This window comes from Solibacillus silvestris (assembly GCF_051967575.1).
Classification (GTDB): Bacteria; Bacillota; Bacilli; order Bacillales_A; family Planococcaceae; genus Solibacillus; species Solibacillus silvestris_B.
Genome location: NZ_JBQCJW010000004.1, coordinates 69,090 through 179,584 on the forward strand (window position 1 = coordinate 69,090; position 110,495 = coordinate 179,584).

Genomic DNA, 110,495 nt, shown 5'->3' on the forward strand with positions numbered 1-110,495 from the left:
GACACACGCGATGCTTTCATCCATTCCATTACTTGAGTTGCCCCCTGCTCGCCGTTATGAACGACATGCTGCTCCCCATTTTCCAGCTCGATAGTGAATGATTGGTCACTGTACTTTGTCTTTAAAGCTGCCGGCGAGTCAATCTCGCGGATTTCTCCTTTATGCAAGAATGCAATGCGGTCACATAGCAATTCCGCCTCCGCCATATTATGTGTCGTCAAAAAGATCGTCGTGCCCAATTCATTCAATTGACGAAGGCCGTTATAAATATGCTGGGCATTTACTGGGTCCAATGCTGATGTAGGTTCATCCAAAAAAAGCAATGGCGGCTTATGCATAATCGTACGCGCCAAAATGACGCGCTGCATCATTCCTTTAGAAAGCTGGTTCACTCTTTTTTTGCGATCCTTTTGCAGATTAACAAATGCTAAAGCTTCTTCCACCGTGCTTTCCGGTAAGTTGTATAAATGACAATACAGCAATAAATTTTCTTCAATAGATAGGCGTTGGTACAATCCGCTGTTGTCCGTCAAAATTCCAAACTTTTCCTTATTTTTCACTTTACTCATTTCGGCGGCAGGCTGTGCAAAAACGAAAGCTTGGCCGTTTGTCTGTGTCAATTGAGCTGTTAATATTTTAATTGTCGTCGTTTTTCCGGAACCGCTTGGACCAAGGAAACCGAAAATTTCCCCCTTTTTAATAGAAAAGGATACATTTTTCAACGCTTCTTCCTTTCCGAACTTCATTTGCAAGTTTTGTACTTCTATAATGGCTTTCATCATTATTTCCTCCCTTGAATCGGTGTTACCTTAAATTTAAAGGAGAACCAGTACGGTCGCATTATATTAACGGTGAATTGTCGCTTTTTGGTGTTGTTTGGTGTTATAAAACGATAAACGGTACAACCTATTTCCCAGGAAATCTTTTATATTCCGACAATTTCTTTCAGCTCTGCAAGCTTTGTTCTCGACAACGGCACTTCGGATTTGCTTGTTCCTTGCAGTGACAGGCTATAGCTATTGCGCGTCCATGAAATGATTTCCCGCACTTTTTGCAAGTTGACGATATATGAGCGGTGGCAACGGAAAAAACCGAAATGATGCAACCGCTTCTCAAGCTCATTCAATGTCAGTGTGCACGGATATCCTTCCCCAGCGACATATACAAACACTTCCCCTTCAATACTTTCGATATAATCAATTTCAGGCGGGTTAAATAAAATGATTTTTTCGTTTTTCTTTGTCGGGATTTTTTCGATTTTAATTTGAATAGTTTCAGCCGGTGCCTGCTCTGGCTGTTCCTCTTTCACATCAAGCGTGTGAAGCCCCTCTAAATCCAGTCTATAAATTTCGCCTCCCAAATTGATTAAATGCTCCAAGTTATTCGATAGTATTATAATATTTTTCCCTGACTGCTGAAGCTGCATAATTAAATGGAAAATCACTTTACGTTCAAGCTGCTTCAAATTTTGAAAAGGTTCGACTAAAACGAGCAAGTCCTTTTGTTGCAAATAGACATTCAAAAAGCTTAGTACGTGGCGTTCACTGGAAGTCAGTCCGCTAACCCGTACTTTCCTTAGCTGCTCCAAGCCGAATATTTTCATGAGCGACTCGGCAGAATCATTTCTGTTATGCAATTTCAAGTAAAACCGAAATGTTTCCTCCACCGTCAGTCGACCGTAATGTCCGTTCTCCTGTATATGAATGAAAACTTCCGGCATGTCCGAAAATTGATTCGTCAAGTAATCCATTTTTGTGACATCTGTATAAATATTGATTGATGATGTTTCTGCCGTCAGTTCAAATGCTGGCAAAAGAGTTTCCCCAAAAGCCTCGATCGCCTCAAATATTAATTTCAAATTTGCACACTCCTTTAATATAGAAAGCTCAAATCAATTACACCTAAGCGTAATTGCGTTCAGCGGACATTGAAGATGCACGCTGAATGAAGTTAAAATAATTATACTATTTTTTCTATTTCAAATTTCTACAAATCCCCTGAAAATCCAAGTTTATTATATCACCAGCATTTTGGGGTAATTGGCTGGACATTTACTTCCTGAAAAAACGGGTTTAATGCAAAAAATAACCACTTTTTCTCCATACAAAAAGCGATTGCTTGATTTACTCAAAACAATCGCCTTTATAGATTCATTATAAAATTTTGCCTAAACGTTTAATGCCTTCTTCGATAATTTCCGGTGTGGCATTCGTATAATTGAGGCGCATCGTGTTCACTTCTTTATTCGTTGTGTAAAACGGGTTCCCTGGCACGAAAGCTACTTTTTGCTCCATCGCTTCATTAAATTTTTCCAGCGCATTTACTCCTTCGGGCATCGTTACCCAAATGAACATGCCGCCTTCAGGTTTTGTGTATGAAACATGCGGCGGGAAATACGTTTCCATCGCAGCCAACATTGCATCTGCCTGTTCTTTGTATAAGGCAATGATCTTTTCGACATGTTCTTCATACGCGTTATTCGTTAAATAATGATGCAAAATATACTGCGCGAAAATGTTCGTATGTAGATCCGTTGCTTGCTTTGCTGTTTCCACATGATTTAATAGCTCATGATTTTTCGTCAGCATATATCCTAAGCGCATGCCAGGCGTCACTGTTTTTGAAAAAGATCCGAGTACGACGCTATTGGCCATTTTGCCCGCTGCAATATAAGGCAGATGCTCCCCTGTAAAACGAAGCTCGCCATATGGGTCATCCTCGATAAATATTACGTCCTTATCTTTTACGGCTTCGAATACTTCTTCACGGCGCTCCTTTGTATATGTCAAACCTGTTGGATTTTGAAAGTTTGGAACGGTGTATACCATTTTAATATCCGGTTTTTTCAGCGCTGCCTTTAATTGTCCGACATTCAAGCCTTCTGTTTCCAGTGTAATGCCGTAAAAAGTCGGCTCGCGCAATGTGAATGCTTGAATCGCCCCTAAATAGCCGGGCTCTTCAATAATGACACCATCACCTTTATTCAATAATACTTTGGAAATAAGCTCCAATGCTTGTTGCGAGCCCGTCGTAATTAAAACATCATCCGCTGTGTAATTTAGATTCGGCTGTTTTTTATTGTATTTGTCTGCAATATACTGACGAAGCGGCAAATAGCCTTGTGTTGTGGAATACTGAAATAACTTTGCCCCACTCGAATCAATCGAATCATTCACTGACTGTTTTAAAGCATCAATCGGGAAAGAGATGGGATTCGGCAAGCCTCCTGCAAATGAAATTACATCGGCTGCATCCGTCACCTTTAAAATGTTTCGGATGAATGATGATGGTGTCTTTAAAATGCTATCAGAATATTGCATAATGAATTATCTTCCTTTGTTTAAGTTTTCAAAATTTTATCACTTTTCAGTATAATAAACAATAAGGGTTATGCTAAAAGTTAAAAAATCTTTAACATAACCCTTTCTTTCTATATAAAATCCGTTGCGCTTCATTCCGAAACGGCTTTGCTGGCTATCTCCCGCGATTAACGGAGATATCGCATGGAGCTGCATGCATTTACACTAATTTTCCCTTTCTTCCTACAAGGAAATAATATAGTGGAATACTAATGACAATCAACGGAATCATTGAAACGAATATAGTACGGTATGTTGTATATGGCTCAACCATCCCTAAAATAAACGGCCCTACCCCTAATCCTAAATCATATAAAATAAAATAAGTTGATGTAGCTAAGCCAAATCGATGCGGCTCTGTCACTTTCACTGCAATTGTTTGCGCAATCGAGTTAAAGTTCCCGTACCCGAAGCCAATCAGTGCTGCTGCAACCAACAGCATCCAGCCGGCTGAAGCTTGACTGAACAACAGCATGCCGAGCGCGAAAATAACAAGGCAAGGGTAGACAATGATATTCGGTCCGCGTGCATCCATTAGTTTTCCTGTGTATGGACGCGAACATATGACAATTGCTGCATATGCCAAAAAGAAATAGCTTGCCGCTTCCACTAGATTAATCTCCTTGGCATAAAACGTAATAAACGACATGACGCCTGAATATGCAAAGCCAATTAATAAAGCAATAAACGAAATTGGTATAGCTTTTGGTTCAATAAATTTTTCAAGCAAAGATAGATTCCCTGTCTGTTGCCCGTTCTTTTTGTTCGTTTGAGGCAAAGATATTTTGACAAAGAAAAAAGCGATCAACAAAATAAACGACAGCACGGTATTTGTATAGAAAATGACATGAAAGCCATTTTCAAGCTTCAGCATAAACATCCCGATAAACGGGCCGATCGCTGTAGCCAAAACAGCGCTCAAGCTAAAGTATCCAATCCCTTCACCTTTACGTGATGCCGGCAAAATCATTGCGACAATTGTTCCGGTTGCTGTACCTATTGTTCCGACTGCAACCCCCTGCAATAAGCGGATCGTCAATAAATAGGCAACGCCCCATTCAAGCAAATAGAGCAATGTTGTAACGCAAAACACGATAAGGCCAATTAGAAGCATCTTCTGCGGGCCCATATTTCCGATCAGCCGCCCTGCTCCTAATCGTCCCATCAATGAACCGATAATAAAAATACTCGCTGCAAGGCCTGCAATGCTTGTAGATACATGATATGCTTCTACTGCATAGCTTGAAATTGTCACCATTAAAAGAAAGAATACTAAAATCGATATAAAGTTAATGATCGATACGATAATAAAATCCTTCGTCCAAATCGGCTCTTTTATTTCCTTCATCATAATCCTTCTTTCAATATTTCTTCCATATTGGACAACGCTTTCTGGAAAAGCTCCTGTTGTTCTTCTGTAAGCATAAATAATAGCTGATTTTGTAGAAATTCAATTTCCGGGGAAATTTTCCCGTATAATATTTCGCCCTTTTCCGTCAGGCTTATATATTTTTCGCGTTTATCATCCCCTGGTTTTACTTGGATAAGACCTTGTTTCATCAATGTCTTTACATTTGCCGAAACAGTCGGCTTCTCCACATCCCAGTACTTTGCAATTTGGCTCGTCGTCGCCATCTTCCCGTTCGCCAAGTATTGCAGCAAAGACCAGTTCGCATTCGTAAGCTCATATACAGTCAGCATATTCGTAAGCTGTGCGGTATAGCGTTTATGAAAACGGTGTATTTGTAAAAAGAACGTCATGCGTGTGCCTCCATTTCTTCTTTGAAATTAGTTAGTTAGACTAACTAATTAAATATAAAATTGCTTCATTTGTCAAGAGAACAGCAAAATTTAAAAAGCCCTTACTCTTGAACTTTTGTTTAATAAAACTTCTTGCTCAACAGAATAAAAACACTAAAGCACCCGTTCAACTCCGGGTGGGCAAAACGACAAGTCCTGTGGCATGCCCCCAATGACTCACATCGTGTGAGCCGCAAGTTTTGGAGGACCCCTACGCAAAAGTAAACGTTCGCCACTTTTTCAGCGCCTTTCTTTTGCAGAGGGCACTGAACACCCCCGGGGAAATCCAAGTTTATTTTAAGCGAACGGCAAGAGGATGAAGTAGAGGCCCATTCCCGCAACTGGGATGAAGAGAGAGCCGCTATTAACAGTTGGGAGGGCCGTTTAAGTGCCTCTTTAATAAATAGACGGAAAAATTCCGCCTATTTAAAAAATACAATCGAAAATGGCCTAAATAGACGGAGAAATTCCGCCTATTGACTCGTAAAACAAGAAAATGGAGGAATTTCCTTTGGATAACCGGAAAAACTCCGCTTATTCCCCTCGAAATAGGCTCTCTTGCGCAAATAACCGGAAAATCTCCGCTTATTTGGTTCACACCCACCATAACATGGGGTTGATTTCCATTGCGGGTCGGACGCTTTCGCGGGCACGGCTCTACACGAGCTTCTCTCCCTCGGTGCTCCTGCCGCTATGCTTTCGTCGAAGAGAAAATCTTGTAGCGAAAGGCACTAGCCGTCAGCTGATGTTTTTACAGTGCGAAAGGTGAGACCGTCAGTACTAAGAACCGCTTATTTTCTCATCACTTAATTGAGAGCCAAAATCCCTATCATTAAATGTGAATGAGAGGGAGCTTTTATTAAAAACGAAATGAGATTTTAAATAACCGTAGTTTTTCAGTCCACTCCTTTTGTACAGCGGGATCTCCTCGTGCGAGAAGTTGGCACGGTTTACCTGGACGGGGTCAACACTCTCCTGCAAAGTTATCTCAAATGCTAAAATCCATAATTTCCTGGTTAACAATAAAAAACACGCCACATAGCCGTTAAAGACTGTGAGCGTGTTCATCATTTTCAAAAGAAGATCAGCAATAAAATACCGACCAGGAAGCAGTAATACGTGAAATAATGCAGCTTGCCGTTTTTCATGATGCCCATAAACCAGCGCATCGCAAAATATGTCATAATTAGCGTGGCAAAGAATGTCACCGTATACGGAAGAGCCAAATCCATTTTATTTGGCTCATCCAGGAAGTCGGTGATCCCCAATACTACCCCGCCAAGACTTACCGGAATGTAAAGCATGAACGAAAAGCGCAAAGCTGTTTCCTGATTCATTCCGACTGCAATCGCGGATATAATTGTTGCGCCGGAGCGGCTAATGCCCGGTGTTAATGCCACCGCCTGCCCTAAACCGACCAGTAATGCATCTTTTGACGTTAAATCCCCGTCACGCTTTGTCCCGCGCAGATTACGGATCAGCCAAAGCGCGATACCTGTAACAAACAGCATGATCGCAATTGTCGTCATACTGACATTATCCGCAATGACATCACTCAGCAGAATGCCCAATACCCCTGCCGGAACAGAGCCGATGATTACATATAACGCGAAGTTGAAATCAGCGCGGTATCGACGGTCACGTGTTTTGATGAACAGTAAAAAGCCTGTAATCAAACGAATAATATCTTCGCGGTAAATAAACATAATAGCGAACAATGATGCTGTATTCGTTAAAATGGCAAATGTGAAGCCCTGTTCGCCCATCCCTAAAATTTCGCTTGCGATCATAACATGGCCGCTGGAGGAAACCGGGATTGGCTCAGTAAAGCCTTGCACTAAACCAATGATGAGATGCTTTAAAATTAAAATTAAATCAAAGTTTTCCATGCATATCTCCTAAAAAAGTTGTCATCTTCCGTTAGACGTCCAATTGCGCCTAAATGTTCACTTCTTTACGATAATACTGTTCACCGATGTGTGCAAGCGCTTTTGGCAATGTTCCATCCGTTATTAAAAATAATTGGCGTGTCGCACGGGAAGCAATCGTATACAGCAAATACGCATCCATTTCCTCAGCGTATACATGGTCGGTCGCATCCGCCACTACGACGGTCGTAAACTCGAAACCTTTCGCCATATAACCCGGCATAATGAGAAGCCCCTTCATATACGTCTTTTGCTCTTCCGTAATGAGCTGCAATTGTGGAATAATCGGCTTTAAATCACTGTACAGCTGCTCACATGCCAATTTATTTTTGCATAAAATGACAAAGCTATCGTGTCGCTCAAAATTCGAATCAACGAGATGCGCAATTGTGTCAAGCAATGAATTCGTCTCGATGATTCGCGGTTTGTCGCCTGACACCCCGAGAGATTGTGTCGTCGTATTATTTAAGATCGCGCTCATAAAATCCGTGATCTCATTTGTAGAACGGTATGATTTGTTGAGCTCGACCACTTTGAAATGCTTCGATAACGGACCGGCGAGCGAATCTTTCATTTGCGGGTGCACAACTTGGTTTTTATCCCCGAGCAATGTATAATGCGCTTTCGGATGTATCGCCTTAATCGTCAATAATTGCAAATACGAATAATCCTGAATTTCGTCAATGACAATATGCTTGATTGTGCTATCGGTATACAAGCCTTTGACGATCGCCTGCAAATACATGATTGGCGCCAAATCTTCGTAATATAATATGCGGTCTTTCAGCGTTTCAGTCGTTGCTGCCTGGATTGCTTGCGTAAATGAATTGTCATTTTGGAATGTGAGCGATTTTATATACATTTTGTTTAAATTGACGAAGCCTAGCTGTTGAATCGTCCCTTCCAGCCCGCCATATTTTTTTTGAAGTTTTTCATTCACTTGCTGCTCGATTTCTTTATCTGTTCCGATATAAGCATTTACCGCCTTCAATTCCTTCATCAATAGTTTGCGGTCTTTCGACTTTTGCTGCCCCATTTTCTCCAGGAGCACTGTCCGGATTTTTTTCAGGCGAAAATCGATGTCCAGTCCGGCGAATTTTTCATAAAACAGCTCCGTCAGCTTTTTCGCCGAAACAAACAGCTTTCCTTCCACTTTTAAATTATAAAACGGCATGCCTGTCTTTTTCATGCTCGCTACATAATTCAATAATTGTTTTACATAATCATGCGAGCCTTTAAATGCATAATGCTCACGCGCCTCACTGTCCGCCGTTTGCAGACGTTCAATATTCTCGTAGCTTGTTTCGGCAGTGTAGCGCGTTAATTTCAAATCGCGCAATAAACGGTAGTACGTCGTATGCTGCACATTTTCCTCGCCGAGCTCCGGCAATACATTCGAAATATAGTCATTGAACAAATCGGATGGCGAAATGAGCAAAATGCTACGTGCATTCATTGTTTGACGATATTCATATAATAAAAAAGCCATCCGCTGCATTGCAACAGACGTTTTGCCGCTGCCAGGAGGTCCGAGCACGATTAAATTATCCTTGTTTGATGAGCGGATGACGATATTCTGGTCGCTTTGAATCGTTGCGACAATCGATTTCATCTTTTCTTTTGCTGTATCAGATAAAAGGCTTTGCAGCACTTCGTCGCCTACATAAATATCCGCGTCCAGCACTTGCAGCAGCTCATCATACTTCACTTTATACTGGCGGCGGCCTTTTATCATTACGGGAATATATTCGTCATCCGGAATCTGGTAGCGCGCCTGCCCTATTTTATTTTCATAAAAAAGGCTCGAAATCGGCGCCCGCCAATCATAGATTAATACATCATCCGTTTTTGGCTCACGGAATGTCGATAAACCAATATATAGGTGTTCATGCTCGCCTTGTTCATTTTCAATTGAAATGCGTCCGAAATAAGGGCTTTTATATAAAATCTGCATTTTGGCTAATTGTTCACTGGCATTCAAATATTCACGCTCACGCAATTGCATCGTCTGCAGCATTTGCGAAAACTGGATGGCGCTTTCGCCTGAAATATCATTGAATTCCGAGGAAGCTTGTGTACGCTCCTCTACAATGTCGCCCCTTTGTTTTTTCAAATGGCTTGTTTGTATGTCTATTTGCTGTTTTAACAGGGCGCTTATTTGCTTTAAATGCGCCTGTTCTTGCTGCCATATCGTTTGTTCCATCTTCGGTTCGCCTCCAAATGCTCCGAAAGTAAAATGTTAAATTCACATGAATATCCATGCTACATCAAAATGGCTCTGGATTCAATCCAAACTATTCTCCCCGTTTGCCGTGCATTTCATTTTACTTAGCGGACTATTTATTTACGGCATTCATCCAATGACACATTATGTCCATATTTCCTTCAACAGATTGTTCATCAAATAATTATTACGGAAACTTCCGATTCCTTGCATTTTATTCTTTTGCATTTTCTCCCTTCGCTTTTAAACTCCGAATGGACAGTGATGTTTTATGCGTGTTTTCAAGCTTTATATCCAGTCATTTCATTTGGTCATTTTTTATTATTCCCGGAAAACGTTTTTCAGAAAAACTTCATTTTATTAATCCCTATCAACGCACTCTCATTTAGTGGAAACAATTTGTATTTTTATTACATTCCGTAACAATTCCGCTACATTTCCTTATTATCTTCTTCATAATTTCAAGTTATGATGAAAAAAAACGACATCCGTCGAAAGGTGCAGTGATATATGAAAAAAGTTGTGTTTTTGGAAGTGCATGGAGGAAACGACAAAGGTTCGGACGGTTATCGCCCTGATACGATGCCAATGGTCAATGCTTTGCAGCTGCTCGGGCAAGATGCTGAGGTTATTTTCTTTGAATTGAATAAGCGGAAGGAAATTTTTGAATATATAAAGGACCATGCAGTTGCATATGTTTCGCGCATTAACCCAGGCAATTTAAAACATGAGGCCGAGTATTTTGAAATGCTGCGTGAACTATGTGCGACAGGCGTTATTGGCATGCCGCACCCAGATGCGATGATTGGCTACGGAGCAAAGGATGCTCTAGTTAAATTGCGCCATACATCTTTAGTTCCTGAAGACACGTATGCTTACTATACAATAGAACAATTTAAATCTTCGTTCCCGAAGTCATTGGCAAAAGGTGAACGTGTGTTAAAACAAAACCGGGGCTCTACCGGTGAAGGCATTTGGCGTGTACAATTGGTGGATGATGCGGCAGAAGCACCGTTAAATGCAATGGTGAAATGCACGGAGGCGAAAGATAATCATGTAGAATATTATGAGCTTGAAGCATTTATGGCGTTTTGTGAACAGTATATCGTCGGCGCAAATGGCATGCTTGTCGATATGCCATTTTTGCCGCGCATTAAAGAAGGAGAGATCCGCTTATTTATGCTACGCGATCGGCCAATCCATGTCGTTCACAAAAAGCCGGCAAATGAAGCTGATGCGTTCAGTGCCACATTATTTTCCGGCGCACAATACCGCTATGATCGTCCAGATGAATGGACAATATTGGTGGACGGCTTTTTAGCTCAGCTGGATGAAGTGACAACACTTTTAGGCAGCTATGATTTACCGCTTATTTGGACAGCGGACTTTATTTTGGATACAGATGACAATGGGCAAGATGCGTATATTTTAGGGGAAATGAACTGTTCATGTGTCGGCTTTACATCACAGCTGGAGCTAGCACATGAAGTAGCGGAGGAAATTATCGCATGCATTCATGAAAAACCAGTTTTAAGTTAACGAAAAAAGGGAGTAAGCTAAAATTCAAAAAACTTTTAACTTAACCCCCTTTTTCATTTATTGAATATCGACCGGCTGCTTTGACAATGTTTTCGTCATCTCGCAATATTGAACGAAAACACGCGCCAGTTCGCGCAGACGGTTGTGTACATCTTCCTCGATGATTTTATTGTCTTTATCGAAGTGGTCTGCATGTGTGTATACATAGTTTGGTGTAACTAGGCAACGAAAATAATCCAAAATCGGGCGCAATTGGTTTTCCAATACTAAATGGTGCTGATATGTGCCGCCATTGCCGATAATCGCTGCCGGCTTGTAGCGCATCGCTTTCGGCGGAATCATATCAAACGCATTTTTCAGTACACCTGGAATCGATGCCTGGAAAATCGGCGAAGCGAAAATATAGGCATCGGCTTCCTCGAATTTTTGGATCATCTTTTTCATATCGTCATTTAACGGACTGCCGTCTAAAATTTGATGCTGCAATTTAGAAAAATATAAAATTTCCAACTCCAATGAAGGGTTAAAAGCTTGAATATATTGTTGAACCTGTTCCAAAAGGACGCCGGTTTTACGACCAAATATAGTGCCATCGACAAGTAAGATTTTCATAATTGTTCCTCCATGTAACTCGTTGTACTTATATTGTATCAGAATAACTTATCTTAATAATAGTTAGTTGCTTAGGAAAGTTCAATTTCAGTCTTTTGTCGGACATCATTATGTCGCAATAAGAATAGGCTTATCGTTTGTCCATTTTTTTTATTTTCGCCCGATTAAATACGACCTCTCCGTCCACTGGCGGCGGCTCTTCTTCTTTAAGTCGTTCCCAATTAAATATTATTTCTTCTTCGGCGAACGGTTCCTCCTTTTCGATTGCTGGCATATCCATTTTCATTAGCTCATCCGATAAATAAACGGCCAATTTCTGCTTTTTGCCATGTATTGCGATCACTTTCATCGCCATGGCAATTTGCTGTGCCGGGATTGAACGGGCCTTTTTCATCGGTCCTATCAATAAAGGGTTTATCGCTTTTAATGCTTTTGCCCCTACCGTTTCCCCGAACCGGAATTCATTGCGCTCCCCGGTGATCAAGGATGGGCGCACAATGGAAAGCTGCGGAAAGTCCATTTGAATGAGTTCCGCTTCCAGCTTCCCTTTCACCCTGCTGTAATAGGCAAGCGATTTTTCATTTGCCCCCATTGCTGAAATGACGATGAAATGGCCGATCCCCCGATTTTTTGCAAGTGCCGCAATCGTTAAAGGGTATTCAAAATCGACCTTTTCGAATTGTTGGCGGGATCCCGCTTTTTTCATCGTCGTCCCAAGACAGCAAAACACTTCATGCGCAAATTCTATATCATCGTCGGCTATTTCATCGAATTCCCGAAGCTTAACGACTAATTTCGGATGCGAAAAATCAAGCGGCCTTCTCGAAATTACATTCACTGCGGCATATTCATCACTATCACATAGTAGCTTAACGAGCGCGAAACCAACCAATCCTGTCGCCCCGACAACTAAAGCTGAGCGCATTACTTTCATATCATTTCCTCCTTCCTCCGATTTAATGTATGTAAATGAAGCGAACTCTCTCATTCATAATTTCGGTTATTTCACCATATTTTATAGAGATAGTGGAAAGGATGGGATTTAAGTGCAAAAAAGAAAAATCATATGGATTATCGAGCATTGTGATATTAAAGGAATATATCCTTTCGAACGTGCGGTAACATTAGCAAATTTATTACAAGACGAAAATGTATTTTTATTTATTAAAACTGCGAATCGTCAGCTTATTGATAAATTGGCCCAAACAGGCTTGAATATTGTACTTTTTGAGCGCTATACCGAGCTCAAAAAGAAAGTTCGCGAATTGGAGCCGCACTTGATTATCCACGAAGGCAAGGATACACAATTAGAGCAAATCGAGATGATCAAGCCTTATTGTTCGACCATTGTCCACTTTGATGATTTTGGGGTAGGCGCACAGCTGATTGATTGTCATCTTGTAGCTCTATTTGGAGATTCCCATGATGAGACGCTGACACATGAGCTTGCTGGCAGCTATGCATTTGCCGTCCCGCCAAATTTGGAAAAGGTTGCACAGCAAATCCTTGAAACGCCGGATAGTTCGATTAAGGGGTCGCTCCCGCATATTGTTGTCGCATTTGAAGACGGGGACAGCAATAACTTGACATACCGGACATTACGCCACTTAACACAGCTGCACATCCCGCTAAAAATTTCCGTTGCCATTGATGATGAGTATAAGCATGACATAGATAGCTTGAAAATGATGGCATTAAGCCGCAAAAATACGGAAATCATCCAAAAATCCGATGCACTTCTACAGTTGATGCCAGAAGCGGACCTGATTATTTGCAATGCAAACTACACGCCATATAAAGTTGCCGCGGCGGGTATTCCATGCATTACGACCGCCCAGCATGAAAATGAATTAAATTATGCTTTTACCCGTGAGATGAATGGCTTTATTCATATTGGCCTAGGCCGGAAAATGAAGCAGTCCATTATCCAAAATGCAGTGATGGAGCTTTTGCTGCATGAACAGCGCCGTGAACGTGCTGTCCGAAAACAGCGTGCCCTTGAAATTTTGACGAACAATGAAATATTGAAAAATCTATTGTTGGATTTGGCGTATTCCCGCCATAATATTGCACAAATTTAGCATTTTGAAAAAACTTGAGTCAAAATGGGACGGGATGATACCATCTCTTCGTGGACCTCATTAAAAAAATGCTTTCCAATCCACAAAAAACAATGCATTATGTTACAATATGAAAAGATTAATTTCTTTCAGCAGAAACTGAAGGAAATTGAAGCCTCTGGCAAATGTGACAAATTCGGTTTGGATTTACTTAAAAGGAAGTCAGCCTAAAAGCGCCGCATCGTGCGACAGCGACAGACTGGCCCATAGCCGAATGCGAACGCAATTAGGCCAAGGCATAATTGATTACTCGTTCGTAAAGGAGCAACTATCGATGCCAACAAAAGACCAGCTACAGCAGCAGATCGCCGAATTAAAAATGGATTACATCAATCTTCAGGGCGATATGGAAAAGCTTGAATCACTTGGCCATGCAGACTCAGTCAAACAGGCGCTCACACGTCTTGAAAATATGGAAGCACGGCTAGCAGAACTAAACAAACAGCTCGCAGCACTATAATGTTGCGGGTTTTTTTTGAGGGAAAAATAGATAAACACAAACAATCGGAGGATTATATATGGCAATTTTAACTGTTGAAAATTTAGGGCATTCATTCGGTGACCGCACATTATTTAAAGATGTGTCATTCCGTTTAGTGGAAGGCGATCATATCGGTTTAGTCGGTGCAAATGGTGTCGGGAAATCGACATTGATGAGCATCATTACAGGCCAGGCGATTCATGATGAAGGCAAAGTGGAATGGCTGCCCGGCACGCATTATGGTTACTTAGATCAGCATACGGTTTTAACGGCTGGTCGATCAATGCGCGATGCATTGCGTGATGCGTTTTTGCCGTTGTACAAAAAGGAAGAGCGTTTAAACGAGATTTCCGCAGAGCTTGCAGAGCCGGATGCTGATTATGACAAGCTTTTGGAAGAGATGGCGGAAATTCAGGATGCGCTGGATGCAGGCGATTTCTACAGTCTGGATATGAAAATCGATGAAATTGCGCGCGGTTTAGGGCTGGACGCAATCGGTTTGGAGCGCGATGTTGCGGCGTTGTCAGGCGGACAGCGTACAAAAGTTTTACTGGCAAAGCTTTTGCTTGAAAAACCTAAAGTTCTATTGCTGGACGAGCCGACAAACTATCTTGATGAAGAGCATGTCACTTGGCTGAAAAACTACTTGAAAAACTATCCGTATGCATTCCTTTTAATTTCGCATGACACGGAATTCATGAATGAAGTAGTCGATGTCATTTTGCATTTGGAATTCGCGAAAATGACGCGCTATACGGCGACATACGAAAAGTTCATCGAGCTTGCCGAAATCAATAAGCGCCAGCATATTGATGCATATGAAAAGCAGCAGGAATTCATTAAGCAGCAGGAAGATTTCATCGCCCGCAACAAAGCACGCTACTCAACAAGCGGCCGCGCAAAATCACGCGCGAAGCAATTGGACCGCATGGAGCGCATTGACCGCCCTGAAACAGCGGTAAAGCCGGAATTCAGCTTTAAAGAAGCACGTACCCCAGGCCGCTATGTAGTGGAAGCGGAAAACCTTGTCATCGGGTATGACAAAGAAAAGCCATTATTGCCGCCGCTGACATTCCAAATCGAGCGAGGCGAAAAAATCGCGCTCGTCGGCATGAACGGTGTCGGGAAATCGACATTACTAAAAACAATGCTAGGGAAAGTGCAGCCATTGGACGGCAAAGTGATTTTAGGCGACTATTTGGAGCCTTCATACTTCGAGCAAGAAGTAAAAGCAGATAAAATCACGCCGATTGATGATGTGTGGAATGCATTCCCTTCAATGGAGCAAGCGCAAGTCCGTGCAGCATTGGCTCGTGCCGGCCTTAAAACGGACCATATCACACGCCCGCTGAATTCGCTTTCCGGCGGTGAGCAAGCGAAAGTGCGTTTATGCAAATTGATGATGGAACAAACAAACTGGCTGATTTTTGACGAGCCGACAAACCACTTGGATGTCGATGCAAAAGAAGAGCTTAAACGCGCAATGAAAGAATTCAAAGGCACGATCGTTCTTGTATCGCATGAGCCTGAATTTTATGATGGCTTAGCAACAAAAGTATGGAATGTCCAAGATTGGTTCACAACGCGTGAAACGAAGGAACTGAACGAATTCAAATAATTTTAATGAAGCAGTGCACTCATTTTGATGAAGTGCGCTGTTTTTTTGTTGATGGTCCAGGTCGCTAAGTATTGAATTTTATCGGAACAATGAGGACCTATTGTTAAAAAACTGCTGTGTATTTTTCGAATTTTTAAGGCGGTATTTGAAAATAGTAAGTTCTTATTAGATAAACGGAAGAATATATTAGAAAGTCGCCATCTTTTTAGAATGCCCGCAGCACTTATTAGAACAAATTCATATTTACAAGAAAACCCAAGGCGCACGCAATCATAGCCTGACTGCACACCTTTATTCAAAACCCCTCTTTCCCCCGGCTCTTCCTTTACAAAACTGTAATATAAAAATCGAAACTTTTTATATGTTTATACGTATAATTTATTAGAAGAGTGGGTAAACAAATAATGGAAAACATATAAAAAAATTAGTTGCAATATAAGTAGCTTACTGGTAAGATACTATTATAAATAAATGTCTTACAACTAAGCTATCACCAAATTATTGATTATGGGAAAGCGAGGAAAATTATTATGACAGTAACAATCTATACACAATCAAGCTGTTCCTCATCACGAAAAGCATTAAAATGGCTAAATGAAAACAACATTGCTTACACGGAAAAAAGAACAACTTCTCAACCTTTGACATTAGCAGAATTTAAACATATTTTGAGTATGACAGAAGATGGTACAGATGAAATTATCGCGACGAACTCGAATGATTTCAAAAATTTGGCTATCGATATCGACCAGTTATCAATCCAAGAGCTGTACAACTTAATACAGCAGCATCCACGCATGTTGCGCAGCCCTATTTTACTTGATGAAAAACGCATTCAAATCGGCTATAACGAAATGGACATCCGTCGTTTCATCCCACGTAAAGTGCGTGCATTTGAACTAAATGCCCTTCAAAAATTAGCCGTGGAATAGCGATAACATTTGGAGTTGACACTTAATGAATGAGCTTAAACGTGAGCAATTATCCGAGCTTTTTGAAAAGATGACATCGTTGGAACGCAAAATTGCCAATCAATGGAACAGTCAAAATCAGTTAGGCTTTTCGAAATCGCATATTTTAATTTTAGCTTTCCTGCATACAGATGGACCGAAACGCCCATCTGCCATTGCAGAAAAGCTTAAAGTGACTACTGGCGGCGTAACGGTTTTGACGACGAAGCTAATTAAAGCAGGTCTTATTGAAAAAACACAAAATGAAACGGATCGCCGCGCTTCGCAAATTCATATTACGGAAGCAGGAATCGAAATGCTCGAACGCTCGCGCAAGCAAGTAGACACCCTTTTCGAAAACTTGTTCGGCATGTTAACCGAAGATGAAATCAAAACATTGACAAGCATATTTGAAAAATGCGCAAAATTTTAAAACACGCGAGCAATAAATGCCCGCGTGTTTTTATTTTTTCTACAAAAGGAAAAAGCCGCAGCAACTTTTCGCTGTAGCTTTCGTCCTAAATATTACTAAGCAGGCAGCACCGCTTCCGCCACCCCATTGTCGGAAAGCAAAATTTCCTTTAAGCGTGCTTTCGCGCGAAACAGGCGTGATTTCACTGTGCCGATTGATACTTTCATAAGCTCGGAAATTTCAGCCAATGAAAATTGATCAACATAAAAATACCATAATGTTTTTTGGTAAATGCTATCAAGCTGACCCATTTTCTCCTGCACGATTTTTGTGATTTCCGTTTTTTCCACAATTTCTTCTGTCGTAAAGTCATTGTTGGGAACCAAATCCAAAATCGGCACGTCTAATTGTTCAGGCTGATTCATCATATATTTGCTGCGACGCACATTTTTTCGGTAGCGGTCGCGGAATGTATTCATCGTAATCGTCGTCAGCCATGCTTTAACATGGTCCACTTCTGCAACAGATTGTTCATAGCGCACAACTTTAACCCAAACTTCCTGCATTAAATCTTCAGCTTCGTTTTGGTTGCGTGTCAATTTTAAGCATAAATGGTAAATGTAGCGATTGTATTCGTCATAAATATTCGTTAATAATTCGTTCATTTTATAGGCCCCCGATAGATTTTAATATTATATAAAGTCAATATATGTGTAAGTTTATAAATTTAATTTCCTTCTGACTTCATTGTGCCAAAATAAATGCTTACACTCTATCGGATTGGCTTTCAATTACCTTACATTGCTGTAAGATGCGGCATAATCATTTGTATTATTAAAATCAATATGCGACTTCACTCTATTGAACTTCCACTTCCTCAAAGGTTTTCATAATATTGGATATGAGATCCATCAGCTTTCTAAAATCCTTCTCGAACTTTGGCTGGATTACACTAATTTGCGCAATGCCTCTTTCTTTTAAATAAGCGCTGTCTCCATGCAGCATAAAGCCGTTTAATGCACATGTCTGTATGATTTGCTGCATTTTTTCATGCTGCCACGATGCAATCATTGGATACATCGTTTTTACAGGCAAGCCCGAATTCCTTACAAGCTCGATTCGTCTTTCCAATAATGCGAAGCGCTCCGGGTAGGCTTTTAATGCATCACTCACCGCCCTAATATAAAAATGCGGTAACGTGAATGCAATTTGTTTTTCGATGTAATAAGGCAAATTCAAATATAACGGCGCATTGCTCATGTCCGGCGTTTCCTTGCAAAAGACGAAAGCGAGCCCTGCAATTGTGCCGAGCGCTTTTCCGCTGACAGCTGTCGCATAATGCATACCTTCCATCGAAAAAGGAAGCGACCCGAACGAGCTAATGCAATCCGCACATAGCTTTGCATCATATTTTTCCGCCAGCTTTAAAAGGGGTTCGAGCGGATTCAGTATGCTATTTGACGTCTCCCCATGCGCGAATACTATATATTTATAGTTCCCTGTTTGCAGGCATGATTCAATTTGCGAAAGATTAAACGGATTGCCCCATCCGAATTCCATGCTGTCAAAACATAAATTCCACTGCTTTGCCTGATTTTGCAGGCGGCTGCCAAATTCCCCGTTGATTAAAATAAGACCTTGCCCATCGGGAAATTCACTTTTCAACTGCCCGAGCATCGCATCATTGGCCAGTGTCCCTGTACCGACAATGGGGATGACAATTTTCGCATTTGCCAGCTTGCATAATTGCCTGTTCATCTGCCCCAGCTCTTGTTGAAATCTTTCGGAGCGATGGGAAATGGTCGATGGCATGATTGGATTTTCAAGCGCAACCGGACCAGGATAAAACACAATATTTTGCTCGCGAAGCCGCTCCCGAAAAGCTTTACTATCTTTACGCGTCAATACCATCGGCAAATATCGGGCTTCCTCTGTTCCGACAGTCGGCGCAAATTGCCTAAACCCCATTTGCGTGTACAGTTTTTCCTCCCTTACTGTCCCTGAAATAACGCATGCTGTATATCCTTTATCATAGTAATAACGATAGATTGCTGTTGCCAGCTTTGTAAAAACACGCCCGTTCCGATGTGCTTTCTTCACCGCAAGCAGCCGGATTTCACACAAATATCCGCTATCTTTTGCATCTAAATAGTTTTCAACCTTCCCTATTTTTTGATCAATCGAAAACGGTCTCACGTCACGAAATGCGGCCATTCCAACGACTTCCGTATTTTTATAAACGATGAGATACACATTTTCGTTATGGAACTTATCAACGAGACGCCTAGTCGGATCGGGCTCGTGCTGTGGGATTTCTTCTACAAACGTTTCATAGTTTAATGCGGCAATCGCATCGAGCTCCTTTTCTGTTGTTGCAATTTTACTCCAATACATTTGGCATCACTCTTTCTTTAATACTATGTCTTTGCTTCCAAATTACGAGAACAAGTGCTATGAATACGATAATCCCAGCTTCCAAATAGGCCGTTATCGCAATTCCGTAAACGACGAAGCCACCTACCATACCGAGTGTCGCGCTTTTCATAATAAGCATGCTGATCAAAAAACCTGCCAAAAACATCAAAAATACTACAGGCGAAAAAGCGAGCATTGCACCGATTACAGTCGCCACGCCCTTTCCGCCCTTACCCTTGTTCCAAAACGGATATAAATGCCCAAGCACAACAGCAATTACAGCAATGCCAATTGTCGGTTCCGGCAGATCAATTAAACGGCCTGAAAGAACAACGACCAATCCTTTTAGACCATCTCCAATCGCCACGATAACGAAGGCGGATTTTCCGAGTGTTCTCCCTGCATTTCGGGCTCCTAAATTGCCGCTGTTTTTCTCATGTAATTTCACGCCTTTCACTTTTGCAACAAGTGCGGCCGTCAAAATTGTACCAAGCAAATAACTTGCTAAAATGAAGAGCATCTTATTGCCCCCTCCTTTGCATAGCTATTGTATCGTATCTTTTTCGCAAATTAACAATCCACCCTCTGTATACTCGAGCTTCACGCTTTTCTGCTCTTGCCTGAAATTTTCGAAGCATGCATCAATCATTTTCGTATTGTCGCTATGTTTTTCATTTATATGTGTAAACTCTATATATGCACTTACAATAATCGCACTGATCACACATGCAAAAACAGGGATTTTCCACTTATTCATTTTGTTTATTCCCCCTTTTTTCCATTTGAACTTTTTATTAGTATACTCTATCCGGAGCGCTCTTCCCTCCTTTTCCTGAAAATCCATTATACTAATATCATCTGTTAGGAATTACAAGGAGCTACATATGAAAAAGAATTCGGGAAATATTTTTGGCTTTCTCTTCATTATTTTATTATTCATTTCAATCATCGGTATAGCGATTGCCGCAGAAGTCGGGATTTTGCTGCTTGTCGGCATTGAATTTGAAGATTGGGGAAACTTAGTTTGGTTCATCCTGCTCTATGGGATCATTGAGTTTGCGTTTGTCATGCTGTCCGATGTCCTCATTGAATTAAAGACAGAGCAGCACCATCGTTTCCACAAGTATTTCGCGCATTTACTAATATCATTTACCCTATTAATGACAATTTCGCTTATAATGGAATCAATTTATCTTCCTATTTACGGCGGTGTTATTTTTGCAATCGCTACCGCAACATTATATTTATTATTCGATTCCGGCTCAAAAAAAGGGGTATCGGAAAGCTAATAATTTCGCTTTATATGCTATACTTATTTCTATAACCGAAATAAAAGGAGGCTCTTTGCTATGAGTCATTTAGAAAAATTGGATGCTTACTTTACAAAAAACCGTGAACGTCATTTAGCTGAGTTAAACGAATTTTTACGTATTCCAAGTATTTCTGCTTTATCTGAGCATAAGGCAGATATGCTGTCAGCGGCAAACTGGCTGGCAGACCATTTAAAATCATTAAACATCGAAAACGTATCAGTAGATGAAACAGCCGGTCATCCAGTCGTTTACGGGGAATGGCTGCATGCAGAAGGCAAACCGACAATCCTGTTCTACGGTCACTATGATGTACAGCCGGTCGATCCGCTGAACTTATGGGAAACACCTCCTTTTGAACCGGCCATCCGTGACAATAAGCTGTTTGCACGTGGTTCTTCGGATGATAAAGGACAAGTGTTCATGCATCTGAAAATGATTGAAGCGTTATTTGCGACAGAAGATGCATTACCGGTAAATGTGAAGTTCATTTATGAAGGTGAAGAGGAAATCGGCAGTCCATCTCTTCCAAAGTATACGGAAGACAATAAAGAAAAATTAGCGGCGGATCTGATCGTCATTTCCGATACTGGCCTTTATGCTAAAGGAAAACCGGCAGTATGCTACGGCTTACGCGGTTTAACAGGTGTGCAAATTGATGTGCGCGGTGCAAAAGGTGACCTGCACTCCGGTCTTTACGGTGGCGGTGTTCAAAATGCGATCCATGCACTTGCAGAAATTTTAGCATCCTTCCGTGATGAGCACGGCACAATCCAAGTAGAGGGCTTCTATGATTCAGTGCGTCCCCTTTCTGAAAAAGAGCGCCAAGCTTATCGCGATCTGAACTTTGATGAAGAAGCATTAAAAGAAGAAGTCGGTGTGAAAGAATTATTCGGTGAAGCTGGGTATTCTTACTTGGAACAAACATGGGCGCGTCCAACATTGGAAGTGAACGGCGTATTTGGCGGCTTTTCTGGTGAAGGCATTAAAACCGTATTACCTGCTGAAGCGGGCGCAAAAATTACATGCCGCTTAGTACCGGACCAAGACCCAGAAGAAATTGTCGCTTTACTGAAAGCTCATATTGAAAAACATAAACCAGCAGGTGTCGAAGTAATGATTTCTGAATTTGATAAAGGAAAACCTTACTTAACACCGTTTGACCATCCGGCAATTCAGGCTGCAGGTCGTTCATATGAAAAAGTATATGAAGTCCCGACAGCTTATACACGCGGCGGCGGGTCCATCCCGATTGTAGCGGCATTCGATGAAATTTTAGGCTTGCCTGTTGTGTTGATGGGCTTCGGTCTTTCAAGCGAAAACTTCCATGCCCCGAACGAGCACTTCCATTTGGAAAACTTCGACCAAGGCCTGCGCGTACTTGGCGATTATATGTATGAAGTAGCGAATATTAAGCTTAAATAAGAAAAAACTCCGATGCACACTACTGCATCGGAGTCTTTTTTTACGTATAAGACCATATAAAAATAGGGGGTTTTATATGTTATCGAAGTCGTATACGAAATTGTGAGTAACATAGCATATCAATGAGCGAGCGAGTTTGCCTACAATGCACTCGCCTCGCCTGATAAACAAATAATAGCATGTCTCTCCTAAGCAATAAATGTTCAGCCCATGTTTGTCATAGTATGCTCACATTTCTGTTCACAATTTCTTAATACACTTATTACAAATAATAGTATTTTGTTTTTTTATAGCTGATTTTTGAATAAATTACACCTTTTATACAAAAAATCCATTGCCGCCAGGTATTTTTTGCCAGAAAAGGAATGTACAGCTTTTTGATATTAACTAACAATGCAGCCTTCTAGTTAATAAAAAAGGGCTAGGACGGAAATAGTTACAGCTTTCAGGAATTCCGATTCTTATTTAAGTAACGGGGAAAGTAAAATTAGCGGAAAGCGGATCATGTATATATAATTGTGTAAAAATGAAAAGCTATATCCATTCCTGAATAATTGATCGTGCAACTAAATATGAGGCTGGGTATTTTGTAAAATTAGAGCATTAAAAATGCAGATGAGGATTATCTGTCTTATACTGAGGGTTATATTTTCTCATGCTATCCGACTGAGTGCTATACATATGAAATTGAGCATTAAATGAATGAAGACATCCCCTTTCCTTCCATGCCCACCTTCCAAAGTGTCCCGAAATAGAAATCCATTCTGTTAAAAGGAACAAAAGCGCTAAACCGCCCGTCCAACTCTGACAGACATTGGAGGACCCGCTGCAAAAGTAAACGTTCCACCACTTTTGCAGCGGGTGCTGAAGATCTGTCTTTTTAATTTTGGGCTTTCATTTCAATTAACAGTTTTTTACGGGTACAACTACCAGTCTCGTTTCTTTAGTTAATATGTCTGTCTATTTTATTCGCCAGCTGAAAATTCCCGAGGAAATCTAAGCATATTTTCAGTGAAGTGGCTAGATGGCTAAAAAAGAGGCAGAGTTCCGCAACTGGGATGAAGAGGGATCCTCTATTAACGGGGGCAGTCCGTTTAAATGCCTCTTTAAGAAATAGACGGAAAAATTCCCCTTATTTAAAAAATACAATAAAAAATGGTCTCAATAGACGGAGAAATTCCGCCTATTGACCTAAAAAACATGAAAATGGAGTATTTTTCTTTGGATAACCGGAAAAATTCCTCTTATTTACTCCAAAAAGAGCCACATTGCGCAAATAACCGGAAAATCTCCGGTTATTTTTTCTGATCAATTTAATTAAGAGCCGGAATTTCTATCAGGAAATGTGAATTTTGGCCACTCCAAAACGAAATAGGAGTTTTTATTAAAAATGATATTGGATTTTAAATAACCGTGGATTTTCAGTGTCCTTCTTTTGCGTCGTGGGGTCTAATGGTGCGAAAATTTGGCGCGGTTTGCCTGGACGGGGACAACACTTTTTATAAAGTTATCTACATGCCAAAATCTATAGTTTTCTTAAAAGCAGAAAACCATCCTTTTTCCATGTGTGGAAATGGATGGTTTTCATTTTGTCCCAGAACCTTCATCTTTAGAGCGCATTTAAAATCATGCCTACTGATGCATAAATAATGACCGTCCCAAAAACAGCCATCATATGGAACAGCGAGTAGGCAAACATTTTATTGGCCCATTTTTTCTCTTCTTTTTTCTTTGACGCCATAATACTCATTCCTAGCCAAATTATGCCTAATATAAAGGACACAATTGTTAGCCCTAAGCTGAGCGGGTAAAATAAAAAGCTCGACAAACTTAACAGCACTAGATAAATATTCGATTGTATATATGTGCGGCGTTCCCCTTTTGCCACTGGGAGCATCGGGATATTCGCTGCGGCATAATCTTCCTTTTTGCGGATGGCAATCGCATAAAAATGCGGCATTTGCCAAATGACCATAATTAAAAACAAAGCCCATGCTGCCGGGTGCCAAATGTCCGGTGCGACCGCAGCCCAGCCAATCAATGGTGGCATCGCGCCTGAAATACTGCCTACTTCCGTGTTCCAGATTGTGCGGCGCTTTGTCCACATTGTATATGGTACAACATAGAAAAAGACGCCTAAAAAGCCTAATAAAGCAGCTAATGGCGAGGCTAAATAAAGTGACGCACAGCCGATTATCAATAAAATTGTCGCAACGATCAGCACTAGCTTTGCAGATAGCTCTCCAGTAACCGTCGGACGTGTTTTTGTACGGGGCATAATTTGATCGATGTCCCGGTCGTATACGTTATTGTACGCACCAGCAGCAGCAATGACTGCCGCAGAACCGAGAACCGCATAAATAATGGCTGGAATATGTTCAACAAAATTCAATTCATATGTGTATAGGGCGAGCATTAATGCCGCGATCATCGGAATTAAGTTCGATTTTATAATACCGGTCTTCACAGCTTGCGCCCACAACTGTCGATTCGATTGCGTTTGCATGTTTCTTAATCCTACTTCCTCAATTAATCACTTTCTCTAGTATAACCTAAACGGGACATAAAGGGTTAGCATCCATGCTTTTTTTCTCGCTTTTTCATACTGCATGCCGTGATAATGCTGACACAATTTATCAAATGTAATTTTGACTGACCCGATTATAAGTTAAATAAACTCCTTTTCCCTTGCGTGGTAAATCCACTTAATAAGCGGCAGCACACATAAAAAGATAAAGAGTAAACGAAACAGCTGGAATACTGTCACCACGGATATATCAGCCTTTACCGCCGCGGCGAGCAAGCCCATTTGATCGAGTCCTCCAGGTGCTGTGCTTAAAAAGCTTGTCGCAAAGCTCAAATCGAGAAATTTTGCGATGAGCAGGCTTGTGCCATATGTGAGGACAATCATCGCAACTGTGCTGGAAATTCCCCCTACAAGAACTTTCATCGGTAAGCGCAATGTCTCAGGCTTTAGCAATAGACCGATATATGCCCCGATTAAAATTTGCGCAATATGCAGAACATCGCTTGGCATTGTCGGTGCTTCAATATGGAATAATTTCAGTAAAATAACGATAAGAATGGGTGTTAAAAAATGCGCGACAGGAAGCTTTAACTTTTGGCCGATTGGAACAAGAACGGCCGACAATAAAATAAGCAACGCAACTTGCCAAACTTCTGCCGTTAGCGGGATTGAAGCCCCGCCGACAATATTGCCCGACACTAAAAATGGGATAAGCAATACAACGCCCAATACACGGACAATATGAAAATACGTGACCGCTGTTAAGTTGACATCCCCTTCCTCCTCGGCAAACAGCACAAGCTGCGACAATCCCCCGGGCACGTTTGCCGCGACAGCTGTTTTAAACGTAAGCCCTGTTGTGCGAGCGATCACCCATGCAATCCCTAAACAAAATGCAAATAACAATAGATTCACAATGATCATGAAGAAGACCAATGACCGGAAATTCGAAAACAATGCGAAATCAAACTGTTGGCCGATCGCGACTCCGACGATAATTAGTCCCGCATTTCGCAGCACAGCAGGCCAGCTTAGTCGATCCTTTATGAAAAACTGAGCGATCAGCACTGAAAAAATAGGTCCAATCAGCCATGGAATCGGCAATGAAAGCGCAGAGAATATAAGTGCCCCGATTAGTGCAATAATGAATACGAGAAGCATGACCACCACCCCTTTCCATATAATGAATGTCTTAATTTTAGCTGAAACTATTTCGTAATGCGAATAAGTTAGTACATTATAATAAGAAAGAAAAACGGCATATATTAAAAAATACTTATAAATCCCACCCTTTTAAACTATCTGAAAGGCGGCTGAACGAAAAAATTTATCGGAGAATTTTTATTTTTTATTTTGAATTCTTATACAAACAGTTCCATAAAAAATTTTTGTTATATAATAAAATTTAATTATAATAATATAAGGATAAATTGACTGTTTTAAATTTATTCACACAACACTACCCTTCTGTACCAGTACAAAAATACCTAAAGAAAATGAAAAAAATTATACAATTTTACTTTATAAATATAATTACAAAGTCTTTTTTGCAAGCCTTTTCATTTGTAACTTTTTGTCCACAAATGCATAATCAAATTATAAAGTTAATAAACTTTAAATTGATTGATAGAGGTGTAAATAGATGATTTATGCAAATCCTAATACTGCTGGTGCAGTAATTAATTTTAAAGAAAAATATGATAACTTTATCGGCGGCGAATGGGTAGCTCCTGTTAAAGGACAATACCTAGATGTAAAATCACCTGTAACTGGTAAAGTTTTCACTTCAGTTGCACGTTCAACTGAAGAAGATATTGAATTAGCATTAGACGCCGCACATGCAGCTAAAGGTGCCTGGGCACAAACTTCTGTTGCATACCGCGCGAATATTTTAAATAAAATTGCAGACCGCATTGAAGAAAATCTAGAAAAAATCGCTGTTGCTGAAACTTGGGACAACGGTAAAGCAGTACGTGAAACATTAAATGCCGATATTCCATTAGTAGTGGATCACTTCCGTTACTTTGCTGGCGCGATTCGTGCACAACAAGGCGGAATTTCTGAAATCGACAACGATACAGTAGCATACCACTTCCACGAGCCAATCGGGGTTGTCGGTCAAATTATTCCTTGGAACTTCCCATTATTAATGGCTTCTTGGAAAATCGCGCCTGCATTAGCTGCTGGTAACGTAATCGTGATGAAGCCTGCTGAACAAACACCAGCTTCAATCATGGTATTAATCGAATTAATTCAAGACTTACTGCCAAAAGGCGTATTCAACGTTGTTAACGGTTTAGGAATCGAAGTTGGTAAACCACTTGCTACGAACCCACGCATTAACAAAGTGGCGTTCACTGGTTCTACTGGTGTAGGTCGTTTAATTATGCAATACGCTACAGAGAATATTATCCCTGTAACATTAGAGCTTGGCGGTAAATCACCAAACGTCTTCTTCCCGGACGTAATGGATCATGACGATGAATATTTAGATAAAGCTATTGAAGGTTTAGTAATGTTCGCATTAAACTCAGGCGAAATTTGTACTTGTCCTTCACGTGCATTAGTTCACGAATCTATCTATGACAAATTTATGGAACGTGTATTAGAACGCGTTAAAGCAATAAAAATCGGTAACCCGTTAGATACAGAAGTAATGATGGGTGCTCAAGCTTCAAATGAGCAATTACAAAAAATCTTATCTTACATCGAAATCGGTAAAGAAGAAGGCGCTGAGCTACTTATCGGAGGCTACCAAAACCAATTAGATGCTGACCAAGAAGGCGGCTACTATGTGGCACCAACAGTATTCAAAGGTCACAACAAAATGCGTATCTTCCAAGAAGAGATCTTTGGTCCAGTTCTTTCTGTAACAACATTCTCTACTTTCGAAGAAGCAATGGAAATCGCCAACGACACTGAATTCGGTCTAGGTGCCGGTGTATGGTCACGTAACATGGATACAGCTTACCGCGCTGTTCGTGGTATCCAAGCTGGTCGTGTTTGGACAAACACTTACCACCAATACCCTGCTCACGCTGCATTTGGCGGATATAAAAAATCAGGTATCGGTCGTGAAAACCACCTAATGATGTTAGATCACTACCAACAAACAAAATGTATGTTAGTAAGCTACAACAAAAACGCTCAAGGTTTCTTCTAAGCCAACAAGCGAAATACCGGGGGGATGTGCTGTCACAGGCATATCCTCTTTTTCATACGGAGGGGTTCCTGATGGAGAAATTAATTGCAACTGAAAAAGCTGTCGTGGTAATTGAGCTGTTGAAGGCGAAGCACGGAAATTTAGTTTTTGAGCAGTCGTCAGGATGCTGTGATGGTACGGTGCCGATGTGTTTTCAAGCGGACGGGCACTATATTAGCAGCCAGCTTGTCCTCATTGGGGAAATTGCGGGCGTACCGTACTATATCGACAAGCATCAGGCGGAGTATTTGAAGCATATGCAAATTGTCATCGATGTGATGGATGGTCTTGGCGCTTCGTTTTCATTGGAGAGCGCGGAAGGATTTGCTTTTTTGATGAAGTCGAAGGTGATGGGATAATGATGAAAACGAAACACCGGGGATGCCGGCGTTTCGTTTTTTATTGTTATTTATGCCTCAATTTTCCTAATTGATAAATCATTCCTCCCCATTATTCAAAAGTTTATGTAGGTTCTGTCCCTTTTTCGCTTTTCGAATGACATATAGTAATCAAAATATTGAAGGAGAGTTTATGTTTATGAAGCCACCCATTAATGATTCGCCATTATTAGTTTATACTCAGTTGGCAATGCATATTGGGCTGAAAGAAGCTGTGTTGCTGCAGCAGCTGCACTTCCATTTGCATCACCAGGGTCGAGCGGGAACACAATATTCGGTATTACCAATCTTATGAACGCTGGCATAAGCAATTTCCGTTTCGGAGTGTGCGAATGATTTTAAAATTCCCTACTTTTCCAACTCCATTATACTTCTCAATATTATAATTCCTCTAATCCCCTTCACCTAAATTACCTAATTCAGCTATAATTAAATCATTATTTACGATTGGAATGATTAATTGTGAAAAAACAAGTACATGTAGTTGGAGCTATTATCGAAAACGACAAACAGGAAATTTACTGTGCACAACGTAGCCCTCAAATGTCATTACCAAACTATTGGGAATTCCCAGGTGGAAAGATCGAGAAAGATGAAACACCGCAGCAAGCTTTAAAACGCGAGATTTTAGAAGAATTTACTTGTGAAATAGTTGTAGGCGATAAAGTTGAAGATACAACTTATGATTATGGAACGTTTATCGTTCGCCTTGAAACATATATGGCTAAAATTGTGAATGGAACACCAGTTGCTTTAGAACATTCAGATACAAAGTGGATAAAGCGTGCATCACTCAATGAACTAGATTTTGCACCAGCGGATATTCCAGCAGTTGAAAAGTTATTAAAATAAGTATTTAAAGGTGGTGCTTTTATGGAGCAGTTAGTTAAAAAACTTGAAGCCTCTTTACATAAAGGGTTTATCGATCAAACAATGGCCGTCTCCTCACAGTTTAAACCGAAATTATTATCCAATAAAGCACATGAAAATGTCCTTTCGTCACTTTTACAAGAAATGAAAACGTGTAAAACGTTCACCTTTTCTGTGGCATTCATTACTGAAGGTGGATTAGCGACAATAAAAACAATGCTGTACGACCTTCAGAAAAAAGGTATTCGTGGACGCATATTAACGTCTACCTTTTTAAGCTTTAATCAGCCAAAAATGTTTAAGGAACTTCTCAAATTAACGAATGTAGAAGTTCGCGTCACCGATGTGAAAGGCTTCCACTCAAAAGGCTATATTTTCGAGCATGACCATCATTATTCTTTAATTGTTGGAAGCTCTAACTTAACGGATAGTGCATTGAAAGCCAATTTTGAATGGAATGTTTATTTAACCTCTCTTGAAAATGGTGAAGTCATCAACCATTTTAAAAATCAGTTTGAACAGCAATGGAATAGCGCGATCCCATTAAGCGAAGCATGGGTTGCACAATACCAAATTAATTATGAGAAGCCCGAATTTAATAATAAAGTAGCCTCTCCACCTTTATATGTAACGAATCCATTTAAAGAGAGTTTAAAAATACAGCCTAATAAAATGCAATCAGCTGCGCTTGAGCAGTTAAAGCTCCTTCGCCAAAGTGGTGCGAACCGTGGCCTCATCATTTCAGCAACTGGGACAGGAAAAACTTATTTATCTGCGTTTGATGTTCGAAATGCTGCACCAAAACGCATGTTATTTATCGTGCACCGTGAACAAATTTTGAAAAAAGCGATGCAAGATTTCCGCAATATTTTACTAGGTGATCCGCAAGATTATGGGATTTTATCCGGCAACAAAAAAGATTTAAATGCGCGGTATTTATTTGCTACCGTTCAAACCATATCAAGAGATCCTTATTTACAGCAATTTGCGAAAGATCATTTTGACTACATTTTAATTGATGAAGTTCACCGAGCAGGTGCGGAATCATATTTAAAAATAATGAATTACTTTGAACCTCAATTTTTATTAGGAATGACAGCAACACCGGAACGTACAGATAACTTCAATATTTATGAACTATTTGATTATAATGTGGCCTATGAAATTTGTCTTCAAGCAGCATTAGAAGAAGATATGCTCTGCCCTTTCCACTATTTCGGTGTGACGGACTATGAACTTGATGGGGAACTTATTGATGAAACAGCAGATTTACAAAAGTTAGTTCATCGTGAACGAATCAACCATATTATCGAAAAAATTTCGTATTACGGGTTTTCTGGGGATCGTGTTCGTGGATTAATGTTTTGCAGTACGAAAGAAGAAGCCCGTACTCTATCGAATCTACTGACTATGCGCGGATATAAAACGACTGCATTGACCGGAGATCACTCTCAAGAAGAGCGCGAAGAAGCCATTGCTAAATTAGAAAATGGTGAGCTGGAATATATTTTAACAGTAGATATTTTTAACGAAGGTATTGATATTCCCTTCATTAACCAAATTGTAATGCTTCGTCAAACACAATCTAGCATCATTTTCATTCAGCAGCTTGGTCGAGGATTACGGAAACATAATGTGAAGGAATATGTAACCATCATTGATTTTATCGGCAACTACAAAAATAACTATTTAATTCCGATTGCCCTATCTGGTGATAAGTCGATGAACAAAGATAATGTTCGTCGCAACACGGTTAATACGGATTACATTCAAGGGGTTTCAACGATTAACTTTGAAGAGATTGCGAAGAAGCAAATTTTTGATGCGATAAATAACGCGAATTTATCGACATTAAAAATGTTAAGAGATAGCTATTCTGAGCTTAAAAATCGGATTGGACGTGTTCCAATGCTTAAAGATTTTATTGAACAAAATTCTTTAGATCCCGAAGTCATTATTAGCTATACTCCTACCTATTATGACTTTTTAATGAAGATGAAAGAAGATATTGCTTCTATTACCGATTATGAAAAATCCGTTTTATCTTTCATTGGAAAGGACTTTTTATCAGGTAAGAGAATACATGAAATTTTATTGTTGAAACTTCTTTTAGAAGAAGAAACTATTTCAGAACAAAGTTATCTTTCAGCATTGCAAGCTCAAAATGCTTATATTCATAAAGGTACAATTGAAGGCATTGAAAATGTGTTTTCTTTAAGCTTTTTCGTAGAAGCTGACAATAAAAAATTTGGAAATAAACCTTTAATTATTAAATCGAATTCATGCTATATCTTTAATGAAGAATTGCAACTTTCACTTCGAGATGGAAATTTCAAACAGTACTTCGTTGATTTACTTGAATGTGCCTTTATGAAAAATAATCAATTCAATAATCATGAACCATTTAAACTATATGAAAAATACTCCCGCCGTGAAGTATGCCGCCTACTAGATTGGGAGAAGAACGAGGAAGGTACACTAAACGGTGGTCGTCCGAAAAATGGGGATTTCCCTATTTTCGTAAATTATCATAAAAATGATGAGAACGATCTTGAAACAAACTATATGGATGAATTTTTATCAGACGATACATTTAAATGGTGTTCAACAAAAAATCGTTATGTTGATAAATCAAAGGAAATGCAAATTCTCATTCACTCTGTTGAAAATGGGACAAATGTTTATCTGTTTGTAAAAAAAGACAATGGTGAAGGTAAAGATTTCTATTACCTTGGCCGATGTGCTGTGAATCCAAGTTCTGCAAAGCCAGAAAGAATTTTAGATAAAGGAAAATATTATCCTGTCGTTACAATGGAAATGGTACTAGAACAACCTATCCAATACGACATCTATCACTATTTAGTAGAGGAATAAAATAAAGCAAGGTGCTACCCAAGTTTTTGGGTCACACCTTGCTTTTTCTATCGATTATTCTCCCCCCTAAAAACCTCCCGCTTATGCCATTTAAAATACTTCTTGTTCTCTTCCACTCTCGCAACACGCATTTTCTCATGAATCCCATACTTCACATAGTCGATTCGCTCGATCTCAGGTGAAATATGAATTTTCCCCGTTCCATCAAATGCGATATAACCTTGTTCATACAAAGCATCATGATTACTGCAAAGCAAAATCCCATTGTGCGGATCGAGGCGCTCGTCATCTGTTGCGTCTTTCCATGGCTTCGAATGACTCGCCTGCAATAGTGCGGGTAAAGTGATGCCGCATAACGCACATTGATTATCCCATAATGGCGCTAGCTGCTTCTTGAACTTTTGCAGCCCTCTGCGTATTTTCGCCTTTGCTTCAGCTTCTTTTTCAATTAATACTGGTGCCAGTGTGTTGCGTTCTTTTTGTGCAATCATTCCAATCGCAAATTCTAGCTGCTCTGCATGTTCCTCATAAATATTTGCATCGCTAATGATTTCCAGCAATTTAATCGCAAGCATTTCATTGCACGGGTATAAAAAGCCTTGGTTGCCATCGCCGTTTTGCTGGAACGGTGAATATTTGATTGGCAATAAAGGTTGGATTTCATCAAAATGCTCTTTAATCATGATTGGAAATACCAATTCCTCATAAATTGCAGAAAATAGATTACCGATTACACCACCATTATCGAAAGGGCTCATCCCTTCATGGCAACTTTCCTGCGCAATACTAATTGCGGCAATTTCCCCTTTCACACAATGGAAAATTGCATCACCCTTTTTTACTTCCCTCATCCGTTCCCAAGAATGTGGTGTTTGCCCGCTGCTGTCCAAAATCGAGCACCATACGACCTGCTTTTCCTTTGCCTCATCGTATGTACGCCCCTGCATTACAATATAAAAGTTCATATATGCACCTTCGCTTCTTTACTTTTTATTAGTGTACCATTTCCCCTAATTTGAACGCTGAGAAACGATAATAATTTTATACCGCGGTAGAGCTCAAACAAGCTGGAATCCGCAATTTCGGACATTAATATTCACAGCTTTTTTCATACCGCCTTCAATGGATTCATAATGGATTGGGGCTTGGGCGAATTTTAAACGAGCGGCAAGACCGTGACGGCAAAAAGAGGCTGATTCCCGTAAGTTGAGGATGAAAACGGCCGCTATTAACGGTTGGGAGATTCATTTAAGTGCCTTTTTAATAAATAGACGGAGAAATTCCGCTTATTGACCCGAAAAGCATGAAAATGGAGGATTTTTCTTTGCATAACCGGAAAATCTCCCCTTATTTCCCCCGAAACGAGCCCCATTGCGCAAATAAGCGGAAAATCTCCGCTTATTTTTTCATCACTTAATTGAGAGCCAGAATCTCTATCAGTAAATATGAATGAGAGCGGCCTTTATTAAAAATGAAAAGGGATTTAATTACCGCAGTTTTTCAGCACCCTCCTTTTGCATGGTAGGACTTCATCATACGACAAGTTGGCGCGGTTTACCGGACCGGGACAACGCTTTCTTACAAAGGTATCGCAAATGCCAAAACTCGTAATCTCGATAACAGTAAAAAATCAGAGCCTGGCAATATCACTGCCAAACTCTGATTACCGAACTGTGTAAAAGACTGTTAATTTTAGTCGAAGCAATAATGTACAATCATGTCGCTTCGCTTCGAATAACTATTCAATTGTCAATGCCGGATCTTGTTCAACTCCAAACCAAACATGGGAATACTTTTCGTTGATGCCAACACCCATCGTTGTTAATGAACCCCAGAAACCTTCGCCGATAATGACGCTGTTATGGGCAGGAGAGCCTTGCCAGCCATTCAAAGCCTTTAAAGGGGTCAACTTACCAGTATAATAAATTGAAATTTCATATCCGTTGCCTGTATACTCGGTTAATTCACGAGGTTTGTCCCACATAAACTTAGCATATTGATGATCGCTTGTGTAACAAACTGGTGTCCAGTTGCCATTATTAGACCAACTATGCCCATTACAAGCAACACCACGCTCATCGATCCCATCCTTAGGCGAATAAGCATTCGAATCATTCACATGGGTTCTTGCCACTCGAGTAAGAGATTTCGAAATTGTCAAAGGTTCAAGTCCCAATGATGTACGATATTCATTAATGAGCCTTGCCAGCTCTTTCTCATCTGCAGTTAAATATTCAAGATTAACCTCGTAAGGCTGTACAGGATCAACCGGTAAATTTTCTGTTGGCATATTAGTGTTATTCGTTTGATCTTCAGGAATAGTAGTAGTTGGAATAGATGGTTTCTCCGTTGGATTCGAATTGTTTAGTTCGTTCTGTTTTTGTTGCTCAATGGCTGCCAGTCTCGTATCGACTCCTTTTTCGGCAGTTTTTAATTTGTTTACTATTCCAGATTGCGTGTTTACTAACTTTTGTTTATTTGTAATATTTATTTTCGTTTGATTTAAGCCTTCTTTTAAACTGTTATAGGTATTATTCAATTCATCTCTTTCGGCTATTAGTTTTGTTTTCTCTTTTTGAACTGCCGCATATTCTTGCTGGAGAATATTTAAAGTTTTCAAATATTGCTCCTTTTGATTAGTTGTGCCGTAATAAAGAGTTTTGTTTTTCGCCCGGTATTCCTGAATTTCTTTATTAGAAGCTGAAATAGTAGCGTGATACTCAGTAACTTTAGATTGGATTGGATTTAGTTTTTCACGTATTGACGCAATATCTTTTTCAATTTCTTTTTTTCGGACTAATAATTCATTTAAAGCAGTTTGCTCTTTCTGCAGTATTGCCTTTACTTTTTCATTTTGGCTATTTAGCAATTTAAGCTGTTCTTCTAAGCTTTCAGTCAAATTAACCTTATGTAAAAATTCTTCAACGTTAAATTTAGTGATCTCATTATATTGAAGAGTGCGCGCCAAAAATGCAGAGATATGTCCCCGTGTCAGTGAGTTTGATGGCTTAAACGTCCCATCTTCATATCCTGTCGCTATGCCTGCTGCCGCCAACTGCTGAACAGCTTTATATGCTGTATTCCCTTTAGAAACATCTTTAAAGGTTTTTGTTCCTGAAGGTAGCTCAAAAGCGCGGGAGATAAATGTAGCCATATGTCCTCTGCTGATTTTTAAATCCGGCTTGAACGTTCCATCATCGTAACCGTTAATAATACCAGCTTCTACAGCAGATTGGATATAGCCACTATTTGGATTGCTTTCCTCTACATCACTGAACTTCGTCGGTCTTTGTTTGCCGTTTAAACCAATTGACTTGACAATCATAACGGCAACTTCCTCCCGAGTGACTATGTCGTTTATACCATATGTATTGCCGGCGTCGACAATATTACGCTCTAATAAATACATAATATCCTCATAATTACTATGAGTTTCGGGTACATCACTATATGTAGCGGCCGCAGCATTTACCGGAGAGCCATTCACCAATATAAGTGCCAATACTAATGTACCAATCAATGATAATAATCTCATCTTAATCCTCCTTAAATATGTTTCAGCATATAAATTATACCATTTCCCATTATTATTAACAGATGATTGAAAAAATCAAATTTCTATCTTTAACGTCGAAGCTATTTTTAATAGACGCGTGATTGTTATGGCCAATAACAGGGATAAATGCTCTAATGGCTTCCTAAAAAATATAATCCTCATATTTGTTCAGATAATTCTCATTTAAAAATCCCTCCCACTATTTCGCCTCTCGAAAAATCCCCAAAAAATGTTATAATCCAATTAAGAATCATTTTCACTCAAAACTACAACATGTTGCGCTCCGTTTTTTGGGGCTGCTTAACAGAAAGGACTTGAAATGCTAGCAAGATTTTTTACGTATTATAAGCCGCATAAACGATTGTTCATCATCGACTTTTCATGTGCAGTGTTTGTGGCCATCCTGGAATTGCTGTTCCCGATGGCTGTGAAATGGTTTATCGATGATCTGCTCCCGACGAACGAGTGGGGCATGATCACAAAAATCAGTGCCCTTCTATTGCTGACTTATATTTTAAGCACGGTCATGAACTATATCGTGAACTATTTGGGGCACAAACTCGGCGTGAATATCGAGACAGATATGCGCCAGCAGCTGTTCAATCATGTCCAGCGCCAGCCGTACACGTTTTTCGACAATATGAAAACAGGTCATTTAATGAGCCGCATCACGAATGATTTGTTTGATATTGGAGAATTTGCGCACCATGGTCCCGAGGATTTATTCATTGCTTTGATGACATTTATCGGGGCATTTACGATTATGTTCAATATTAATGCGACACTCGCGACGATTATTCTAGTTTTCGTGCCGTTTCTGATTGCCGTCATGTATTGGAGCAATAAACGCATGAAAAAAGGCTGGAGCGTTATGTACAGCGAAATCGCGAATGTCAACGGGCGCGTGGAAGACAGCTTCTCCGGTATTCGCGTCGTAAAATCTTTTACTAATGAGGAATTCGAAAAAACACGTTTCAAAGACCAGAACGCGCTATTCCGCAAAGCGAAAATTTATGCTTATAAAGTAATGGCAGGTACGCACTCAAGCATTTACATTCTGACGCGTCTGCTGACATTATTAGTACTTGTTGTCGGGGCATGGCTATCGTTCAATAATCAATTATCCTACGGTGAATTTGCGAGCTTTATCTTATTTACAAATGTATTGATCAAGCCAATCGATAAAATCAGCGCTTTGCTCGAAATGTATCCAAAAGGCATGGCAGGCTTTAAGCGGTTCTGCGATTTGCTCGACCAGGAGCCAACAATTGTTGATCGTCCGAAAGCCTTGACTGTCGATCATTTGGACGGCGATATCGAATTTAAAAACGTGAGCTTCAAATATGCGGACAGTAAGCAAGTGCTGAACAATCTATCCTTTAAAGTAGAAGCTGGTAAAACAGTTGCGTTCGTAGGTCCATCCGGGTCAGGAAAAACGACGATCAGTGCACTCATTCCGCGCTTTTACGATATTACAGACGGGGCGATCACAATCGATGGCCATGATATCCGCGATTTGACACAGCAGTCACTCCGCAAGCAAATCGGGACAGTGCAGCAGGATGTATTTTTATTTACAGGAACAATTCGCGAAAATATCGAATATGGTAAACTGGGGGCAAGCTTTGAAGAAATTAAAGAGGCAGCAGTGCAGGCGAACTTGCTTGAGTTCATCGAAAATTTACCTGAAGGCTTCAACACGGAAATCGGCGAACGCGGTCTGAAATTATCGGGCGGTCAAAAACAGCGTCTTGCGATTGCGCGCATGTTCCTGAAAAATCCGCCAATCCTCATTTTGGATGAGGCGACATCTGCTCTAGATACAGCGACAGAGCGCATTATCCAGCAGTCGTTGAATGATCTGGCGAAAAATCGTACGACATTAATTATCGCACACCGTTTAGCAACAATCCGGGATGCGGACTATATCTTTGTTGTGACACCAAATGGCATTGAAGAACAAGGTACGTATGAAGAGCTTGTCGCAAAAGGCGGCATTTTTGCGGGACTTCATCATGCATAACTTAAATCAATAACGCCTCGGAGTTATTGCGTCCAGATTTTTTTTGAGTTTACTCAAAAGTTTCCTTTGAAAAATCTGTGACATCTGCCAGAGGCTTATCTTAATTCAGCGGGCGTTTATTAGGCCCGCCGAATTAAGATTAGGTGAATGATTGCGGTCATTCACCTTTTTTCAACGATAGAGAGAGGCGGTTTTTTAGATGAGCATTCCGATTATCGATTTACATTGTGATGCATTACTGCGCATGCAGGATCATAGGCTTCGTTTTCTCGATTCCCCGAAGCTTGATGTGAACCTTGAAAGATTGCGTACCGGTCATGTGATGGCACAGGCTTTTGCGATCTATATTTATCCGAACTTTTCTTTGGAGGAAAAACGGGCTTCCGCTTTGAAGCAAATCGCTTATTTTCAAAATGAGGTGCTTGGCGGACAAGTCGTGCAAATTAAACAATGGGCAGATTTCGAAAAACTTCAGCCGGAGCAGATCGGTGCATTTCTGACGATTGAAGGCGTCGATTTTTTCGGCGGGGACCTTTCGTTTTGGCATGAATTTTATGCGCTCGGCGTGTTATCAATCGGACTGACATGGAATAATCCAAATGAAGCGGCGGACGGTTTGCATAGTACGTTGAAGCGTGGCGTAACATCGTTTGGAAAGGATATCATCGCACTGAACAATCAGCATAAAATTTTCACCGATGTAGCTCATCTGAGTGAACAAAGCTTTTGGGATGTCATCGAGCATGCGGATTATGTCATCTCCTCCCACTCGAATGCGGCGGCAGTCTGTCCGCACGAACGCAATTTAACAGATGCGCAAATCCGCGCCATGATTGCAAAAAATGCACCGATCCATGTTGTGTACTTCCCTGAATTCATCAACGGTACAAAGCGAGCGATGATGTCGGACTTGATTCGGCATATTGAACATATTTGCGCACTTGGAGGAAAGCATCTAGTGGGCTTTGGCTCGGATTTCGATGGCATAAACGCGAAAATCAGCAGTCTTGAGCATGCCGGGATGCACCAAAACTTGGTTAATGAGCTCTTAAAGTATTACAGCGAAGCGGATGTTCGCGGCTTTGCTTATGCGAATTTCCTTAAGCATTTGCCGAGATAGAGCGCCGTGCTATACTAGAAGGACTTATTAGTGAGAGGACGTTATCATATGAACGGCAAAAATCGCAGCGATGTATACCCTGGCCTGGAAGTAGACATCGTGCTGAAAAAAGATCAGCGCACAGGCACAACAACACGCGGAGTAGTCAAGGATTTGCTGACAAACAGCAGCTTCCATCCACATGGCATTAAAGTGCGCTTAACAGATGGACAGATCGGGCGTGTGTGCCAGACATACCCGAAATAATCACCGCTTTTGCTTTTCCCGCTTCAGAAAGAGCACCCGAAATACAAGGTTTCACTTTTGAAGTGAAAAGCAAATTAAATAAATCAGGAAAAAGTATGGTGATCCTTAAAGTGATTCACCATACTTTTATTTTCGATTATGAGCGGAGGTTTTCCGGTTAATCGCTCTAAATAAGGCAAAATCCAAGGTTTTACAACATTGCAAAATCAGCATTCAGTCACCATATTTAACATAATAATCCACATTTATTTTCGCGATTCATTTATCATACGAGGAATACCCATTCGCAAATTGTGATTTCAGATGTCGGTTTGCAATCAAAAAGGGGCGAGAAAATCATTGCGACTTCTCACCCCTTCTGCTCTTTTGCGCCTTAAAAGGGATCCCGTTCAAGCTATTCCCGGTGCTCCTTTTTGTATTTACATCAATACATTATAATGATTAATGATCGTATGGCGTACATTTGCGACATGCTTTTTCAGCTGAATTTCTGCAAGCCCTGGATCGCGGCTGCGCAAAGCTTCCAAAATTGCGTAATGCTCTTCAAAGGAATTTTCGTTTCTTCCTGGCACTAAAATCGTTTTGAACTGCACGCGCTTCAGCTGCTGTTTTATAATGCGCACCATATCGACTGCCTGCTGATTGTTCGATGCGCGGTAGATGACATCATGAAAACGTAAATTCCCCTGTGAATATGCATCAAACTGCATCGTCTGCAAATGATGCTTCATCTCCGACAAAATCATCTCCAATTGTTCAATGGCCTCATCGGTAATATTTTGCGCGGCATCAGCGGCAATAAGCCCCTCCAGCACTTCGCGGATCTTTAAGTAATTGCTGATTTCATCCAGCGAAAAAGACTTAATCGTGGCCCCTTTGTTGTTTTCCAATACAACCAGGTTTTCTTGTTCCAGCTTTAATAATGCTTTTTTGACTGTGTTGCGGCTTACCCCGATTTCCACAGCCAAATCATTTTCGATTAATTTTTGGGAAGGGTGATATATTCCTTCCAATATTCTTTCTTTCATAAATTCATAGGCAATCTCAGCCGGTCTTCTCAAGATAGCACCCCATTTCAAATTCATCCCATTTTTTCTTCGTCATTTTATATTTAAACGCTTTTGACAACGTCCATTTGTCTCTAAATCTGATTCGTCACTTACTTTCCTCTTCATTTTAGCGAACTGTTTCTGTAGAAGATAGAGCACATTCAAAATAATTTTATTTATTCACGATGCTTGGCAGCCAAGTTGTCAGGAACGGAATATATGTTACTAGGAATAGAACAATAATCGAAACGAAGATGAATGGAATAATGACACGTATGAGCTTTTCCATTTTCACATCCCCTACGCTCGATGCAATAAATAAACCTGCGCCGACTGGTGGTGTAAGCAAACCGATTGTAGCATTCAAGCAAAGCATTACACCAAAATGAACAGGATCAATGCCGAAACTGTGCACAAGCGGCATGAAGATCGGCAGCAAAATAACCATTACCGCAAGCTCATCCAAAAATATCCCCGTTATAAGCAAGAATATATTCACAAGCAATAAAAAGACTAACGGGTTTGAAGAAATGCCGCCCATCACTTCCACAATCGTTTGCGGGATGCGCTCAAATGCCAATATCCAGCCGAACATGCTCGCTGTCGACATTAAAAGCGTCACTACCGCTGTTGCAATCGTCGCATTAATAAGCAGGCCCGGGAATTTTCTGAACTCAAGCTCCCCATAGAAGAACTTCCCTACAAAAATGGCTACAACACAAGCTACGGCAGCCGATTCCGTTGCCGTGAACACTCCTGAAATCGTACCTAAAATAATTGATAGAGGAACTAGGAGAGCCGGGATAATGCGCGCAAAAGCTTTTAATACATCTTGAAATTCCGCTTTTGCAGAACGAGGATAATTACTTTTTATCCCCAAAATCATAATTAAAATGATAAACGATAACGCCAATAAAATTCCCGGCAAAACGCCTGCCATGAACATATCATTAACAGACACGCCCGCCCCGACTGCATAAATGATAAATAGCATTGACGGCGGAATGATCGGCCCAAGCAAAGCCGCTGAAGCAGTAGTCGCGGCAGCAAATTCGCGTTTATATCCCGCCTTCTCCATTTCAGGCACCATGATTTTGCTCATCATCGCTGTTTGGGCAGTCGCGGAACCAATGATGGAAGCCAAAAACATATTCGCAATGACGTTCACATAAGCAAGACCACCTTTAAAATGCCCTACCGCTTTTTTCGCAAAGTCGATTAAGCGCACCGTTATCCCGGAAGCATTCATCAATTCGCCCGCAAGCATAAATAAAGGAATGGCCAGTAAACTAAAACTTTGCACACCGGAAAATAGCTGCTGCGAAATATTATTAAGCAAAAACGTTTGCCCTGTTGAAAATATATAAATTAAACTGATAATTCCTAAAATAAGGGCAATCGGTACTTTAATGACGAGCAAAATACAGAATGCAACAAGCGCCCATGTCATATCGCATCTCCCCCTTCACCTATTTGCCCTATTTCTACCTCTTCATATACAAAACCTTGCAAAAAGTGGTGAAAAGCGTGAATAAGCATGCAAGTCAAGCCAAACGGAACAGCCAAATACGGCATGAACATCGAAATTTTCAGCCCTGGAGACAGCTGTGTTTTGATGGAAGGATTTGAAATCCATTGTATCGCCATATAGGCAACGATCGCCGCAAATGCCACAACAACAGCATAGCCAACAATGAGAAACACCCGTTTCCAAAATAGGCTGACACGTTCGAACAATAAATCCAGACTCGCTGCCCGCATCGTTTTAACGCTCATGCTCCCCCCAAGGAATGTGAGCCAAATCAGCATATAAACAGCAAGTTCATCTGACCAAGTTAACGGATTTCCGAATAAATACCGGAATACTACACCAAGCGCAATACTGCCGAGCATTGTAGCCATTAATAGTACCGCCAAGAATTTTTCGAACTTATACAATATATTGCTGATGGTCGCTACTAATTTCATTTTTAATCCCCCTTTGTTTTTCCGCACTATCCAATTAAGACCTATTTAAAATAACAGGGACGGCAGGAATTTGAACTTTTCCTGCCGCCCCTTCCCTCGATTTTCAAACAGGGCTTAATGGACAGCCATGTTTTTTATTTGTTTTCTTCAATAAATGCTTTAATTGTTGGATTTGAAGAATATTGGTCATAAACAGATTCACTCAACTGCTTGAATTCCTCCATATTTTTCAATTCATTGACTGTCACACCTAAAGACTTCAGCTCTTCAAGCAGTGCATCATTTGTCGCGATGCCTTCATGTACACCCCATTCAATTACGGAAGCCCAAGTATCCGCGACAATTTTGCGGTCTTCTTCAGTCATTGCATCAACAGTTTTTTTCGAGCCGATTACGACTTCCGGGAATACGATATGCCCGGACATCGTTAAAATATTTGATGCTTCATAAAATTTTTGCGATACAGCCGCATTCAAGTCAGTATCCACCGCATCAATTACCCCTGTTGACAGCGATGTGTACACTTCCGGCAGTGGCATTGAAGCTGGTCCTGCATCGATTGCTTTGTAGTAGGATTCAAGTACTGGGCTGCCCGGAATCCGGATTTTCAGCCCTTTGAAATCCGCCAATGAATCTAAAGGTTTGCTAGATAAGATATGGCGTTGCCCAGCAAAGAATACCCCATAGCCGACCATGCTTTTCGTTTCCAGGTCTTTCATCATTTGCTGTGCTGGCCCACTTGATGCCGCATTTGCCGCAGCTTCCAAATCATTGAATAAAAATGGCATAAACCAACCGTTAATGGACTCAGAAAGACTCGACATCGTACCATTACTTAAAACAGCGAAGTCCAATGTTCCCGACTCGACCTGCTGTGCCATATCCGCTTCTTTGCCTAGCTGATTTGCCGGGTAAATATCAACCTTCATACGACCATCCGAATTTTTTTCCAGCTCTTCCGCAAACTTTTCCGCAACTTCAAATTTAATATGCGTTTCAGCCGCTTCATGCCCTAATTTAAATTTATATGTCTTCGCTTCTGCAGCCGATCCGCCTGAGCTTGCGGCATCTGTATCCGATGTTGCACTCGTTTCAATTGTTTCATCATCCCCGCAAGCGACAAGCATGATAGCCAACAGCGAGAACGTCAGCATAAATAACCATTTTTTCATTTTCTTCCCCCTTGTTTTTGCCTTGAATATTTTTAAAATTTATTATAAATGCTCTATTTTAAAAGCCATTTACAACCTTTATAAAACGGCGGTCATCTCAAATTGAACACGCAATCCTTTTTTCAGGCTCTTTTCCGTCGTGTGCCGGGCTGGACGATTGTTTTCGTTCGGAAACATCTTCAGCCATTCAATATTGACATTTTCCTTATACTGGCGGTCCACCATATAAACACTTAAATGCGCAATATTGTCCGTAGAGCCGCCAGCCGCTTTCATAATTTCCCCCAAATAATAAAAGAGATTGCGAATTTCCTCATTTACATCCTCAGGGACGATTCCTGTTTCCGGGTCAGATCCGATAATGGCGGATGTGTACACCATATTGCCCACTTTCACAGCTGCCGGTATTGGATTATCATGGTTGGAGCCTTGAATATGCAGTACTTCACGCTTAGTCATTTTGCTTCACCCCATTTTGCGCAAGCCGGTGTTCCTGTTCTGTCTCGTAATAAACGACACCTTCCGCCTCCAACACTGGCCGCAAATTATAAAAGTCCACGCTGATCTGACCGCTTTCGATTTTTTCAATCGTGCCGGCTTCTTTCGCAAGGCGCGCATTTGCAAGCTCCAATGTCGATTGCAGATCTTCTTTTTTCACTACGACAACACCGTCATCATCCGCCATTACCAAATCGCCTGGTGCTATACTTGCACCGCCGCAAATCGCCGGGGCGTTTACCCACCCGCCTTTAATTTTGTTTGTGCCTTGCGATAATATTTCGCGCGTCCAAATCGGAAATCGTAAATCCCGAATTTGCCGCACATCACGAATACCGGAATCGATAATGACCCCTTGCACACCTTTTCTCATAAGCGCCGTGACGATCAACTCGCCGATCATTCCCGCCAAGCCTTCCCCCTCTGTTGTAATGACTAAAATATCGCCAGGTTTACAAACTTCGATGGCCGCGTGAATCATTAAGTTATCGCCAGCCGGACAAATAACCGTGACAGCCGGCCCTACAATCATCGTATTGCTTAAAATCGGTTTTAGCTTCGGGCTCAAAATCCCTTGCTTTCCTTGCGCTTCATAAACCGTTGAAACATCCAGCTTCTTGTATTCTGCTAAAATAGCCGCCGATGGACGTTCAATCGTTTTCACAACATATTTTTGCATTATACGAGCTCCTCTCCTACAAGCGGGAAGAATCTGGAAAACGCTTCTGCTTGCTTATAGCTATTATTGCCTGAGCAGCGGCGCGCATGATTTCCGCGCAGCTCTGCTTTATAGCCGTAGTAACTGATGAGATGCCCTTGCGCTCCGAAACAGGCCATTGCCGCTTTCTTTTGCTCATATACATCCGTAACGTCCAAAATTACATCAGGATGGAAGCTTGAAATTTCTGATTGGTGCGGCTCAAACCCGAAAATCTTTGCCTGTTTTGCTGTTGTTGTCCCCTCTAGTCGCACCCCGTTTGATGTCGATAAAACAGCTGCATCAAACACGAATTTAGAAACGCTTTCATGGTCCGGGTTGAATGCATCGCGTGGTCCATGTGTAATAATGATATGCGGCTTCACTTCACGGATTTTTCGAGTCAATCTCTCCATGCGTTCTTCGTTGATTTCCATATGGTAGTCCTGATAATCCCAAATCTCGATATTTTCCTCCGTTAAGCCTAGGCATTTCGCTGCCGCCAGAAGCTCTTCCTTCCGAGTAGTTTTTACATTTTCGAGTGTCTGTCCTTCAATATTCCATAAATCATTGGATTCCCCGCGTGCGCCATAGCTTAAAACAACGAGCTGCACATTCGCGCCGTTTTTTACATACTTTGCGATAGCCCCGCCCCCGCGCCATACAAAATCCGCTGCGTGTGCACTTATTACCAATACATTTGTGTTTGAATCAATCATCGTTAAATCCTCCCGTTTTCCTTATGTTATTTCACTGGCTGCTTTACAATCGGAGTCCCGTATGAATGGAATGTTTCGATTGTTTTGTTGCCCCATGCCTGCCCGCGTTTGCGATCTTCTTCCGTCCATGTTACAGGCTCAAAATCTGGATCAAGCACTAAATAGCCGCCCGCGCAAATTTCGATGCGGTTTCCTCCCGGCTCATACACATATACGAAATATGTTTGGTTAATTGCATGCTTGCTCGGCGCAAATTCGATGAAGACATCTTGATCCACGAACAAGTTTGCCGCTCGTGTAATGCTTTCAAAATTATCTACCGCTAAAGCCAAATGGTGGAAACGCGCTTTTGCCCCTGTCGCATCTTTTGAATACACAAGCTCGTACGATTTTGCATTTGTCCGATACCAGACCGCACCACGCTTTCCGCTATCCAAACGGATTTGTTCTGTAAGGCGCATCCCTAAAACGTTTTCAGCAAAGTCGCCGTCCGCATCTGGATCGGATGACAGGAAATTAATATGGTCCAGATTTTTGACAGCCGCCCCGCGCCCTAAAAACTTTTGATGCTGGTTTTTCAAAGTTGGCTTTAAATGTTCAGGTGCCGCGTATTTTTCCGTTTCAAAATACAGTTCCATCAGATGGCCGTCCAATCCGCGGAACTGATATGCTTTCCCATGCCCAAAATCCCCGTCGATCCATTCACCTTTTATGCCAGCTTCTTCAATCTTCTTGACACGGCGCTCCAAAGCTTGCGGACTTTTTACACGGAAAGCTGTATGCCCGACACCTGGTTCCTCTGATTGCGTTAAAATAATCGAGTACTGTTCATAATCATTCCAGCAACGTAAATATGCTTTTTTTTCTGTGCGCTTCACAATTTCCAGCCCGATGCTTTCGTAGAAAAAATGAATACTTTCCTCTAGAACAGGGGTTAAAATTTCCACATGCCCGATATGTACAATGTCATCATGCCGTTCCTCAAATATGTCCGTCATATTTTTACCTCCAATATTGTTCAACAATCTTGTAAATCAATTATAAATTACAATTTTGTTTCTCGTCAACTATATTTTCAGAAAATTTTAAATTATATATTAGTATTTTATCGCTGCTTCATGTTCAATACTTTTGAGTGAAAGTTAGATTTTCTTTTACAAAACTTTGGTATTATAAGTTTTTTAAAAAGGAAAACTCTCTTCTATTGACTTTGGATAAATGAATTTTTAGAATGGTATTGTTCAACAAAATTGTTTATCGGAAGTGTTGATATGCCATTTTACTTTATTATTTTTTTAACATTGCTCTTTCAAATTGCCTTAAAGGGAAATATTCTTTTAGTGTCGCTATACGCGTTGCATTTACACGCAAGCCTGTCCTTTTTAGGGGTTATTATCGCTGCGGGGTCTTTATTTCCAATGTTTTTGGCTTCTATTGCAGGGCGCTTATCTGATCGCATGTCATTGAATTTACTATTGATGGTCGGGATGACGGGTAGCGGAATATCACTAATCGCCATCTATTTTTCGGCGGAAAGTTTATGGGTGCTGCTATGCATTCAATTATTGTTCGGGCTTTTCCAGATTATTACGGTCGTCAGCAGCCAAAATCTTGTCGGGGTGCTGAGCAATGAGGAAACAAGGACGAAAAACTATGGTGCCTATACATTGAGTGTATCGATTGCAAATTTTATCGGTCCTTTATTGGTCGGCTTCGTTATTGATTCAGTCGATTATGCTGTTGCTTATTTTATGCTGGGAATTTTTGCGTTCGTGCCCGGGGTGCTGTTTTTGTTCATCCCGATAAAGTCTGCCATGCAAGAGAGGAAAGCAAGGGAAACAAATGCAAATTTCCTGCAATTGTTGATGCATAAAAACTTGCGTACTGTATTTATTACAAGCGGGATTATTTTAACGGCTGTCGGATTATTTGAATTTTATTTTCCGATTTACGCAAATACGATCGGCTTGTCTCCATCTGTCATTGGGATGCTCGTAGGGGCAAACGCCTTGGCCTTCATTATTAGTCGTTTATTAATGAACCGATTGCAGCGGAAATATGCGCCAGTGCAAATACTTGGCAGCTGTTTACTCATTGCGGGCGGGGGATTTTTTTTATTGCCCTTTTTCAGCTCGATTCCGATGCTGGGGCTTATTTCCTTTGTAATGGGGCTTGGGCTTGGATGCTGCCAGCCGCTGTCAATTGTGATGGCCTATAACGCTTCGCCATCCGGGCATACAGGGGAGGTGCTAGGTATTCGTCTCACTGTGAATAAAGCGGTACAATTCGCTGTCCCCATTGTATTCGGGAGCATCAGCTTTGTCGGTTTTTTCCCGATTTTTTGGATGAATTCCATACTGCTAGTGTGCAGCAGCGGCTCTTTGCTTCAATGGTTACGCCGCACCCCTTAAAACTTTCGCCAATGAAAAAGCCGCATAGTCGAAATAATCTCCCCTTATTCGGAAGGCCATTTCAATTATGCGGCTCTCTTTTTCCTATAGCTTCACTTCAAACTTCGCCTCTGTTTTTTCCTGCACTTCCTCTAATGTGACACCTTCTTGAAGCTCTACCAATGCCATGCTCCCATCATTAAAGTCGAATACCGCCAAATCGGTAATTAAGCGATGAACAACACCTTTTCCAGTCAGGGGCAATGTACATTCGCCCTTTACTTTGGATTCGCCGTATTTGTTCGTATGCTCCATAATGACGATCACTTTTTTGGCGCCGACGACTAGATCCATTGCGCCGCCCATGCCTTTCACCACTTTTCCCGGAATCATCCAATTGGCGAGGTCACCTTGCTCCGAAACCTCCATACCGCCGAGTATCGCCAAATCGATGTGCCCCCCGCGAATCATCGCAAAGCTTTCCGCACTGTCGAAAAATGAGGCGCCCTGTTTTACCGTCACTGTTTCTTTGCCTGCATTGATTAAATCCGCATCCACCTCCGCCTCTGTCGGGTACGGTCCAATGCCAAGAAGTCCGTTTTCCGACTGCAGCATCACTTTATAATGCGCCGGAATCTCATTTGCAATAAGTGTCGGCATGCCGATCCCCAAATTCACATACATGCCATCTTCAATTTCCTTCACTGCCCGTCGAATGATTTTTAAGCGTGCATCCATTATGCTTCCTCCCTTACGATTCGGCGTTCAATGCGTTTTTCGAATGTTTCGCTATGTACAATATGCTGCACATAAATGCCCGGCAGATGAATTTCGTCCGGATCAAGCTCACCGACTTCGACAAGCTGTTCCACTTCGACAATCGTCACTTTGCCCGCAGCCGCGCAAAGCGGATTGAAGTTGCGCGATGTTTTGCGGAATACGAGATTTCCCGAGCGATCGGCCTTCCACGCTTTTACAAGGGCAAAATCGCCTGTAATCGCACGCTCAAGCAAATATTCCTTCCCATCGAACTCCTTTACATCTTTCCCCTCCGCTATCGGAGTTCCGACACCTGTTGCTGTATAAAATGCCGGGATGCCTGCACCCCCTGCACGAATACGTTCAGCCAATGTTCCTTGCGGGGTTAGTTCCACTTCGAGTTCGCCATTCAAATATTGCTGTTCAAATGTTTTATTTTCCCCTACGTACGAGGCGATGATTTTCGTAATCTGTTTGTCCTGCAAAAGAATGCCCAGCCCGAAATCATCTACCCCGCAATTATTGCTGACAACCGTCAGATTTTTTGTCCCTTTATCCTTTACGGCTTGAATCAGGTTTTCCGGGATGCCGCATACTCCGAAGCCCCCGACTAATAATACAGCTCCATCGTCAATCTCTTGAATTGCCTGCTGCACAGAAGCTACTACTTTGTCCATCCTCATTATCCCCTTTCACACTCATACAAAATATTCTACAAAAATGCAAAATTCCCTCCAAAAACCTAAAATTCCGTTTCCGATTCAAAAAGGAACCGCGGCTGATTGATTCACAGCCCGGTTCCATCGTCTCTATTACACATGCGGTCCTTGATAAATATTCAGTTCCTTTGTTTTTGGGTCACGAACATAGCGCTGGTTATCCTTCAATGGAATTTCATCGGATTCCGCCACATCATCCCCGCGGCCAAACTCCCCAGCGACCCCCATATTCGGCACATATTCGAACTGTCTCCTTTGCTGAAACGGTACAGGGCGTTCTTCTTTAACATCCCAGCGAATCAAATTCGATGGATTCGAACGATTCGTAATCCAATTGTAAAGTGTATGACCTGTCCATTCTTCCTCATTAAACGGGTCTCTTCCCGTTATAAGCAATTTGCCGCCGCTTTGAATAATCGCTTCATATTCAAGGCGTTCATTATGCGGCAAATTCAGGCGGCGCAGCTTTTCCTCAATAGGCGATTCCTTTTTGAACAAATTTTTAAGAAAACCGAAAATCCCGTTTGACGTCACAAGCGTAATTTGCTGGTCGCGCCCCAATGAATGGAATTCGTCCACATCTTTTGTCAATACATAAATATTCGTGCGGTCCAGCACATTGTCCGGCTCACGCAATTCCTGGAGTTTTTCTAGCAATTCTCGTTTAGAATAGGCGACATCAATCGTCTGTTTTGGTTCATTGCGAAACATTTGCATCCCTCCATTAAAATATTCGTAGTAACCTTTTCCCTTTCTTATTAACATAAAACATCACCTGAAGCCTCATGCTGTCATTGCCGTAAGTTGCGGTTATTTAGCTACTCTTCATTAAAGCCAGCTTCACTTTTAGCTCACCTGCTTTACGATATGTTGTCCGGGCATAAACATATGCATTTCATGGCCAAAACTAAAAAGAGCTGCCGCTAGTCACGGCAACTCCCTTTCGCATCAATGATTGCTCATTAAATTTTATATTCTTTTACGATTTTATGCAGCTTGTCGGCAAGTTCTGCCAGCTGCTCTGTTGTAGCAGCAACATTTTTCATCGTCGCGCTCGTTTCAAAAACGGTGGCAGTCGTTTCTTCTACACTTGCCGTTGTTTCCTCCGTAATGGCGGAGATTTCCTGCATGGAATCATTGATTTCTTGTCCTTCATTGCTCATCAATTGTAATTGAACAAGGACTTGCTTCATAAACTGATTCATTTGCAAAACAGATTGCTCGATTTCCCTAAACGTTTCGGCTGTATCAGAAAGCTGTGACGAACCGGTTTCAATTGTCGTGAAGCCTAGCTGCAGCGAATCACTTAACTCATGCGTACCATGTTGGATTGTCGCAACGATCGCCGTGATTTCTGTCACCGAATTGGCCACTTGTTCAGCAAGCTTGCGTACTTCCTCTGCAACGACAGCAAATCCTTTTCCATGCTCCCCTGCACGCGCTGCTTCAATCGAGGCGTTCAATGCAAGTAAGTTCGTTTGATTGGCCACATCCTCGATAATCTTTACGAACGATGTAATTTGGCCGACACGCTCGCCTAAGCCGTCCATTTTGGCGATTGCCGCATGCATCATGCCGCGGATCTGCTGCATTTGCCCATTGGAAGTTTGCATCATTTCCGTGCCTTGCGATGAAAGGGAAAGCACATTTTGCGACAATGATTCAAGCTTTGTCCCTTGTTCGGTCGTTTCCTTCAAGTTCCGCGAAAACTCGGTAACCGTTTCAGATACTTCCGCAATTTCATTCGTTTGTGTTTCGATGCCTCGCGATAAAGTTTCCATCGTTGCCGCAATCGCTTGGGCGCCGTTCGATACTTCGTTTGTCGATTGGGCAAGCATCACGCTTTGTGATGTTACACTATTAGAAGCATGCGAAACTTCCGCGATTGTTTCATGCAAATGCTCCTGCATCACTTTCATATCGGTCATCAGCTGTCCGATTTCATCACGGCGATTATGATTTTCCATATGCTGTGTTAAATCCCCTTCACTTAGCACATGCATCAGTTTCGATGTATGTATGATCGGCTTTGTTAATGTACGGCTGAAGAACAGTGCGACAATTACAGCGAGAACAAGCGTTGTTATCAGAATAAATGCCCCCATATTAATCATGGCTGACATAGCGGATTGCGTCTTTGCAATATTTTGCACAAGATGCAATCCCCCGATAACCGAAGCCGCCGTCGGATCTTTTAACGGTAAAAAGCTTTCGACAATCTCTTTCTCTTCATTTTTTATTCGTGTCGCTTCCCCATCCAATACTTTGGAAATCGCCTTACCTGAAAATTGTACACCGATGTTGGCCTTTTCGGATGATTGCACAATTTCTCCATTCGTATTGAGCAGCTGCAGCCCTATGTTCGGAAACATATTTTGGATAGCTGCCACAAACTCATTGCCGATGCCAAGCTGTAATGTCCCGAGCACCCGCCCATTCACTTCAATCGGCGCAAACGCTCTCACCGCAAGACCGCTCGAGCCATACTCAAAGCCGCTGAAGGCATTTCCTTGCAGCGCACCTTGTATTGCTGCAATGTCTGATTTATCGTCTCCATATTTAGATGGATTATGGCCTCTTAAATGCACGATTCCATTTGCATCGCCAATTTCCAAAATAGCTAGCTGATGCTCTGTGCTCAGTTTGTTGAACAGAGCCTCCCCGGTAGATCCCAAGGAATCCCGGTCCGTATCCAAGAGCAATTGCTGCACTTCCGCATCTTGCGCATACAACTCAGCTAAATATTGCAAATCCGCGGCAGTCTGCTCAAAATATTTGGATACGGAATGTTCTATTTCATTTTGTTGATTGAATTGCACTTCTTCAAAGCTGTTGAATGTTGCATAGTAATTGTACGTAACCGTAGCAAGAACAGGAATAATTCCAACTAATAATAAAATGATCATTAGTGGAGTCTTTAAACTTTTATAGCGCATACTAACTCCTTTTTGTAAATTTCCTTATATGAGTCCCGGAAATAATCCCTTATATATTATTTTCTTCATATAACTGTCATTTTATTATTTAATTATATCATTTTCAATTTATATGCAAATTTTGTATATTCATAAACAAAGGTTTCCAGTAAAAATAGGATTAAACCGTTCATTTAATCGCTTTTTTGATATAAAGTAAACAGTACAAAAGCAATAAAGCATCCATCCAGCTCCGACAGACAATGTAGGTTCCGAGACAAAAGTAAACGTTCCTCCACTTTTTCATTGCTTTTCTATTGCAGAAGTCGCTAAAAATTCGTTTTCTTTATTAAGGGCTTCGGCTTCCATTTCAATTAGCAGTTTCTTTATTGGCGCTGAAATCGGTTCTGTTTCTTCAAGAAATATGCCTGTATATTATATTCGTCTGTAGAAACTCCCCGGGGAAATTTAGGTATATTTTAAGCGAAGCGGTAAGAGGGTGACGGAAAAAAGAGAGGCTGATTTCCGCTATTTAAGATGAAGGAGGCTGATATTACCCGTTGAGAGAGCAGTTTAAGTGCCATTCCTATGAATAAGTTGAATAGACGGAAAAATTCCCCTTATTAAAAAAACACAATCAAAAATAACTTATATAGACGGAGAAATTCCGCCTATTAACCTGAAAAACATGAAAATGGAGAGTTTTTCTTCGGATAAACGGAAAATCTCCGCTTATTTCCCCCTAAACGAGCCCCATCGCGCAAATAATCGGAAAATCTCTGCCTATTTCTCTCCATCACTTAATCAAGATTCAGAATCCCTATCAGTAAATGTGAACGAGAAGGGGCTTTTATTAAAAATTAAATGCAATTTTAAATGACCGCAGTTTTTCAGCGCCGTCCTGTTGCACGGAGAAGCCCTATAGTGCAAGGATTTGGCGCGATTTGCCGGACGGGGACAGCACTTTCCTGCAAAGACATCCCCAATGCCACCATTTGTAGTTTACTGGTTAATAAAAAAAATGCATGAGAAAACGATTGTTTCATCATGCATCCCATTATTATTAGTTACCGAACTCTGTCACGAAATCCGCAAGTTCTTTGCGTTCCTTTCGTTTCGCTTCTTCATCAAAATATCCGAATTGCAGCATGGAAATCACGCGTTCATTTGGCTGTGCGTTCAATGCTTCCCGGAATTTCGGATTGTCGAGAAAGCCCGGTGTTTTCCAGCATGTACCGATGCCCTTCTCCCATGCCAGCAGCTGTACATTTTGCAAATAGCAGGATGCTGCAGCATAATCCTCCAAGCGCTCTTTTTGACGCATATCCTCCGTCACTAAAACGAACGCATAGGCACCCGCTAATGTAAACTTTTGCATTTGGGCGGCAAGTGTCTCTTCTGAAAGCTCCTGCCACTTAGGAATTGCGAACTCGCGAAGCAGCTCGTGCACTTTCGGCAGTTGTTCGCCCGCACCTACCACAACGCGCCAAGGCTGGCGATTGCCGTGATTCGGTGCCCATTTTGCAACATCCAGAATTTCGAATACTGCTTGCTTGTCAACTTGCCGGCCATTAAATTTTTTTATGGAGCGACGTTGTAAAATTGCTTCTTTTACTGATAATGTCATCGACAAACCCTCCTTCTATTACTAGTAATACATTAGCATGAATTTTCGATATTTAATATATGGCAATCATTATTTGCCTCAAAATTCATCCGCAATATGATAAAAATAATAGCGCATTTGCGGCGTATACGCAGTCGAGTCCAAATACGTATATTCACGGTTGATGCTGTTGGATGTATGGGCATTTACATACGGGATCCCATTTTCAATCCGTGTCACTATTGTGCTGTGATCAATACGCCCATCTCCAGCAAAATCATAAAAAATGACATCCCCCAGCTGCAGTTCCTCCGCGGAATTCACCCTTGTCGCCTGCAGACCACGCGTGGATGTTTCCAAATACCAGCGAAGCGAATGCGCGACAGACCAGCTAAAACTCCAGCGCTCATTCAACCCGAGCATCCACCAGCCTTGCCCTCGGTTCGGTGCCCCGCGCATTGGCGCCCCCCCCGCGTACAAGCATTGCGAAATAAAATTCGTGCAGTCATCCTGGAATACAGGGAACTCGGGATTGAAGCTGTCCCACCACCTATTTGCATAAGCAACGGCGGCCATCCGATTATAGTATATAGGCAACTTTATTCTCCTTTTTTCACAGCGTATGTCGAATTTTTTGCAATTATGTACTTTATATGAATGTAGAGCGAAAATGTCCTGTTTTTGTAAATGTTTGATACAATTATTTTAACTACTATCAACTTTGGCAAATACATGTTTTCCGGGGCGCAATGATTTAATATTCCAAGACAGTTTAGGGGGAGTTTAAGATGAGGCAACATGCAGAAAGGGAAATCGTTCTTCCGACAGCCCTTTGTGATAAAAAAGGCAATTTAAATCCAGAGGCAATCGGCTTTGCACGAATGCCCATTATCGACTGCAATTTATCCGGTCATTTTATGCGCAAGAAAAAATGGAATTACTGGTGTGTGTATGGCGAGGAAATTTTATTTTCCGCAACGATCAGCCATTTGGATTATGCGGCTGTGTGCTTCGTTTATTTCCTCGAATATGAAACACAGCGCTATTTCGAAAAAACAATATTAATTCCACTTGGGGCAAAAGTAAAAATGCCGACACAGGTTTTGGAAACGATTCAATACAAAAATAGCGAAATGTCCATTCAGCTCACATATTTCAACGGTGATACACATTTAACAGTCATTGCCCCCGATTTTGACGGGGATCATCTACATGCGGAACTGACGATTGAGCATCCTAAAAACGATGAATCGCTCAATGTTGTCATTCCATGGAATCGTAAAACATTTCAATTCACGGCGAAGCATCACACTTTACCGACTTCAGGCATTGTAAAAATCGGGAATCGCCGTTTTACCTTTACACAGGAAGAGAGCTTTGCTGTGCTCGATTACGGGCGCGGTATATGGCCACGTGAAGCAACATGGAATTGGGGGATGGCATCACAGCGTGTGCGGGGACAAAGAATCGGCATAAATTTCGGGGGGCAATGGACAGACGGCACTGGCATGACGGAAAATGCTGTCTTCATTGACGGCAAGATGACGAAAATCCACGAAGATGTGCTGTTTCACTATGACCGCACCGATTTTATGAAACCTTGGACAGTGAAATCGAAATTCAGCGGACAAGTAGATTTAACGTTTACACCATTTTTTGAACGTATGGCAGAAACAAATGTTAAGTTAATCGCTTCTTCCGCCCATCAAATGGTCGGCTACTACAATGGCAATATTCAGCTGGAAAACGGGGAAACCGTGCAAATCCAGCAAATGCTTGGCTGCATTGAAGAGCATGTGGCAAAATGGTAAATCTCCGGAGGGATCAAATGTCTTTTTGACTTTTCATCCCCTTGAATATCCCTCTCCCATTTTGTTAAGATAATTACCTATTCTTTGATTAGTGATGGGGGGAACGACATGATGGCACAACAAGATTTCAAAAAGGAACAGCAGCGTTTGCAGGAGACGGTCCATTATATGGATCAAATTTTGCAAAGCTCAAAAAAGGATATTGAAACAGCGCAGGAAAATATCAGGTCCGCAATGGCAAATGTTGATTACTTGGACTCGAGTGACAGCTTCCTGAATATTTTAATGAACACGCGCTTTTTCGAGCTTGCGCGCAATCAAAAAGAAGGTTTGGAGGCAATCCGCCAAAAACCGTATTTTGCAAGAATCCATTTCCAGCGCGCACAAGAGAACGAGGAATTTTTGTATATCGGGAAAACTTCTCTCTTCCATAGCGAAACACATGAGCCGATTATTGTCGATTGGCGTTCCCCTGTCGCAAATGTCTACTATGATGGCCGACTTGGTGATATTACATATGATGTCCGTGGCGAAGAACATTCCGGTCATTTATTTGCAAAGCGTCAATACAAAATCGAAAATGCCGAGCTGCTCGATTACCGTGATGTCGATTTAACAACGAATGATGAACTACTCCAGGAGGCACTCGAAGGAAAGGCCGATGTCAGACTGACCGAAATCGTCTCAACTATACAAAAAGAACAAAACGAGATTATTCGAGCACATCTTCGCCAGCCCATTCTCGTGCAAGGTGCAGCCGGTTCAGGTAAAACAACCATTGCGCTGCACAGAATTTCCTACTTCCTCTATACGATGGGCGAGCATTTCAATGCCGAGCAGCTGATGATTTTAGCACCCAACCATTTATTTATAGAATATATCGGCGACGTTTTGCCTGAGCTCGGGGTCGATAAAATTTGTCAAACAACATATGCCCAATATGTGCTTGATGCTCTCAACATAAAGTTAAAGCTTCAAAATCCAAACGAACAACTTGAACAGCTTGTCGCAAACCCTTCAGCACAGCACAACGGCTTAATGATCCTGAAAATGAAAGGCAGCCCATTTTATGAGCTCATGATGAATCGCTTTTTGCAGCATTATGAAGAGCAGCTGGCCGCTTTGTTCGAGGATGTGTTCATTGAGAAATACCGCATTATGAAAGGGGATCATTTACGCAAGCTTTTTTTAGCGGAGTTCCACTATATGCCGATCGAAAAGCGGCTCGAACGCATCAGGAAAGTCATCCAAACGGAAGTGAAACGAAAAACGGTCACTGTCCTTGCTACATTAAACACGCGCTATGAAGAAGCTATAGGGCGTGCATTAAATGGAATGCGTGATGCGGAAAAACGCCGTCGCACCGTTACAAAACTGATCGATGAACGCGACGAGCGCATCCCGAAAATCAGACAGGAGGCAAAATCCACGGCTTCCGTTTACATGAAAAGATTCCAAAAGGCGAAAATTAAACAGCTGTACCGTTCGCTCATCACAAACCGCGAGCTATTGGGCGAAATTGCCCCCGAATGGACATTGGAAGAAGTCGGGCAATTTTTAAAGGCACATCAAAAAGAACAATGGATGCTTGAAGATTTAGCGGCACTTTTGTTTTTGCACGCTAAAATAAAAGGGATTGAGGACAAGTGGAAAATGCGCGTTGTTTTCATCGATGAAGTGCAGGATTACAGCTATTTCCAGCTCGCCGCACTAAAGGCAGGACTTGAAACGGATATGTTCACGATGGTCGGCGATTTAGCCCAAGGAATTCACAGCTATCGCTCCCTTACAGATTGGCAGCCTTTACTCGAACTTTTTCCGCGCGCTACATATGCAACACTGCAAAAAAGCTATCGGACAACAATTGAAATTATGGAAGCGGCAAATGACATTTTAATGCAGATGGATGAGGATTTGCCTCTCGTCGAACCCGTTGTACGGCATGGGAAAAAGCCAGAGTTTATCGCCGCCGAAAAATTCGACAGCAAAACAATAAACAATATTTTGGCGAAAATCAAAGAAAGCCATCATCAATCAATCGCCCTTATTTGCAAAACGACAAAGGAAGCGCTGCATCTTATGAAACAGCTTGAAAAATCGAATATTGATGCACAGCTGCTTGATGAAAATTCAGCGATTGATCAGCAAAAACTTCTCATTGTCCCAAGTCATTTGGCAAAAGGTTTGGAGTTCGATGCTGTTATCCTTGCCGCATTCGATGCACCGTATTACGACAATCCTCTTGATCGAAAGCTGCTATATGTAGCCTTGACAAGGGCAATGCATGAGCTCTATTTAATCGGCCCTTCCAAAGAAGCATTTTTAATGGAGTAAATCAGTAAAATAGCTTGAAACGATAGTTGTTTTTATGCACGTTTCGCCGAAGCCTATATTTTTCCCCATCTAAAAGGATGAGCGATATTCGCTCATCCTTTTTAATGGATACAAATATAATAATCAAGCTGTGATGACTTCATGAAACCTGCTTTTTCATATACACGAAGCGCACCTATATTTTCAATTTCCACATCCAATAGCACCGTCTTCTCGCCTGTACGTATAGCGTAGTCTTTCACGTAATTCAAAATTTGCGTGCCGATCCCTTGTCTTTGCTTATTTGACGCAACCGCAAAAGCCGTTATCCATTGTACTTCCCCTTCTTTGCGGGTCGTCACTGTTCCGACAACTTCCCCATCCATTTCCGCGGTCCACATTAATAATCCTTCCGTCGTCGTATTGAATTCGATAAGCTCCAACGATTCCTCGCGCATATCCCCAAAAGCATCACTGAAAATGGAAACAAGCGCTTCCGTATCCTTTTGCATAAATGGGCGCAGCGTGACAGCGCTTTTTTGCTGTAAAACTTCCGCATGGGCTTCCAAAGTCGCTTCGGAAAAACTGTATAAATAGCCGTTTTTTTGCAAAAACTCTTTTCCGTAGTTGGAGCCTTCCATCACCAATGCCAGCTCGCCTTCACTTTCGCGTATTGCCATTCCTTCTTTCAAAACAGCCAAAATTGCCGTTCCGATACCTAGCTGGCGATACATCGGCGCCACTAACATCGACCATTCATACGTATTTAAGCCGATTAAATCAACTGCTGTTCCCGCACCGACCAGTTTATTTTTCTCATCATCATAGACGAGCGCATAAAATCCGCGTGTATCATAGCTTCTCGCAAGTGGTAAATTCATTACTTGGTTCAGCAGTATGCCGTCGCACTCAGCAGCTGCCTTACATAATTCCTGTATTTCTTCATATGTTTCTTGATCTAAAGGAAACGACACGGTTATTGCCGATAAATTCATTCTTTCTGCTCCAATTCTATCTACTTTAATGCTTTTATTTTAGTAAAGCTGCCGTTGTTACGCAATACTAGAACTAAAATCCCAGCAAAAACTGAATATAGCTACTATTCCCTATAATAAAAATAGCCTTCAATTAACCTCCCCCTCTTGAACGTTTCCCTTCCCAAAAGAACTATTAAAAAGACAATAGACCTTATGTATCTAATAAAAAGTAAAACTGCAAATAAATTTAGCCCCCTACCTCCTAAAAATCAGGTATAATAATCCTAGAAAAAACTTATTTTTGGTATATAAAAACTTTTATTTAATGACTAATGGATGTTATGTATTTATAATTGTAGTATTAATTTATTAATTAAGGAGACTCAACTTATGACAAACGAGCAAATCCATTCTACTACTATTGATTCATTGCTAGTTGCTCCTTTCCCTTCTTTTATACTTTTGCCTAAAGGTACAATCGTCAAAGGAAATCTCCATCATTTTGACTGTTCGACAATAGAGATAAAAGAACTGGAAAATAGACCGATCCATGACACACTCTTTTCGGAAATGGGCGACGATGCGGTCGAATCGATCTTAACGAGCACGGCTGCTCTATGTATGCACAATATGCCGATCGCAATGAAGGATAAGTCTTCCAAAATTTGCACGCTTTATACAAAGCCTATAGTTTTCGAAAACGAAGCAGCTATATACGTCCTTTGTGTGCCAAATGAGGAAATTCGTTTATTGGATGACGAACAGCAAAATTTAGTCGATTTGAAAAACGGCATTCACCAATCTTTCATGACGGTCACACTTGATCAAGATGGCTTTATCATCCAAACAAATCAGCAATTTTTAAAGACAAGCCATTGGACACCAAAACGCGTCATAGGAAAAACATTTTGGCAGCTGTTTCCTAAAAACGAAGAATCCGATAAAATCGCCCTCGAAATTTGGAAAACATTGCAAAACGGGCAAATTTGGCAAGGCGATGTGGAAAAGTTGACAAAGGATGAGCAAGCATATTGGGTGCATTTGACGGCAATTCCAATGATTGGGCAAACACCCGACATGAATCAATATTTGCTTATAGAAAGAAATATTACAAAAGATAAGGCGATCCAGTTCCAGCTGGAAAAAATCGCGTATATCGATACAGAAACAGGCATGATCAATGTGCACCGCCTAGCGCAGATCATCGGGGATATGATACAGGAAGAGCGTCATTTTTCATTTGTTTACTTAAGCATTGACAAGTTTTACACGATCAAGGATTTACATGATGGCGGATCCGGAAATTCGCTTATTGTGGAATTCACGAAACGTATGAAAATGTATTTTCAGGACAGCATGATGGCCCGTATTAACGAAAATGAATTTGTTGTAATTACGCCATTGCCTGAATGGTTTACGCAAGGCTTCCTGAATTATTTGCAGCAAAATCCGGTCTACAACGGCAATGTTGCTGTACCGCTGTCAATAAGCGGCGGGATTACGCGCTATCCGGAAGACCAGCTGACATTTTCGCAGTTGATGAAAGCATCATTGGCCACGATTTCCTCTGTTCGCAGTGCGGGCGGGGATAGTATCGTATCATTGTCAAAATCCTCCCATGATGCATTAAATCGAAAATCGATTGTTGAAAAGCGGCTCTTGCTTGCATTGGACCAAAAAAACTTGCATGTATTCTATCAGCCGCAGCTCGACGTGAAATCAGGGAAAATCACTGCTGTTGAAGCATTGGTTCGCTGGGACGATGAAGAAATAGGCGTCGTTTCGCCTGACGAGCTGATTCCTATCGCCGAGGAAACAGGCCTCATTAATAATATCGGTTCGTTCATGCTGGAAAAGGCATGCGAGCAAGCGGTCCTTTGGAAGAATGCCGGACATCCAATTAAAGTGAGTATTAACTCCTCTGTTCGCGAATTCCGTGATAAAAACATGGCAAAGTCCATTTTGGAAACGCTTGAACGTACAGGATGCCCTGCACATTTGATACAAATCGAAATTACGGAAAAGTTCGCATTGGAAGCTGAAGCGGAAACAAGAATCATCAGGCAAATGCGGACACTCGAAAATGAAGGAATCGTCTTTGCGCTCGATGACTTCGGTACAGGCTACGGCTCGTTCCGTTATATGCAGCTTTTGCCGATTTCCATTTTAAAGATCGACCAAACATTTATCCGTGCGCTGAAATCGGAAAAATCCCAGCAGCTCGTCAATGGCATGGTGCAGCTTGGCAAATCAATGAATTTGACAGTAGTTGCTGAAGGTGTCGAAACAGAAGAACAAAAACAGTTTTTGACAAACATCGGCTGTGATGTAATACAAGGTTACTTCATTAGCAAGCCAAGCCCAACAAGCGAAATTTCTTCGTTGTTTGTTTAAGCGAAAAGCTCGTAATGCATCTGAAAGAACAGTGCATTACGAGCTTCTTTTTTTCGCTTTCATGAACGATTGAATCGATGTCTTGCCCTGACTCATCAATCGCAATATAATTTGCATCATCACTTCCGCAAAAACGAGTCCCATTGCGATCGCCCCTGAAATCATAAATGCGCGCATCCCGTTTTGCAGGCCCATAATATAGTCGAGCTCCATCACATTGCGCATCGTGTTGTATGCAATCCCACCTGGCACAAGCGGAATAATCCCCGAAACACTGAAAATAATCATCGGCATTCTAAATTTTCGCGCAAAAAAATATGCTACTAATGAAACGACAAACGCCCCGAGAAAAGATGCACGCACATCATCCAGCCCCGAATCGACCAATGCATAATAAATTGCCCAGCCTACCGCACCGACTAACCCACATGCAGGAATCGTTTTTGTCGGCGCATTAAAAATGACGCCAAAGCATGCTGTTGCGATGAAACTGATAATCATTTGAATATAAATACTATCCATCAATCCGTCTTACCTCCTTTAAAAGGAAAGCACGAGCGCAATGCCCGAACCAATCGCGAATGCTGTCAAAAATGCTTCGGCTCCCTTTGCCATTCCGGCCGTAAAATGTCCGGCCATCAAATCACGCACTGCGTTCGTAATGAGCAAACCCGGAACGAGCGGCATGACAGAGCCGATTATGATTTTGTCTATTTCTGTCCCTAAACCAAAATGGATTGCGACCGATGCCACAATACCAACCGTCACTGCCGCAAGAAATTCCGAGAAAAATTTCACGCGTGTCATATTATGGATTATTGTCACGATATATAAACCTAACCCGCCCGCAATAAACGCTGCCGGAATATCCGTAACCATCCCCTTAAACAGCAGCAGGAACGAACTGCTCGCCAAACTCGCAGCCAAAACCTGGATTAAAATCGGCAGAAAATAATTCGTTTTTTCTATCTTCTTTAACTCGTCATATGCCTGCTCTAGTGTTATCATTTGAGATGTAAGCTTACGGGAAACATTATTGACGAGGACAATTCGGTGTAGATCGGTAATTCGTGTCGAAATCGATGTAATTCGTGTAGGCTGTGTTTTACCAAGAGAAAAAATGATCCCTGTTGGCGTAACATAGCTTTGTGCATCCATCATGTTTTGAGAACGGGCCATTCGCAGCATCGTATCTTCCACCCGATACGTTTCCGCACCACTTTCTATCATGATGCGACCTGCAAGCAAACAGCATTCAATCGCCATTTCAGTACGTCCAGCATTCATTTGATGGACCTCCTTCCACTTCTTAGCTCATATTACTTGAAGCAACATTAAAATAACAGTCTTTTTTCGGACAATTTATGCTAACATAACAATGTATTTGCTTAAAAAAATTTATTCGCTGATTATTCGCAGCATTGCCTATATCACTATATTTCAAGAAAGGAACCGAATACATCATGACAAATCCATACAGAAAACGGCGTGGTCCTTGGATTGACTTGCTCCTCATAAGCTCTATCGGTTTTTTAGGAGCCATTATTGTCTATTTAACAGTATTAAGTGATAACCCTATTTTCCCTCCAAAAGAGGAAACAGCAGCAGAGGATAATTTTTCCACTATTAGTGAAGAACAATCAATTTTCCCTGGGGTAAAAATTGTAACGGACATTTCGAATGACGAAAAAATGCCGTATGCAATCCAATACCCGCTTACGGAATACGAAAATTTCAATGAAGCTGTAACAACATATATTGAGGAATCGAAAGACTATTACATAAGCATGATGCGCCTTCAGCAAAACTTGAAAGAACTGACGGGCGAATTGAATATAAGCCTTGAAACATTTGAGCATGACCATTATTACTCATTCGTCTTAACGAATAAAACGATTTTAAATGCAGAGGAGCAACAAACGACGATTGAAACATTTTTAATCGACAATGAGACCGGCGAGTTATTCGATATTCGCACACTGCTCAATGAAGATTTAAAAAGCTTGGAAACTTTCGCGACACATGTGCAATCTGAATTGCTAAAAAAAGGTGCATATAAAGATTATATTTTAAAAGAGGAGCTCGCATACGCCACTCAGCCAAAATGGCGTTTATTCAAGCGTTTTGCTTTGAAAGAAGATTCGCTCATCATTTACTTCAATGAAGGGGAAGTGACAGAGCCGGAAGCAGGATTGCCGACAGTGGAAATGTCTTTATCCTTTATTAATCCGCTTTTGGCATCAGACTTCCAAATTGCGATGCAGGCAGGGGAAACGATTCTTCCTAAAAATGATAATGATCCTTCCAAAAAACGGATTGCGCTCACATTTGACGACGGCCCACACCCAGAAGTGACGAAACAAATTTTAGCGCTCCTGAAAAAGTATAATGCTAAGGCAACCTTCTTCATGCTTGGAAGCCGAGTGCAATATTATCCTGGACTGGCGCGTGAAGTGCGTGAGGCAGGGCATGAAATCGGCAACCATACGTGGACACATCCGGTTTTAACGAAAATGTCAGCCGCAGCCATTCAAAAAGAGTACGAATCAACAGAGCAAGCCATCGTCAATGCGATCGGCGAAAACTCAACCGTATTCCGCCCGCCATATGGAGCAATCAATGATTCTGTCCGCAAGCTTATTCCTTGTAAAACGGTCAACTGGACAATCGATACGCTCGACTGGAAACACCGTGATCCGGAAAAGCTTCTGCCAAAGTTAAAAGAAGGATTGCACAACAATGCGATTGTGCTGATGCATGATATTCATCAATCAACCGCAGATGGACTAGAGCCGGTGCTTGCCTACTTACAGGATGAAGGCTATGAGTTTTTAACGATTACCGACATTTTGGGCTATCATTAGGAAAATATGCGAAAAGGCGGATTATTCCTTTGTTCGGAATGACGCCTTTTCGTTTTTTTAATCAAATGTCCGAAATGCCTTTACTGCGACACCTTCTTTCTCCAATTCCGTTCGTGCCAGCTTTGCAAAGCGCACTGCATGCATTCCGTCTCCGTGCAAACAAATACTATGTGCCTGAAGCGCGACTTTCGTTTGCTGAACGGAAGTGACCGTCCCCTCTTTCACCATTTCGATGATTTGCGCAATCGCTTGCGTCTCGTCAGTAATAAGCGCATTGCTTCTGTTGCGGGGTGTTAATATGCCATTTTGCTCATACGTTCGATCCGCAAATACTTCATGCACTGTCTTCAGTCCCAGCTCCTCGCCGGCCGCTGTTAACCTGCTCGATGCCAACCCGTATAAAATAAGCTGAGGGGATATATCGTATACAGCTTTCGCGATCGCTTTTGCAAGTACATCATCAGCTGCCGCCATATTATAAAGTGCGCCATGCGGCTTTACATGCTGCATTTGCACCCCTTTTGTCGTCAAAAATCCTTGGAGCGCGCCAATTTGGTAGACGACAATATCGTATGCTTCCTGCCCGGTAATATTCATTTCCCGGCGACCGAAGCCATTCAAGTCGGGAAGCCCCGGATGTGCGCCAATTTGCACATTATTCGCTATTGCAAGTTCCACCGTTTTTCGCATCACGGACGGATCACCTGCGTGAAAACCGCAGGCGATATTTGCCGAAGTGACGTAACGCAATATTTCCTCCTGCTCCCCTAATTCATACCGCCCAAAGCTTTCTCCTAAATCACAATTTATATCGACTGTCATCATAATTTTGCCCTCCGCATTTTGAATCTTCCAAATGTTATGCTATTATCATGCCATATAAAAAGCACGAATCCAATGATGAGGTGAAAATCCATGCCGATGCTTCAGTTTAAACAACTTAGCGACAATGCACTATTCGTTCAGTTCAGTACGACAATCAATGAACAAACACACCGCCATATTCAGCAATCAATGAAAATATTAGAGCAGCAACCTTTCCCCGGTTTTATCGAACTTGTGCCAAGCTATACAAATTTTTGCGTCTACTATGACCCATTCATCGTCCGCAAATCTTTTCAATTTGCCTCCACTACAACGATTGCCGAAAAGGTGCAGGAATATATAGAGAAATTACTCGATCAGCAAAGGGAATCTTTTCCGGAAGTCGGCCGCAAAATCGATATTCCTGTTTTATATGGCGGTGAATTTGGCCCCGACTTAAACTACGTTGCCAAAGTACATGGATTGACGCCGGATGAAGTGATTGAAATTCATATATCACAAAACTATCTCGTGCACATGCTCGGCTTTGCACCAGGGTTCCCGTTTTTAGGCGGAATGGACCAGCGCATCGCAACACCCCGCCATACAACGCCAAGACCTGCGATTGCGGCGGGTTCGGTCGGCATTGCCGGCGAGCAGACAGGCATATACCCGCTTGCGACACCAGGGGGATGGCAAATTATCGGACGCACGATGACACCATTGTTCCTGCCCGGACAAAATCCCCCGACATTATTGCGGGCCGGCGATACGGTGCGATTTGTTGAAGTAAAGGAGAATGCTTTATGCTAAAAGTAGTAAAACCTGGATTGTTTGCCACTATCCAGGATTCCGGACGTACCGGCTATCAGCAATATGGCGTCATTTCAAGCGGTGTAATGGATCAGATCGCTTTTCGGATCGGCAATGCATTACTGAAGCAGTCCAATAAAGCCGCAATCGAAATGACATTAATTGGAGGGATGTTTCAGTTTGCAAAGGCAACGGCGATCGTTTTGACAGGGGGTATGATGCAGGCGACAATTAATGATAAGCCTATTTCGATGTATAAAGTCATCCGCGTTAAAGCGGGCGATTTATTGAACTGTGGGGCAATATTGAATGGCGCTAGAAGCTATTTATGCATTGCAGGCGGATTTTTGGTCGAACAGATTTTGGGCAGTCGAAGCACATATACAAAGGCGCAATTTGGCGGGTTGGAAGGTCGGGCTCTTCAGGCACAAGATGAAATTCCCTATGAAGAATCGGCAGCAAACTATTCTGCCTTCAAAGTGAAAACAGATTACTTTTATAAAAATGCACCCATTCGTATATTACAAGGAACCGAATGGCAGCAATTCAGCATGCATATGCAAAAAAACTTTCTTGAACAAAGCTATACGATATCCCTCAAAGCGGATCGTATGGGCTTTCACCTGGAAGCACACACGCCTATTTACATAGAAAGCCAATTCCAATTACTTTCCGAAGCAGTCACATTCGGCACGATTCAGCTACCGCCGAGCGGACAGCCGATCGTATTGATGGCGGATCGGCAAACAACAGGCGGCTATCCGAAAGCGGCACAAGTAATTACAGCCGATTTGCACCGTTTAGCGCAGCTCACTCCAAAACAATCGCTCCAATTTGAACTTATATCAATCGAACAAGCGGAAGAAGCCTATTTGAACATTGAACAGGAATTACGCTTACTTGAAGCGCTTCTGAAAAATTAATACCCCGTAAAAGTAGAAAAGCCTACTTTTGCGGGGTGAATTTTCCCTCTTATAATTCTTGTCTTAGTGCCTGCATCACTTCGATTTTCGTTGCTTTTCGCGCTGGTCGCAGCCCTGAAATCATCGCTACACCAATGCTGATAGTCGCTGCAATAACAACAAGCTGCCAAGGGATGGCCGAAAATTGGATGTTGCCGAAATTTTCTTCACCTGTTGCGGCTTCCAATACAATCGGCAATAACAGATTGGATGCGAAGCTCACTAAATACGAAATCACAATTGCGATGACCGTCCCGATGACCCCGATAAATATGCTTTCCATTAAAAACAGTCGCTGGATCAATTTCGGACTCGCCCCAATTGCCTTCAATACACCTATTTCACGCGTGCGCTCCGTTACCGCCATCGTCATTGTGTTGAATATTCCGATTGATGCAATAAGCACAGCGATTGTCCCAACGAAAACGAGCCCTGCCTTCAACACTAGGAAGAACACATTCAAGTCATCCAGCTGTTCGGTAACCGAATATTCACTATAGCCCTTCCCGCGCAGTTCCTCCAGAATCGGCTTCACATACTCCAAGCTTTTCGCATAAATATCAAAGCGCTCATAGAAAAGCTGAAAATCAGCTGTTTCACTATTATCCACTACTTGCTTATAAACATTTTCAAGAGCTTCACGTTGCTCGTCCATCATAAAAATATTGTTTTCAATCGCCCATTCATATGCAGGCTTTGGCATTACGCCGACAATCGTATAAGTCATGCGTTCTGAAAGCTTATCCGGATGCTCATTCGTGCTCAAAGCAAGCTCGATTTCCTTGCCGATCAGCGAACCTTTATAGCCTTCCTCTTTTCCGTCATAATACGTGCCTTCCGCTTCCGCCTCTTTTGATTTTTCCTCGATTAATTTGCGGTCCGCCTCGTTCAATAATGTTTGGCCGAAATGATAGCCGACAACAATTTCGTTTTCGCTTTTTGGGTATGTGCCTTCCGATAACGGTTCCGCTATTGTCGCATAATCGGAAAAGTCCGTTAAACGCAGCGCAGTAAATGTATCTCGGTCCTCAAAAAAGCTTTGTACAGCGGCATCCATGCTTGTCGTTTTCAATACTGTCTGCACATTTTCAACCGCTTCAATCTCCGCTATTTCCTCTGCCGAAAACTGTGCATCGCCGCCGCGTACTTCAATTTTTGTGACGCTTTCGCTCGATAAGATTTCCTCTTCCATCGATGCCTGGAGCCCGAATCCAATCGATGCAAGCACGATTAAAAACGCACAGCCCATCGTTGCCGCAAGTACCGTCATAAATACACGCAGCTTATTTTTCTTAATATGCTGCATCACAAAATCCACCTGATCCTTAAACAACATGCTGTTCACCTTCTTTCACCAACTCGCCGTCATGCATGCGAAAACGCTTATTGGCAATCATTGCCACTTCCTCGTCATGCGTAATAATAATGAATGTTAAATTCAGTTCACGGTTTAGTTGCTGGATAAGCATCAAAATATCCTGTTCTGTTTCCGAATCCAGGCTGCCTGTCGGTTCATCCGCCAATAAAATGGGCGCATTCGTCACAAGTGCACGCGCAATGCTTACACGCTGCTGCTGCCCACCTGACAATTCATTCGGGAAATGATCCGCCACTTCGTTTAAACCAACCTTTTTCATAATAATCTCCACACGTTTTCTGCGCTCCATCACATTCATTCCCTGAAGCTTCAGCGGCAATTCAATGTTTTCAAATGCAGTCAAGCTAGGCATCAACTGAAAGTTTTGAAAAATAAAGCCGAAGTTTTCCAGGCGAAACTTAGCGCTCTGGGCTTCATTAAATGCTGCAATCTCCTGGGCGTTCACTAAAATTGAGCCATGCTCCGGCTTCATGAAACCAGCTATTGTTTGCAGCAGCGTGGATTTGCCCGACCCGCTTTTTCCGACGATGGCCACAATTTCGCCTTGCTTTACATCAAATGTAACATTTCGAAGTACCGGCACCCGTTTTTCCTTTCCTTTTTTGCCGATCAAAAATGTATGCTGCAGGTTATTCACTTTAATCATACCGCTCACTCCTTTTCCCTTGTATTCAGTGTAAAGGGCAAATCTTAATATTTAGAAAGGCTAAAAGTGAAGAATTTCTTAAGAAATCTAAAATAAAAGCATAATTTTTAATTCAAGAACAAAAGTGCTAAAGCGCCCGTTCAACTCCGACAGACATTCGAGGACCCGACGCAAAAGTAAACGTTCCACCACTTTTGCAGCGGGCGCTGAAGATCTGTCTTTTTAATTTTGGCTTTCATTTCAATTAACAATTTTTACGGGTACAACTACCAGTCTCGTTTCTTCAGTTAATATGTCTGTCTATTTTATTCGCCAGCTGAAAATCCCCGAGGCAATCTAAGCATATTTTCAGTGAAGCGGCTCCATGGCAAAAAAGAGACGGATTCCCGCAACTGGGATGAAGAGGGATTCGCTATTAACGGGGGGCGGTCCGTTTAAATGCCTCTTTAAGAAATAGACGGAAAAATTCCCCTTATTTAAAAAATACAATAAAAAATGGTCTCAATAGACGGAGAAATTCCGCCTATTGACCTAAAAAACATGAAAATGGAGTATTTTTCTTTGGATAACCGGAAAAATTCCTCTTATTTACTCCAAAAAGAGCCACATTGCGCAAATAACCGGAAAATCTCCGGTTATTTTTCTTATTAATTTAATTAAGAGCCGGAATTTCTATCAGGGAGTGTAAATTTCGCCGACTCCAATCCAAAAGAGAAGCCCTTATTAAAAATGATAGTGGATTTTAAATAACCGTGGATTTTCCGTGCCTTTCTTTTGCACGGTGGGGTCTAATGGTGCGAAAAGTTGGCGCGGTTTGCCTGGACGGGGACAACACTTTTTTATAAAGTTATCTACATTGCCAAAATCTATAGTTTCCTTAAAAAGCACGAAAAACCGCAAGCACAGCTCCCTCAGTGCTTGCGGTTTAGCATCAACTATTAAAAACCTGTCATTTGCTGCTTTTCAAACGTTTTCCCATTGAAACTTGTCACCTTCGAACGAGACACTGTAAACAATTGATCCTCTACATATAAAAGGCGCTGCACTACATTGTACGAATCCTCATATTGTTCACCAGGACGCGCCTTTTCCATAAGGTCTGCCACAAGTTCAATGCCAGAAGTCGTCACTTTATAAATTTGGGCACCCGTTCCCTCATATTTCAGACGGTCCTCCTCATCTGTCGGCGAGTAAATCGTTACAGGGAAGCCGTAATAATTTTGGCGCGGGTCTCTGAATAAAGCTTTATGGTCATATTGAACAGAAGAGTATGTTCCGCGTCCACCGATAACAACTGCTTGCTTTTCTTTCGGATTGTTGAAATCCGTCACATCAAACAAGCTCAGCTTCATGCCCTGTGTCAGCACAACAGGCTCTTTGGCACCTTTCTCCATGCGAACTTCCGTATCATAGCCGATCCCAAGAAGATGATTTTCGCCAATCGGATGCAAATAATTGCTGAATCCCGGGATTTTCAGTTCCCCCAGCACTTTTGGAGCTTTCGGGTTTTGCGTATCGATGACAAATAGAGGATCTGTTTCCCTAAATGTTACTAAATACGCTTTGTCCCCGATAAAACGGGCCGAGTAAATGCGCTCGCCTTTTGCTAAATCATTCACCGCGCCTACTTGCTTTAAATTCGCATCCAAAATGAACAAGTGGTTTTTGGAATTCGCCTCCGTTCCCCATGCATTGCCTTCTGTCGTTGCAATACGGAAATGGCCGTCATGCTCATCCATTGAAAACTGATTCAATACAGCGCCTGTCACTTTTCCTTGCGCCGTCATTTTAACCGCTGTCTTATCAATCGAAATTTTGTAGATCGTCGTTTCATTATTTTCGCGTGCCGGCATTATGTTCGATGTCGTTTCATCAGGAGACACGATATCAACAGCCGGCCAGAAACCGTAACGATTCATCGATGCAATGTAAATCGCTTTTTCGGACATATACATTTGCCCGCTGTTCCCTAAAAAGCTCTCTGTTTTCCATTCATTGGACTTTGCATTGCTTACATCAATTGCAGATACGATCAAATAGTTCGGCTCATTGCTTTCAGGTAAAATACGGATTTTTTCGACCGGCATAATCGTTTCTTTTTTCCCGTCATACGTGGACGGACGCAATTCGACATCAGCTGTTTCCCGAAGCAGCCAATAGTTCGGCATACGGCTCGACACAACGTATAAATAGCTGCCTGACTTGCGAATATTCGTAATATCTCCATCATGCCCTACCTCGCGCACCAAAGTCGGGTTTTTCGCATCCTTCACATCATAAAAAGCAATTTTCGTTACGGTTTTCCCGTCGTAATGCGGCTCTTTTTGTGTTTGAATATATTCCGTGTACCCTACGATTAATGTATTTTCATGGAGCATTAAATGCGATGGGTAAATTTCTTTGCCGATTGTCAAACGCTTCACTACTTGTAAAGTTTGTGCATCGACAAAGACTACTTTATTATCAACAATCGTATAAATATAGCGACCGTCTGTAATCGTAATGTCTCCTTCTTCAATGCCCTCCACTTGATTGTTTGTAGTGGAATGGCTCCCCGCTTCGCTTTTAGATTCGCTCGTATCCATTGACATAGCGGATTCCTCTGTCGGCATATCGTTAAATCGATTCGACAATGCATTTTCCGAAGCTAAAAATACCCGAAAATAATCTTTCAAATCTTCCGTTGAAGCAATTTCCCCCACTTTCCTGACGACTTCAATCGCCACAGACTGATCCTGCTGCGATTTTGATTTCTTCGCGTATGCTGCTTGTTTGATTTGAAGGGCGTATTTCCCTGCCTTCAACCCGTCAACTGATAAAGTTTTCCCGCTGCTGTCAATCGAAAATTCCGCCTTCATATTTTTTCCTTTTTCATCTGTTACAACAATTGAACCATCCGTTAAACTCTTTTCCGTGATTGGCTGCTTCAGCGTAATGGAATACGTGCCCCCTTCATATAAAATACCCGTTGCCTGCGCTTCTATATTTTTAGTGAACATAACATAACCGAGCGCTAAAACAGCAGTAATTGAAGTGATAAGCCCCATGCCAAAAAGTTTGCCTATTTTCATATTAACCCCTCCATTTCCATTGTTTGTATTCAATTAGACTCAGCAAAAGAAAAAAGGTTACAGAATATTAAAATTTTTAATGAAAAGAAGTCATTTCCATTACACAAAAAACAAAACGATACAACGATAGGCATCTAGTCTGTTAGCTCTTCAATTAAACCTTCAATATAATGGAAGCAGGAATACAAAATTCATGAAATAGTGAGGAGTCTGAAGAGTTGTTTCAAGACGATCAGTTGCTTCAGTTAAAGTTCATAGTGTTGCTATAGGCAATTCTTTTTCTGATTGGGCTATATGTGTAGGTTCATTCAATAAAAAAATGGAAATAAGGTTTCAACGTTTTACAGTTTTAACCAATAAGTGAATATATAAAACTATTATGAGTCACTTTCAATTCGAGGCTCGTCTAATCTATGAAAGGAGGCGCTATGAGTGATAGATGTTGAAGCAGATTATTCAGAAGTTTCATCAGATGTAATACTGAATCAACTGATGGACGACTATGCAGCCGATTTTAAAAGAATTGCTTTCTTATATGTGAATGATTTGTCCGAATGTGAGGATATTATTCAGGAAGTTTTTATAACCTGTTATCAAAAGTTATCTAGCTTCCGGCATGAATGCAGCTATAAGACTTGGTTAATTCGTATTACTATCAATAAATGCAAGGATTATAAAAAACGTTGGAGTATAAAGAAGCTGATTTATAAGCCGATTATTTCATCCGTACTCACAGTTCCATCTGCGGAAGAACAAGTTATTAATGCACAGGCTTCAAGAAGTATGATTGAACAAATAGCCAAGCTGCCAACCAAATATAAAGAGGTACTCATCCTTTATTATTATGAGGAATTGACCATGGCCGAAATAAGCGAAATTCTCAGTATTAATATTAATACGATTAAATCAAGACTACTTCGCGGAAAGAAAATTCTTCAAAGCAAATTGGAAAGGAGAAATAGTAATGGACAAATTCGATAAACATGTGAAAGAAGAGATACGGGGATATTTGAATAAACATGTGCACTTTTCTCATGAAGAAGGTCAGCAAATTCGCAGAAAAGCAGCAAAGAAAAGCCCGGCAAAAAAGTTCCATGGAGTTTACTACACAGTTTTGGCTTCTGCTTTTGTATTGTTCACCATTCTATGCCTGCCGCTATTTAAAACTTTAAACTTTAATGGCAGCTCCCAAGCCGATTATCGTGCAATGGAAGTAAAAGTAACTGAGGAAATGAAGGCTTCTTTACATAATATCGTTAATGGAAAGGCTAATAAAAGCAGCTGGAAAATGTTGTCAAATGAAGTCACAAACCACTTACAACGATCAATAATTAACAGTCCGGAAAAGTACGAGCTTAAGAAAGCTAGTTTTAATTACTGGTCGAAAAGCGGTGGATACAAAGATTCCTATTCACCAGAGGAAATTACATTAGCTTTAAGTTTCCAAAGTCCGCAAAATTCTTACTTCACACAAATTTTTAAAGGTGAAGTTAATCTTGAAAACAACCATGACATCATAGAAAAAGCCGGGAACTGGAAACTCATCCCGGCCTCTGAAACACCTCATGGCGAAAATCAATACATCATAGCTGTTTCGGAAATAGCAGTGGATCATGAAAAATATACAATCATTGTTCAAACTTATGACCTTCATGATGATATTGATGCCGCCCCTTACTCTAAAACGGATATCCTGGATTTTACACAATCTCTGAAACCCGAATCAGCAATAAAAAATTTATTACAGATCATTCCTGATGACTAGAGCATATTTTTTGAAGTAAATTAAAATATAAGATGAATGGTAAGCTTGAAATAAAGAAAATAGCACATTTTAACAATACACAAGACGAACGGCCAGCTAACTGGGATTCTTTTCAGATAGCTGGCTTGAACATGCGCCAAATGAGTTATATATTACATCTGCTTTCCCCTTAGGATTTTCCATTTTGACGTAGTATTCTTCGGCTATCCAATATCTTCTTTCATATTTATTCAGCCTATGCTGATAATCTCCAATATACAAATCCCGATTTAACACTCGATTTTCTCTCTCTTTTTGGGGACATTCCAAAAATATAACGAAATCAAAATACTCTCTCCATTCCCGCCTTTGAATAAATACGCCTTCTATCAGTACAATGGAAAGAGGCGCTATGCATAATTTCTGTGCCGAGATATTGTCGGCTGTTTTATCGTATAACGGCAAATTCATTAATCTCCTGCCATCATATAACGACTGGAACAATTCTGTTTGCAATAATTTTATATCCCATTGAAGAAAATAGTATTCATGCCACTCTTCATATCCCGTGTTATATCGTTTGTCGGATTCAACAATATAATCATCAATATGCAGTGTTGCAACATCATATCCTTTTTCCGACAAAACTTTGCTGAGTTTCTCTACAAAAGTAGTTTTTCCAGCACCGCCCAGCCCGTCAATCCCTACGATAAATGGACGTTCATGCTGGATGGTCTTTTTTAATTGAGTCAGCAAAATATCTGAAAGACGGACTAAAGACAATAACATCCCCCTCGCTTTCTAAATTGAATCCAGTTTTCTTCCACTAAGCTGCTGCATTACTTTGTCGATACTTAACAAGTGCCAGATGTACCCACTCTTTATAAAGCTGGTCTTTCGCAAGTATTTTCCAAGGATTAAACATCGTTTGTCCATGTTTATTAAAATATAATTCTTCTCCAATATAGTAGGCAGCATGTTGGATGATGCCATTTTCATCTTGCCAGACCACGATATCTCCTTGGTGCAGTTCTTCATCCAGGAATTCCTCGTAGTGATACTGTTTCAACTTTTCAAGAAATGTTTTCTGGTGTATCCATTCATAAATAAACCACTCTTGTTCCCCTTCCGAAATAGCGTATAAAACCGCCGCTAAACAATTGGCGCCTTGGTGATAATCAAAAGTATTGGCAAATGGTTTCAGAAAACTAGGCAAAAATTTTGGCGTTTTCTCGCATTCCCCGTTATCCCACCATTCATAGACCATCGTTGCAAGTATTTGTTCTTTGGACGATTCATCAAGCTTCTCCCACATGGAACGCTGAATGACAATATGCCCATTCACTGTATAACTTGAAGGTATTTTCTCGATTTCCTGCATGAACGCGGCGGGCAGCACAAGTCCTCTTCCACATTGCACTTGCGAATTTAAAATGAATTGTTTTACCCCTTCAGCCATGCTTTCAATCCATTCCTTTTTGGCAATGATTACATATTGAGCACTCTTTATATTCCAGTATTCATAGCCGTTTACATAATTTAATTGTCCATATGTGCTATGGCTGTAAAATTCATCGATCGGCATTATCAGCACACCTGTTAAGTCGATTCCATGAGTAAGCTGTTCTTTCGAAAGGAAAAATAAATCCTTTTCCGGTACATAGCTCTCCATCCATGAAAGCAGGATTTCTTTTGTCGGTTTTATTTTCATTATGTAGTTCCCCTTTAACTGCTAATCTCGCTGCACTAAATATCATTCGCTTCTTTTGAAACATCCTTGCTTTCCCGAATAATAAGCTGTTTTAACTTCATTTCTTAATCTACACATAAATATTAACGTAAATTCCCAGCAATAAGTCATGCTTCCCTCGTTTGGAAAATCGCTCCGAAAAGATGATTAGGGAGCAATTTACCTAGTCGTTTTTAAAAGAATATATTAGTCAATTAAATCATTGATTGCGAAAATCGAATTTATCGTTAAGAACATCAAGAGTATGCCCGTTGATCATGACTGTGGAATTATCCAGCCACTCGATATTCGCGCTTGATTCACGATAGTTCCAATAGATGTTTTTCGTTTTGCCATTGCGCTTATTAAACACCAATTCGCCTCTTACGGCATCCGCGCTCAAGCCTGTACTCGATACATATGCCCTCAAAGTATACGTCCCATCAGGAGATATTTCTTCGGTAAGATACTCGCCTGCCGGTAACCGCTTCATATCGAAAAATGCCCAATACACGCCATATCCCGTTAAACATATAAATAAAAAGCCAATGATAAAAGCAAACTTAAGCATTCTATTTCCAATCAGCTTTTCTATGATTTTCCCAGCTATAAAACACTCCCCCTTTTTCCAATGCATTATTGGATGAATATGTTAACTGGACCTTTCTATAATAGACTCATTAGTTTGACGAAAGTTCCTATGTAGGTAAATTATTGTAAGGATTATTCTTAATTTGATTTAAGTTAGTACACCTAGAATTTCAAAAAAACGGTTGCACAATATTTCACTCCATGTATATAATGTTATTATAGTGTATATACATTATATGAGGTGATTAATTATATGTAAATTGGTCTTCGATGACAAATCATGTTATGGCTATACTGTTTCATTAAAGAAAGAGTTACATGACATTAGTTCAAGTATGTTTTTAAAAAGTAAAGAAGAGGGATTGGCATGCAAATAATAATTTCCAACAGTTCAAAGGAACCGATTTACGAACAAATTACGAGTCAAATTAAATCGTCTATTTTAGCAGGTGAACTACAGGAGGGTGCAGCAATACCTTCCATGCGCAATCTTGCAAAGGAACTGAAAATTAGTGTTATAACAACGAAACGCGCCTATGAGGAATTGGAGAAGGCGGGCTTTATCTATTCCATTGTCGGAAAAGGTTCTTTTGTTGCAGAGCAAAATTTAGAAGTTATAAGAGAAAAGAAGCTGAAGGTCATCGAGGAGCAAATGAGTGCGGTCATAACGAACAGCAGAGAAATAGGCCTTTCACTTGATGAACTGCAGGACTTATTAAAGATTTTATATGAGGAGTGAAATAAATGGAGAATGTAGTTGAATTTACAAATGTAACGAAAAAATTTAAAGATTTTTCCGTCAAGAATATTAATTTACAAGTAAAGCAAGGCTTTGTAACGGGGTTCATTGGAGCAAATGGTGCCGGTAAGTCAACAACGATAAAAATGATGATGAATCTCCTAAGACCAGATGTCGGGGAAATTAAGCTTTTCGGATTGGACTACATGAAACATGAGAAGGCGATTAAGGAGCGTATAGGGTTTGTGTATGATGGCAATGTGTTTTTTGAAGGTCTGAACTTAAAAGATATAAAACGCATCGTAGCACCAGCCTACAAACAATGGGATGATGCACTATTTTATCAGTATGTTGAAAAATTCGAATTACCGCTTAATAAAGCAATGAAAACTTTCTCGAAAGGAATGCAAATGAAGGCATCATTGGCGATAGCACTATCACATCATGCGGAGCTTATTATTATGGATGAGCCAACAGCAGGCTTAGACCCCATCTTTAGACGAGAACTGTTGGATCTATTACAAGAATTAATGATTGATGGAAATCGTACCATCTTCTTCTCTACGCATATTACAACGGATTTAGACCGTATCGCAGATTATATCGCTTTTATTCAGAGCGGGGAATTAGTATTTAATCAGTCCATTCACGACGTAGCCGGAAACTATGCGCTTGTCAAAGGAGGATTGGACCTTCTGGATCGAGACACTGAAAAGGCATTTATTCATGTTCATCGTGCAACAACAGGATTTGAAGCATTAACGGATAATATTAAAGGAGTACAAAGAATCTTCGGAGACACCGTTGCCATTGACCAAGCCTCTCTGGAGGATATCATGTATTACTTGAAAGGAGGAATACAGCATGTTTAATCTTATTAGACGCGATGTCATACTACAGAAAAAACAGCTATTACTTTTTATTCCTTTTGTCATTTTCTTTATTATAATGGAAGCGAATCCAGCTTTGATTTTCCTCGTTGCGAGTCTTATTATTCCCTTTAACACATATGCTTACGATGAAAAGGCAGAGACGAACATATTATTAAACTCCTTGCCTTACACACGTACGGAAATTATCGCATCACGCTATCTCGGTGCTATTATTTATATGGTTTCAGCAATCGGAGTGACAAGTCTCACATTATTTGTTTTCAATAAACCTTTTACACTGACACATATTGCAATTGGTTGTAGTTTATTTTTATTATTTGCTTCCTTTACCTTCCCATTATTTTATATATTTAAACCAGGTTATATTTTTCCGGCTGTTATGATTGGTTTTCTTCTTTCAGCAGCGATAGGACCAGCTATTATGTTATTTTTAGCTGACCAATTGACAGTAATAAAGGATTTTATTATTAATTTATCCGTCCCTGCTTTATATACAGGAGCCACAATTGTCGTCATCATAGTATATGTTAGTTCCTGGTGGGTTACCAATAGCATTTACCAGCGAAAAGCGTTCTAGGCAGGTTCACTTTATTATTAATAAATCAAGCCAACTTTACTGAGTATATGTTAAGATTGCATTGCTTTAGAAATAAAACAGTGATGAGCATAGGGACCATTTTAGCACCATTGGCATTAAATATAGGGACCATTCCATTAGTCTTCTATTCGCTCTCTGGTATAGCAGAGAGAGCAAGCATTTTTTCCGTCGACAAATACCGTGGCCAAATCATAGTTTAAAGCACCGAAAATAACCGCAAAACACTTTACAACGAGTGTTTTGCGGCTATTTTTAAAGACATGTTTCCCCCGCTTTTAATATTCCATCTCTAGTCGGCTTTTCACTCTTTCGACCATTTCATGCTTCCCGGATTGCATCGCGTCATAAAAGTCGCCATGCCCCGTGTAATCATAGAAATCCCTCGAAATAAAGCGCGTTGCCTGCAAAATCTGCTCCAAATCAGCAGCATCTTCTTCTGATAGCGATAGGCTCTGCTCATAATTCATTAAATACATATCCGCATCAAATAATCGATCTTCCCACTCATGATGCACTGTATATCCGCTGAAAAACAGATCTTTTATATTTCGGAATTCATAAAAAATTTTTCTGAAGTCATCTATGTTTTCCTCAGTCAAAGGTTGGCTGAAGTCCCATTCCAGAAGTTCTTCCACCGTATCTCTCAAAATAAAATTCGCGTATGTATATTGCGTACTAAGCTGATCTTCCAGTGCATCCACCTGATCATTTGCCGGGTGAACGAACCAGATTGCCGCATATAAAATTACCGCACCTAAGAAGCCGGCAATATACTTCCACTTAACCATCCCTATCACACTCCAACACTTCAAATAATATTCTGAATATAATCTTTCATTCCATATTATACAATTCTATCTATGGAATAAATATAAAAAGCACTCCCTCAAACCGATTCTGATATGTTTGGCACTGCATTTATTAAAGTTATTTAATCCTTTTTCTTTTATTTTCTTCACCTTTAAACATGAATCTTATCCCTTTCCATGCAAGTGCCTCATCTTCATACCGAGGCAAAATATGCAAATGAGCGTGGGGTATAATTACCTGTTACCTAAAATGAGTCTCTCACCATGCAATGAAAAAAGGATGATTATCTTTATCTAAACATTTTAAAAGCTCTTCTTTAAAGCAATCATTTTTTATCAGTTTTAATGCCTCATCAATGCAAAAAAAACCGACTTCCAAGCTTTCTTCACTTGTTCTCAAACTTCCATTTATAGGTATACCTAACCACCACATATTGCATATATTCCCTTTCAACTGTTGTGAGATTCCGCAAAATTCAATAATATCGACGTTTAGTCCTGTTTCCTCTTTGACCTCTCTAATTACAGCATTTTTTATATTTTCATTTTCTTCTACTATCCCGCCTGGTAATTCCCATCCCCTCCAAGGATCTTTTTTTAATAAAATTCTCTTATATTCATCAAGAATTACCGCACCTGATGTAATAATAAATTTATTCATAGAATCCACCACCTGCGATATCATTATCTATATTGAAACAAGCTGCGTTAAAAACTAAAAAACACTGCACTTTTTTTACTGATACTACAAATCCTTTTTCATTGTCCAGGAAACGCCTTTATCTTGATGCACTTTTTCAAATTCGCCCTTTTCGTACATTAGCAATGCTGTCTCGTTGTGAGGATCAACGCTCAATGATAAAGCCGAGTAACCAATAGAACGAGCATAAACAATCATTTTTGACAACAGGTGCCTCCCGATTCCTTGACCCCTATGCTGGGACATAATTGCCATTCCAAGTTCAGGCGTTTCATCGTCTATAAAGCCATAGCCCGCTTCTTCAGTATTGAATAATCTTATCCAAACTGCCCCTAGCGGATTATTATCGCCATCCAATGCGATAAATGCATGTTCATCTTTCCTACCCCAATTTTCGAGGTATTTTGCTATATTCGGTTCCCTCAGTAGAATTTCTCGACTTGACACATATTGCTCATCAGGAACATATATAGACTAATACAGCATTTCCCACAAGAACGGCATATCCCTCTCTTCGAATGGTCTGATTGAATAACCCACAATGTTCACTCCTTAAGAATTTTTTTAAACCGTAATTCAATTATTCTGCCTCATTAGCATTAACAATCATTATTCTATTTAGTTAGTAATCCCCCTGTAATATGACTATTAAAAAAAGCGAAAAGGTGTATAAAACCCTCTCGCCTTCCCTTTAGACTGCTATTCAAATGGCCAGCCCGGCAGCATGCAGCGCAATTTTTTGTCCTCACGCTTGCCGAGCACATAATCCGCTTGCATCATTGTATGAATTTCGCGTGTCCCTTCATAAATGACAGGCGCTTTAGAGTTCCGCAAATAGCGGGCAACAGGATACTCATCCGAATATCCATAGGCACCGTGGATTTGTACGGCATCATCCGCAGCTTTATTCGCAAAATCGCATGCTTGCCATTTTGCGAGCGAAGTTTCGCGTGTATTGCGCACTCCTTTATTTTTCAGTTCTCCCGCACGGTATACAAGAAGACGGCTCATTTCATACCCTGCTTCCATTTTTGCGAGCATTTGGCCGACTAGCTGGTGGTCACCGATTGGCTTTCCGAAAGTCTCACGCTCTTTACAATATTTTACGCTCGCCTCAATACAAGCCTGCAATAAGCCGACAGCACCCGCTGCTACTGTAAAACGCCCATTATCAAGTGCGGACATCGCAATTTTAAAACCTTCCCCTTCTTCACCGAGCAAGTTTTCTGCCGGAATTTTTACATCCTCAAAAAATAACTCGCCCGTATTCCCTGCGCGAATGCCATATTTCCCTTTAATCGCCTTTGAACTAAAGCCTGCCCACTGCCGTTCAACGATAAAAGCTGAAATGCCATGATGGGATTTCTTTTTGTCCGTATAGGCAAAAACGATGAAATGGTCCGCAATATCACATAAGGAAATCCATGTTTTCTGACCGTTTAAAATATAATAGTCACCATCACGCTTCGCATATGAATTCATCGCCGCGACGTCCGATCCTGCACCTGGTTCTGTTAACCCGAATGCGCCTATTTTCTCGCCTTTTGCTTGCGGTATTAAATACTTTTCCTTCTGCGCTTCCGTTCCCCATTGCATCAGTGTCATGCTGTTCAAACCTGTATGGACGGAAACCGCGGTACGAAATGCCGTATCACCGCGCTCCAGCTCTTCACATACAATCGCAAGTGAATTGTAATCCATACCTGCACCGCCGTAATTTTCCGGAACACAAACACCCATCAATCCGAGCTGGCCAAGTCGGCGCCAAATTTCCGGGTCAAATCCTCCATTAGCATCCCATTCAGCAATATGCGGTATAATTTCCGCATCCACAAATTGGCGAACCGTTTTACGTAAAAGTGCCTGTTCTTCCGTAAATTCGAAGTTCATAAAATCACTCCTACCATTTTACAATCATCGATGAACGGTGTGATGTTTCCTTAATGTCGACACCGCGCTTTGTCATTTCTCTAATAAATTCACGGCCCGGCACTACCGACTCAGGGGCAAATACTCCACGCTCCGTAATCATGCCCTTCCCTATCATTTGGGCAACGACTGAAATCGTACTAGCCGTCGCGCGTGCCATCGCCGTGACATTTTGTTCTAGATTTTTGCGCACGACCATTTCATATTCATACGTAATTTGCTCTTCCGATTTTTCGCCGGAAATAATGGCACGCAATAGCACGGCATCGATTTTTTTGCCTAAATCCAATTTTTTCTTTAGAACTTCCCTCGTTACTTCACGCACATTGACTTCATGCCCGCCAGCTTCCACTGTATTGGTTTTATCCAGGAACCCTAAATCCGCAAGCAATTTAAATTGCTCTGCATGCCCTTTATAGCGAATAGTTTTATATTCAAGTGTTTTCACATCCGGGAATGTTTTGTATAAAGTCGATATTCCGCCTGATGTATAAAACGCTTCCAGAACACCAAATTCATCAAAGTAGATCGGCTCGATTCCTGTTAAAGACTCGACCTCTGATAAAATGCCTTTTTGAATCATTTTAGATGGCTCCGTGTAATGGTCAAATACGCCATCCAGCGAGAAAACGCGTGTATAATGCAGTGGCGGCTTTGGCTCTGTAGGGATGCCGCCTACATATAATTTAATCGATTCTACCTTATCAAGCTTTGTAGCACCATATCCCGTCAAAATATTGACCATCCCCGGCGCCACCCCTAGATCTGGAATGATTGTCACGCCTTTTTCTGCGGCTAAATCATTCAGCTGTAAAATCGACTCTGTAATCCCTCCAATATGACCGCCTAAATCAACCGCATGCACCCCTGCATCAATCGCCGCTTTTGCTACACGCTCATTAAATGTATAGAACAGTGCATTAACGACTACATCGCCGCGCGCTATCACTTCCCGCAAATCTTCATCACAATCCGCATCAAGCTGTACGACCTCTACCTTATTTGTATTTAAAGTATCGACAAATTCCTTTGCATTATCGACTGACACATCCGCCAGAAATACTTTTTCCACTTCTTCACTGCCGACTAAATCGCGTGCAACTTCCTTTCCCATCAAACCCGCACCTAACACTACTACTTTCATGTACACATCCCCTTTGTTTGTAAAGTAAAGTAATATATGACCATTCGCTAATGCGAAAAATCAAGCGTTATTATCGATTTGAGCACGTTGCAGCTTGCCGCTATAATCAACATATATGCTCTTCCATTCCGTATACACATCCAATGCGGCCTGCCCTGAATCGCGGTGGCCGTTTCCAGTGCCTTTCGTGCCTCCAAACGGCAAATGGATTTCAGCACCCGTTGTGCCGGCATTGACATATACAATTCCCGTATCAAGCAATTGCTGTGCCTTGAAGATTTTGTTTACGTCCTGCGAGAAAATCGAACTGGATAATCCAAATTTCACGTTGTTATTCACTTCAATTGCCTCTTCCAAACTACTAACCTCAATTATACTAATGACAGGGCCGAAAATTTCCTCCTGCGCCAATATGCTCGTTGCTTCCACATCCGTGAATATTGTCGGTGCAAAATAATGGCCATTCGCCAGATCGCCATCCGTCAATATTTCCCCGCCTAGAAGCAAGTTTGCGCCTTGCTGTTTGCCAATCTGTACATAATGATTTATTTTTTCGAGCGCCGCTTTATTAATGACCGGCCCTACTTTTATCGCCGGATCCAATCCGTTCCCGACCGTCAGCTGCTTAGCCGCTTCCACAAGACGCTGTTCCAATTCCTGTTTTACATCTTTATGCACAATCACCCGGCTACATGCTGTACAACGCTGACCTGCAGTACCAAAGGCGCTCCATAAAATTCCTTCCAATGCTAAATCCAAATTCGCATCGTCCATTACAATGACTGCATTTTTCCCGCCCATTTCAAGCGAGACTTTTTTCAGATGCTTCCCGCCAAGCTCCGCTACTTTGCTGCCGGTAGTCGTGGAGCCCGTAAATGAAATAATGCGTATATCGGGATGCTCGACGATCGCCGTCCCCACTGTAGGCCCTGAGCCGAATACAATGTTCACAACCCCTGGCGGCAAACCGGCCTCTTCAAAAATTTTTGCTAGTTCATAAGCCATAAAAGGTGTTTCATTCGATGGTTTCCACACAACTGTATTCCCTGCCACGAGGGCGGGAAAAGCCTTCCATGTAGCAATTGCGATCGGGAAATTCCATGGCGTGATAAGCCCCGCTACCCCGATTGGCGCACGCACGCTCATCGCAAATTTATTCGGCAGCTCCGAAGGGACAGTCTCACCGAATAAGCGTCTTCCTTCCGCTGCCATATAAAGTGCCATATCAATACCTTCCTGCACTTCGCCACGCGCTTCCTCAATCACTTTACCCATTTCCTTAGTCAATGTTTGCGCAAGCTGCTCTTTTTTTTCTTTTAGTTTAAATGCAATTTCATATAAATAATCCGCACGCTTTGGGGCAGGGACGAGCGCCCAACTTCTTTGTGCTTCTTTCGCCTTTTTCGCGGCTAATTCGACCTGTGATTTTGTCGAAAGTGGTATCGTCCCTAACTGTTCACCATTTGCGGGATTTATAACAGGCATCGTTTGTAATGAAGCATCTTCTATCCACTCTCCACCAATAAAATTTAACAGTTCCATTTCCCCACCTCACAAATTCTCATTTACCCTTTATTCATTCGACATTTTCTACTTTATTCCCTTTTTTCCTCGAAAAGAATATACAATGAGTACAATTTTATGGAACATTGGATTAAACAATCTCATTTATTTTTGAAACTTTTGAATTTTTCAAGCGTATGTATGGATGTATATAATAATTTAAATTTTAAGGGGACATGGAAAATGAAAAATCACGAAATTGATTACGTATTATATGGCGACGATATGCAGTTCGTAGAGGTGGAGCTTGACCCTCAGGAAACGGTCGTTGCTGAAGCGGGCAGTTTAATGATGATGGAGGATCAAATCCAAATGGAAACAGTATTTGGTGACGGTTCCGCAAACCAAGGCTCCGGTCTTATGGGGAAACTATTAGGTGCAGGAAAACGTTTAATAACAGGCGAAAGTTTGTTCATGACGACGTTTACGAACAATGGTTCCGGCAAGCGCAAAGTATATTTCGCATCACCATATCCAGGTAAAATTATTCCTATGGACCTAAGCCAGTTAAACGGGAAAATCATCTGTCAAAAAGACGCTTTTTTAGCGGCTGCCAAAGGGGTTTCTGTCGGCGTTGAATTCCAAAGAAAATTAGGCACAGGCTTCTTCGGCGGTGAAGGCTTCATCATGCAAAAGCTTGAAGGCGACGGCATGGCTTTCGTCCATGCAGGAGGAACAATTTACGAACGCAGACTCCACCCAGGCGAAACATTGCGTATTGACACAGGTTGTTTAGTCGCAATGACACAGGATGTACGCTATGATATCGAAATGGTAAGCGGTATTAAAACAGCTTTATTCGGTGGTGAAGGGCTATTCTTCGCAACACTTTCCGGCCCTGGGACAGTTTGGGTGCAGTCATTGCCATTTAGCCGCTTAGCAAGCCGCGTATTCGCAGCTGCCCCAGTTTCACAAGGCGGCGGTGGCCGAGGCTCGGATGAGGGCGGCATCGGCGGTTTATTCGATATGTTCAATAAATAAAAGCTAAAGGCTGCAGTAAAAGTCCAAATCGACTTTTACTGCAGCCTTTCCTCTCTTACACGGACTCCGCGAAAAAGCATCCCAAAATGACTTTTCGGATGCCCTCAATTCCATATTTAAAACGTTTGTATCGTTTCTTCCAGTTTGCTTGCCGCATGCTCGAGCGATTTTGTCGATTGCCCGATTGTTGCAACAATATCCTTTAAATCCCGTACTTGCTTGCCGACATGTTCAAAATCATCAATCGTCATCTCCACAGCGCTTGAAATTTTCTCGAACGCCACTAATGACTGCTCATTTTGGGTAATGCCATTTTGGACCAATGTTTGAATATGATGAATTGCTTCAACCACTTCCGATGTCACATTGCTTGAATCGGCTATTAATCTCGCAATTTGTTCAACGGATGTCTTTGTTTGATCTGCCAGTTTGCGCACTTCATCCGCAACAACGGCAAAGCCTTTCCCATGCTCTCCGGCGCGTGCAGCCTCAATCGCCGAGTTTAATGCTAGCAGATTCGTTTGGCCGGCGATTCCTTTTACAATTTCGATGACAGCGTAAATTTCCGTCGAAGAAGAATTCAATGCTTCAATCATGTGCGACATTTCAATCGTTTTTTCATTAATTTCGCTCGATTGTTTCGTGACTAGCAGCATTTGCTCATAGCCTTCTTTTGAAGCATTTTTCGTTCCTGTCGCATCTTCAATACTGTTATGTACATAGTGGTCGACCGTATTTGTGTTATCGATCAGAGCGGAAACCGTATTATTCGTGTTTCGGGATTGTCCCTCAAGCTCCTTCGATATATTACCGACAATTGACTTCACTTCTTGTTTCACCAAATTTTGCTGCTCTTCCTGAATTGCCGCCGATACTTGTTCATATTCTTCCAGTACAAGCTGTTGTTCAAAATTGCATACTTTACTGATCGCATCAATCGTTTTCTGTTTATATGCCGGTGGATAATCCAGTGAATAAATCACCTGACGCAAGCTCGATTCCAGCTTATGGAAGGCTGCCAAATACCATTTAGTCGTCAAACCAATTCGGACATGCATTAAGGAAACTTTACGGCGGTTTTCAAGATATTTATCGTCAATCCGGCCTTCCAGCATTTCTACAATATGATGCCGCAGCGTTTGGCGAAGCCGTTCGGACGTACTGTTTTTACTAATAATTTCGCTAAATTGCGGGACGGATTCCAACGTTGAATAAAAAGCCTGGACCACCTCCAAAAGCCGAACTTCGACATGTGGCTTCAAACGTCGAATGAAACGCAAATCTTCTACCGTTAATCCGATAATATCCATTTGTAAAAGGCGATTCTTATCCTGAATAAAAATCCCAACATTTCGAAAATCTACTTCCGGCTCTATTTCTTCGGTTTTTCTTTTAAAAGAAAACACAATTTCACCCTCTACTTAGTCATAATACTACTTAATATATGGTAAATATACATTTTTTTCAAGTGAACTATGTCACATTTAGGCGATAAAACGCCAAATCTTTTCAAAAATTTGACGTTTTTCAAGCTTATAATGCTAAAACAAAAATCAATATTAAAGCTAGCACGATTCGGTAAACCGCAAAGGGTGTCAGCTTTACTTTTGAAATGAGCTTCAAGAAAAATTTGATTGAAATAAGGGCAAATACGAAAGCGCTGACAAAGCCCACTGCGTAAAATAAAAAGTGATCGGCATTTATTTGATCCCAATTTTTAACAAGCGACAATCCACTTGCCCCCGCCATAATCGGCACTGCCATAATAAACGTAAAGTCCGCCGCTGTTTTATGGTCCAGCCCAAGTAATACGCCCCCTGAAATCGTTGAGCCCGAGCGTGAAAAACCAGGCCAAAGCGACAAGCATTGAATAAGCCCTATTTTCAAAGCTTTGCTGTAGGAAATATCATCCAAAGTAGTAATGGCAGGCTTTCTCGGTCCGAACTTATCTGCAATAATCATAAATACAGCCCCGATGATCAATCCGATGATTACCGTTTTGATGCTAAATAAATTTTCGTCGATGAAATCTTCGAACAGCACCCCGAAAATGCCTGCGGGAATAATCCCGATGATTACATGAAATAAATTAAAACGAGTCGATTGCTGCCCTTCTATTTTATACAGCCCGACTAAACTTAATATTCGTTTCCACATGACGAAAACGACGGCCAAAATAGACCCGAGTTGAATGACGATTTTAAATGTATTCGCCGAACCAGATCCTAAAAATTCCTTCGTTTGCAGCCACATATCATCAACAATAATCATATGCCCTGTCGAGGAAACAGGCGCAAACTCAGTCATACCTTCAACAAAACCTAAAATTAAAGCTTTTAATAGCTCGATCCACTCCATATTACGTTCTCCTTTTTGCTTACTTATTCGCTGAATTTCACATCAATTACCCATAACTCAGATTGACTGCCGATGCGGGTAGGCGGTCCCCAAAAGCCAAAACCGCTTGAGACGAGTGCATGCATCCCTTCTTTTTGACGATAGCCATAATCCAATTCAAAAATTCGCTGCGTTATAAAATGATTCGGCCACATTTGTCCTTTATGCGTATGTCCGGATACATGCAAATCCGCCCCTAACTTCGCCGGTTCATCTAAATCATTTGGTGTATGATTCATGACAAACCATGGGATGTCTTTATTTTCCGGTTGCATTTCGCCTAAAGCCAAACGATTTTTATTCGTCAAATCTTCACGCCCTGTTAAATAAAAACGATTGGCAACCAAAATTGTTTCATCCATTAATAGATGCACATCGGATTCAGCCATCGCTTCTTTGAATGCCGGAATCTCATTGCCGTAATATTCGTGATTCCCAAGTACTCCGTATACACCATATGTCGCCTGCAAATTTTTCATCACTTCGCCCATTCCTTTATTAATGAAGCGCTGTGGACTATCGTCAACAATATCACCTGGGAGAATCACTAAATCCGGATTTTGTTCATTTGAAAGCGCAACAAACCTTTCCAAATGGCCTTTCCCGGATAACAAACCGAAATGAAAATCCGATGCCATTACAATGCGCATATCTTCTCCAGGCTTGTCTATTTTGATCGAAACATTCCGTACAACCGGGGAATAGGCAAAATATGTACCCGCAATTAATAAAACGACCAATAAACTTGCAACACCCGTACCAACCATTTTTGTCGTAAGCGGCGTAAATTTTATTATAAGATTTGCTGCAATACAAAGAATCAGCCCGTATTGCAAAAAGAACATCCAATAGCTGCCTAGTACGGAAAATGGCGTAAGCAGCGGATGAAGCTTTCCTATAAAATAACCGTATGAAACGAAAAACAGCAATATCCAGTAAAAAATTGGCCAGCGGAATTGCTGAATTGATAAAAGCCATATCCTTAAATTCCAGCCAAGATAAAATGTAATACCGCTATAAAACGCAATCGCCACTATTCCTAAAAGTATCCGCATTGTATTTTTACACCTGCCCTTTTTGTCATCTATGCCGTTGCTATTTTACTATATTTCGAGTCATTGGCGGTAGTGAATACGATTATATACTATGGACAGGCTTCAGCTTTCTCCAATAATACCTCGATGAAAAAAACTACAGTGAGGTTTACATCCCCCACTGTAGTTGCGTAGTTTATTTTTCTGTAGGCACAGACACCGTAACTTTAAATAAATCGCCATCCACCGCGATATCTAAATGCCCTCCATGCATATCGACTATTGACTGTGCAATTGCAAGGCCTAGCCCAGAGCCCTCTGTATGGCGTGATGTATCTGCACGCTTAAACCGTTCGATCAATTCAGATGCATCTTCATGCAGCTCGTATTTCGCTACATTTTTAATAGTCAGCTCCGCAATGCCGTCAGCTGATTTCAGATTTACGTAAACACGAGTGCCTTCCAGAGAATACTTGCGGGCATTAACGATCAGATTATCAATGACGCGCCACCATTTTTGTCCATCGACATAAGCAAATATCGGCTGGTCCGAAATATTCACGCGTAAATCCAAATGTGCGGCCGCAAAATCTTCTCCATGCTCACCGGCCGCCTGCTGCAACAGTTGCGCTAAATCGATGCGCTGTTTTGAGAGTTCCACATTGCCGCTTGCCATTTTCGATACTTCAAATAAATCTTCAATCAATGTTTTTAAACGGTTCGATTTCGCATCCAGAATTTCGATATATTTTTTACGTTCCTCTACTGTAATATCCGGATTTTTCAACAAATCAGTATACGTAATAATCGACGTTAACGGTGTGCGTAAATCATGGCTGACATTCGTAATAAGCTCTGTTTTCATTCGTTCGCTTTTTGCCTGCTCATTCAAGCTTGTTCGAACACCTTCACGAAGCCCGTTCAGATTTTCGGCATGCTTTGCTAAAGGCGATTTCCCCTTCACTTTCAAGTCATTCGTTAAACGCCCGTGAGCCATATTATCTGTATGCTTCATAATGCGGTTCAGGTAGCCCATATTGCGCATGAAGATAAAGAGCGCCGGAATGAAAAACACAACAAATAAAAACATGTAGAACAATAGCACTCCGACATCTGCCGACAACGCTACAACTCCGAGTCCAAAGCCTCCAAGGTAAACAACGAGCAGCAAAATGAGCGACTGAATCCCGATCGAGCGATTATCAAACATGGAAGCAGCAACATTCACTAACTTTGCGGCGAATGTTTTCGGCCAAACTTTCTCCAAATTCCCCTGTCCCTTTAAGCTTTCCCAAACCGATACGAACATATATACGACCGCCACAGCAAACGCAAAACTTATAGCCCCTAATATGAATAGTTCGATAAGCTGACTATAGCGACCCTCCATATAAAAATAAATCTGTGTTTGTACGGCACCTGTAAACGACTCATTAAATAAAACAGCGAAGTAAGCAAAAATAGCTGTTGCTGCAATGCGCACGTCAATCGGCAAACGTTCAAATAGTTCACGCAGCTGGGAAGCCCGGTTGAATTGCTGGCGTGTTGGCTCCAAAGATGTCATTAATAAAACAAAACTGATGATCCCTGCAACAATAATGCCGTAATACACATATTGCGTGACCGTAAATGCGTATTTTTCCTTTCCTAAATGCGAGTTTTCAAACCAGGCTTTCGGCACTGTAACAACACCCGAAACTCCAGATAAATCCCGCTCAACAGTGTAAATATTCTCAATGATGGAAAGATTATCATACTCATAAAAATCGATCGTATAAATTCCATCGAAATTTTTGCCTAAATTAGTATAGGTTTCTTTGAAGACAGCTTGCTCTGAGACATCCCCGTGGCGATAAACTTCCCCTGTGTTTTCATCCGTGAATTCATAAGCGAAATAATCATAATTGTTTAAAGTGCTTTTTCTTTCGCTTTCAATATTTTTGAGCTCCTGCTGTATTGCCTTTTTCTTGATCGCAATGATTTTCGCTTTAACATGTTCATCGTCTTCAAAGTTTTTCTTGATGTCATCGATTTTCGCGTCACGCTCTTGCTCAATCGCCTCAAGCACTTCCGGATCTTGCGCTGCATCTATATCGTCTTCATACTGATCTTTAATATTTTGTATTTGCTCAGCAAGTGACCCGTAATAAGTGCGGTAATTATGAATTTCCTCCTCAGTAGCTGTAAGGGCCCCTTCAAAGTCTTGTTCTGTCGGTACATTCAACACATTTTGCGAAAGTTCACGAACAAAATGCTCCGCCTCGTTTTTAAAGTTTTGAGACTCGTAAAATGTTTTCCCGATATAACGACTGCCATTCGTAAAAATTAAAATCGCCGCGGTCGCTACCACAAACATAAGAAAAAGCTGGAGGTAAATTTTATTGTTTTTCATTTGTTCTTCCTCCTCATGTAAAGGCCGATTTTTGCACCATAACGTATGGTGAATGCCCTTATTTATAGCGATAAAAAATAGAGAAACTGCTTTGCTAAAGGTACGAAACGCCCTGTAAAGTAGTCAAAAAAATATGTCCCGAGATAATAAAATCCGATTGCTGCGCTCATAGCACCGATCCAAGAAAAGATTTTATTTTTCAATTTTATATCCTAGCCCCCACACCACTTTCAAATACCGGGGATTTTTCGGATCGGCTTCAATTTTTTCTCGGATTTTTCGTATGTGGACCGCTACAATATTTTCCGCATTATACGCAGGCTCATTCCACACAAGCTCGTAAATTTCGCTGATCGAAAATACACGGCCCGCATTTTTCAATAATAACTCAGTAATTTTATACTCAGTAGGGGTTAGCTTTACCGGTTCTCCATCGACACGCACTTCTCGTGAAGCCGCATCAAGCTCAAGCCCTTCCACAGGCGGTGATGCTTCCCCAAAAGCGCCGAAATTGACATAGCGACGAAGCTGTGATTTTACACGGGCCATTAATTCAAGCGGATGAAAAGGTTTCGTAATATAATCATCCGCCCCTACCGAAAGTCCATGAATTTTATCGGTCTGCTCCACCTTCGCACTAAGCATAATAATCGGGATATTGCGTTCGGCGCGAATTTTGAATGTCGCGGTAATCCCGTCCATATTCGGCATCATAATGTCCAAAATAATTAAATGGACTTCATACTTTTTGAGCAATTCGATTGCCTCAAGCCCATCTGCCGCTTTCAACACATTATAGCCTTCATTTTTCAAATAAATTTCTATACCATCCCGAATGTCCTGATCGTCATCTGTTACAAGCACCGTCAGCTGATTCATCTCGCCCACCTCACAACTTTTTCTTATAACTTTATAATAATTGACACTTCTTAACATCTACCTACTGAAATTCTGAAGAAATTCTTAAGATTTCTTATTTCCAATTAAAAGAAATTCTACTTTCGAGAGAGAATCCGTTAATAAAAGCAGTCTGTAATACCTGATCTATAATTTTATTGCCAATAAAAAAACTGCCTCCTATGAAGCAGCTTTTTTTCCACCTAATGTCAGCACGATAATTCCACCTAATAATAAACTAACACCGATCCAGGCAACAAATGTTAAATGCTCACCTACTAAAAACACACCTAGCAAGGCAGCAGTTAAAGGTTCGGCAAGACTTAATGTAACAGCGGCGGACGAGCTGATTTTCTTTAAGCCGCCTAAAAATAATATGTATGCCAAACTCGTCGCAGCAAGTGCCATAAACAGCATTGCCCAAATATTCACATCTTCCATTAACCAGCCAAAACCATCCCTCGCCGCCAATGGCAATAAAAATAGGGCGCAAAATGTAAAAGTCATTGCAACAGCCGGCAATGTTTCCTCGCGCTTCATCAACTGCTTGCTCACATTCGTATAAAGAGCAAACATAAAGCCAGCCGCCAATGCCAAGCCAATTCCAATTGGGTTGATGTCAGCTTCCCCTTGATTCATAAACAAAAGCAGGCAACCGACAATCGCTAGCACTGTAGCGATTGCCCATACAAGCGTTGGCCGCACTTTCCAAATGACCCACTCAATCATCCCGGCAAATACCGGCGAGCTCCCAATTGTAACAACGGTCCCTACAGCTACCCCTGTAAAACGTACAGATGTGAAAAATAGGCTTTGGAATAATGCGATTGCGATTGCCGCCAAAATTGTCCACTTCCATGACCAATTGCGAAACGAAATTTTCCGCATGATTATAACAGCAATCAATAAAATTCCGCCCCCGATCGCCGAACGAACCCCCGCTACAGCAAAAGAAGAAATGCCTTCCGTTAAAAATGTTTGTGTTGTCCCGACCGTCCCCCAAAGCATTGCAGCAAGTAACACAAATATATACGGCAAAATATTCACATGTTACACCCCACTATTCTCGATTAAACTATTATACTTTATTCAAGATGAAGTTTCTTTAAAATCAAATTATAATAAAGGGAAATTAAAATTAAAAGGAGGCATCATTATGTATAAATCGGTTGAACAAACGGCACGCGATACGGGCATGCCGGAGCACCAAATTCTCCAATACATTTATGCGGGGCGTATTAAAGCAATTCATGATGGTGAAGACTTTTTAATCAATAGCGCACAATTTGATACGTACCACCAACAGCTTGAACGTATTAAACAGGAAATCGAGATTTGGAAAAATACCCCGATTCCCGAAGATGTAGATATAAAAGACGAGGATTAAAGGAAAAGAAGCGAATTCACTTCATCGAGTTCGCTTCTTTTCCTATCATTTCCTATTATATCGTGACGGTAAAGCCTGCGCGTTTGCCAATAATTTCCGCATAATCTTCCACCATTACACTTGCTGTCGGGTACATACCTGCTCCAGGACCGATAATCGACAATGTTCCAATATAGTTCGTTTCCATCGTCACGGCATTGAATACATCATCCACTGGATAAAGAGGATGTTCATTGTCTACCAATAGCGGGGCGACTTTTGCATGAATCGTGCCATCTTCAAGCTTTTCCACTTCTGCAACATGACGATAGCGGAGTCCTTTTGCTGTCGCGTCCGCTACTTGCTCAGCTGAAATTGTATCAATTCCAATGACTTCTACGTCCGCCCAATTTGGCTGCTCCCCGAAAGCCAAGCTCGACAGAATCATCAGTTTTTTGAATGCATCCTGGCCGGATACATCATTAAATGAATCTGCCTCCGCATAGCCTAAATGCTGCGCTTCTTTTAAAGCCTTGTCAAAACTCCAGCGTTCCGCACGCATTTTCGTCAGAATATAGTTCGTCGTACCATTTAAAATTCCTTGGACACGGCTTACATCATTGACAAGAAGAATGTTTTTCATCGTTTTGATAATTGGCACGCCACCTGCCACCGTTGCTTCGGAGCCGATAAACACACCATTTACTTTTGCCAATGCTTCAAGCTCCTCGCCACGTTTCGCAAGCATTACTTTATTGGCCGTAATAACATGGCATTTCGCCTCAACAGCATGTTTCAAATAAGTGAATGCCGGCTCTTCATTTACAATCGCTTCAAACACAACTTGTAGGTCTTTCTCCGCTAACACTTCATCGATCGACTCGGTCATTAAATGCTTCGTTCCCGGGACACGTTCACGACTCGCATCAGTAACTAAAATCTTCGCGACCTCCAGTTCAACACCCAGCTTTTCGCGAAGCTCCTGCCTCTTCTCATTTAAAATATGGTAAATTCCTTGACCTACTGTGCCAAACCCTAAGATGGCTGCCTTGATTGTTGCCATTGCCTTTCTCCTCCAAATTCCTAACACATCTATATTGACGAATAATTCAAATAATTTCACTTAAAGAAAATTCTATCCTATATAATACATGAAAACAAGGGAAATCTCTCCTAGAAGGACATTTGTTTACTGTAAACGGTCAATATTCAATCAAATTTTATTTTTTAAGAGCGAATTCGGGAACGATGGCGCGATTATTTCCAGTCGTTTCTTGTTTTTGAGGCTTGCAGTAAGAGCGTTGCGGGCGGGATTTTCTAATATATTCGGAAATCGTCTAATATATTTTAAAATGTTCTAATAAAACTGCAATCTTCTAATATAACCGTTCATTGTGCTAATATGAGGCCTGAATGGGCTAAAATCCTCGTTTAATTTTCTAATATCACTCACACTTCTTCTAATAACTCACACCCTTATTCTAATAAAAACGTAAATACCGGTTTCAGCACCCGTTTTTTGCCCCCCAAAACGCGTACTGAAAACCCAAATTCACCTAAATTCTAATAACATCACCATTTCTTCTAATATCCCCAAAACTTCTTCTAATAACCGTCTTCATTCTTCTAATAAACTAACGCCTTACCATGCAGCACACAAAAAATCACCAAAACAAAAAACACTAGCAAGAGGGCTCGCTAGTATTCCGGAATTATTTTATACTGCCACGTTTATATTATTATAAGCCCGTAGCCGGTAAGCAGTTAAAATCTTAGTCATTATGATTTCCTCTTTTGCCGAGTAATTAGGCACTGCGTGTGGACGCTCTACTAATTGAAAATCGCCATATTTTAAAAACCATTCTTTGGCAGGCAATAAAATATGTGCTGTACCATGAACTTTGTATTCATCGGCAACTTCTTTTACAACATAACCCACTGTGGCAAGATCGTGAGCTTGTTCTGAGAAAGCGCTGTGCCCAAAAACATGCTGCCACACGATATTCACATCCGCCAAAATCCGCTGAATGGCACAAGCATCCACAAATTCCTTTACGTCATTTAGTTCATAAATAATATAGGCTGCCACATTTTGTGCACTGTATACGTTCCCCATGTCGAACAACTCCTTTTCTTCCCAATAATGCTGCAACATCATTTTAAACTTTTCCGATTGGTAAATTTCTTATCCCTATATTATTACTGGGTTTTAATTTTGTCAATAAAACTTATAAAAATAGTAGGAATTAATTTTCTAAAAAATTGCTTAGCTTCTCAGATGGGAAAAGCTAAGCCCTTTTTTAAAGTATTATGCGTTTGTTTCTGCGCCTACTTCAGCTGAAACTTTAGCCAATGCCTGCTCCAAATCTGCAATAATATCTTCTACAGCTTCTAAACCGATCGATAAGCGAATGAGCTCCTCCGATACGCCGGCAATTTTCAGTTCTTCCGCAGATAACTGCTGGTGTGTTGTGCTCGCAGGATGGATGATTAATGAACGGGCATCCCCTACATTTGCTACATGCGAGAACAATTCCACATTATCAATCACTTGGCGACCCGCTTCACGCCCGCCTTTAATGCCAAATGTAATAATCGAGCCGAAGCCGTTTTTCAAATACTTTTTCGCCAAATAATGTGTCGCAAAATCTTCAAAGCCATTGTAATTTACATACTCCACAAATGGGTGGTTTCTTAAATATTCGGCAACTTTTTGGGTATTTTCATTATGACGGACAATACGCAAATGAAGCGTTTCAAGTCCTTGCAGGAAATTAAATGCAGCATCAGCAGATAATGTTGGACCGAAATCACGCAGTAACTGAACACGAAGCTTTGTCGCAAATGCAGCGCCTGCTGTGTCAATTCCGTAGCGTAGTCCGTGATAAGAGGCGTCAGGCTCTGTAAAGCCGGGATGTCTCCCCTGTGTCCAATCAAATTTGCCTGCATCGACTACAATGCCGCCAATTGTCGTGCCATGACCGCCAATCCATTTTGTAGCCGAATGAATGACAACATCTGCGCCGAATTCAATCGGGTTGCCTCCATATGGGGAAGCGAATGTACTGTCGATCAATAAAGGCAGTCCATTTTCATGCGCAATATTCGCCACTGCTTCAATATCAAGCACACGCAAGCTTGGATTTCCGATAATTTCAGCAAAAATCGCCTTCGTTTTATCGGTAATTGCCGCACGGAAATTCTCCGGATTTGATTCATCCACAAATTTTACGGTAATGCCGTAGCGAGGCAATGTTGTCGCAAATAAATTATATGTTCCGCCATAAAGCGATCCTGCTGCTACAATTTCATCCCCAGCACCCGCTAAATTCAAAATGGAAAATGCCACAGCCGCCGCGCCAGATGAAAGCCCTACTGCAGCTGTTCCTCCTTCCAGCAAGGCAACACGCTCCTCAAATGCCGCGACTGTCGGGTTCATAATGCGGGAATAAATATTGCCCGTTTCCTGTAATGCGAATAGACGCTGCGCATGGGCAGTGTCGTTGAATGCATAAGCTGTCGTCCGATAAACAGGAACCGCAATCGCACCCGTTACAGGATCAGGTTTTTGTCCGCCATGCAACAATAATGTTTCTGGTTTTAAGTTTGTCATCCATATAGCCTCCTAAAATTATTCGATGGTGAAATCGGTGTATTTTGAGGAGGATTTTCTTAAATGTAAAAAAACCCTCTTCAGCTAAGAAGAGGGTTTGCAAATGAGCAAGTTTGCCTCCTCTTATCTTTCAAAATGATTGTTCATTTTGTAGGATGTAGCACCTTTGTCAGTTCATCACTCACTGGTTGCCGGGCATCTTAGGGCCTATTCCCTCCGCCGCTCTTGATAAGAGTTATGTGATTTATATTCCATCGTTGTTTCACAGTATAAAACATACTAATCCGATAAGTCAACAGAAAAAATAAATAATTTTCTGAATTCATTAAAATGCAAAAGCTTTTCTGCGGATGCAGTATTCCTTCGCTACGAATTCACTAAATATTAACATACTTCTTTTATTTGGAAATGCTATAATTTCCGTGAAGGATCCTTTAATATTTTAAAATAATTTTAATTTACTGCATCTCATTCAACAATCGGGGGAATGGTTGAGAGTGGAACTTTTATTTTGCTGACACTTTTACAAAATGGAGGCGTTATGCATGGCAACTGAAAACGCAAAAAAACTGAATTTAAAACCTGTTTGGATTGTTTTGGCATTTGCTGCACTTATTACGATCGTTCTTTTACCGAACAATGGAGATCTTCCGATTGTCGGCCAACGTGCATTGGCAATTTTGGCTTTTGCCGTAATTTTATGGGTAACTGAAGCAGTTTCCTATCCAGTTAGTTCTGCCATGATTTTGGCTTTAATCGCTGTTTTATTAGGTTTGGCTCCTAGTATGGATGATCCCGCTGTACAAATGGGCACAAACGAGGCGCTGAAATTAGCGCTTGGCGGATTCAGCAGCTCATCTGTCGCATTAGTCGGAGCGGCATTGTTTCTAGCAGCAGCAATGCAAATAACGAACCTGCATAAACGTATTGCGCTGTGGATTTTATCGTTAGTGGGAACAAAGACAAAGGCATTAGTAGTCGGTGCTATTTTAGTAGCGATTGTATTAGCGTTTGTCGTGCCGAGCGCTACTGCTCGTGCTGGGGCCGTTGTGCCGATCCTATTAGGAATTGTCGCGGCATTCGGTTTATCAAAAGAAAGTAAGCTCGCCGCCTTATTAGTCATTACAGCAACACAGGCTGTTTCGATTTGGAATGTCGGGATAAAAACGGCCGCTGCGCAAAACCTGGTAGCACTCGGCTTCATCAACTCTGAATTTGGGGTAGATATTTCTTGGGGCGAGTGGTTCATGTATGCAGCGCCATTTTCCGTCATTATGTCGTTTGTTTTATTCTTCGTCATGATTAAATTAATCAAGCCTGAAACAGACAATATTGCAGGCGGCAAAAACATCATCCGCAAGCAATTGGATGAGCTCGGTCCATTAAAGCGCAAAGAGATCACATTGATCGTCACATCCGTTTTATTGCTGTTTTTCTGGTCCACAGAAGGAAAATTCCATCCTTTTGATACGACAACGATCACAATTTTAGCGATCGCATTTTTGCTGACACCAAAAGTCGGTGTATTCAATTGGAAAGAAGCGTCCAGCCGCATCGATTGGGGTACATTAATCGTTTTCGCAGTAGGTATTTCATTAGGTACTACCCTTTTAAATACAAAAGGTGCTGCTTGGCTGTCAGATACTATTTTCGGATCACTCGGCTTGGATGCGATGCCAATTTTGGCTACAATCGCATTGGTCACAGTATTTAATATCGTCATCCACTTAGGCTTCGCTTCCGCTACAAGCTTGGCATCGGCGTTGATTCCGGTATTTATCGCACTTGCCATTAGTTTACCAATGCCCGCGGAAAATCAGGTTGGCTTCGTATTAATCCAGCAATTTGTTATTTGCTTCGGTTTCCTATTGCCGGTAAGCGCACCGCAAAATATGCTGGCTTACGGCACGGGAGCATTTACAACAAAGGATTTCCTGAAGTCCGGTATTCCATTAACGATCGTCGGCTATATTTTAATCCTTCTTCTTAGTGCAACATACTGGAAATGGATTGGACTATTATAATCGACTTCACATAAAAAATTGACTAAAATAAGCTTAAAGGGATCTTTCCTTTAAGCTTTTTGTCGCAATAACGACAGAAGAAAGAGCGCCATCATAGTATACTGTGCGCCTTTCTACCATTACATAAAAGGGAGATGTTCACATGAATACAAGAGAATTATTACGCAGTCATTCATCTGTACGTAAATATACAGGAGAGGAAATACCAAAAGAAACGGTTATTGATTTGATCGAAACTGCGCAAATGGCGGCAAGCTCTCATTTTGTCCAAGCATATAGCGTTATTTGGGTAACCGATGAAGAAAAGAAAGCAAAACTTGGCGAGCTGTCAAAAAATGAATTCCAATTCCGGACTGCCGGTGCATCCTTTCTATTTTGTGTGGATTTCAAACGACTGCAAGAAGCGGGGAAAAAGCATAATATCGACATCGTAGCAGACTCGGCGGAAAACGTTCTTGTAGGGGTTGCAGATGTAGCGTTATTCGCTCAAAACTTTGTTGTCGCTGCAGAAGCAATGGGCTATGGCATTTGCTATATCGGAGGCGCCCGTACAAATCCTGCGGAAATTAGCGAGCTTTTTAATTTGCCTGAATATGTTTTTCCATTGTTCGCAATGACAATCGGTACACCGACTAAGCGCAATGAGACAAAACCCCGTTTGCCTGTTGCTGCTATTTTGCACGAGAATAGCTATGACACAGAAAAATATGACGCTCTTCTGGATAAATATGATGCAACGATGGAGGCTTATTATGCAAGCCGTTCTTCCAATCAGAAAATGGCTACATGGACAAAGCAGATGGCAGATTACTTAATCGAACAGAAACGTCCATTCATAAAAGACTTTTTAGCTTCCAAAGGCTACACATGGAAATAGTTTTGTATTACTGAAATGAAGGGATATCCGTGAAACTTTTTCGTGATATCCCCCTCTTGAATCAAAGTTGATGGATTTTGGAAATGGCCACGTGAAAACATCCTTTATTTTCGGAAAACGCCAGTTGTATGAGGAAAACGGGATTTTTCCTTTAAAACAGTTCTTTTAGTTTTCCCTGGACACTTATTAGATTCTGTTTTTATTAAAAAAACTTAAAGTATACGAGGGGAGGTTTTTAAATGGCTCCTAATTTTGTAGCAAAATCATTGGAACGTCAGCATTTAAAATCCATGCGCAAACATTCCTTGCAAATAATCGATATTAACACTGTGCTAAAGGATCTCCACCATCGAATTGCATCATGCATCGATGCAGGGAAATACGAAGCTGCAACGACATATGTCAATCAATATATATCACATACACATATTTGGCATATAAAGTTTGTATGTAATTTGGAAGAGCCTGAAGTCGCATTGATGCAAATTTTCCATCTGCAATATATTTTCCGTCAAGAGCCTGCGGATAAATTCATAAAAGAACGTGAAATATTGGAAGAGCAGTACGGGAAATTCCGGGCGATTACGCTTTATTCGAATAAGCATATGGAAGTACGCCGACAAAAGATGGCTCAATTTATTAAAGAATATAAAAAATAAAAATCGATTATTTTGCCTTTCCGCAAAATAATCGATTTTTGGTTATCCCGTAACGGGCTTCTTTATTTTACCCCTACAATTTGCAATGCTTTTACAGGCTGGAAATCCTCGCCTGTTTTTGCATACGTAATTACCACTTTATCGCCTTCTTGCAAGTATATTGCAAATGGCGCCACCTCTGAGCTTACGATAAAGCTTTCACCTGTTGCCGTCAAGAATGAAACAATAGTGAAATCCCCTACACGTTCTTTATAAACACGGACAACCTCTCCTGTGGCCTGTGCCTCTTCTGCGTTTGAAGTGCCATCTACCGTACTTCCTCCGCGGCTAAGCGCTGTTTTATAAAGTTTTAATGCTTCATTCGGTGTTGTTCCAAATGCTGAAATTTCAGGATTTGCTGCTGATACAATAAAATAGTTTTGTAAAAAGCCGTTCGCGTCCAATACTGCCGATAACCAGCTTGCCTCACCGTAAAAATTGTAAAGAACCGGCATTTCACCTTTCCATTCTTTTTCGATGAACTTTTTCTCGATAATATCAAGAGCCCCTTGCGAGTCCATATAAGACTCTTCTAAATTCCCTGTGTAATACGTCGCTTCCCCTGTACGTGCATGTGTCAATGCATAGCCAAGCATCGAGTCGACGCCCTCTTTCGGGCTTGTGAAATCAGTGAAGTAATACATTTCCCCATCTTCCATAAAGATCGGGCTTACATTTGCTTCCGTGCCTTCATCACTCGGCAATTTAACATCCTTTTTGCCGACAAGACTATTCCAAAAACCGTGGACATAGTTTCCGTAGTAACTGTTTTGCAAGCTCACTGTCTCTGGTGACACAGCCCCATCAATGAATTCCGGAACATCCGCAGTCGCAATTTTTTCGGTTTTGCCTGTTTTCGCGTCGACAAGTACAATACCCTTCACGTCAAAGCCATTACGTGCCGAAATAAACTCTCCGTATGATCGAATATAATAAGGCTTGCCATCCTCATCAATTTCCAATTGCGGATCACCGTAGAAAATTAATGATGGATTTTGCAGGCGAATATGGCGCTCCAAGTTTTTATTTAAATAAGCTGATGGCACATAGCTCATTTCAGCCTTCACGAATTTCGGGTTGTCGCTGGAATCTGTCGCACTCATCGTGAAATAGCCCGGCGTTGTTTTCCCGTTGAACCATTTGAAGAATCCCGAAAATTCCACTGGCGCAATATATACATACGCACCATTTACTTTTTGGATTTGCAAATTTCCTAACTCATAGTAACTCGTGTTCGGCACTTGGCCAAATGCTTTTTTCATTTTATTTTTCACGAATTGCGGCGGTACACTTGCCGGCGTTTTCGTCTCATCAAATGGCGAAATTTCTGTCTCTTCTTTCATTTGCGATGACTCATATTTTTCATTCGCATTCAAAAACGGTGCACTTACTAAATAGCCGATTCCAATAATGCCGATAAGAACGATGGCCGATTTGATTTTTTGCTCGGCGCCGACCGCCAATATTGCCCCTACAATCGCCACAACCGGCAAAACATACAAAAAAATTGTCCAGCTTAAATCAATTTTAGATATATAAACCGTTAAAAATACCGAAATAAAACTTACAACAAATGTCGCAGCCGCTAATACGGAAAATGCTTTTGACGAAAGCTCTTTATGGCGAACCTTTTTTGTCAACGGTACTAAAAGCAATGTTACAAAAAGCGAACCAATTGCTGTTATTAGCAATAATTGACCCATAACAATCATCCTCTCTTTGTACTATTTACGAATAACGGAAAAAAAAGATTCATAAACAATTAGAAAAACGCATTTCAAGGCAAAAAAGAGCGGAATATCGTTTTTCCAATGGTAGATTTCTTTGTAATTCTCTATTTTCGCTACACTTAAAAACTATTTTTAGGAGGTAAATGAATGGCGCGTAAAGTACTGATTTTATTATTTTTGGGGCTCGGAATATATTATGTGTTCTTTTTTCACACAATCGATAGTTCGCTCAAAATGGTTTTCAAGCTATTGCCGATGGTTTTATTGATCACGCTGGCATTTTTGACGAAAATTCCTGTTAAATCAACCTACTATTGGCTCATCTCAATCGGTTTAATCTTCTGTGCAATTGGCGATTATACATTGCAATGGTTCATCATCGGGCTGTGCTTTTTCCTGACAGGCCATATTTTTTATATTTTTGCTTTCCGTTCAGCAAACACCGCGAAAACGCCGATTTATGCAAAAGTCATTTTATTGCTATATGGAGCGATCATGATGTTTTGGATTGCCGGCAGTCTCGTGCAAAAGGGCGATATTGTATTGGCCATTGCTGTTGCGGCTTATATTGTAGTCATATTAATGATGGGGTGGACTTCGTTTCGGACGGGAAGCTCTTTTGCCATTATCGGGGCCATGCTGTTTATCGCGTCTGATTCAATATTGGCGATCAACCGTTTTATGCTGGATGTCGCCTATTCACATGAGCTCATCATGTTCACATATTACGCAGCGCAATTTTTCTTAATGCTTAGTATTGCCCAATACTTCAAAATTAGTTCAAAAACCGAAATAAAGAGTGTACAATAAAAGCAATATGTATTTAGGGGGTCTTTTTCATATGAAAGAAAAAGTAATTGAACGATTAGTTCGCTATGCAAAAATCGACACACAATCAGATTTCAACTCAAACACAACACCTTCTACAATGAAACAATTTGATTTATTAAACGTATTAAAAGATGAATTGGCGGATATCGGCTTAACAGATATCACATTGGACGAAAACGGCTACCTTTTCGCAACACTTGAATCGAATACAGACAAAGATGTACCGACAATCGGCTTTTTGGCACATGTTGATACGACGTCCGATTACACAGGGACAAATGTGCAGCCACAGCGCATCGACAACTATGACGGTGAAGCGATTACATTAAAAAACGGCTTAGTGATGGCTCCTGACTATTTCCCGAATTTGAAAAACTATGTTGGTCAAACATTGATAACGACAGATGGCAATACATTATTAGGTGCAGATGATAAAGCGGGCATCGCGGAAATTATGACGGCGATGGAATACTTAGTAAACAATCCGCAAATTAAGCACGGGAAAATCCGTATAGCCTTTACACCAGATGAAGAAATCGGGCGTGGTCCGCACAAGTTCGATGTCGAAAAGTTCAATGCCGACTATGCATACACATTGGATGGAGGTCCGCTAGGCGAATTGCAATATGAAAGCTTCAATGCTGCGGGCGTAAAAGTAACAACCCGCGGGACGAATATCCACCCAGGTTCAGCAAAAAATAAAATGGTCAACTCGATTACGATGGCTATTGAGTTCCAAAATGCAATGCCGAAAGATGCTGTTCCCGAAAAGACGGACGGCTATGAAGGCTTTATCCATTTAATGCATTTTAACGGCGGCATTGAAGAGTCTACAATGTCTTATATTATCCGTGACCATGACCGTCCAAAATTCGAAGAGAAAAAGGAGTATATGGCAAAGGTCGGCAAAGAGATGCAGGCAAAATACGGTGAAGATGCAATAACAGTTGCAATAGAAGATCAATATTACAATATGGGCGAAAAAATCGAGCCCGTTATGGAAATTGTCGATATCGTTAAGGACGCCTTTGCAAAATTTGATATCACGCCGATTGTAGAACCGATCCGCGGTGGTACAGACGGCTCCCAGCTTTCTTACATGGGCTTGCCAACACCGAATATTTTTGCGGGCGGCGAAAATATGCACGGCAAATACGAATTCGTCTCAGCTGAAACGATGGAAAAAGCAACAGAAGTCATTATTGAAATCGTGCAGCTTTTTGAACAGCGCAGCTAAATAACGGAAAATTTGATGGGGGCGATTGATTTCGCCCCATTTTTTTGTATACTTAATAGACGGAAAATTCCGCTTATTCAAACGTATTCATCAAGGTGTAATTGATTTTATTCAGGAGGTGTGAAATGAAGGAAATACTTATCGGCATTTTAGCCGCTTTATTTTTTGCCGTTACATTCGTTTTGAACCATTCGATGGAATTGGAAGGTGGTAGCTGGCTTTGGAGTTCTTCCCTTCGCTACTTCTTTATGCTGCCTTTCTTAATCGCCATAGTAGCCATTCGGGGAAAAGGCGGATTTCGCATTTTATCGAGTGAAATGAAGCAAAGCCCAAGTGCATGGATTTTATGGAGCTTCATTGGCTTCGTATTATTTTATGCACCACTTACATTTGCCGCGGCGTTCGGACCAGGCTGGCTCGTTTCAGGCACTTGGCAATTTACAATAGTAGCAGGCGTATTGCTGGCGCCGCTGTTTATTTCAACAATTGCAGGGAAAAAAGTACGTGCGAAGATTCCGCTCATTTCTCTTGGGATTTCAAGCGTTATTTTAATCGGAATATTAATGATCCAAATTCCACAAGCACAGACAGTTTCGACAAAAAGCCTGCTTCTCGGAATTATTCCTGTTATGGTCGCTGCATTTGCCTACCCGCTCGGCAACCGGAAAATGATGGAGCTTTGCGGAGGTAGAATCGATTCGTTTCAGCGTGTGCTCGGCATGACTATCGCTTCTTTGCCAGCATGGATACTGCTCGCCATCTATGCTTTATTTACAGTTGGTTTACCATCGGCGAGCCAAATTTATCAATCTCTCCTTGTCGCTATTTCTTCCGGCGTTATTGCAACTGTATTATTCTTCATTGCTACGGAACGCGTACAGCATGACCAAGGAAAACTTGCGGCCGTGGAAGCGACACAATCAACGGAAGTGCTTTTTGCAATGGCCGGCGAGATGGTTTTACTTAGTGTACCTTTGCCGCAGCCGATTGCTTTAATAGGTTTGGCTATCATTATTGTCGGTATGCTGTTACATAGTTATCATACGGTGCTTGTTAGTAACAGAAGTGCTAAAGCGCCCATCCAGTCTGACAGTTCATAAACGCCATGTCCATGTTATATGACTCCGACGACACACATCTTGTGAGCCGCAAATATCGAATGCCCCGGTGCAAAAGTAGACGCTGCACCGCTTTTGCATAAGCAGGCGGAAATGTTTTGGTCCGGTAATTTGGACGGTGACGGCACTATATCTCATCATGCGATATGCTATCATTTCATTATTTTAGCTGAAAAATGAAAGAGAGCAGTGACAATGAAGTCCCTGCCCTCTTTATTATAATCCCCATTGCCAAAAGCCTGCCGGATCTTTGTACATTTTAAATTTATATTCCCCCACACCTTCACGACCATACTGGTAGCGAATGTCCACTTCTGTTTCCGACACATATGTGACGCTTCGGTAGGATGCTTCCAAAAATAGTTCACCTAAACGATTGACGTACGGAAATGAAATGTCTCCAGCGGATAATCTTTCGCTAATCATGCCATCCCCAAAAATTTGGTCGTATAAATAAAGATCAAAATATTGTTCTGGTGTGTAGTCGTTTGCCAATCCGAAATAAATCGATTCCGTCGTATTTTCCTCAGCCAGTCCGACTACTTGGCCATAAATTTTATGCACAGCTGTAATAGCCCCTGCTTGCAATGTATTTTCGGCCGGGAAATGATTTACCAAAAAGTACTCGCGTGCATTTAAAAGCTGGTCATAGCCCCCTGCAATCGTATTGCCGTTTTCCTCATACAATTCCATCAGTTCCGATTTGACAGGTTTCCCGTTTACCGTTAATTTGCCGTTCTGCAAAACGACACGGTCTCCCGGTACAGCAATAACCTCATAATAGGCATTTTCATAGATCGGCAAATGACTGCTCGTATTTGTCATCGTCCGTACAGCATCCCCTGCTTCATATACCGCTTCATCGAACAGATTTTCCTGCCGCTCAATAACAGTATGATAAAGCCCTTCTTTCCCTGCAAAAGTAAACTCTTCATTATCAACATATTGCAAATCCGTTAAGCGATCGAGCACTGGTAGCTGTGCAAACGATTCATAATGGATTGTTGAAAGCTTCTTCGTTTTTTGAAGTGTGGCTATTTGCGCTAAATCATCAAGTGGATCATATGGGACGCCACGCCCTTCATTTGCCGAATTTTGCGTAAAAGGAACCGCCGTCATAAAGAGGAATACGGCAACTGCGGCAACTGCTGCCGTAACTGCTTGCACATGCCATGAGCGCTGCGTCTTTCGTAGAGTCAAATCTTCTTTGACACGCTTTTTTATGTGGCTTTCCTGCAAGCTTGTATCGCCCATCAAGTCATCCAGCTGCTTTTTAAATGGATCCATCTATCATACCTCCATTTCCTCTTCATTAAAAAACTCTTTCAGTTGTTGCTTCGCTCGCCGCAATCGGGTTTTCACTGTATTTTCATTGAGCTGTAAATACGATGCAATCTGTGCAATCGACTGTTCGTCATAATAATATAAGATGAGTGGTTCCCGATACTTCAGCGGTAGCCGGAATAACTTTTGTTCAAGGGATGCAAGCTGTTCTTTTTGTATTACTTCTTCATCCGAACCTTTTGTTTGAGCAAAAACGGTATCGAAAAACATATCTTTTTTATGCTTCCATGAACGTAAATAATCTTTTGCACGATTGGCGGTCATTTTCGTCAAATACGTTTTTAAGGACGATTCACTGCGGAATTGGTCGCTCTTTTGAAAGTATGTCACAAATACTTCCTGTACGATATCCTCGGCGGTAGCCCAATTTTTCACGTACAAATAAGCAATGCGCACTAAATAGCGTGAGTGCTCGTCCATTACCGCATCAAAATCTTTCATGTAAGTGTCAACACCTTCTTGCTTTCTTTATATTCAGCGCACCCCCTTTACATAGGAAGTGAACTGCTCAAATGTTTTGTTTTCTGTCATGCCGAAACGATTTACTTTATAGTTTGATTGCTGCATATTCGCATACCCTTCAGTTGTCGTAAAGCCGATCAGCAATCCAACTTCCTTCATCGCCGCAATCATCGCCTCATTATAATGCCCAAAAGGATATGCTAAAGATGTCGCGTTTTTAAGTGTTGCGACATTGAGCTGTAAATCTGCTGCAATTTCAGCCGATGAATATTCCAGCCCGACAGCAAGACCCGTTTCGCCATTTAATTGATGGAGATTATGTGTATGTGCCTCGTACTGAAACACATCGGCCAATTGCTGCATCTCATATTCGGTGAAAAATTGGAGCGGTCCTTCGCTATTAAAAACCTGGGCTCCTTCAAAACGGGTCGTCCGGGAAGAGATAATATGCTGCACCGCTGTAAAGCCATGCTCTTTTAAAACCGGATACGCATATTCCTTCGTCGATAATAAGCCATCATCAAAAGTGATAAGCACACAATCAATAGGCAATATTATGCGCCCTTCCAAATAATCGTATAGTTGTGCTGTCGTGATTGTTTCAAACTGTTCGTCGGCTAAATAGTTCATCTGCTGCTCAAAGGATTGTGCAGAAACAGTACTCGCCTCTGTCATCATCTCTTCTTTCGGTAAAATATGATGATACACTAAAACCGGGATTCCTTCATCTATTTCCGCTGATTGTCTATGTATATAGCCAGCTCGTTCTCCAACTTTTATGACAAACCAATCACCAAGCTTCCCTACGACCGGATAACGGAAACCTTGTGCAAGCTGCATTATTTTTCCGCTGTTAAAGCTCATTTCTTCATAGACTGTAACTTCTTGCTTCGTTTTAATCGAATTGGCTACTTCTGTATTCACCAATGCTTTAAGCTGCCGTTTTTCTATGATTGCACTTCCCTTTTTTATAAAGGCTGATATTTTCCCGAACCGCAGTTCATAGTACAGCTCGTCTTCTCCTACTATCGCAAAGGAAGCACTCGGCTGTACTGCGCCAATTTCAACGAGCGCAGTTCCTTTTATGTAAATTGGCTGAGCTTCCTTTAGCATAATTACTTTTTCAAATAGATGGGTTGCTTGTTCAAGTTGGATTTCATTATTCGCCAGCACCGCTTCCCTTTCGTTTGCAACTGCCCGTTCAATAATTTGACTTGAGCTTATATATTCAATTGTCAGCAGTATTACACATACAGCGAATACCCCTACAGTAATAAACTTTTTCATAATTTCCTCCGTCAGCTTTTCATTTAAGCAACGTACAGACGGAGAAATCCAAAATAAGTTTCAAAATTTTTTTCCGGGATTGTTTTATGCACAAAAAAACCCGTATCTAATTGAGACACGGGCAACGGGTCTTCCAAAAAGGAAGAAAAACTAGAAGAAAAATATAAAGGGTGAAAAACTCATCGTCTGGCATATTGCCAAACTTACATTCTAAATGAGGGGGTTTAGAACGCTATTCCTGAGCTAACGAACTCCTGGAGAAAGCAGTTAGCCCAGACTTATTTGTACTGTATTACAAATAAGCTCTTGCTACAATAATAATGATAATGATTATCAGTATCATTGTCAATACATTTCCAAAATATTTTAAAAGTTTTTTAAAAATCGGCGTAATTGGAAATGGATAAAGCAGCCTATGCAAAATCCTAAAATCGCGATAAATGAGGCAACGGCCACCATAATCGTAAAGCTATAGGCGATGACTGGAACATGAAATATAAATCCTAATAATCCAGCCGCTAAACAAATGCTCGCAATCTTCGAATTAAATTTTTGCTGTTCCCCATCTTCAGGAATATACGTTTTCAAATCCTTCATCAAAAATATTTTCGCCAATCGCGTAATTGGATTGAACCCTGCAAAAATCCCGAGCAATTTGCAATTAATGGAATAGCCAATAGCCAATATTCCCCTGTCACCCATGTGAAAATAATAGATAAAAATATAGTCCATTGATTCACTCGGACTAACGGTCTTGGAATAGCAATTATATCAGCCACTAAAACCAACCTTACTTATATGTTTTGTTTATTTTAGCGTTTTTCACCTTGTTTGGGAAGAGTAATGTTATAGTAAAGATAAACAATTTTTAAGAAAAGGTGATTGGAATGCCTGCACTTTCATACGATCAAGTACGTCAATTGAATTCATACAGCATTTTTACTGAGGAACCGGAACGCCCATTATTCACATTGGCCAATTTACATAAAGATTTTTATTTGACGGATTTCCGGAATTTAATGATGGGAATTACAAATGCTGCAACCGAAACAGCGGCAATCTCCCATTTCGGCCGTCGCTATGGCATGTTTGTTGCGATGCAGTTTTATATGCTGACAACCTATGATGAAATTTGGGATGGCAAGCCTGAAGATCTTCGTTTCGCGATTATTAAAGAGTATGGTATTCATACGCTTGGCATGTATATTAATCCAAATGATTTCCGCTATGTGGAAGATGATGAGCGCGAACGTGCCATGACAGATATTTTATACAAGACGTCCGTCATTATTGGACAACTACGCAAAACAACATCAATTTCGCCGCTTATTTTATGGGAAAATATTTTTGGCTATATGCTGTGGCACTATCACACTTTGCTCGAAAACCCGGCATTGGCTGATCGCGCTTTTGATGATTTGGAATTGCTCGAGGGGAAAGATATTTGGCGCTACTTTTCGGACAAATCCCTATTTTTAAATTATACTGGCGGGAAAAGCCCTTCTTCTCTTATTAATCAACCTGTGCGAAAAAGCTGCTGCTTCTCGAAAGATATCCCCGGTTTATTGGCTTGCGGTTTTTGTCCGATGAAATAGAGTTTGTAGGGCTTGTTTTTTTTAGTGTCGTTGATAATCACGGCACTTTTTTATTTGGTTGAGGTGCGGAGGTGCCCAGACTTGCAAGGGCGGGGGGGGGGGGCTAATATATAGCTTACTTTTTCTAATAAAACTTAGAAAGTGCTAATAAGTTATTGAGTTTCTAATAAAGAAAGCCAATGTGCTAATAAAGAAAGGAGATGTTCAAATATATGTCTCCGTTCGGCTAATAAGTATTACCGATTTTCTAATATCCGGTGCAATTTTTCTAATACTTCATTTTTCAGGGTTCAGAGTCCTGCTTTCTATGTGTTATGTTCTACTTCCGGCGCTAAACTTTCCACTTTTCGCACGGCACTTGCTAATAAAAACACCGACTTCTACTTTTTAGGCGATTCATTCTACTTTCCGGGCATTAGTTTCTACTTTCCTTTAAAAACGTTCTACTTTCGGCGCTAAACTTTCTACTTTTCGCGCAGCAATTGCTAATAAAAACACCGACTTCTACTTTTTGGGCGATTCATTCTACTTTCCGGGCATTAGTTTCTACTTTCCTTTATAAATGTTCTACTTCCGGCGCTAAACTTTCCACTTTTCGCACGGCACTTGCTAATAAAAACACCGACTTCTACTTTTTAG

General features: G+C 41.2%; 98 protein-coding genes and 1 riboswitch (1 of these 99 only partly in view). Of the genes, 36 read left to right on the plus strand and 62 right to left on the minus strand.

From position 1 onward, the window contains the following. The 7 genes from ACTHOQ_RS03805 to ACTHOQ_RS03835 form a co-directional block, all read right to left on the minus strand. Window positions 1-779, minus strand: partial view of an ABC transporter ATP-binding protein gene (locus tag ACTHOQ_RS03805; RefSeq protein WP_440494341.1) — the 5' portion only. 70 nt of this gene lie to the left of the window's left edge; 779 of the gene's 849 nt are visible here — the first part of the coding sequence; the start codon lies at window positions 777-779; the stop codon falls past the left edge of the window. A gap of 146 nt (window positions 780-925) precedes the next feature. Next, a complete protein-coding gene (locus tag ACTHOQ_RS03810) occupies window positions 926-1,858 on the minus strand; it encodes a LytTR family transcriptional regulator DNA-binding domain-containing protein (RefSeq protein ID WP_440494342.1) in 933 nt (310 codons plus the stop codon). 295 nt (window positions 1,859-2,153) lie between these two features. Continuing rightward, window positions 2,154-3,320, minus strand: a complete 1,167-nt coding sequence (locus ACTHOQ_RS03815; protein ID WP_440494343.1) for an aminotransferase-like domain-containing protein — start codon at window positions 3,318-3,320, stop codon at window positions 2,154-2,156. 199 nt (window positions 3,321-3,519) lie between these two features. Further along, window positions 3,520-4,707, minus strand: coding sequence for an MFS transporter (locus ACTHOQ_RS03820; RefSeq protein ID WP_440494344.1), 1,188 nt, complete (start codon window positions 4,705-4,707; stop codon window positions 3,520-3,522). Next, entirely contained in the window at window positions 4,707-5,120 is a 414-nt protein-coding gene (locus tag ACTHOQ_RS03825; RefSeq protein ID WP_440494345.1) for a MarR family winged helix-turn-helix transcriptional regulator, read from the minus strand. The genes ACTHOQ_RS03820 and ACTHOQ_RS03825 overlap by 1 nt, the downstream gene beginning before the upstream one ends. A 1,112-nt stretch (window positions 5,121-6,232) precedes the next feature. Then, on the minus strand, window positions 6,233-7,048 hold the full coding sequence (locus ACTHOQ_RS03830) for an undecaprenyl-diphosphate phosphatase (protein WP_440494346.1): 816 nt from the start codon (window positions 7,046-7,048) through the stop codon (window positions 6,233-6,235). A 49-nt stretch (window positions 7,049-7,097) separates the two neighbouring features. Next, complete coding sequence (locus ACTHOQ_RS03835; protein WP_440494347.1) at window positions 7,098-9,290, minus strand: HelD family protein; 2,193 nt, start codon at window positions 9,288-9,290, stop codon at window positions 7,098-7,100. Between the two features lie 531 nt (window positions 9,291-9,821). On the opposite strand from ACTHOQ_RS03835, the gene ACTHOQ_RS03840 reads away from it, so the two are divergent. Next, entirely contained in the window at window positions 9,822-10,850 is a 1,029-nt protein-coding gene (locus tag ACTHOQ_RS03840) for a Cj0069 family protein (protein WP_440494348.1), read from the plus strand. A gap of 57 nt (window positions 10,851-10,907) precedes the next feature. Here the strand turns inward: ACTHOQ_RS03840 and ACTHOQ_RS03845 are convergent, their stop codons facing one another. Together ACTHOQ_RS03845 and ACTHOQ_RS03850 are read right to left on the minus strand one after the other, a co-directional pair. Continuing rightward, on the minus strand, window positions 10,908-11,462 hold the full coding sequence (locus ACTHOQ_RS03845) for an NADPH-dependent FMN reductase (RefSeq protein WP_440494349.1): 555 nt from the start codon (window positions 11,460-11,462) through the stop codon (window positions 10,908-10,910). A gap of 130 nt (window positions 11,463-11,592) precedes the next feature. Then, window positions 11,593-12,396 (minus strand): Rossmann-fold NAD(P)-binding domain-containing protein, encoded by an 804-nt coding sequence (locus ACTHOQ_RS03850; protein WP_440494350.1) that lies wholly within the window; start codon window positions 12,394-12,396, stop codon window positions 11,593-11,595. Between the two features lie 112 nt (window positions 12,397-12,508). Between ACTHOQ_RS03850 and ACTHOQ_RS03855 the strand changes: the two genes are divergently transcribed. From ACTHOQ_RS03855 to ACTHOQ_RS03875, 5 genes are all read left to right on the plus strand, one after another. Continuing rightward, window positions 12,509-13,543, plus strand: coding sequence for a PseG/SpsG family protein (locus ACTHOQ_RS03855; protein ID WP_440494351.1), 1,035 nt, complete (start codon window positions 12,509-12,511; stop codon window positions 13,541-13,543). 313 nt (window positions 13,544-13,856) lie between these two features. Next, window positions 13,857-14,042 carry an SE1832 family protein gene (locus ACTHOQ_RS03860; RefSeq protein ID WP_440494456.1) on the plus strand — a complete coding sequence of 62 codons (186 nt, stop codon included), beginning with the start codon at window positions 13,857-13,859 and terminating at the stop codon, window positions 14,040-14,042. Window positions 14,043-14,100: 58 nt separating this feature from the next. Then, window positions 14,101-15,681 (plus strand): ABC-F family ATP-binding cassette domain-containing protein, encoded by a 1,581-nt coding sequence (locus ACTHOQ_RS03865; RefSeq protein ID WP_440494352.1) that lies wholly within the window; start codon window positions 14,101-14,103, stop codon window positions 15,679-15,681. 530 nt (window positions 15,682-16,211) lie between these two features. Next, entirely contained in the window at window positions 16,212-16,613 is a 402-nt protein-coding gene (gene spx, locus ACTHOQ_RS03870) for a transcriptional regulator Spx (RefSeq protein ID WP_440494353.1), read from the plus strand. A 25-nt stretch (window positions 16,614-16,638) separates the two neighbouring features. Then, window positions 16,639-17,064, plus strand: a complete 426-nt coding sequence (locus ACTHOQ_RS03875) for a MarR family winged helix-turn-helix transcriptional regulator (RefSeq protein WP_440494354.1) — start codon at window positions 16,639-16,641, stop codon at window positions 17,062-17,064. A gap of 95 nt (window positions 17,065-17,159) precedes the next feature. Here ACTHOQ_RS03875 and ACTHOQ_RS03880 read toward each other — a convergent pair whose 3' ends face one another. From ACTHOQ_RS03880 to ACTHOQ_RS03895, 4 genes are all read right to left on the minus strand, one after another. Continuing rightward, window positions 17,160-17,708, minus strand: coding sequence for an RNA polymerase sigma factor (locus ACTHOQ_RS03880; RefSeq protein ID WP_440494355.1), 549 nt, complete (start codon window positions 17,706-17,708; stop codon window positions 17,160-17,162). A 193-nt stretch (window positions 17,709-17,901) separates the two neighbouring features. Further along, the gene (locus ACTHOQ_RS03885; protein WP_440494356.1) at window positions 17,902-19,437 is read right to left on the minus strand and encodes an aminotransferase class V-fold PLP-dependent enzyme; all 1,536 of its coding nucleotides are present in this window, start codon (window positions 19,435-19,437) and stop codon (window positions 17,902-17,904) included. Next, window positions 19,424-19,978, minus strand: coding sequence for a glycerol-3-phosphate acyltransferase (locus ACTHOQ_RS03890; RefSeq protein WP_440494357.1), 555 nt, complete (start codon window positions 19,976-19,978; stop codon window positions 19,424-19,426). Before ACTHOQ_RS03890 ends, ACTHOQ_RS03885 begins: the two co-directional genes overlap by 14 nt. Window positions 19,979-20,002: 24 nt before the next feature. Continuing rightward, window positions 20,003-20,215 carry a hypothetical protein gene (locus ACTHOQ_RS03895; RefSeq protein ID WP_440494358.1) on the minus strand — a complete coding sequence of 71 codons (213 nt, stop codon included), beginning with the start codon at window positions 20,213-20,215 and terminating at the stop codon, window positions 20,003-20,005. A 127-nt stretch (window positions 20,216-20,342) separates the two neighbouring features. Here ACTHOQ_RS03895 and ACTHOQ_RS03900 point away from each other — a divergent pair, with 127 nt between their 5' ends. Further along, the gene (locus ACTHOQ_RS03900) at window positions 20,343-20,747 is read left to right on the plus strand and encodes a YrvL family regulatory protein (protein WP_440494359.1); all 405 of its coding nucleotides are present in this window, start codon (window positions 20,343-20,345) and stop codon (window positions 20,745-20,747) included. Between the two features lie 60 nt (window positions 20,748-20,807). Next, window positions 20,808-22,193: a dipeptidase gene (locus tag ACTHOQ_RS03905; protein ID WP_440494360.1), complete on the plus strand. Its 1,386-nt coding sequence runs from the start codon at window positions 20,808-20,810 to the stop codon at window positions 22,191-22,193. Window positions 22,194-23,802: 1,609 nt separating this feature from the next. On the opposite strand, the gene cyoE is transcribed toward ACTHOQ_RS03905, so the two are convergent. Further along, entirely contained in the window at window positions 23,803-24,699 is an 897-nt protein-coding gene (cyoE, locus tag ACTHOQ_RS03910) for a heme o synthase (RefSeq protein ID WP_440494361.1), read from the minus strand. A gap of 162 nt (window positions 24,700-24,861) precedes the next feature. Further along, window positions 24,862-25,881, minus strand: coding sequence for an AbrB family transcriptional regulator (locus tag ACTHOQ_RS03915; RefSeq protein ID WP_440494362.1), 1,020 nt, complete (start codon window positions 25,879-25,881; stop codon window positions 24,862-24,864). Between the two features lie 481 nt (window positions 25,882-26,362). On the opposite strand from ACTHOQ_RS03915, the gene exaC reads away from it, so the two are divergent. Together exaC and ACTHOQ_RS03925 are read left to right on the plus strand one after the other, a co-directional pair. Next, a complete protein-coding gene (exaC, locus tag ACTHOQ_RS03920; protein ID WP_440494363.1) occupies window positions 26,363-27,883 on the plus strand; it encodes an acetaldehyde dehydrogenase ExaC in 1,521 nt (506 codons plus the stop codon). A 71-nt stretch (window positions 27,884-27,954) separates the two neighbouring features. Continuing rightward, window positions 27,955-28,281 carry a DUF779 domain-containing protein gene (locus ACTHOQ_RS03925; protein ID WP_440494364.1) on the plus strand — a complete coding sequence of 109 codons (327 nt, stop codon included), beginning with the start codon at window positions 27,955-27,957 and terminating at the stop codon, window positions 28,279-28,281. 191 nt (window positions 28,282-28,472) lie between these two features. On the opposite strand, the gene ACTHOQ_RS03930 is transcribed toward ACTHOQ_RS03925, so the two are convergent. Beyond that, on the minus strand, window positions 28,473-28,625 hold the full coding sequence (locus ACTHOQ_RS03930) for a hypothetical protein (protein WP_440494365.1): 153 nt from the start codon (window positions 28,623-28,625) through the stop codon (window positions 28,473-28,475). 157 nt (window positions 28,626-28,782) lie between these two features. Here ACTHOQ_RS03930 and ACTHOQ_RS03935 point away from each other — a divergent pair, with 157 nt between their 5' ends. Together ACTHOQ_RS03935 and ACTHOQ_RS03940 are read left to right on the plus strand one after the other, a co-directional pair. Continuing rightward, window positions 28,783-29,172, plus strand: coding sequence for a (deoxy)nucleoside triphosphate pyrophosphohydrolase (locus ACTHOQ_RS03935; protein WP_440494366.1), 390 nt, complete (start codon window positions 28,783-28,785; stop codon window positions 29,170-29,172). 21 nt (window positions 29,173-29,193) lie between these two features. Continuing rightward, complete coding sequence (locus ACTHOQ_RS03940; protein ID WP_440494367.1) at window positions 29,194-32,064, plus strand: DEAD/DEAH box helicase; 2,871 nt, start codon at window positions 29,194-29,196, stop codon at window positions 32,062-32,064. Window positions 32,065-32,111: 47 nt separating this feature from the next. On the opposite strand, the gene ACTHOQ_RS03945 is transcribed toward ACTHOQ_RS03940, so the two are convergent. Then, window positions 32,112-33,029 carry an HNH endonuclease gene (locus ACTHOQ_RS03945; RefSeq protein WP_440494368.1) on the minus strand — a complete coding sequence of 306 codons (918 nt, stop codon included), beginning with the start codon at window positions 33,027-33,029 and terminating at the stop codon, window positions 32,112-32,114. Between the two features lie 773 nt (window positions 33,030-33,802). Continuing rightward, the gene (locus tag ACTHOQ_RS03950; protein WP_440494369.1) at window positions 33,803-35,599 is read right to left on the minus strand and encodes an S-layer homology domain-containing protein; all 1,797 of its coding nucleotides are present in this window, start codon (window positions 35,597-35,599) and stop codon (window positions 33,803-33,805) included. Between the two features lie 340 nt (window positions 35,600-35,939). Here ACTHOQ_RS03950 and ACTHOQ_RS03955 point away from each other — a divergent pair, with 340 nt between their 5' ends. From ACTHOQ_RS03955 to ACTHOQ_RS03965, 3 genes are all read left to right on the plus strand, one after another. Beyond that, a complete protein-coding gene (locus tag ACTHOQ_RS03955; RefSeq protein WP_440494370.1) occupies window positions 35,940-37,643 on the plus strand; it encodes an ABC transporter ATP-binding protein in 1,704 nt (567 codons plus the stop codon). A 199-nt stretch (window positions 37,644-37,842) separates the two neighbouring features. Beyond that, the gene (locus ACTHOQ_RS03960) at window positions 37,843-38,763 is read left to right on the plus strand and encodes a dipeptidase (protein ID WP_440494371.1); all 921 of its coding nucleotides are present in this window, start codon (window positions 37,843-37,845) and stop codon (window positions 38,761-38,763) included. Window positions 38,764-38,811: 48 nt separating this feature from the next. Continuing rightward, window positions 38,812-39,009 (plus strand): YwbE family protein, encoded by a 198-nt coding sequence (locus ACTHOQ_RS03965; protein ID WP_440494457.1) that lies wholly within the window; start codon window positions 38,812-38,814, stop codon window positions 39,007-39,009. A gap of 419 nt (window positions 39,010-39,428) precedes the next feature. On the opposite strand, the gene ACTHOQ_RS03970 is transcribed toward ACTHOQ_RS03965, so the two are convergent. From ACTHOQ_RS03970 to ACTHOQ_RS04005, 8 genes are all read right to left on the minus strand, one after another. Continuing rightward, window positions 39,429-40,070 carry a GntR family transcriptional regulator gene (locus ACTHOQ_RS03970; RefSeq protein ID WP_440494372.1) on the minus strand — a complete coding sequence of 214 codons (642 nt, stop codon included), beginning with the start codon at window positions 40,068-40,070 and terminating at the stop codon, window positions 39,429-39,431. Window positions 40,071-40,230: 160 nt separating this feature from the next. Further along, window positions 40,231-41,508 carry a TRAP transporter large permease gene (locus tag ACTHOQ_RS03975; protein ID WP_440494373.1) on the minus strand — a complete coding sequence of 426 codons (1,278 nt, stop codon included), beginning with the start codon at window positions 41,506-41,508 and terminating at the stop codon, window positions 40,231-40,233. After that, the gene (locus tag ACTHOQ_RS03980) at window positions 41,505-42,026 is read right to left on the minus strand and encodes a TRAP transporter small permease (RefSeq protein WP_440494374.1); all 522 of its coding nucleotides are present in this window, start codon (window positions 42,024-42,026) and stop codon (window positions 41,505-41,507) included. The genes ACTHOQ_RS03975 and ACTHOQ_RS03980 overlap by 4 nt, the downstream gene beginning before the upstream one ends. Before the next feature lie 134 nt (window positions 42,027-42,160). After that, the gene (locus ACTHOQ_RS03985; RefSeq protein WP_440494375.1) at window positions 42,161-43,198 is read right to left on the minus strand and encodes a TRAP transporter substrate-binding protein; all 1,038 of its coding nucleotides are present in this window, start codon (window positions 43,196-43,198) and stop codon (window positions 42,161-42,163) included. A gap of 78 nt (window positions 43,199-43,276) precedes the next feature. Further along, window positions 43,277-43,657, minus strand: coding sequence for a RidA family protein (locus ACTHOQ_RS03990; RefSeq protein ID WP_440494376.1), 381 nt, complete (start codon window positions 43,655-43,657; stop codon window positions 43,277-43,279). Continuing rightward, window positions 43,650-44,375: a 4-carboxy-4-hydroxy-2-oxoadipate aldolase/oxaloacetate decarboxylase gene (locus tag ACTHOQ_RS03995; RefSeq protein ID WP_440494377.1), complete on the minus strand. Its 726-nt coding sequence runs from the start codon at window positions 44,373-44,375 to the stop codon at window positions 43,650-43,652. The genes ACTHOQ_RS03990 and ACTHOQ_RS03995 overlap by 8 nt, the downstream gene beginning before the upstream one ends. After that, entirely contained in the window at window positions 44,375-45,112 is a 738-nt protein-coding gene (locus ACTHOQ_RS04000; protein WP_440494378.1) for a PIG-L deacetylase family protein, read from the minus strand. The genes ACTHOQ_RS03995 and ACTHOQ_RS04000 overlap by 1 nt, the downstream gene beginning before the upstream one ends. A 26-nt stretch (window positions 45,113-45,138) precedes the next feature. Beyond that, on the minus strand, window positions 45,139-46,110 hold the full coding sequence (locus ACTHOQ_RS04005; RefSeq protein WP_440494379.1) for a VOC family protein: 972 nt from the start codon (window positions 46,108-46,110) through the stop codon (window positions 45,139-45,141). 273 nt (window positions 46,111-46,383) lie between these two features. On the opposite strand from ACTHOQ_RS04005, the gene ACTHOQ_RS04010 reads away from it, so the two are divergent. Next, the gene (locus tag ACTHOQ_RS04010; protein WP_440494380.1) at window positions 46,384-47,523 is read left to right on the plus strand and encodes an MFS transporter; all 1,140 of its coding nucleotides are present in this window, start codon (window positions 46,384-46,386) and stop codon (window positions 47,521-47,523) included. Between the two features lie 84 nt (window positions 47,524-47,607). Here the strand turns inward: ACTHOQ_RS04010 and ACTHOQ_RS04015 are convergent, their stop codons facing one another. The 6 genes from ACTHOQ_RS04015 to ACTHOQ_RS04040 all read right to left on the minus strand — a co-directional run bounded on the left by ACTHOQ_RS04015 (window position 47,608) and on the right by ACTHOQ_RS04040 (window position 54,077). Further along, window positions 47,608-48,240, minus strand: a complete 633-nt coding sequence (locus ACTHOQ_RS04015; RefSeq protein WP_440494381.1) for a 3-oxoacid CoA-transferase subunit B — start codon at window positions 48,238-48,240, stop codon at window positions 47,608-47,610. After that, a complete protein-coding gene (locus ACTHOQ_RS04020) occupies window positions 48,240-48,938 on the minus strand; it encodes a CoA transferase subunit A (RefSeq protein ID WP_440494382.1) in 699 nt (232 codons plus the stop codon). Before ACTHOQ_RS04020 ends, ACTHOQ_RS04015 begins: the two co-directional genes overlap by 1 nt. A 135-nt stretch (window positions 48,939-49,073) precedes the next feature. Then, entirely contained in the window at window positions 49,074-49,691 is a 618-nt protein-coding gene (locus tag ACTHOQ_RS04025) for a general stress protein (protein WP_440494383.1), read from the minus strand. Window positions 49,692-49,942: 251 nt separating this feature from the next. Continuing rightward, window positions 49,943-51,916, minus strand: a complete 1,974-nt coding sequence (locus ACTHOQ_RS04030; protein WP_440494384.1) for a methyl-accepting chemotaxis protein — start codon at window positions 51,914-51,916, stop codon at window positions 49,943-49,945. A 1,042-nt stretch (window positions 51,917-52,958) separates the two neighbouring features. Continuing rightward, complete coding sequence (locus tag ACTHOQ_RS04035) at window positions 52,959-53,522, minus strand: nitroreductase family protein (protein WP_440494385.1); 564 nt, start codon at window positions 53,520-53,522, stop codon at window positions 52,959-52,961. A 78-nt stretch (window positions 53,523-53,600) separates the two neighbouring features. Continuing rightward, window positions 53,601-54,077 carry an amidase domain-containing protein gene (locus ACTHOQ_RS04040; protein WP_440494458.1) on the minus strand — a complete coding sequence of 159 codons (477 nt, stop codon included), beginning with the start codon at window positions 54,075-54,077 and terminating at the stop codon, window positions 53,601-53,603. A 212-nt stretch (window positions 54,078-54,289) separates the two neighbouring features. Here ACTHOQ_RS04040 and ACTHOQ_RS04045 point away from each other — a divergent pair, with 212 nt between their 5' ends. Together ACTHOQ_RS04045 and helD are read left to right on the plus strand one after the other, a co-directional pair. Further along, window positions 54,290-55,312, plus strand: a complete 1,023-nt coding sequence (locus ACTHOQ_RS04045; RefSeq protein ID WP_440494386.1) for a DUF2804 domain-containing protein — start codon at window positions 54,290-54,292, stop codon at window positions 55,310-55,312. A gap of 111 nt (window positions 55,313-55,423) precedes the next feature. After that, entirely contained in the window at window positions 55,424-57,646 is a 2,223-nt protein-coding gene (gene helD / locus ACTHOQ_RS04050) for an RNA polymerase recycling motor HelD (protein WP_440494459.1), read from the plus strand. 101 nt (window positions 57,647-57,747) lie between these two features. Here helD and ACTHOQ_RS04055 read toward each other — a convergent pair whose 3' ends face one another. After that, window positions 57,748-58,620, minus strand: coding sequence for a GNAT family N-acetyltransferase (locus ACTHOQ_RS04055; protein ID WP_440494387.1), 873 nt, complete (start codon window positions 58,618-58,620; stop codon window positions 57,748-57,750). Window positions 58,621-58,992: 372 nt separating this feature from the next. Between ACTHOQ_RS04055 and ACTHOQ_RS04060 the strand changes: the two genes are divergently transcribed. Next, entirely contained in the window at window positions 58,993-60,996 is a 2,004-nt protein-coding gene (locus ACTHOQ_RS04060; RefSeq protein WP_440494388.1) for a putative bifunctional diguanylate cyclase/phosphodiesterase, read from the plus strand. Between the two features lie 36 nt (window positions 60,997-61,032). Here ACTHOQ_RS04060 and ACTHOQ_RS04065 read toward each other — a convergent pair whose 3' ends face one another. Continuing rightward, window positions 61,033-61,518, minus strand: coding sequence for a threonine/serine exporter family protein (locus ACTHOQ_RS04065; RefSeq protein WP_440494460.1), 486 nt, complete (start codon window positions 61,516-61,518; stop codon window positions 61,033-61,035). Window positions 61,519-61,536: 18 nt separating this feature from the next. Next, window positions 61,537-62,283 carry a threonine/serine exporter family protein gene (locus tag ACTHOQ_RS04070; RefSeq protein ID WP_440494389.1) on the minus strand — a complete coding sequence of 249 codons (747 nt, stop codon included), beginning with the start codon at window positions 62,281-62,283 and terminating at the stop codon, window positions 61,537-61,539. A 176-nt stretch (window positions 62,284-62,459) separates the two neighbouring features. On the opposite strand from ACTHOQ_RS04070, the gene ACTHOQ_RS04075 reads away from it, so the two are divergent. Next, window positions 62,460-63,860 carry a polysaccharide deacetylase family protein gene (locus tag ACTHOQ_RS04075; protein ID WP_440494390.1) on the plus strand — a complete coding sequence of 467 codons (1,401 nt, stop codon included), beginning with the start codon at window positions 62,460-62,462 and terminating at the stop codon, window positions 63,858-63,860. A gap of 57 nt (window positions 63,861-63,917) precedes the next feature. Here ACTHOQ_RS04075 and ACTHOQ_RS04080 read toward each other — a convergent pair whose 3' ends face one another. Next, window positions 63,918-64,685 (minus strand): LamB/YcsF family protein, encoded by a 768-nt coding sequence (locus ACTHOQ_RS04080; RefSeq protein WP_440494391.1) that lies wholly within the window; start codon window positions 64,683-64,685, stop codon window positions 63,918-63,920. Between the two features lie 90 nt (window positions 64,686-64,775). Here ACTHOQ_RS04080 and pxpB point away from each other — a divergent pair, with 90 nt between their 5' ends. Together pxpB and ACTHOQ_RS04090 are read left to right on the plus strand one after the other, a co-directional pair. Further along, the gene (gene pxpB, locus ACTHOQ_RS04085; protein WP_440494392.1) at window positions 64,776-65,477 is read left to right on the plus strand and encodes a 5-oxoprolinase subunit PxpB; all 702 of its coding nucleotides are present in this window, start codon (window positions 64,776-64,778) and stop codon (window positions 65,475-65,477) included. Then, window positions 65,471-66,400 (plus strand): 5-oxoprolinase subunit C family protein, encoded by a 930-nt coding sequence (locus tag ACTHOQ_RS04090; RefSeq protein WP_440494393.1) that lies wholly within the window; start codon window positions 65,471-65,473, stop codon window positions 66,398-66,400. Before pxpB ends, ACTHOQ_RS04090 begins: the two co-directional genes overlap by 7 nt. A 49-nt stretch (window positions 66,401-66,449) precedes the next feature. On the opposite strand, the gene ACTHOQ_RS04095 is transcribed toward ACTHOQ_RS04090, so the two are convergent. From ACTHOQ_RS04095 to ACTHOQ_RS04105, 3 genes are all read right to left on the minus strand, one after another. Further along, entirely contained in the window at window positions 66,450-67,775 is a 1,326-nt protein-coding gene (locus ACTHOQ_RS04095) for an ABC transporter permease (protein ID WP_440494394.1), read from the minus strand. Beyond that, window positions 67,765-68,463: an ABC transporter ATP-binding protein gene (locus tag ACTHOQ_RS04100; RefSeq protein ID WP_440494395.1), complete on the minus strand. Its 699-nt coding sequence runs from the start codon at window positions 68,461-68,463 to the stop codon at window positions 67,765-67,767. Before ACTHOQ_RS04100 ends, ACTHOQ_RS04095 begins: the two co-directional genes overlap by 11 nt. A gap of 938 nt (window positions 68,464-69,401) precedes the next feature. Continuing rightward, window positions 69,402-71,534: a beta-propeller domain-containing protein gene (locus ACTHOQ_RS04105; protein WP_440494396.1), complete on the minus strand. Its 2,133-nt coding sequence runs from the start codon at window positions 71,532-71,534 to the stop codon at window positions 69,402-69,404. A gap of 432 nt (window positions 71,535-71,966) precedes the next feature. Here ACTHOQ_RS04105 and ACTHOQ_RS04110 point away from each other — a divergent pair, with 432 nt between their 5' ends. Further along, a complete protein-coding gene (locus ACTHOQ_RS04110; RefSeq protein ID WP_440494397.1) occupies window positions 71,967-72,515 on the plus strand; it encodes a sigma-70 family RNA polymerase sigma factor in 549 nt (182 codons plus the stop codon). After that, window positions 72,499-73,299: a hypothetical protein gene (locus tag ACTHOQ_RS04115; protein WP_440494398.1), complete on the plus strand. Its 801-nt coding sequence runs from the start codon at window positions 72,499-72,501 to the stop codon at window positions 73,297-73,299. The genes ACTHOQ_RS04110 and ACTHOQ_RS04115 overlap by 17 nt, the downstream gene beginning before the upstream one ends. A gap of 96 nt (window positions 73,300-73,395) precedes the next feature. Here the strand turns inward: ACTHOQ_RS04115 and ACTHOQ_RS04120 are convergent, their stop codons facing one another. From ACTHOQ_RS04120 to ACTHOQ_RS04130, 3 genes are all read right to left on the minus strand, one after another. After that, window positions 73,396-74,067 carry a kinase gene (locus tag ACTHOQ_RS04120; RefSeq protein ID WP_440494399.1) on the minus strand — a complete coding sequence of 224 codons (672 nt, stop codon included), beginning with the start codon at window positions 74,065-74,067 and terminating at the stop codon, window positions 73,396-73,398. Between the two features lie 37 nt (window positions 74,068-74,104). Then, window positions 74,105-74,989, minus strand: coding sequence for a hypothetical protein (locus ACTHOQ_RS04125; RefSeq protein ID WP_440494400.1), 885 nt, complete (start codon window positions 74,987-74,989; stop codon window positions 74,105-74,107). A 238-nt stretch (window positions 74,990-75,227) separates the two neighbouring features. Beyond that, window positions 75,228-75,578, minus strand: a complete 351-nt coding sequence (locus tag ACTHOQ_RS04130) for a DUF5412 domain-containing protein (RefSeq protein ID WP_440494401.1) — start codon at window positions 75,576-75,578, stop codon at window positions 75,228-75,230. Window positions 75,579-75,965: 387 nt separating this feature from the next. Here ACTHOQ_RS04130 and ACTHOQ_RS04135 point away from each other — a divergent pair, with 387 nt between their 5' ends. Genes ACTHOQ_RS04135 through ACTHOQ_RS04145 form a run of 3 tightly spaced genes read left to right on the plus strand, consistent with a single transcriptional unit; the run spans window position 75,966 to window position 77,807 of the window. Further along, complete coding sequence (locus ACTHOQ_RS04135; protein WP_440494402.1) at window positions 75,966-76,337, plus strand: GntR family transcriptional regulator; 372 nt, start codon at window positions 75,966-75,968, stop codon at window positions 76,335-76,337. Window positions 76,338-76,342: 5 nt separating this feature from the next. Further along, on the plus strand, window positions 76,343-77,209 hold the full coding sequence (locus ACTHOQ_RS04140; protein ID WP_440494403.1) for an ABC transporter ATP-binding protein: 867 nt from the start codon (window positions 76,343-76,345) through the stop codon (window positions 77,207-77,209). Next, entirely contained in the window at window positions 77,202-77,807 is a 606-nt protein-coding gene (locus tag ACTHOQ_RS04145) for an ABC-2 transporter permease (RefSeq protein WP_440494404.1), read from the plus strand. The genes ACTHOQ_RS04140 and ACTHOQ_RS04145 overlap by 8 nt, the downstream gene beginning before the upstream one ends. Before the next feature lie 296 nt (window positions 77,808-78,103). Here the strand turns inward: ACTHOQ_RS04145 and ACTHOQ_RS04150 are convergent, their stop codons facing one another. From ACTHOQ_RS04150 to ACTHOQ_RS04175, 6 genes are all read right to left on the minus strand, one after another. After that, window positions 78,104-78,616 carry a hypothetical protein gene (locus ACTHOQ_RS04150; protein WP_440494405.1) on the minus strand — a complete coding sequence of 171 codons (513 nt, stop codon included), beginning with the start codon at window positions 78,614-78,616 and terminating at the stop codon, window positions 78,104-78,106. A 280-nt stretch (window positions 78,617-78,896) separates the two neighbouring features. Beyond that, complete coding sequence (locus ACTHOQ_RS04155) at window positions 78,897-79,298, minus strand: NUDIX hydrolase (protein WP_440494406.1); 402 nt, start codon at window positions 79,296-79,298, stop codon at window positions 78,897-78,899. Between the two features lie 84 nt (window positions 79,299-79,382). Beyond that, complete coding sequence (locus tag ACTHOQ_RS04160) at window positions 79,383-79,784, minus strand: GNAT family N-acetyltransferase (protein ID WP_440494407.1); 402 nt, start codon at window positions 79,782-79,784, stop codon at window positions 79,383-79,385. A gap of 252 nt (window positions 79,785-80,036) precedes the next feature. Then, window positions 80,037-81,227: an acyl-CoA dehydrogenase family protein gene (locus ACTHOQ_RS04165; RefSeq protein ID WP_440494408.1), complete on the minus strand. Its 1,191-nt coding sequence runs from the start codon at window positions 81,225-81,227 to the stop codon at window positions 80,037-80,039. Window positions 81,228-81,237: 10 nt separating this feature from the next. Then, window positions 81,238-82,410 carry a saccharopine dehydrogenase family protein gene (locus ACTHOQ_RS04170; protein ID WP_440494409.1) on the minus strand — a complete coding sequence of 391 codons (1,173 nt, stop codon included), beginning with the start codon at window positions 82,408-82,410 and terminating at the stop codon, window positions 81,238-81,240. 60 nt (window positions 82,411-82,470) lie between these two features. Continuing rightward, window positions 82,471-83,952, minus strand: coding sequence for an aldehyde dehydrogenase family protein (locus ACTHOQ_RS04175; protein ID WP_440494410.1), 1,482 nt, complete (start codon window positions 83,950-83,952; stop codon window positions 82,471-82,473). 204 nt (window positions 83,953-84,156) lie between these two features. Here ACTHOQ_RS04175 and ACTHOQ_RS04180 point away from each other — a divergent pair, with 204 nt between their 5' ends. After that, complete coding sequence (locus ACTHOQ_RS04180; RefSeq protein ID WP_440494411.1) at window positions 84,157-84,954, plus strand: TIGR00266 family protein; 798 nt, start codon at window positions 84,157-84,159, stop codon at window positions 84,952-84,954. 116 nt (window positions 84,955-85,070) lie between these two features. On the opposite strand, the gene ACTHOQ_RS04185 is transcribed toward ACTHOQ_RS04180, so the two are convergent. From ACTHOQ_RS04185 to ACTHOQ_RS04210, 6 genes are all read right to left on the minus strand, one after another. After that, complete coding sequence (locus ACTHOQ_RS04185; protein WP_440494412.1) at window positions 85,071-86,360, minus strand: protoglobin domain-containing protein; 1,290 nt, start codon at window positions 86,358-86,360, stop codon at window positions 85,071-85,073. A gap of 127 nt (window positions 86,361-86,487) precedes the next feature. Next, window positions 86,488-87,312: an undecaprenyl-diphosphate phosphatase gene (locus ACTHOQ_RS04190; protein WP_440494413.1), complete on the minus strand. Its 825-nt coding sequence runs from the start codon at window positions 87,310-87,312 to the stop codon at window positions 86,488-86,490. Between the two features lie 23 nt (window positions 87,313-87,335). After that, window positions 87,336-88,406, minus strand: a complete 1,071-nt coding sequence (locus ACTHOQ_RS04195) for a metallophosphoesterase (RefSeq protein ID WP_440494414.1) — start codon at window positions 88,404-88,406, stop codon at window positions 87,336-87,338. Between the two features lie 175 nt (window positions 88,407-88,581). Then, window positions 88,582-90,777, minus strand: a complete 2,196-nt coding sequence (locus tag ACTHOQ_RS04200; RefSeq protein ID WP_440494415.1) for a sensor histidine kinase — start codon at window positions 90,775-90,777, stop codon at window positions 88,582-88,584. A 192-nt stretch (window positions 90,778-90,969) separates the two neighbouring features. Further along, window positions 90,970-91,656: a response regulator transcription factor gene (locus tag ACTHOQ_RS04205; protein ID WP_440494416.1), complete on the minus strand. Its 687-nt coding sequence runs from the start codon at window positions 91,654-91,656 to the stop codon at window positions 90,970-90,972. 198 nt (window positions 91,657-91,854) lie between these two features. Next, entirely contained in the window at window positions 91,855-92,721 is an 867-nt protein-coding gene (locus tag ACTHOQ_RS04210; protein ID WP_440494417.1) for an EamA family transporter, read from the minus strand. Between the two features lie 109 nt (window positions 92,722-92,830). On the opposite strand from ACTHOQ_RS04210, the gene ACTHOQ_RS04215 reads away from it, so the two are divergent. Continuing rightward, window positions 92,831-93,061: a DNA-binding protein gene (locus ACTHOQ_RS04215; RefSeq protein WP_440494418.1), complete on the plus strand. Its 231-nt coding sequence runs from the start codon at window positions 92,831-92,833 to the stop codon at window positions 93,059-93,061. A 55-nt stretch (window positions 93,062-93,116) separates the two neighbouring features. Here the strand turns inward: ACTHOQ_RS04215 and ACTHOQ_RS04220 are convergent, their stop codons facing one another. From ACTHOQ_RS04220 to ACTHOQ_RS04230, 3 genes are all read right to left on the minus strand, one after another. Continuing rightward, window positions 93,117-94,103, minus strand: coding sequence for a homoserine dehydrogenase (locus ACTHOQ_RS04220; protein ID WP_440494419.1), 987 nt, complete (start codon window positions 94,101-94,103; stop codon window positions 93,117-93,119). Window positions 94,104-94,757: 654 nt separating this feature from the next. Next, window positions 94,758-95,156: a hypothetical protein gene (locus tag ACTHOQ_RS04225; protein ID WP_440494420.1), complete on the minus strand. Its 399-nt coding sequence runs from the start codon at window positions 95,154-95,156 to the stop codon at window positions 94,758-94,760. Window positions 95,157-95,348: 192 nt separating this feature from the next. Next, on the minus strand, window positions 95,349-96,653 hold the full coding sequence (locus ACTHOQ_RS04230) for an O-acetylhomoserine aminocarboxypropyltransferase/cysteine synthase family protein (protein WP_440494421.1): 1,305 nt from the start codon (window positions 96,651-96,653) through the stop codon (window positions 95,349-95,351). 120 nt (window positions 96,654-96,773) lie between these two features. Beyond that, window positions 96,774-96,888: riboswitch (SAM riboswitch) on the minus strand. Window positions 96,889-97,198: 310 nt separating this feature from the next. Between ACTHOQ_RS04230 and ACTHOQ_RS04235 the strand changes: the two genes are divergently transcribed. The 3 genes from ACTHOQ_RS04235 to ACTHOQ_RS04245 all read left to right on the plus strand — a co-directional run bounded on the left by ACTHOQ_RS04235 (window position 97,199) and on the right by ACTHOQ_RS04245 (window position 100,213). Beyond that, window positions 97,199-98,677: a DASS family sodium-coupled anion symporter gene (locus ACTHOQ_RS04235; protein WP_440494422.1), complete on the plus strand. Its 1,479-nt coding sequence runs from the start codon at window positions 97,199-97,201 to the stop codon at window positions 98,675-98,677. Window positions 98,678-98,819: 142 nt separating this feature from the next. Next, on the plus strand, window positions 98,820-99,554 hold the full coding sequence (gene nfsA, locus ACTHOQ_RS04240; protein ID WP_440494423.1) for an oxygen-insensitive NADPH nitroreductase: 735 nt from the start codon (window positions 98,820-98,822) through the stop codon (window positions 99,552-99,554). A gap of 239 nt (window positions 99,555-99,793) precedes the next feature. Then, the gene (locus ACTHOQ_RS04245) at window positions 99,794-100,213 is read left to right on the plus strand and encodes a hypothetical protein (RefSeq protein ID WP_440494424.1); all 420 of its coding nucleotides are present in this window, start codon (window positions 99,794-99,796) and stop codon (window positions 100,211-100,213) included. 62 nt (window positions 100,214-100,275) lie between these two features. Here ACTHOQ_RS04245 and ACTHOQ_RS04250 read toward each other — a convergent pair whose 3' ends face one another. Then, entirely contained in the window at window positions 100,276-101,955 is a 1,680-nt protein-coding gene (locus tag ACTHOQ_RS04250) for a hypothetical protein (protein ID WP_440494425.1), read from the minus strand. 174 nt (window positions 101,956-102,129) lie between these two features. On the opposite strand from ACTHOQ_RS04250, the gene ACTHOQ_RS04255 reads away from it, so the two are divergent. The 3 genes from ACTHOQ_RS04255 (at window position 102,130) to ACTHOQ_RS04265 (ending at window position 105,150) form a co-directional block, all read left to right on the plus strand. After that, window positions 102,130-102,792 (plus strand): lysoplasmalogenase, encoded by a 663-nt coding sequence (locus ACTHOQ_RS04255; RefSeq protein ID WP_440494426.1) that lies wholly within the window; start codon window positions 102,130-102,132, stop codon window positions 102,790-102,792. Between the two features lie 31 nt (window positions 102,793-102,823). Continuing rightward, a complete protein-coding gene (gene pepT, locus ACTHOQ_RS04260; protein ID WP_440494427.1) occupies window positions 102,824-104,050 on the plus strand; it encodes a peptidase T in 1,227 nt (408 codons plus the stop codon). 125 nt (window positions 104,051-104,175) lie between these two features. Next, entirely contained in the window at window positions 104,176-105,150 is a 975-nt protein-coding gene (locus ACTHOQ_RS04265; protein WP_440494428.1) for a DMT family transporter, read from the plus strand. Window positions 105,151-105,384: 234 nt separating this feature from the next. Here the strand turns inward: ACTHOQ_RS04265 and ACTHOQ_RS04270 are convergent, their stop codons facing one another. From ACTHOQ_RS04270 to ACTHOQ_RS04285, 4 genes are all read right to left on the minus strand, one after another. Continuing rightward, the gene (locus tag ACTHOQ_RS04270; RefSeq protein ID WP_440494429.1) at window positions 105,385-106,455 is read right to left on the minus strand and encodes a S26 family signal peptidase; all 1,071 of its coding nucleotides are present in this window, start codon (window positions 106,453-106,455) and stop codon (window positions 105,385-105,387) included. A gap of 3 nt (window positions 106,456-106,458) precedes the next feature. Further along, complete coding sequence (locus ACTHOQ_RS04275) at window positions 106,459-106,953, minus strand: sigma-70 family RNA polymerase sigma factor (RefSeq protein WP_440494430.1); 495 nt, start codon at window positions 106,951-106,953, stop codon at window positions 106,459-106,461. A 33-nt stretch (window positions 106,954-106,986) separates the two neighbouring features. After that, window positions 106,987-108,261 carry a polysaccharide deacetylase family protein gene (locus ACTHOQ_RS04280; RefSeq protein WP_440494431.1) on the minus strand — a complete coding sequence of 425 codons (1,275 nt, stop codon included), beginning with the start codon at window positions 108,259-108,261 and terminating at the stop codon, window positions 106,987-106,989. A 366-nt stretch (window positions 108,262-108,627) separates the two neighbouring features. Then, entirely contained in the window at window positions 108,628-108,993 is a 366-nt protein-coding gene (locus tag ACTHOQ_RS04285) for a DUF4395 domain-containing protein (RefSeq protein ID WP_440494432.1), read from the minus strand. 155 nt (window positions 108,994-109,148) lie between these two features. On the opposite strand from ACTHOQ_RS04285, the gene ACTHOQ_RS04290 reads away from it, so the two are divergent. Then, window positions 109,149-109,856 (plus strand): Fe-S oxidoreductase, encoded by a 708-nt coding sequence (locus ACTHOQ_RS04290; RefSeq protein WP_440494433.1) that lies wholly within the window; start codon window positions 109,149-109,151, stop codon window positions 109,854-109,856. The last annotated feature ends 639 nt before the right edge of the window (window positions 109,857-110,495 follow it).

Coding starts and splice junctions, on each gene's coding strand:
- ACTHOQ_RS04205 (WP_440494416.1), bottom strand. CDS start 91,656: ATGAATCAGCTGACGGTGCTTGTAACAGATGACGATCAGGACATTCGG.
- ACTHOQ_RS04065 (WP_440494460.1), bottom strand. CDS start 61,518: ATGGATAGTATTTATATTCAAATGATTATCAGTTTCATCGCAACAGCA.
- ACTHOQ_RS04145 (WP_440494404.1), top strand. CDS start 77,202: ATGTTTAATCTTATTAGACGCGATGTCATACTACAGAAAAAACAGCTA.
- ACTHOQ_RS03890 (WP_440494357.1), bottom strand. CDS start 19,978: ATGCTCTTCATTTTAGCAAGTTATTTGCTTGGTACAATTTTGACGGCC.
- ACTHOQ_RS03840 (WP_440494348.1), top strand. CDS start 9,822: ATGAAAAAAGTTGTGTTTTTGGAAGTGCATGGAGGAAACGACAAAGGT.
- ACTHOQ_RS03820 (WP_440494344.1), bottom strand. CDS start 4,707: ATGAAGGAAATAAAAGAGCCGATTTGGACGAAGGATTTTATTATCGTA.
- ACTHOQ_RS03885 (WP_440494356.1), bottom strand. CDS start 19,437: ATGTATTGGAGTAAAATTGCAACAACAGAAAAGGAGCTCGATGCGATT.
- ACTHOQ_RS04255 (WP_440494426.1), top strand. CDS start 102,130: ATGGCGCGTAAAGTACTGATTTTATTATTTTTGGGGCTCGGAATATAT.
- ACTHOQ_RS03965 (WP_440494457.1), top strand. CDS start 38,812: ATGAACGGCAAAAATCGCAGCGATGTATACCCTGGCCTGGAAGTAGAC.
- ACTHOQ_RS03960 (WP_440494371.1), top strand. CDS start 37,843: ATGAGCATTCCGATTATCGATTTACATTGTGATGCATTACTGCGCATG.
- ACTHOQ_RS04165 (WP_440494408.1), bottom strand. CDS start 81,227: ATGAACTTCGAATTTACGGAAGAACAGGCACTTTTACGTAAAACGGTT.
- ACTHOQ_RS04135 (WP_440494402.1), top strand. CDS start 75,966: ATGCAAATAATAATTTCCAACAGTTCAAAGGAACCGATTTACGAACAA.
- ACTHOQ_RS03950 (WP_440494369.1), bottom strand. CDS start 35,599: ATGAGATTATTATCATTGATTGGTACATTAGTATTGGCACTTATATTG.
- ACTHOQ_RS04120 (WP_440494399.1), bottom strand. CDS start 74,067: ATGTTATTGTCTTTAGTCCGTCTTTCAGATATTTTGCTGACTCAATTA.
- ACTHOQ_RS04040 (WP_440494458.1), bottom strand. CDS start 54,077: ATGGCCGCCGTTGCTTATGCAAATAGGTGGTGGGACAGCTTCAATCCC.
- ACTHOQ_RS04000 (WP_440494378.1), bottom strand. CDS start 45,112: ATGATTGATTCAAACACAAATGTATTGGTAATAAGTGCACACGCAGCG.
- ACTHOQ_RS04155 (WP_440494406.1), bottom strand. CDS start 79,298: ATGAATAAATTTATTATTACATCAGGTGCGGTAATTCTTGATGAATAT.
- ACTHOQ_RS04175 (WP_440494410.1), bottom strand. CDS start 83,952: ATGGAACTGTTAAATTTTATTGGTGGAGAGTGGATAGAAGATGCTTCA.
- ACTHOQ_RS04010 (WP_440494380.1), top strand. CDS start 46,384: ATGCCATTTTACTTTATTATTTTTTTAACATTGCTCTTTCAAATTGCC.
- ACTHOQ_RS04195 (WP_440494414.1), bottom strand. CDS start 88,406: ATGCGGATACTTTTAGGAATAGTGGCGATTGCGTTTTATAGCGGTATT.
- ACTHOQ_RS04015 (WP_440494381.1), bottom strand. CDS start 48,240: ATGGATGCACGCTTAAAAATCATTCGACGGGCAGTGAAGGAAATTGAA.
- ACTHOQ_RS04280 (WP_440494431.1), bottom strand. CDS start 108,261: ATGAAAAAGTTTATTACTGTAGGGGTATTCGCTGTATGTGTAATACTG.
- ACTHOQ_RS04045 (WP_440494386.1), top strand. CDS start 54,290: ATGAGGCAACATGCAGAAAGGGAAATCGTTCTTCCGACAGCCCTTTGT.
- ACTHOQ_RS04025 (WP_440494383.1), bottom strand. CDS start 49,691: ATGTTTCGCAATGAACCAAAACAGACGATTGATGTCGCCTATTCTAAA.
- nfsA (WP_440494423.1), top strand. CDS start 98,820: ATGAATACAAGAGAATTATTACGCAGTCATTCATCTGTACGTAAATAT.
- helD (WP_440494459.1), top strand. CDS start 55,424: ATGGCACAACAAGATTTCAAAAAGGAACAGCAGCGTTTGCAGGAGACG.
- ACTHOQ_RS04200 (WP_440494415.1), bottom strand. CDS start 90,777: ATGAAAAACAATAAAATTTACCTCCAGCTTTTTCTTATGTTTGTGGTA.
- ACTHOQ_RS04060 (WP_440494388.1), top strand. CDS start 58,993: ATGACAAACGAGCAAATCCATTCTACTACTATTGATTCATTGCTAGTT.
- ACTHOQ_RS03945 (WP_440494368.1), bottom strand. CDS start 33,029: ATGAACTTTTATATTGTAATGCAGGGGCGTACATACGATGAGGCAAAG.
- ACTHOQ_RS03930 (WP_440494365.1), bottom strand. CDS start 28,625: ATGCCAGCGTTCATAAGATTGGTAATACCGAATATTGTGTTCCCGCTC.
- ACTHOQ_RS03940 (WP_440494367.1), top strand. CDS start 29,194: ATGGAGCAGTTAGTTAAAAAACTTGAAGCCTCTTTACATAAAGGGTTT.
- ACTHOQ_RS04290 (WP_440494433.1), top strand. CDS start 109,149: ATGCCTGCACTTTCATACGATCAAGTACGTCAATTGAATTCATACAGC.
- ACTHOQ_RS03860 (WP_440494456.1), top strand. CDS start 13,857: ATGCCAACAAAAGACCAGCTACAGCAGCAGATCGCCGAATTAAAAATG.
- ACTHOQ_RS04070 (WP_440494389.1), bottom strand. CDS start 62,283: ATGAATGCTGGACGTACTGAAATGGCGATTGAATGCTGTTTGCTTGCA.
- ACTHOQ_RS03880 (WP_440494355.1), bottom strand. CDS start 17,708: ATGAACGAATTATTAACGAATATTTATGACGAATACAATCGCTACATT.
- ACTHOQ_RS04250 (WP_440494425.1), bottom strand. CDS start 101,955: ATGGGTCAATTATTGCTAATAACAGCAATTGGTTCGCTTTTTGTAACA.
- ACTHOQ_RS04230 (WP_440494421.1), bottom strand. CDS start 96,653: ATGACAAACTTAAAACCAGAAACATTATTGTTGCATGGCGGACAAAAA.
- ACTHOQ_RS04035 (WP_440494385.1), bottom strand. CDS start 53,522: ATGACATTATCAGTAAAAGAAGCAATTTTACAACGTCGCTCCATAAAA.
- ACTHOQ_RS03925 (WP_440494364.1), top strand. CDS start 27,955: ATGGAGAAATTAATTGCAACTGAAAAAGCTGTCGTGGTAATTGAGCTG.
- ACTHOQ_RS04030 (WP_440494384.1), bottom strand. CDS start 51,916: ATGCGCTATAAAAGTTTAAAGACTCCACTAATGATCATTTTATTATTA.
- ACTHOQ_RS04265 (WP_440494428.1), top strand. CDS start 104,176: ATGAAGGAAATACTTATCGGCATTTTAGCCGCTTTATTTTTTGCCGTT.
- ACTHOQ_RS04150 (WP_440494405.1), bottom strand. CDS start 78,616: ATGGTTAAGTGGAAGTATATTGCCGGCTTCTTAGGTGCGGTAATTTTA.
- ACTHOQ_RS04080 (WP_440494391.1), bottom strand. CDS start 64,685: ATGATGACAGTCGATATAAATTGTGATTTAGGAGAAAGCTTTGGGCGG.
- ACTHOQ_RS04245 (WP_440494424.1), top strand. CDS start 99,794: ATGGCTCCTAATTTTGTAGCAAAATCATTGGAACGTCAGCATTTAAAA.
- ACTHOQ_RS04140 (WP_440494403.1), top strand. CDS start 76,343: ATGGAGAATGTAGTTGAATTTACAAATGTAACGAAAAAATTTAAAGAT.
- exaC (WP_440494363.1), top strand. CDS start 26,363: ATGATTTATGCAAATCCTAATACTGCTGGTGCAGTAATTAATTTTAAA.
- ACTHOQ_RS03900 (WP_440494359.1), top strand. CDS start 20,343: ATGAAAAAGAATTCGGGAAATATTTTTGGCTTTCTCTTCATTATTTTA.
- ACTHOQ_RS03985 (WP_440494375.1), bottom strand. CDS start 43,198: ATGAAAAAATGGTTATTTATGCTGACGTTCTCGCTGTTGGCTATCATG.
- ACTHOQ_RS04115 (WP_440494398.1), top strand. CDS start 72,499: ATGGACAAATTCGATAAACATGTGAAAGAAGAGATACGGGGATATTTG.
- pxpB (WP_440494392.1), top strand. CDS start 64,776: ATGCCGATGCTTCAGTTTAAACAACTTAGCGACAATGCACTATTCGTT.
- ACTHOQ_RS04275 (WP_440494430.1), bottom strand. CDS start 106,953: ATGAAAGATTTTGATGCGGTAATGGACGAGCACTCACGCTATTTAGTG.
- ACTHOQ_RS04270 (WP_440494429.1), bottom strand. CDS start 106,455: ATGGATCCATTTAAAAAGCAGCTGGATGACTTGATGGGCGATACAAGC.
- ACTHOQ_RS03830 (WP_440494346.1), bottom strand. CDS start 7,048: ATGGAAAACTTTGATTTAATTTTAATTTTAAAGCATCTCATCATTGGT.
- ACTHOQ_RS04020 (WP_440494382.1), bottom strand. CDS start 48,938: ATGGACAAAGTAGTAGCTTCTGTGCAGCAGGCAATTCAAGAGATTGAC.
- ACTHOQ_RS04180 (WP_440494411.1), top strand. CDS start 84,157: ATGAAAAATCACGAAATTGATTACGTATTATATGGCGACGATATGCAG.
- ACTHOQ_RS03825 (WP_440494345.1), bottom strand. CDS start 5,120: ATGACGTTCTTTTTACAAATACACCGTTTTCATAAACGCTATACCGCA.
- ACTHOQ_RS03955 (WP_440494370.1), top strand. CDS start 35,940: ATGCTAGCAAGATTTTTTACGTATTATAAGCCGCATAAACGATTGTTC.
- ACTHOQ_RS03905 (WP_440494360.1), top strand. CDS start 20,808: ATGAGTCATTTAGAAAAATTGGATGCTTACTTTACAAAAAACCGTGAA.
- ACTHOQ_RS04220 (WP_440494419.1), bottom strand. CDS start 94,103: ATGGCAACAATCAAGGCAGCCATCTTAGGGTTTGGCACAGTAGGTCAA.
- ACTHOQ_RS03995 (WP_440494377.1), bottom strand. CDS start 44,375: ATGCAAAAATATGTTGTGAAAACGATTGAACGTCCATCGGCGGCTATT.
- ACTHOQ_RS04130 (WP_440494401.1), bottom strand. CDS start 75,578: ATGCTTAAGTTTGCTTTTATCATTGGCTTTTTATTTATATGTTTAACG.
- ACTHOQ_RS03815 (WP_440494343.1), bottom strand. CDS start 3,320: ATGCAATATTCTGATAGCATTTTAAAGACACCATCATCATTCATCCGA.
- ACTHOQ_RS04225 (WP_440494420.1), bottom strand. CDS start 95,156: ATGGGGAACGTATACAGTGCACAAAATGTGGCAGCCTATATTATTTAT.
- ACTHOQ_RS04105 (WP_440494396.1), bottom strand. CDS start 71,534: ATGAAAATAGGCAAACTTTTTGGCATGGGGCTTATCACTTCAATTACT.
- ACTHOQ_RS03865 (WP_440494352.1), top strand. CDS start 14,101: ATGGCAATTTTAACTGTTGAAAATTTAGGGCATTCATTCGGTGACCGC.
- ACTHOQ_RS03850 (WP_440494350.1), bottom strand. CDS start 12,396: ATGAAAGTAATGCGCTCAGCTTTAGTTGTCGGGGCGACAGGATTGGTT.
- ACTHOQ_RS04095 (WP_440494394.1), bottom strand. CDS start 67,775: ATGTTGTTTAAGGATCAGGTGGATTTTGTGATGCAGCATATTAAGAAA.
- ACTHOQ_RS04215 (WP_440494418.1), top strand. CDS start 92,831: ATGTATAAATCGGTTGAACAAACGGCACGCGATACGGGCATGCCGGAG.
- cyoE (WP_440494361.1), bottom strand. CDS start 24,699: ATGCAAACGCAATCGAATCGACAGTTGTGGGCGCAAGCTGTGAAGACC.
- ACTHOQ_RS04005 (WP_440494379.1), bottom strand. CDS start 46,110: ATGACGGACATATTTGAGGAACGGCATGATGACATTGTACATATCGGG.
- pepT (WP_440494427.1), top strand. CDS start 102,824: ATGAAAGAAAAAGTAATTGAACGATTAGTTCGCTATGCAAAAATCGAC.
- ACTHOQ_RS04100 (WP_440494395.1), bottom strand. CDS start 68,463: ATGATTAAAGTGAATAACCTGCAGCATACATTTTTGATCGGCAAAAAA.
- spx (WP_440494353.1), top strand. CDS start 16,212: ATGACAGTAACAATCTATACACAATCAAGCTGTTCCTCATCACGAAAA.
- ACTHOQ_RS03915 (WP_440494362.1), bottom strand. CDS start 25,881: ATGCTTCTCGTATTCATTATTGCACTAATCGGGGCACTTATATTCTCT.
- ACTHOQ_RS04125 (WP_440494400.1), bottom strand. CDS start 74,989: ATGAAAATAAAACCGACAAAAGAAATCCTGCTTTCATGGATGGAGAGC.
- ACTHOQ_RS04055 (WP_440494387.1), bottom strand. CDS start 58,620: ATGAATTTATCGGCAATAACCGTGTCGTTTCCTTTAGATCAAGAAACA.
- ACTHOQ_RS04190 (WP_440494413.1), bottom strand. CDS start 87,312: ATGGAGTGGATCGAGCTATTAAAAGCTTTAATTTTAGGTTTTGTTGAA.
- ACTHOQ_RS04235 (WP_440494422.1), top strand. CDS start 97,199: ATGGCAACTGAAAACGCAAAAAAACTGAATTTAAAACCTGTTTGGATT.
- ACTHOQ_RS04170 (WP_440494409.1), bottom strand. CDS start 82,410: ATGAAAGTAGTAGTGTTAGGTGCGGGTTTGATGGGAAAGGAAGTTGCA.
- ACTHOQ_RS04090 (WP_440494393.1), top strand. CDS start 65,471: ATGCTAAAAGTAGTAAAACCTGGATTGTTTGCCACTATCCAGGATTCC.
- ACTHOQ_RS04075 (WP_440494390.1), top strand. CDS start 62,460: ATGACAAATCCATACAGAAAACGGCGTGGTCCTTGGATTGACTTGCTC.
- ACTHOQ_RS03990 (WP_440494376.1), bottom strand. CDS start 43,657: ATGACTAAGCGTGAAGTACTGCATATTCAAGGCTCCAACCATGATAAT.
- ACTHOQ_RS03980 (WP_440494374.1), bottom strand. CDS start 42,026: ATGAAATTAGTAGCGACCATCAGCAATATATTGTATAAGTTCGAAAAA.
- ACTHOQ_RS03975 (WP_440494373.1), bottom strand. CDS start 41,508: ATGACATGGGCGCTTGTTGCATTCTGTATTTTGCTCGTCATTAAAGTA.
- ACTHOQ_RS03895 (WP_440494358.1), bottom strand. CDS start 20,215: ATGAATAAGTGGAAAATCCCTGTTTTTGCATGTGTGATCAGTGCGATT.
- ACTHOQ_RS03845 (WP_440494349.1), bottom strand. CDS start 11,462: ATGAAAATCTTACTTGTCGATGGCACTATATTTGGTCGTAAAACCGGC.
- ACTHOQ_RS04285 (WP_440494432.1), bottom strand. CDS start 108,993: ATGGACTATATTTTTATCTATTATTTTCACATGGGTGACAGGGGAATA.
- ACTHOQ_RS03835 (WP_440494347.1), bottom strand. CDS start 9,290: ATGGAACAAACGATATGGCAGCAAGAACAGGCGCATTTAAAGCAAATA.
- ACTHOQ_RS03875 (WP_440494354.1), top strand. CDS start 16,639: ATGAATGAGCTTAAACGTGAGCAATTATCCGAGCTTTTTGAAAAGATG.